Consider the following 111,940-nt stretch of genomic DNA (forward strand, 5'->3'; position numbering starts at 1 on the left):
CGGCCAGGCCGACCGCCCCCCGCGCGGCGATTACAGCCGCGCCAGCGACGACTACACCTGCGCGCAGGACTACGACGCCTACACCGAGGCCGACCACGACACCTACCGGCGCCTGTACGAGCGCCAGTCCGCCCTGCTGCCGGGCCTGGCAAGCCAGCACTTCATCGACGCCCTGCCCTCGCTGGGCGCCAAGGACCGCATTCCGCGCTTCGAGGAAGTCAACGAGCGCCTGCGCCGCGCCACGGGCTGGGAGATCGTCGGCGTGCCCGGGCTGATTCCCGAGGTGCCCTTCTTCTCGCTGCTGGCCAACCGCAAATTCCCGGTCACGGACTGGATACGCAAGCCCGAGGAGTTCGAGTACATCGTCGAGCCCGATGTCTTCCACGACCTCTTCGGCCATGTGCCGCTGCTGTTCAACCCCGTCATCGCCGACTACATCCAGGCCTATGGCCAGGGCGGGCTCAAGGCGGCCGAGCTGGGCGCCTGCGAGATGCTGTCGCGCCTGTACTGGTACACCATCGAATTCGGCCTGATCCGCGAACAGGGCGGCCTGCGCGCCTATGGCGCGGGCATTCTCAGTTCATCGGGCGAACTCAACTACTCGGTGCGCAGCCCCGAGCCGCAGCGCCTGCCGCTGTCGCTGGAGCGCGCCATGCGCACGCTCTACAAGATCGACAGCTACCAGCACACCTACTTCGTGATCGACGACCTGCAGCAGCTGTTCGACCTCACGGCCGCCGATTTCGAGCCGCTGTACCGCCAGCTGCGCGATCAGCCCACCGTCGCGGCAGATGCGCTGCTGCCGGGCGAGGTCGCTCTGTAGGAAGCGGCGCTGCAGGAATCTGCAGCCTGAAGCCGCTCGCGCAGCGCCAGGCAAAAGCGCCAGACGCGCTCGTCGAACACCAGCTGCACGTGGGCCACATCGTCCAGGCGGTGCGCATCCTGCCCTGGCAGCGTGGCCACGGGCGATGGAAAGACGATGTTGTCGCAGCAGCTCCACCAGCAGCTGAAGGGCACGTCCGAGGGCGGCGGCCCCAGGCGCTGCAACCAGGCGCTGTCCGTGCGCATCTGCAGCGCCGGCAGGCCATGGGCGAAGCGCGCCATCCAGGTGCCACGGTGCGGGGTGGCCAGCGTCACCACATGGGCCGCCAGTTGCGGGCGCTCCTGCGCCGACAGTTGCCCCAGCCAGGCCCGCACCACCAGGCCGCCCATGCTGTGCGCCACGATCAGCGGAGCGCGCCCCGTGGCCTGGGCCATGCGGTGCGCGCAGGCATCAAGGTCGGCCACCATGGCGTCGATGGATGCGCCATGCGCCGGCTCCAGCGTCATGGCAGCGCAGGCAATGCCGCCTTTCTTGAGCCGCCGCAGCCAGGGCGCCCAGACCGCGCGGTTGCAGAAGAACCCGTGGACCAGCACCACGCCCACCTGGCCCATCGCACCCACTTGGCCGGTGGTGCCGCCGTCAGGCCAGCCATCGGCCTGGGCACGGGCGCGAAACGGCAGCCGCCAGCCAAACACCTGCACGGCCAACCGCCACTCGGCCAACCAGGCCGCCGCCACCGTGCGCCACGACGGCACAGGTGCCCCCGCCTTGCGCACCACGCGGCGCATCAGCAGCATCTGCAGGCCCAGGTGCAGGCCCGGCCAGCACAGGCCCAGCAGCGCCCCCGCCAGCGCCAGCCCGGGTGAACGCGGCCACCACCATGCCAGCCAGGCCGCGGCGCCCGCCAGCGTGCCCAGCGCCACCATTTGCAGAATGCGTGCGTTCACGGCAGCCCGTCCCCAATGAAAAAAGAAGCCAACGTAGCACAGGCCCTAGGACAACCCCGTGTAGACCGCAAAGCACCCGCCTGACCAGAATCGGCCGCAGCGGTGGCCGGCCGACCGGCGCCTGCAACTTCGCTGTCCCCCTGTCTTCCCAGCAACCCAAGGTACCCTGCATGGACGCTGCGCCCTGGCTCAAGAACTATCCCGCCGATGTGCCTCACGAGGTGCATCCCGAGCAATACCGCTCGCTCACACACCTGCTGGAGGAGGCCTTCACCCAGCATGCGGACCTGCCCTTTTCGGTCTGCATGGACCGCTGGATGAGCTACCGCGAGCTGGACCAGCTGTCCACCCGCCTGGGCGCCTGGCTGCAGGGGCTGGGCCTGGAGCCCGATGCGCGCGTGGCCATCATGCTGCCCAATGTGCCGCAGTTCGCCGTGAGCATGGCGGCCGTGCTGCGCGCCGGCTACACCTGCGTCAACGTCAATCCGCTGTACACCCCGCGCGAGCTGGAGCACCAGCTCAAGGACTCGGGCGCCACGGCCATCATCATCCTGGAGAACTTCGCCCACACCCTGGCCGACGTGATCGAGCGCAGCGCCATACGCCATGTCTGCGTCACGGCCATGGGCGATCTGCTGGGCGGCATGTACGGCAGCTGGATCACCTTCGCCGTGCGCCACCTGGCCAAGATGGTGCCGGCCTACAGCCTGCCGCTGGACGGCGCGGGCGGCACGGTGCGCGAGGTCACGACCTTTTCCCAGGCGCTGGCGCGCGGCGCCCAGAAAGAACTGCGGCCCAGCCAGGCGGGGCTGGATTCGGTGGCCTTTCTCCAGTACACGGGCGGCACCACGGGCCTGTCCAAGGGCGCCGTGCTCACCCACCGCTGCATCGTGGCCGCCACACTGCAGGCCCATGCCTGGTTCACGCCCGCGCTGCATGGCCGCGTGAAGGCCCAGGACACGCACATCATCGCGGCGCTGCCGCTGTACCACATCTTCGCGCTCACGGTGAGCCTGTTTGCCATGCGCATGGGCGCCAGCCTGAGCCTGATCCCCAATCCGCGCGACATCCCCAAGTTCGTCAAGGTGCTGCAGAAACGGCCCTTCCACATCCTGCCGGCCGTCAACACCCTGTTCAACGCCCTGCTCAACAACGCCCAGTTCCGCGAGCTGGACTTCTCGCAGCTGCGCGTGTCGCAGGCCGGGGGCATGGCCGCCAGCGAGGGCACGGCGCGCCAGTGGCAGCAGGTCACGGGCAGCGTGATGATCGAAGGCTGGGGCATGAGCGAGACCTGCGCCATCGGCACCAACAACCCCGTCATCACCACCTCCTTCAGCGGCACCATCGGCCTGCCGCTGCCGGGCATCTCCATCGCCATCAAGGACGACGAAGGCCGCGACCTGCCCATGGGAGAGGCCGGCGAGCTGTGCATCAAGGGCCCCAACGTCATGCGCGGCTACTACAACCAGCCCGACGAAACCGCCAAGGCCTTCACGGCCGACGGCTACATGCGCACCGGCGACATCGGCGTGATGGACCAGGAGGGCTTCACCCGCATCATCGACCGCAAGAAGGACATGATGGTGGTCAGCGGCTTCAACGTCTATCCGAACGAGCTGGAGAACGTGATCTCCATGTGCCCCGGCGTGCTCGAATGCGCAGCCGTGGGCGTGGCCGACGAGCGCCAGGGCGAGGCCATCAAGGTCTACGTGGTGCGCAGCGACCCGGCACTGACCGAGGACCAGGTGATGCGCTTTTGCCATGACCAGCTCACCGGCTACAAGCGCCCGCGCACGGTGGAGTTCCGCGACGAACTGCCCAAGACCAACGTAGGCAAGATCCTCAGGCGCGCCCTGCGCGATCCCGCCTGAAACCCGCACGGCCGCAGCTGTAGCCCACGCGTCAGCCGTGGCTGCCTGCGGCTGTTAGCCTTGGGCAAAAGCCGCCCACCTCCTCATGACAACCTCCGCCCCAACCAGCGACAGCGCCGCGCTGCCCCCCGGCATGACCGTGCTGGAGCGCGGCTGGCTGTCGGCCAACAACATCGTCTTCGCCGCCGATGCCGATTCCGATGTCCCTGTGGACGACCCGCAGGACGACGGCGCTGCCGTGGTCGATACCGGCTACGTCAGCCATGCCGGGCAGACCGTGCTGCTGGTCGAGCAGACGCTGGCCGGCCAACCGCTGGCACGCATCCTCAACACCCATCTGCACAGCGATCACTGCGGCGGCAATGCTGCCTTGCAGGCGCACTGGCCGCAGGCCAGAACCTACGCCGCACCGGGCCAGGCCGCCTTCGTGCGCGACTGGAACCCCGCTGCACTGAGCTACACGCCCACCGGCCAGGAATGCCCGCAATTTGCGCTGACCGGCGTGCTGCAGCCCGGCACCAGCGTGCGGCTGTCGGGGCGCGACTGGCAGATCCATGCCGCGCCCGGGCACGATCCGCACTCCATCATCCTGTTCGAGCCCGCCAGCCGCACCCTGATCTCGGCCGACGCGCTCTGGGAAAACGGCTTCGGCGTGGTCTTCCCCGAGATCGAGGGCCTGAGCGCCTTCGACGAGGTGGCCGCCACGCTCGACGTGATCGAAGGCCTGGCACCGCTCACCATCGTCCCCGGCCACGGCGGCGTTTTCACGGGCGTGGCCGCCGCGCTGGACACGGCGCGCCGCCGCCTGGACGGCTTTGTGCGCGCACCCGAGCGCCACGCGCTCTACGCGGCCAAGGTGCTGCTCAAGTACCGGCTGCTGGACTGGCAGCGCATACGCACCACCGATCTGCTGGCCTGGCTGGCCGCCACGCCCTACTTCGGCATGCTGCATGCAGGCTATTTCAGCCACGAAACCGCCGAGCACTGGAGCCGCACGCTGGTGGATGCGCTGGTGCAATCGGGCGCGGCGCAGCGCGAGGGCGAATGGGTTCACAACGCCTGAACGAAACAGATCTGCGATAGACGTAAAAGAAATTAAGAATGCTCTGATAGATTTCACAAATGGCAATGACTAGCATTCGCTGATCAGCAAAAAGGCGCTCCTGACGTCCACGGGAATCGCACTGCAGGCCAAGTGCCTGCGCTGATCAGAGCGAGCCTCAGGCCTGCCACATGACGCGCTCCGCGTCCAGCCGCCCCGCCAGCCAGCATCCAATCATGCACAGCGAGGGAGGCGGGCATGGCTCACCACACCAATCACATCACCGGCCGCAAGCACTGCGCGGCTGCGACACGGCCGCATGCCGTGGGCATCGCCGCCACGCTGATGGCACTGAGCCTGCCGATGCAGATCCAGGCGCAGCCCGCCGCGCCAGCTCCGCTGGACCAGACACTCGGTGAAGTCCAGGTCCGCGACCGCCATGACGGCGGCTACAAGGCGCAAAAGGCAGCATCCCCAAAGTTCACCCGCCCGCTGGTGGACACGCCCCAGACCCTGTCGGTGATACGCCGGGAAGTCATGGAGGAACAGGAAGCAACCACCTTGCAGGAAGCCTTGCGCAACACGCCCGGCGTGACCCTGTTGCTGGGAGAAGGCGGCAACTCCAACAGCAAGGACAACATCTTCATGCGCGGCTTCGACACCACAGGCAGCATCTTCATCGACGGCGTGCGCAACCTGGGCAGCTCGGTGCGCGACACCTTCAACATCGAGGACATCGAGATCGTCAAGGGCGCCTCGGGTTCCGAGTACGGGCGCGGCGCGCCTTCCGGCAGCATCAACATGCGCACCAAGCTGCCGATGCTGGGCGATCTGTCGCAGATACGCCTTGGCACCGGCACCGCCGACACCAACCGCGCCACTGCAGACCTGAACCGGCAGCTCGGCGCCACCGCCGCCCTGCGTCTGAACGCCATGGTCCAGAGCAGTGGTGTCGCAGGCCGCGACTTCGTGCGCGACCAGGGCATGGGCATGGCGCCATCGCTGGCCCTGGGGCTGGGCACGCCCACGCGCCTCATCGCCGACATGCAACTGCTGCAATACGACAACCGTCCCGATGGCGGCGTGCCCACCGTGGGACTTCCAGGCTTCTACAACGGCGCATTGTCCATACTGGGCATCAAAGACATACGGCCCGTGGACCCGTCCAACTTCTACGGCAGCCTGGACGACTTCAGCAAGACCGAGCTGAACCAGGCCACCGTGCGCTTCGAGCACGACCTGTCACCCGGCACCACGGTGCGCAACATCACGCGCGTGGGACGCAGCAAGATCGACCAGTTGCTCACGGGCACCTCGGGCATCGTCAGCGACGGAAGCGGCGCAAGCGCCGTGGGTCGCCCGGACCCCGCCACCTGGACTGCCTCGCGCTCGCGCCAGTTGCGCTGGCAATCCAACCAACTGCTCACCAACCAGAGCAATCTTTCATCGAGTTTCAAGACCGGCGGACTGCAGCACGCGCTGAGCGCGGGCCTGGAACTGATCTACGAGAAGCAGACCTCCAGGGGACGCACGGGCGCCGGCACTATGGCGCCCGCCAACCTCTATGCCCCCAACGTCAACGATCCAATCACGGGCCAGGACATCCGCTACACAGGCCAGATCAGCGAAGGCAACACCAGAACCGTCGCGCTGTATGCCTTCGACAGCATCGAGTTCAGTCCGCAGTGGCAGCTCAACGGCGGCCTGCGCTGGGACCGCTACCGCAGCGCCAACGACAACACCACCGCACCCAATGCCGCCACGGGTGCGCAGACCACCAGCCAACTAAGCAGCAGCGGCAGCCTGCTAAGCACAAAACTGGGGCTGGTCTTCAAGCCGGTGGACTACGGCAGCATCTACGCCGGCATCTCGACGTCGCAGCAGCCGCCGGGCGGCAGCAACTTCTCGCTCAGTGCTACGGAGGGCAACATCAACCACTCCAGCATGGACCCCTCCAAGGCCGCCAACCTGGAAATGGGGACCAAGTGGGACATCCTGGATCGCCGCCTGCTGCTGACGGCCGCCCTGTTCCAAACCACGGTGCGCAACGACCTGGGCACCATCGACAACGTCACGGGTGCCGTGACCCAGTATGGCAAGAAGCAGGTCAAGGGGATCGAGCTGGGCGCCGTCGGCCAGATTACGCCGGCCTGGAACGTCACGGCCGGCCTGGCACGCATGAACACCAAGATTGAGCAGGGCACGTCTTCACAGACCGGCGCACACCTGAACTGGTCACCCAAGCTCAGTTTCACCAGCTGGACCACGTACCGCTTCGGCAACGGACTGACGCTGGGTGGTGGCGCACGCTACATGGCCAGGATGGCGCGCCTGGTCAGCAATTCCGCCGTGCCGGACACCACCAACATGCCCAGCACACGCGACTACTGGGTCTACGACGCCTTCATGGCCTATGAGGTCAGCAAGCACCTGCGCCTTCAACTGAACGTCTACAACCTGGTCGACAAGAAATATGTGGCCAGCCTCAACAACAACGGCGCACGCTACATGCCGGGCCCAGCACGCTCGGCCCGGCTCGTGGCCACGCTGAAGTTCTGATGCCAGCGAGGTGTTGCCGAGCGGCAACGAACAGACAAGGCGATATCAGATAGTTCTTATATTTTTATTAAGAATCACTATCATTTTCACTACAGACATAGACCTCTGTTACAGCCAGCACCGGAGCCGTCCTGCACGCCATCCGACCAGCAAGCCAGCACATTCACCGCCCACGGCGCCCTCCCGTGCGCCGGGCATTGCGCCCTCCTCCAACATGGCGAACTCCAACACGTACATCAAAAGCCGCAAACACCATGGTGCCGGCCGCCCGTCGTCGGCCGGTCTCATCGCTGCTGCCGCAGCCCTGGCCACCCTGGGCCTGCCCGCAATGGCCCAGACTTCTTCCCCTGGCACCAATGCCGCGCCCAGCCTCAAGGAAGTGACGGTCGAAGGCGCACGCAGCACCGGCTACGAGCCCACGCAGGTCTCCTCTCCCAAGTTCACCCAGCCGCTGGTGGACACCACGCAGACCATCTCCGTCATCAAGGAGCAGGTGCTGCAGGAACAAGGCGCCACCACGCTGACCGAGGCGCTGCGCAACGTGCCCGGTGCAGGCACCTTCTACGCGGGCGAGAACGGCAACACCAGCACGGGTGATGCCATCTACATGCGCGGCTTCGACACCTCCAACAGCATCTATGTGGATGGCGTGCGCGACGTGGGTTCCATCTCGCGCGACGTGTTCAACACCGAGCAGGTGGAAGTCACCAAGGGCCCGGCCAGCACCGACTACGGCCGCAGTGCCCCCACCGGTGCCATCAACATGGTCACCAAGCAGCCCAGCCTGACCGACAGCTTCGGCGCCTCGCTGGGTGCGGGCTCGGGCAGCTACAAGCGCTCCACCGTGGACTGGAACAAGAGCCTGACCGGCATGGGCGGCGCGGCCTTCCGGCTCAACGCCATGGTGCAGGACGCCGGCGTCGCCGGCCGCGACCGCGTGGCCAACGACCGCTGGGGCATCGCACCGTCGTTCGCCTTCGGACTGAACACCGACACGCGTACCTACCTGAACGTGCTGCACGTCAAGCAAAGCAATGTGCCGGACGGCGGCGTGCCCACCATCGGCCTGCCCGGCTACAGCAACACCGACGCGCGCCTGAACGCGGGCCGCCCCGTGGACCCCAGCCGCTTCTACGGCACCAGCGCCGACCACGACGACGTGACGGCCGACATGGTCACGCTGCGCGTGGAGCACGACTTCACGCCCGACACCACGCTGCGCAACACCACGCGCTGGGGCCGCACCAAGCAGGACTACCTGCTCACGGCCTTCATGACGCTGTCTGCCAACAACAGCAGCAACCCCGCCAACTGGACCGTGGCGCGCAGCCTGCCGACCTTCAAGAACCAGGTCAACGACATCGTCACCAACCAGACCAACCTGACGACCAAGCTGGCGACAGGCAGCGTGCGGCACGAGCTGAGCACCGGGGTGGAGATCACGCGCGAGAAGCAGAGCAACTACGGCACGGGCACCACAGGCGCCTGGCCCGATGCCAATCTCTATGACCCGCAGGTGCCCAGCTCCGGCCTGAACTGGTCGCGCAACGGCGCCGACAGCAAGGGCTCGACCGACACCTTTGCGCTGTACGCCTTCGACACGCTCAAGTTCAACGAGCAATGGCAGGCCAACGCCGGCCTGCGCCTGGACCGCTACAAGACGCAGTACGACGCACGCGCCGTCTGCGGCGGCCGCAGCGGCCCGGCCTGCGGCAGCAATCCTGCAGGCACCGTGCTGCCCAGCGCCGTGGGCCTGGAGGCCTCCGACACCCTGCTGAGCTGGAAGATCGGCGGCCTCTACAAGCCCGCGCCCAATGGCAGCGTGTACGTGAACTACGCCCTGTCGCAGCAGCCACCGGGCGGTGCCAACTTCACGCTGTCCACGGCCGCCAACAACGCCAACAATCCCAACATGGACCCGCAAAAGGCCAAGACCGCCGAGCTGGGAACCAAGTGGGAGCTGATGGACAAGCGCCTGCTGCTGACAGGCGCGCTGTTCCGCACCGAGATCACCAACGAGATCGTCACCAACCCTGACGGCACCGTGGGACAGACCGGCAAGAAGATCGTGCAGGGTCTGGAGCTGGGCGCCACGGGCCAAATCAGCCCGGCCTGGGGCGTGACGGCGGGCTACACCATCCAGAACACCAAGGTGGACACGGGTGCCACCGTGGCGCAGGACGGCTCCAGCGGCCTGACCTACACGCCCAAGAACGCCTTCTCGCTGTGGACCAGCTACCAGTTCCCGTTCGGCCTGACGCTGGCTGGCGGGGCGCGCTACTCGGGCGGACTCAAGCGTGGCACCGACGGCGCCGTGGGCACGCCCAACTTCACCGATGCCTACTGGGTCTTCGATGCCATGGCCAGCTACCGCATCAACAAGAACGCCGACATCCAGCTGAACTTCTACAACCTGTTCGACAAGGAATACGTGGGCGCCATCAACAAGAGCGGCTACCGCTATTTCCCGGGCACGCCGCGCTCCGTGCGCGTGTCCGCGAACTTCCGCTTCTGAGTGGATGCAAGACGGGCCGCTGCGCCGGCCTTGCCGCGCGCAGAGCGCCGACAATCTCTGTACCGCCCCGGCCCCGCCGGGGCTTTTTCCATGCGAGGAGGACCCGCACCATGATGCTGCACATTCCCGACGTGCTCACGCGCCAGCAGGTCACTGCCATCCGCACAGCCATCGACGCCGCCGACTGGGTGGATGGCCGTGCCACGGCAGGCAGCCAGGGCGCCCGGGTCAAGCGCAACCGCCAGTTGCCCGAAGACTCGCCCGTGGCACTGGAGCAGGGCCGCATCATCGAGCAGGCGCTGGCGGCCAATGCGCTGTACTTCAGTGCCGCCCTGCCCGCACGCACCATGTTGCCGCTGTTCAACCGCTATGCGGACAGTGAAACCTATGGCCTGCACGTGGACGGTGCGGCGCGGCGCCTGTCAGGCACGCAGCAGTGGATGCGCACCGATGTGTCCTGCACCCTCTTCCTCTGCGATCCCGAGGACTACGACGGCGGCGAGCTGGTCGTGGTGGACACCTACGGCACGCACGAGGTCAAGCTGCCGGCCGGCGATCTCATCCTCTACCCCTCCACCAGCCTGCACCGCGTGGAACCGGTCACCCGGGGCGAGCGCGTGTGCTCCTTCTTCTGGGCACAGAGCATGGTGCGCGACGACACACGCCGGGCCATGCTGTTCGAGATGGACCAGACCATCCAGCGCCTGCGCGAAAAACTGGGCGAGACCGACGAAACCCTCAGCCTCGCGGGCCAATATCACAACCTGCTGCGCATGTGGGCGGAGACCTGAGGAATCGGATCGCTTCAGGGCTTGTGCTTTTCGGCACAGCCGATCAGGTGGTTGTAGCTGTTGGACATGCACTGGTACATGGCCTTGGAGCGGCCCGTGGCGGCCTGGCAGTCGGCCACGGTGGCGTGCGTGCGCGCCTCGCGGAACTTGCCGGCGGTTGCATCGAACTGCGCCTGCGTGATGTAGCCGCCCTTGACGTTCTTCTGCCCGTTCTCGACCATGGTGTCCACCTGGCTGCGGATGTTGTCCACGGCGGCGGCGCAGTTCAGCGGCACCTCCTTGGAATCGACCTTGCTCAGGCCCTTGGCCACGCCGTCCGCCATCTCGCGCACCTGCTTGGGCAGCTTCTTCGTGCCGTCGGGGTTGCGCTCCTCGCCAAACCGGCCCGAGCCTGCGCCCGAGCTGCCATTGGGCGATACCTTGATCTGGCCGGCATCGGCCTGGTCGGTGGGCAGCTGCGATCCGTAATGCGTGCGCCCTTCCGCGTCCACCCATTTGTAGACGGGCTGCGACGCCGCCGTGCACGCCCATGCAAGACCCAGCGCGGCCCAGGCCGCGCGGCTCCATGTTGTTGTCATTATTGAAACCCCTGCGGTATCCGGGGCCGCGGCATGCGGCCCGCCTGTCGGTAACCAAGTGTAGCAACGCCAGGCGACGCTGCACCCCGCAGGAATGTCAAGTGCGGCTCAGGGCAGGTCCTTGCTGGGGTCGGGCGTGGCTGCGTCGCGGGGGCCGATGGTGCCCAGACGGCTCTTGAGCGACTGGGGCTGGCCCGTGATGAGCGCCGCGTAGTTGGTGGTGTTGGACAGCACCTTCTTCACGTAGTCGCGCGTCTCGGTGAAGGGAACGTTCTCGGCCCAGATGGCGGCGTCGAGCACCGGGCCGTTGCGCCAGTTGCGCGGGCGGCCGGGACCGGCGTTGTAGCCGGCCGCAGCCAGTGCCATGGAACCGTCGAAATCGTCCAGCGCCAGCTTCAGATAGGCGGTGCCGATGGTGATGTTCACCTCGCGGTCATTGATCATGGACGGAGAAAAGTCCGTCATGCCGATCTTGCGCGCCGTCCAGCGGGCCGTGGCCGGCATGACCTGCATCAGGCCCGAGGCGCCCACGCCCGAGCGGGCATCCATGATGAAGCGGCTTTCCTGGCGGATCAGGCCATAGACGTAGGCCGGGTCCAGGCCGATGGAGCGCGAGCGCGCCAGCACCGTGTCGTGGAAGGGCATGGGAAAGCGCTGGCTCCAGTCGGCAAAGCTGCGGGTGCGCTCGCTGGTGTTGATGCAGCGGTCCCAGACCTGCTGCTGGCAGGCCAGGTCGGCGGCGGCCAGCAGTTCGCGGTCGCTCATGCCGCCGGCCTGGTGCAGGTTGGTGGCGTAGTTCCATTCGCGCACGCCTTCGCTGCGTAGGCCGTTCTGGATGGCGTAGAGGCCGCGCACCAGGCTGGGGTTGGCGCGGGCCGCGGCCTTTTCGGGCGCCGTGGGCGGCGCCGGCTGGGGGGGCGCCGTCACGCGCTGGCCGATATCCTCCAGCGCCAGCTGCTCGTAGAAACTGCCGGGGCCGGCCATGTCCTCCAGCAACTGGCGCGCCTCGGAGCGTTCCTGCTCGCTCGGTCGGCCGGACAGCAGGGCGCGCGCCTTCCAGTAGGTCCATGTGTGTTCGGTGCGCTCGGGACCCATGGCGTCGATGGCGCGGCGCACCGTGCGCCAGTCGCCGGCGCGCAGCGCGGCGCGCACCTTCCAGCCCAGCAGTTCATCGCTGAGGTCGCCGTCCTTGCGCACCTTGCCGAAATAGGTCGCCGCTTCGGGCTGCAGCTTGAGCGCGGCCTGCTTGCCGATCACGCCCCAGGCCCAGTTGTTCTCCTCGGCCGTCAGCCGGGCACCCCAGCCGCCTTCCAGCTGGGTGGCCGCCGCCGCCGGGTCGCTGGAGGCCATGCGGACCAACGCCAGCAGCGCCAGCTCCTTGGGCACGGCACCGCGCACGCGCGTCTGCCCGGCCAGGTACTTGGCGGGCGAGGCAAAGACCTGCGCCACCTGGGGCAGGGCCTCGGGAGCGACGATGGCCACCGCATCGCGCGTGGCCTTCTGGCGATTGGCCTCGGCCGCCTGGCGCGCCTTGCGCCAGACTTCGGGTTCGCTGATCTGCTTGGCCGCGTACAGCTCGCCGGCGGCGTAGGTGCAGCCGTCGTCGGCGTCGCGCTGGGCCCACCACAGGTCGCGCACCTGCTGGCCCAGGTTGGCAGCAGGCTGGCCCTTGATGCTGTCGATCAGCAGGGCGTAGCAGCTGACGGAGCGGTCATCGCGCATGCGAAACGCACCATGCACCTGGTCGAACATGCCCCAGTCGCGGCGCTGCCCCAGCAGCAGCAGCCAGTCATTGCGCAGCCGGTCTTCCTGGTAGGTGCCGGGCCAGCGCTTGAAAAACCCCAGAATCTCATCGGCACTGGCTTCATCCAGCCGGGCCTTGAGTTCCCAGTACGCGGCCCAAGGTTCGAGCACATGGCCACGCGCAGAAGGCAGCAGCTGCGTGAGCTTGGCCTTGTCGCCTTTGCGGAAGGCCTGCTGCATTTCCAGCAAGACATCGTCGCCACGGTTTTGCGCCAGCGCAGGCGTGGCTGCGGTGGTCCAGAGGGAAGCCGCCAAAAGCGGTGTCAAAATCTTCAGCCAGTGCATGGAGGAAATTATCTGATGGACAAAGCAGCCCTGCGCCGCAGCTTGATAGACCAGCGCCTCAATCTTCCCGACCGACTGCAGCGCGCCGACGCGCTGCAACAGGTCATGCGCTTTTGGCTGATCCAACGGCCCGACACCGTGATCGGCGCCTATTGGCCGATCAAGGGAGAGTTCGATCCGCTGCCCGCGCTTCACCGCTGGAAGGAAGATGGCGAGCTACAGGGTACCCCACAAAGGCGCCGAATCGGACTGCCGGTGATTGACAAGCAGCGTAAGACACTCAGCTTTCACGCCTGGTACCCGGGCTGCCCCATGGAAGAGGATGCCTACGGCATTCCCAAGCCCAAGGACACCGAAACCCTGACCCCCACCCTGCTGTTCGTGCCCTGCGTGGGCTACGCGGCCGGCGGCTACCGCCTGGGCTATGGCGGGGGTTTCTACGACCGCACCCTGGCTGAACTGCAGCCCAAGCCCTTCACCGTGGGCCTGGGCTACGGCTGCGGCTATGTGGACGAGTTCGAGCCCGAGCCGCATGACCTGCCCCTGGACGCCATCTTGAACGACCACGGAGTCGTCTGGCCGGTGTAGAACAAGCACCCCCTGAGGCGCTGCGCGCCTTCCCCCTCTCTGCCCGCTTCGCGGGGGAGGGGGACGACACCCTCACTGCGGGGCGGCCCTTGCTCGGTGTCCCTCGCTTTTGGCCGCGCCGGTTTTTAGCGCTGTGCTTCTTTAGTTTGCTGTCTCGCGCTGCGCCTGCCATTGATGCCAGCCGCGGGCTCGCAGGTCGCAGGCGGGGCAGGTTCCGCAGCCGTAGCCCCAGTCGTGCAGCGTCTCGCGCGTGCCCTGGTAGCAGGTGTGGGTGTCGCGCTGGATGAGGTCCACCAGGGTGTCGCCGCCCAGGTCGTGGGCCATTTGCCAGGTTTGGGCCTTGTCTATCCACATCAGGGGCGTTTCGATGCGCAGGCGCCGCTCCAGGCCCAGGTTCAGGGCGAGCTGCATGGCCTTCATGGTGTCGTCTCGGCAGTCGGGGTAGCCGGAGTAGTCGGTCTCGCAGACGCCGGTGACGATCACCGACAGGCCGCGCCGGTAGGCCAGCGCGCCGGCCAGGGTCAGGAACAGCAGGTTGCGGCCGGGCACGAAGGTGTTGGGCAGGCCGTCGGCCTGCATGGCGAAGGCCACGTCCTCGGTCAGGGAGGAGCCGCCGATCTGTTGCAGCACGTCCAGCGAGAGGACATGGTCATCGCCCAGGCGCGGTGCCCATTGGGGAAAGTCCCTGGCCAGCCGCTCGCGCACCTGCTGGCGCACCTGCATTTCCACACTGTGGCGCTGGCCGTAGTCAAAACCCAGGGTCTCGACGCGCTCGTACAGCGACAGTGCCTGCGCCAGGCAGGTGGTCGAATCCTGGCCGCCGGAAAACAGAACCAGCGCAGCCGTGTGGCGCGCCGCTGGCGCCTGGGGAGAAGAGCTATCGTTTTGCATGGCACGCATTAGAGCGCGCCCAGGCAGCGCCCGGCTCCTACATGGGTTTTCCTGCCATGCTTGCTAAGCTATAGGGCCTATCGCGGAGGTTGCGGCCATGCTCACGCTCTATATCGGCAACAAGAATTATTCGTCCTGGTCCATGCGCCCCTGGGTGCTGATGCGCCAGGCCGGCATTGCTTTCGAAGAGGTCATGCTGCGCTTTGACAGCTTCGACGAGCAGTCCGCCTTCAAGCAGCGCGCCCGCGCGCTCTCGCCCTCGGGCCGCGTGCCCGTGCTCATGGATGAAGGCATGGCCATCTGGGACAGCCTGGCCATCTGCGAGTACCTGGCCGAGAAATTCCCTGAAAAGCACCTGTGGCCCACGCTGGCGCTGAACCGCGCCCGCGCGCGCAGCCTCTGCGCCGAGATGCACAGCGGCTTCGGCGCCCTGCGCTCGCTGTGCCCGATGAACATCGAGGCCCAGCTGCCCGAGGTCGGCGCGCGGCTATGGGCAGAGAACACCGCCCTGCGCGACGATGTGCAGCACCTGTCCGAGCTGTGGCAACCGCTGCTGTCCACGGCCAGCGGCCCCATGCTGTACGACCAGTTCAGCATCGTCGATGCCTTCTTCGCCCCCGTGTGCATGCGCCTGGCGACCTACGAGCTGCCCGTGGCACCGGCCATCGACGCCTATGTGCGCCGCGTGCGCGCCCTGCCCGGCGTGCAGGACTGGGTGCAGGGCGCACTGGCCGAGCATGATTTCCGGCCGTTCGAGGAACCGTACCGCACGGCTGCGGCGGGCTGAGTGCGTCCTGTCTGCTGCCAGTCTGCCGCCTGTCAGAACGGCTCGGCCAGCAGATGCACCAGGCTGTGCACGCCGTCGAAGTAGTTGCCCAGGCGCATGTTCTCGTCAAAGCTGTGCTGGTTGTTGTCGGCATTGACCAGGGGCACGATGACGAAGGGAATCTTCAGCGCCTGCACGGCCGCGCCCGTGGGCACGGTACCGCCCATCATGCGGATCTGCACCGGGTCGCTGTCCCAGGCCTTGTTCATGCCCTTGCGCAGCCACTGACCGACAGAGGCGTCCAGCGGTGTGCGAACGGCAGAGCCGGAGGCTGATACACCGCCCAGCTTGAGGGTGGCCAGCTTGGGGTGGCTGGCACGCTGCTCGGCCGTGGGCGGGCCTTCGACCAGATGGAAGCCCTGGGCCTCGATATGGGTGCGCAACAGCTTCTCCAGCCGCTCGGGAGGCGTCTCGGGTACGGTGCGCATGTCGATCTCGGCCACGGCCACGGAGGGCACGACGGTACGCGCCTTGCTGCCCACCTCGGCGCTTTGCAGGCCGCGCACGTTCAGCGAGGGGTATTGCATGGACTCCTGGTAGTTGCGTCCCACGGTCTCGGCCTTCGCAATCCCCAGGCGCTTGCGCAGGGCGGCCTCGTCGTCGGGCACAGCCTGCATCACCTCGCGTGCCTGCGCATCGAACTCGATGCCGTCGTAGTAGCCCTGGATCAGGACCTTGCCGTCATCGCCCTTCATGCTGGCCAGCAGGCGCGCCAGGGTCTGGGCCGGATTGGCCGCGTAGTTGCCGTAGTGGCCGCTGTGCAGTTCCTGGCTGGCTCCATAGACAGTGAGCGTGGCCTGGGCAATGCCCCGGTTGCCGAACACCAGGGTGGGCCGGTTGCTGGCGTGCATGGGACCGTCGAGCACCACCATGGCATCGGACTTCAGCGCGCCCAGGTTCTCGCCGATCACGCGGCCGAGCGTGGGAGAGCCCTTTTCCTCTTCGGAATCCAGCAGCACCTTGATGTCCACGCCCGGCTGCTTGCCCTGGGCCTTGAGCGCATCCAGCGCCGCCAGCAGCATGACGATGGGCGCCTTGTCGTCCGAGGACGAGCGCGCAAACACGCGCCACTGCGGATCGGGCTGCTCGCCGTACAGCTGTTCCAGCGGCAGCGCGGCCCAGCGGCCGTCCGGCTGGCGCTGCTTGAGCGTAGCCTGCCAGGGGCTGGCCTGCTGCCACTCCTCGGGCTTGACGGCCTGCCCGTCAAGGTGGGCGTAGAACAGCACGGTCTTGCGCCCGGGCCCAGCCGACGGCAGCGTGGCCATGAGCATGGGCTTGTCGCCATTGGCCAGTTGCCTTACCTCGAAGCCCCGCCGCTCGAAGGCCTTGGCAAACCAGGTCACGTTCTTCTGGATGTCAACGGGCACATTGGCGTCGTTGGGCAGGGCCAGCACCTCGACCCATTCATGCAGGCTGGCACGGGCCGCCTGCCGGGTGGTGTCGGCCAGCGGTGCGGCGCTGGCTGCGGACAGCAGGCCGGCAGCCGCCAGGCCCAGGATCAGGGCGGGAACACGCGGTCGAAAGAACCAAGCCATGGTTTTGTCTCCAAATGGAAAATGGGCATGCGGCGCCCCTCGGCGCCCGGTGCAGCCCGCCATCATGTCACCGCCCAGGCCGTACCATTGCGGGATGAGCGAATTTCAGGTGTACATGGTGGGCGGCGCGGTGCGCGACCGCCTTCTGGGGCGGGCCGTGCATGACCGCGACTGGGTCGTGGTCGGCGCCACGCCCGAGCAGATGGCCGAGCGCGGCTTCATGCCCGTGGGACGGGACTTCCCCGTCTTCCTGCACCCCGAAACCCACGAGGAGTACGCCCTGGCGCGCACCGAGCGCAAGAGCGGGCCGGGCTACCGCGGCTTCGTCGTGCAGGCGGCGCCCGACGTCACGCTGGAGCAGGACCTGGCCCGGCGCGACCTGACCATCAACGCCATGGCTGCCCCCCCGGACTGGGATGGCAAAGGCGCCATCGACGATCCCTACGGCGGCCAGGCCGATCTGCAGGCACGGGTACTGCGCCATGTGACCGATGCCTTTCGCGAAGACCCGGTGCGCATCCTGCGCGTGGCGCGCTTTGCGGCTCGGTTCCACGAATTCACGGTGGCACCGGAAACCATGGCCCTGATGCAAGAGATGGTGGCCGCCGGCGAGGTGGATGCCCTGGTGCCCGAACGCGTCTGGCAGGAGATCAGCCGGGGCCTGATGGAGCGCCAGCCCTCGCGCATGTTCGAGCTGCTGCGCGAATGCGGTGCGCTGGCCGTGCTGCTGCCCGAGCTGGAGCGCCTGTGGGGCGTGCCCCAGCGTGCCGAATACCACCCCGAGGTCGATACCGGCGTGCACGCCATGATGGTGCTGGACATGGCCGCGCAGCTGGACACCCCGCTGCCCGTGCGCTATGCCTGCCTGGTGCACGACCTGGGCAAGGGCACGACACCGGCCGATGTGCTGCCGCGCCACATAGGACACGAGCACCGCAGCGCCCGCCTGGCCGAAAAGGTGGGCGAGCGGCTGCGCGTGCCCACCGACTGCCGCGAACTGGGCGACGTGGTGGCGCGCGAGCACGGCAACATCCACCGCAGCGGCGAGCTCAACGGCGCCGCCATCGTGCGCCTGCTGGAGCGCTGCGACGCCATCCGCAAGCCCGCGCGCTTCGAACAGGCCCTTGCGGCCTGTGAATGCGACGCGCGGGGGCGCCTGGGTTTCGAGGACCGGCCCTACCCCCAGCGCGCCCGCCTGCGCGATGCGCTGGCTGCCGCGCTGTCCATCTCCACCTCGGACATCGCGGCCCAGGCCGCCGCGCGCGGCAAACAGGGCAAGGCCATAGGCGAAGCCGTGCAGGCAGCCCGCGCACAGGCCGTGGCCGATTGGCTGGCCAGGGCTTGAAGAGCCGGCATCAGGCGCGGCGACGCAGCTTGCGCACACCAGCCATGGCCAGCAGCGAGGCCATCAACATCATGGCCCACTCGGAAAGCGTGGGCACCGGCTGGGGCACGGGCACAGGTGCAGCCGTGACCGTCAGCAAGGCCGTTTGTGTGCCTGCGTCAAAGCCGGCCTGGGCAGCCTGCGACGCTGTGATGGTCGTGGTTCCGGCGGAAAGCAGCGTCAAAGCGCCCGTGGCAGGATCTATGGTCGCCACGGCCGGATTGCTGCTGGCATAGCTGATGGGGGCGGGGCTGTCACTGGTTGCCACCATGGTCTTGCCGGTCGCGCCCACCGCGGCGCTTGCCGGGGCCAGGGTGATGTTGGCTGGCAGGCGCGTCACCGTCAGCAAGGCAGTTTTCGTCGCTGCGGCAAAGCCGGCCTGTGCGGCCTGCGAGGCCGTGATGGTCGTGGTGCCGGCGGAAAGCAGCGTCAAAGCGCCCGTGGCAGGATCAATGGTCGCCACGGCAGGATTGCTGCTGGCATAGCTGATGGGCGCGGGACTGTCGCTGGTCGCCACCATGGACTTGCCGGTCGCGCCCACGGGGGCGCTCTGCGGGGCCAGGGCCATGTTGTTCGGCAGCAGTGTCACCGTCAGCATGGCCGTTTTCTTCCCTGCGGCAAAGGGCAGTGGGTCGGCCTGGGCGGACTGCGATGCCGTAATCAGCGTGGACCCTCCGGCAAGCAAGGTCACGGCACCCGTGGCGGGATCAATGGTGGCCACGGACGGGTTGCTGCTGACATAGCTGATGGGCATGGGGCTGTCGCTGGTCGCCACCATGGACTGGCCTGTTGCAACGATGGACACGCTCAACGGTGCCAGGGTGATATTGGGCACCACGCCTGCGGAGAAAGTCACGCTGCCAGTAAAGGCTTGCGCAGGGAACGTGGTCGCGACCATGACATAGGTGGTCGTTGCATCCAGATTGGCAACAAATTGAGGCAGCCTTCCACCAGCGCTGTCGTCATCGCAGCCCACCAAGTTCGCTGTGGGGTTGGCAGGATTGAAGCTGTTTTTGTACAAGGCCAGAAACGAGTCGCTGGTTCCCACCTGAGCCGTGCCCGTGAAGGAATAGGTTGCAGCATTTCCGGTGGTAAAACTTGCCGTCCCATAGTTGTGCGAGCCGACAATAATGTTGCAGTTGGCCAGCCCGCCCAATGGGTTGGACGCCACGTTGAAGCTCAATGCTCCGTTGACGTTCGCGGTGGTGGTCGTGGCAGCAATCGCCGAGGCGGGCAAGCAATGCGCTGCGGCAAGCGCTAGCAGTGCCGCCAGATTCCGTGGGGTATTTTTCATGCCTGATTCAATTGGAAACTATTGGAAACAATTGCCATTGAATTTAGCAAGCATCGCCCAGACGAATCTGAGCGAATCTGAGCATCGATCCTTACTCGCCGAATGCCTGCGCAGGCAATGCCATCCGCAGGCACACGGGCACCTCCCCGCCGCAGGACACCAGCGTCACGCTGCCTCCCAGCCGTTCGGCGATGCGCCGTACCAGATACAGACCGAGGCCTGCGCCCGGCCGCTGCCTGGCGTTTTTCCCCCGGTAGTAGCGTTCGAACAGTTGGCCCTGGTCCTCTTGCGCGATCCGCTCTGCGGGATTCGAGACCTGGATCTCCAGACCCTCACCCTGCTTGGTCACGTCCAGGCGGACCGATTCGCCCTCGGGCGTGTGGCGGTCTGCATTGGCCAGCAGATTGCGCAGCGCGATGCGCAGCAGGCCGGCATCTGTGATCAATTGCTGCGTGCCCCCGCCCAGGTGGCAGACGATGCGGCCGGGCGCAAAGTCCAGGCACAAGCCATCCACCAGCGCATGCAGGTCGCAGGGCTGCAGGCGTGGCTCGGCATGGGGCTGGGGGTCGGCCATGCGGTCGTCGGCCAGGCAGTCGTCCACCAGCGCCAGCAGGCGCTGGGCGGCTTCGCGGATGTTGCGGCTGCGTGCCAGCGTCTTGTCGGGCGGTGCCGCCAGATTGCGCGCCAGTTGCTGCGCACTGGTCAGGATGATGGCCAGCGGTGTGCGCAGTTCGTGCGAGACCATGGCGACAAAGTCGCGCTGCTCCTGGCGGACCCTGCGCTCCAGCACCAGCGCCTCGCTGAGTTCACTTTCGCGCAACTGGCGCTGCACAAGCTCGGCCTCCAGCAGCACCTGCTCCCGCTCTCGAACGCGGCGCCTGTGCTCGTATCCGCCGATGATCCAGCCGCTGAGCAGCAGCATGTGCGCCATGGTGCCCAGCGCGGACGCATGCGTGGACACCAGCGCGGTCAGCGCGTTCATGGGCAGCCAGCCCAGGTTGCGCAGAAAAGAGATCAGCACGCCGGCATAGAAGATGCCGAACGCCAGCATGAAGAACCGTGCCGGGGCATGGCCGCGCCGCCACAGCCAAAGGGCGAACGCGAGAAAGCCCAGGGCCAGCGGCAGGGTCATGGCCTGCACCGGGATCATGCCCGCCGAGTAGTGCCCCGACACCACCAGCAGCATGCAGCACAGGCTGAACAGCCACAGCAGCGGCACGATCTGGCGCACCAGCCGCGGATACAGCGACGCCAGGTCCAGCTGCCTGCAGGCCAGTTGCATGGAGATCGCCAGGGCGGCGGCAATGCCGCATCCCAGCAGGCGGTCGCTCCAGAACCCGGGCAGGCCCGTCAGCTGCTGCACCAGCCCCAGCGATACCACCTCATTGAGCACGCAGACGCTGAGATAGGCCAGGAACAGGCCGCTCAAGGGGGCCCGCGTGCCCAGCCAGAACACCAGTTGCACGCCGATCAACAGCAGGTACAACCCGAAATACAGGCCGAATGACAGGGCCTCACGCCGCGTGTGGTTGTCGAACGCCAGTCGCTGCCACAGATCGATGCGGGTGACGAGCGCGTTGCGCGCGCGCAGGCGCACCAGCAACTCGTAAGACCCGGCAGCAGGGGGCTCGAACTGGAATGCCGGACTGCGGTAGTCCACCGGCCAGGCGTGGCGCGGCACTTCTTCGCCGCTGCGCCCCAGCAGCTGCCAGGGGCCACCGGATCTGCGCACGTGAACCTCCACCTCGTCCAGCAGGGCATTGCCCAGCAGCAGCATCCAGCTGCCGGGCTGCTCCACCTGCAGCGGCATGCGCAGCCAGACCGCCACCTGCGTGAAACTGGCGTTCAGGTGACCGGGCAGCGGCTGCCATCCAGGGGCGGCGTCGGCTTGCCCGGCGTCGAGCAGGCCAGCAGCGTCATCGAGCCGCTGCCACTGACCGGCAGTCTCCAGCATCGGCAAATCGGGGTTCAGCAGGAGCGCCTGGGCCTGGGTCAGCAGCGGACACAGCAGCCAGGCCAGCAGCAGGAGGGTTGCACGGTAATATCGCATCGGAGGTCCACCACAGGGCCGCCAGCGTACACCAGCCTCCCGGCCTCGCCGCTCAGCCCCCTTCCCCCATGCTTGATGTGATCCTGCTCGAAGACGAGCCCGTGCTGCGCCATGAACTGGGTGAATTCCTGGAGGGCCTGGGCTACGCGCCGCAATGCGTTGCCAGCCTGCAGGAGTTCGACCGCCACTTCGACGCCCGGCGCCACCGCCTGGCCATCATCGACATCGGCCTGCCCGATGGCAGCGGCCTGGCCCTGATCCAGCGCCTGCGCCAGCAGGGCCAGCAACTGGGCATCATCGTGTTCAGCGCGCACAACACCAGCGCCAACCGCATCGACGGCCTGGAAAACGGAGCCGACCACTATCTGGGCAAAGGCTGTGATCTGGACGAGCTGGAGGCCACGCTGGCCGCGCTGGTGCGCCGCCTGGGCCTGCAGCAGCGCCAGGCGCGCTGGCTGTTGCAGCTGGGTCCGAGCCGCCTGCTGCCCCCATCGGCCCCGCCGGTCGCGCTCTCCCAGCAGGACCTGCTGGTGCTGCAGTGCCTCATGGGCCAGGCAGGCACCGAGGTGAGCCGCCGAAAGATCGTGCAGGCCCTGGGCGGCGACTATCTGGTCTACGACCAGCGCCGCCTGGACACCCAGATGCGCCGGCTGCGCCGCAAGGTGGAGGAGGCCAGCGGCCAGCAACTACCCGTCAAGACGCTGCGCAACAGCGGCTATTGCTTCTACCAGCCGGGCGAAGTGCAGGCCTGAAGGCGGGCCTGAAAGCCCCCGGCCTTGGGCCCGCAGAGAAATCAGACGACCGAACGCACCCAGCGCACGATCTCGCCGGCTGGCAGGGCGCCGGAGACACGGGCGATCTCGCGCCCTTCCTTGAACACCACCATGGTCGGGATGCTGCGGATGTTCCAGGGCGCGGCAGCCTGGGGATGGGCTTCGGTATCGAGCTTGGCCAGCTGCACGCCGGGCGCCAGCGCCTGCGCCGCCTGCTCGAAGGCCGGCGCCATCATGCGGCAGGGGCCGCACCAGGGCGCCCAGAAATCGACCACCACCGGCGCCTGGCTGCGCCCCACATGCTTGGCAAAGCTTTGCGCATCCAGCGCCACGGGCTGGCCGGTGACCAGCGGCTGGTGGCAGCTGCCGCAGTCAGGCGCGCTGCCGAGCTGGTCGGCCGCAATGCGGTTGGTGGTGTGGCAATGGGGGCAGACGAAATGCAGCTTGTCGGACATGGGCGGCCTCTTGTTCGGAAGTCATGGGGCAATGCCTGCATATACGGGCGGCGCGCCCATGCTTCAAGCCATGCTCAGACCAGCTTGGCGATCAGGGCGGCAATCACGCTGAGCAACACGGTGCTGGCAATGGGCAGAAAAATCACGCGGCCGAACAGGCGAAAGCGGAAGTCGCCCGGCAGGCGGCCCAGGCCTATGCGCTCCAGCCAGGCGTGCAGGCCATTGAACAGCAGCAGGGCCAGGAAGATGACGAGGAGCCAGCGAATCATGGCGCCGAGTGTACGGCGGCGGCGCGTCATGGGCAGGACACATGGGCGTCCTACATTGGAAAAGTCCCGTGGCGGGAGGCTTCGGGACCATTCGCGACACGCCCCCTTCTTCCATGGCTCCATGCCGCAACAAGACAACCCCACCATGCAACACACATCCAGGCGCCTTCTTCTCGCCATCCTGCCTGCCGCTCTGCTGGCGGCCTGCGCCAGCGCTCCGGCCCCCACCACGGCAGCCGCAGCGTCGGGCGCCATCGACAACAGCGCCCTGCAGCGCAGTGATTTCCGCGCCCACCAGGCCACCTATGGCCTGGTCTACCGCCTGCCGGCCGATGCCACGGCCATCATGGACAGCCAGGTCACGCCCGTGGTGCACGAGCAGTTGCTGCGCCTGAAGCTGGTGGCCGAAGCCAACACCTTCAACCTGCCCCATGTCACCGTGGTGCATATCCACAGCGCCGACCCGTCCACGCCGCGCAAGATGCTGGCCGCCCTGCCGGCATTGCCGCCCGTGCTGCAGGACGTGCACCTGAAGAATTTCTACACCACCGAGGCCGCCAAGGGCGCCGGCAAGCCGTGGTGGCTGGACCTGGGCATCGTCAAGTCCGGCCCGGCCTACGAGGCCATGATGGACTTCAACACCCGCGCCACCGCCGCCATGGCACCGCTGCGCGACGGCCCGCTGCCGCGCGTGACGGGGCCCGTCTATGCCCGCATGAACGATTCGGCCAAGGCCATGGTGCAAAGCGTGGGTGTCAGCGGCATCAACCAGGTGCAGGCCGGCAAGGAGGTGCGCAGCCACAACCCGCACAACACCCTGGTCTACAGCGAAGCCACCTTCACGCCCGAGATCGAGCGCGCCATGGGCGAGACCGCCGCGCGCCTGAACCGCATCCTGCCCGGCGGCTTCACGACCACGTTCGAGAACATGTCCATCGTGGAGCTGGGTTTTTCCGGCAACGTCACGCGCGAGATCTACCGCATCAACCTCAAGGACCAGACGGCCTACGAGGTGAGCAACGGCCGCCGCGTCCAGCGCTGAGGCCCGGGGCGGAGCTCTGGCCGGCGGCTACAGGCGGTGCGTGCGGTCGCCGCGCACAAAGCCCATGGCGTCCCAGGGCTCCACGCCCTTGGCCAGGCCGATGACCTTGAACAGCTCGCCCATCTCGTGCTCCATCATCAGCTTGGTGGCCATGGCGCGCGGCCCCTGGGCCAGGGCGTCGAGCTTGGGCCCCAGGCCGCAGTTGATGAGGAAGTGGGCCTGCGAGGTATAGCCCAGCACCTCGAAGCCCGCCTCCTGTGCGGCCACGGCCGTGCCCGTGAAGTTCACGTGGGCGGTGATGTCCTTCAGGCCGACCTCGGCCAGCGGGTCGTCGTCCACCTTGTGCAGGCGGTGGCAGACCAGGGTGCCCATGTGGCGCTGCGGATGGAAGTACTCGGACTCGCCGAAGCCGTAGTCGATGAAGAAGGCAGCGCCCCGCGCCATGCGCTCGCCCAGCGTGCGGATGAAGGCCTCGCCCTGCGGGTGGATCTCGGTCAGGTAGTCGTGCTCGCCCTCGATCTCCATGGGCGGGCGCAGCTGCGTGGGCCGGTCTTCCCAGCCCAGGCTGCCGTCCGGCTGCAGCACCACGCCGCGCTCGTGCCAGACACCTGCCTTGCGCACCAGCAGTTGCACGGGCATGGCATCCAGCACCTCGTTGCCGATGACCACGCCTTCGAGCCTATCGGGCAGGGCATCGGCCCAGTGCACCAGGCCTTCGTACTTCACCAGCCTGAGCTGCTGGCGCGCACGCAGCGTACCCGACAGATCGACGATGGTGTAGCGGTCCGGCCGCACACCCAGGGCGGCCAGCTCGTCCAGCACCTGCAGCGCCAGCGCGCCCGTGCCGGCACCAAACTCCCAGACTTCGCGGGTGTGCGTGCGCTGCAGCGCCTCGGCCACCTGGGCGGCCAGCAGCTGGCCGAAGACCGGGGACATCTCGGGCGCGGTCACGAAATCGCTGCCCGACGATGGCATCAGCCCGAACTTGGCGGTGTCATTGGCGTAGTAGCCCAGGCCCGGCTCGTACAGCGCCAGGGCCATGAAACGGTCGAAAGCCAGCCAGCCTCCAGAGGACGCAATCTCTTGCGCAACACGGGATTGCAGGGCGGCCGTTAAAATTGAGGGTTCTGTCGTCACGATCCGCACATTGTCCTCGAATGTCCACACCTGCCCGAACACGCACCGTTTTGGTGACCGGCGCGGCCCGCCGCCTGGGGCGCGACATCGCGCTCGCGCTTGCCAGCGCCGGCTGGCAAGTGGCCGTGCACTACCGCGACTCGCACGACGAGGCGCTGGAGACGGCCGCCGCCTGCGCTGAACTGGCCGGCGACAGCGCCGCCCTGGATGCCGATTTCTTCAACGAGGATTCGGTGCGCTCCCTGGTGCCGCGCGCCGTGGCGCACTTCGGCCACCTGGATGCCGTGGTCAACAACGCCTCGCTGTTCGAGCATGACGATGCAGGCAGCTTCAGCTACGTGGCCCTGGAAGCCCACCTGCGCAGCAACACCGGCGCGCCCATCCTGCTGGCCCAGGCGCTGCATGCCCATATCGAGGACCGCGTGGCGGCTGGCGAGGAGCATGCCAGCGGCGCCGTGATCAACATGCTGGACCAGAAGCTCTGGAACCAGAACCCCGATTTCCTCAGCTACACGCTGTCCAAGGCGGCTCTCGAGGCCGCCGGCACCATGCTGGCGCTGGCGCTGGCACCGCGCGTGCGCGTCGTCGGCGTGGCCCCGGGCCTGACGCTGACCAGCCACATGCTGAGCCAGGAGCGCTTCGAGTCGCTGCACCGCCTCAGCCCGCTGGGCCGCTCGTCCAGCGCGGCCGACGTGGCCGCCACCGTGTGCTTTGCGCTGGACAACCAGTCCATCACCGGCACCACCTTGCTGGTCGATGGCGGACAGCACCTGCAGCGCTTCGAGCGCGACTTTTCCATGATGTAGGCGCCTGCGCGCGCCACCCCAAACACTCCACGGCTTTTCCCCATGCACTCCGCCACCGGACAACAGATCCTGACGCTCACGGGTTTGCGCTTCGACGCCAACCTGGGCATCCTCGCCCACGAAAAACAGATGCCCCAGCCCATCCAGGTCGATGCCGAGCTGAGCCTGGGCACCCAACCGCTGGCGCCGCGCGACGACGACATCCTGCATGTGCTGGACTACCGCAAGGTGCGCCAGATCATCATCGATGAATGTACGGCCGAGCACGTCAACCTGCTGGAGAGCCTGATCGGCAAGCTGGCCCAGCGCCTGATGCAGCTGCCCGGCGTGCTGGGCGTGCGCGTGAAAATCGCCAAGCTGGAAATCTTTGAAGACTGCGAAGTGGCCATTCGCATAGAAACCGGACAATGGTGAACCCCATGAATGCAGTGACCGACAACCCCTGGCTGGCCGAAGAAGCCGCCCCCGAAACCGCCGCCGCCGATGCGGATGCCCAAGCCAATACCGCGAACGGCAACCGCATCAAGATCGAGCGCGAGCAGGTCAAGCTGGAAAAGCGCCTGTGCCGCGAGGTGGGCCGCGCCATCACCGACTTCAACATGATCGAGGAAGGCGACAAGATCATGGTCTGCATGTCGGGCGGCAAGGACAGCTACACGATGCTGGACGTGCTGCGCAAGCTGCAAAAGCGCGCGCCCGTGAAGTTCGAGCTGGTGGCTGTGAACCTCGACCAGAAGCAGCCCGGTTTTCCCGACCATGTGCTGCCCGAGTACTTCAAGAGCATCGGCGTGGACTACCACATCGAAACGCAGGACACCTACAGCGTGGTCAAGCGCGTCGTGCCCGAGGGCAAGACCACCTGCGGCCTGTGCTCGCGCCTGCGCCGCGCCATCCTGTACAAGGTGGCCGACGAGCTGGGCTGCACCAAGGTGGCCCTGGGCCACCACCGCGACGACATCGTGCAGACGCTGATGCTCAACATGTTCTACGGCGGCCGCATGAAGGGCATGCCCCCGAAGCTGGTCTCGGACGACGGCAAGCATGTGGTGATCCGCCCGCTGTGCTACGTGCCCGAGAAGGACACCGTCCGCTGGGCCCAGTACCAGAACTTCCCCATCATCCCCTGCAACCTCTGCGGCAGCCAGGACGGCCTGCAGCGCGTGGCCGTGGGCGAGCTGCTGCGCGAATGGGACAAGAAATTCCCGGGCCGCGTGGAAAGCATGTTCCGCGCCATGGGCCACATCGTGACCACGCACATGATGGACCCCGAGCTGCACGACTTCAAGAACGCCAAGGCCACCGGCATTGCCGACCCCAACGGCGACATGGCCTTCGACCATGAAGAGATGCCCGTCTCCGCCTCACTGCCCGGCCTGCAGGTGGTACAACTGTCGTCCTGACGGCTGAACCTATAACAATCGCCCCACTCCAACCAAGGCCCGTGCAAACGGGCCTTTTTTCGACCAAGGAGTACACCATGAAGCTGCGCTGCATCCATGTCCTGGCCATCGTGGCCACGGCCTTGCTCACGGGCTGCGCCAGCGTGCGCGAAGTCCAGAGCACCGTCCAGAGCTATTCCACGCTGGGCGCCCTGCCCGCGCCGCCCACCTACCGCCTGGAAGTGCTGCCCTCGCAACGCGAGGCGCAGACGCATTTCGCGGCCATCGAATCCCAGGCCCAGCAGGCCCTGGGCCGCGTGGGCCTGCAGCGCGACGACTCCCGGGCCAGCCTGATCGTGCAGATCGGTGCCGACGCACGCTATGCGCGCGACTACGCCGCCTGGCCCTACTACGACCGCTGGGGCGGCCCGCGCTGGGGTTGGGGCGTGGGCTACGGGCGCGGCTGGGGCATGGGCTTTGGCGGCAGCTTCATGTTCGACGGCCCGCCGCTGGAGTACTACCGCGCCGTCAGCATCGTGATGCGCAACGCCACCACGCAGCAGATCGTCTACGAGACCTCGGCCCAGCGCCAGGATGTGTGGACCGACGATCCGGCCATCTTCGGCATCCTGTTCGACGCTGCGCTCACCGGCTTCCCCAACCCGCCCAAGGGCTCGCGCGTGGTGCGCACCACCATCGGTCCGGTGCAGCAGGGTGGCCCGCCGGCGCAGCCGCCGGCCCAGGGGGCGCCTGCAGCGCAGACCGTGCCGGCCACGCCAGCACCCGCCCGGTAAGCCGTCGCGCCCCCAAAGCAAAGGCCTGCATACGCAGGCCTTTTTTTGGTTCATCGCTGTCATTCGCTCCTGGGAACATGAGAACGCTGTAGGTCATGTGGACAGCGCCTTGCAGAGTTGGTAACTCATAAGTTACCATCCAATCCATGCGAATCCAGCTCCAGGAGTACATCCGCGAAGACGGCAGCAGCGCGTACCAGACATGGTTCAACGGGCTGGATGGCCAGGCGGCCGCCAAGGTGGCCGTCGCCATGGCCCGCATGGAGTTGGGCAACACCTCCAATATCGAATGGTTCCGGGGTATTGGCGAATACAAGATCGACTGGGGCCCGGGCTACCGCATCTATCTCGCCAAGGACGGGGAAAGATTGATCATCCTGTTCGGGGGCAGCACGAAAAAGGGCCAGCAGAAGGCCATCGACGAAGCCGTGGCCCTGCACAGCGAATACAAGGCTCGCAAGAGGCAGCGCCCCCCGGACAATGCCAAAAAAGGAACGAAGGCATGACGCTCACCCGCGATTTCAAACAAACGGTCATTCAGCGCATTGAGCGCGACCCTGCTTTCGCACAGGCGCTGCTTGATGAGGCGGCCACTCTTTTTCTGAGTGGTGAGCCAGAAACGGCACGCCTCGTCCTGCGCGATCTCGTCAACGCAACGGTGGGATTCGAGACGCTGGCCGACCTCACGCACAAGCCGAGCAAGAGCCTGCACCGCATGCTTTCGCCGAAAGGCAACCCCAGCATGGACAATCTTGCCGCCATCTTTGCCGCCATCAAGAACTGGCTTCAGGTCCGGTTCGACGTGCGGGTCGTTGCCGCGACCTGAACGCCAAGCCATGGCAGTGCACTTGCCTCAGTGCACATGCTCCATATCCGGCACGGCAGCCATCAGCGCACGCGTGTACGCATGCTGCGGCGCATCGAGCACGGCGCCGGCCTCGCCGGTCTCGACCAGGCGGCCGCGCTGCATGACGCCGATGTCGTCGCACATGTGGCGGATCACGGCCAGGTTGTGGCTTATCAGCAGATAGGTCAGGCCGAACTCCTCCTGCAGGTCGCGCATGAGGTTGAGCACCTGGGCCTGGACCGAGACGTCCAGGGCCGAGGTGGGCTCGTCGCAGATGATGAACTCGGGCCGGCTGGCCAGGGCGCGCGCGATGGCGATGCGCTGGCGCTGCCCGCCCGAGAACTGGTGCGGGTACTTGCGCGCATCGTCGGGCTTCATGCGCACGCGGCGCAGCGCCTCCTGCACGCGCTCGGCCGTCTCGTCCTTGCCGGCCGTGAGGGCCAGCACCTGCAGGGGCTCGGCAATCAGTTCCTGCACGGTCCAGCGCGGGTTCAGGCTGGCATACGGGTCCTGGAAAATCATCTGGAAGCGCCGGCGCATGGCCACGGTCTGGGCGGCCGGGCTCCACTTGTCCACGCCGTCGAACAGCACGGTGCCGCTGGTGGGCGGCGTCAGCCCCGCCACCATGCGCGCCACCGTGGATTTGCCCGAACCGGACTCACCGACCAGGCCGAAGGTGGAGCCCCTGCGGATGGAGAAGCCGACGCCGTCCACGGCCTTGAGGATCTTTTTGTCCTCGCGCGCCAGCAGCCGGGCCAGCCAGCCGCTGGACAGGTCGAACTCCTTGCACAGATCCCTGACCTCCAGCAGGGCTGCCGCGGGCTCCTGCGCTCCGGCCCTGGGCTGCCAGGGCACGGCGGGCGCGGCCGGGCCGCCGCCCACCTCGGGCACGGGCAGGCGCTGCACGCGGTGGTGCACGCTGGGAATGGCGCCCATCAGCACCTGGGTGTAGGGCTGCTGCGGCGCGTCCAGCACCTGGCGCACGGGGCCGGTTTCCAGCACGCGGCCCTGGTACATGACCATGACGCGGTCGGCCGTCTCGGCGATGACGCCCATGTCGTGGGTGATCAGCATGGCGGCCGCGCCGCGCTCCTTGCACACACGGCGCAGCAGGGCAATGATCTGCGCCTGCACGGATACGTCCAGCGCCGTGGTGGGCTCGTCGGCAATGATGAGTTCGGGCTCGGCGCACAGCGCCAGGGCGATGGCCACGCGCTGGCGCATGCCGCCCGAGAACTGGTGCGGATACTGGGCCATGCGCTCGCGCGCCTGCGGGATCTCCACCTCTTCGAGCAGGGCCAGCGCGCGGGCCTCGGCCTCCTTCTCGGAGACGGGCAGGTGCGTACGGATGGTCTCCACCAGGTGCCGGCCCACGGTATAGACCGGGTTCAGGCTGGTCAGCGGGTCCTGGAAGATGGAGCCTATGCGCCGGCCGCGTATGCGCCGCAGGCCCTCGCCGCGCAGCGTGTCGATGCGCTCGCCGCGCAGCTGCACCGTGCCGGCCGAGATGCGGCCCGGCGGCTCGATCAGGCCGATCACGGCGGCGCCCGTCATGGACTTGCCCGCGCCCGACTCGCCGACCACGCCCAGGATCTCGCCGGGCGCGATGTCGAAGGACACATCGTCCAGCACCTGCACGGGGCCCTTGTAGGTGTCGAAGGTGACGGACAGGCCGCGAACGCTCAGCACCGCAGGCTGTGCAGGGGGCTGCCCGGATTCTTGTGTCGTGCTCATTGCAGCTTGGGGTTCAGTGCGTCGCGCAGCCAGTCGCCGACGAGGTTGACGGACAGCGCCAGCGCAAGCAGCACCAGCGAGGGGAACAGCAATATCCACCACTCGCCCGAGAACAGGAAGCCCTGGCCGATGCGGATCAGCGTGCCCAGCGAAGGCTGGGTGGGCGGCAGGCCCACGCCCAGGTAGGACAGCGTGGACTCGGCCACGATGGCATGCGCGAAGCTGATGGTGGCGATGACCAGGATGGGCGCCAGCAGGTTGGGCAGGATGTGGCGCACCAGAATGGCCACGCGGCTGCGGCCAATGAGCTGGGCGGCCAGCACGTAGTCCTTGTGCTTTTCCACCATCACCGCGCCGCGAACGGTGCGTGCGTACTGCACCCAGTCGGACAGGCCGATGGCCACGATGATCACGAAGACCGCCATGTCGTCGCGGTAGCCCTCGGGCAGCAGGCCGCGTGCGATGCCGAAGACCAGCAGCGCCACCAGGATCACGGGAAAGGTCAGCTGCACATCGGCGATGCGCATCATCAGCGTGTCGAACCAGCCGCCCGCATAGCCGCAGACCAGGCCCAGCGGCACACCGATCAGCAGGGACAGCCCCACGGCCGACACGCCCACCAGCACCGACATGCGCAGCCCGTAGAGGATGGCGCTCCACACATCGCGGCCCTGGTCGTCCGATCCCAGCGCGTACAGCGTGCCGCTGGTGCCCGCCTGGCCCGGCGGCGTGAAGGCATCCATCAGGTCCAGATTGGCCGGATCGAAGGGGTTCTGCCAGGCCAGCCAGGGCGACAGCAGCGTGGCCGCCACGATCAGCGCCAGCACCAGCGCCGCCGCCTGCACCAGGCGCGAGCGTGCAAAGGCGCGCTTGACCGGCGAGTCGCTGGCGCGCCAGCCCGTGGGAGGGATTGCTTGTTTGGCGGAATCGGTCATCGGTTTCTCAAGCGGGGGTCCACGATCACGTACAGGAAATCGACGAGCAGGTTGATGCCCACGTACAGCAGCGCGATGAACATCAGGTAGGCGGCGATCAGCGGCACGTCCACGCCCTGGATGGAGGAGATGAACAGCAGGCCCACGCCAGGCCACTGGAACACGGTCTCGGTGACGATGGCAAAGGCGATCAGCGAGCCGATCTGCAGGCCCGCGATGGTGATCACGGGAATCAGGGTGTTGCGCAGCGCATGGCCGAAGTACAGGTCGCGCTCGCGCAGCCCGCGCGCGCGGCCGAAGCGCATGTAGTCGGCGCGCAGCACCTCCAGCATCTCGGCGCGCACCAGGCGCATGATCAGCGTCATGTTGTAGAAGCCCAGCGTGATGGCCGGCAGGATCAGCGCCGACCAGCCCGAAGCCGTCAGCAGCCCGGTCTCCCAGCCGCCCAGCTTCACCGTCTCGCCGCGCCCGAAGGACGGCAGCCAGCGCAGCTCCACGGCAAACAGGTAGATCAGGGCGATGCCGATCAGGAAGGTGGGCAGGGACACGCCCACCAGCGACACCGTCATGATCGAGCGGCTCAGCCAGCCCTCGCGCCGTATGGCCGTATACACGCCCAGCGCCACGCCGATGACCAGGGCGAACAGCGCCGCCGTCATCGCCAGCTCCAGCGTGGCGGGCAGGCGCTCGGCAATGATCTCGGTCACGGGGCGCTTGAGCCGGTAGGAGATGCCCAGGTCGCCCTGCAGCACCTTGCCCACGTAGCCCAGGTACTGCAGGGGCACGGGCTTGTTGAAGCCCAGGCTTTCCGTCAGAGCCTCGCGCTCGGCAACCGTCGCGTCCTCGCCCAGCAGGCTGATCGTGGGATCGCCGATATGGCGGAACACCATGAACGAGACAAAGGAAACGGCCAGCAGGACCAGGGCGGACTGGCCCAGCCGGCGCAGCAGATGGACCAGCATCGGTGCTTACTTCTTCTCGAACTTGACGAACTTGAAGTGCAGCGCGTTGTCCGGGTGCACGGGCACATTGATCCGGGGCACGGACGCGAAGTGGATCACCTGGTCATGCAGCGCAATGTAGAAGCGCTCCTTTTGCACGGTCTCCCAGATGCTCTTGATGGTGGCATCGCGCTTTGCCTTGTCGCTCTCCGAGGACAGGGACAGGATCTTGGCATCCACATCGGCATTGCTGTAGTGCGTCGCGTTCTGCGCGCCACGGCTGTCCTTGCCGCGCGTGTGCACCAGGAAGTCGAAGATGTAGGCCGAGTCATAGGTGGGCACGCCCCAGCCGTACAGGTAGAAGTCGCTGTCCGCCTTGGTCAGCGACACGCTGTGCATGGCAATCGGCCGGGCCGAGACTTCGGTCTTGATGCCGATGCGGCCCAGGAAGCCCGCCACCGCCGTGGCAATGGCCTCGTCGTTCACATAGCGGTCATTGGGCGTGTTCAGCGTGATGGTGAAGCCGTTGGGGTAGCCCGCCTCGGCCAGCAGCTGCTTGGCCTTGGTGGCATCCGCCTTGGGATAGGCCGCGAAGGCCTTGTCGTAGCCGTTGACGAACGACGGCGCGATCACGCCGGTGGGAATCGACAGGCCGCGCATCACCGAGCGCTTGATCGCATCGCGGTCGATGGCCAGCTCGATGGCCTGGCGCACCTTGGGATCGGCCAGCGGATTCTTGCCCTTGACGTTGCTGCTCTTGAGCTCTGCCGCACCCACGTTCAGGCCCAGGAAGATGGAGCGGTTCTCGGGGCCTTCATTGATGCGCAGGCGCTTGTCCTGCTTCAGGCGCGCCACGTCCTGCGCGGGAATGTCCTGGGCGAAGTCCACCTCGCCCGACAGCAGGGCCGCCACGCGCGTGGCCGGGGACTTGATGGGCAGGTAGACCAGCTCGGTCACCTGCAGCGGGAACTGGCCCTTGCCCCAGTAATCGGGGTTGAGCTTCATCACCGTCTTCGAATCGACCTCGCGGCTGGCCAGCACATAGGCGCCCGTGCCGTTGGCTGCACGCGTGGCGCCGTTCTCGGTCTTGCTGGCCGTGTCCTGCGTGGTCTCGGCGCCGTTGGCCTTGGACCACTTCTCGCTCATGATGAAGAGGTTGGTCAGGTTGTCGGGGAAGATCAGGTTCGGGCCCTTGGTCTTCACCTGCACCGTGAGATCGTCCACGGCCTTGGCCTCCTCCATCGAGGACAGCAGGGACTTGACCTGGGCGTTCTCGCCCTTGGCGCGGTTCAGCGAGAAGACCACGTCGCGCGCCGTGAACGGCGTGCCGTCATGGAACTTGACGTTGGGACGCAGCTTGAACTCCCAGACCGACGGGTCGGAGGTCATCTTCCACGAGGTGGCCAGCGTGGGCACCAGCTTGCCGTCGGCCGAGCGGATGACCAGGGTTTCGTAGATCTGGTGCAGCAGCACGAAATTGGTGCCCACGTTGAAGGCATGCGGGTCCAGCGAAGTCGGATCGGAGCCGCGCGCCCAGCGCACGGTCTCGGCCTGGGCCAGCGCGGCCGAGGTCAACAGGCCTGCGGCCAGCAAAGAACTGCCCAGAATCTTCATGATCATTTGTCTGCTCCCCTGTGGATTGATTGGAAGGGCGGCGGTCATGCGACGCAGCAGCCCGGACGCCGCAAGAAGCGGGCCATATAGGTGCGCCCCACTGTAAATAACTTTTACAGCTTGTTGAATTGATTTTTATACTTAAAAGCCATTTCCAAATAACAAGACCGCCGCCTGCGGCCCGCCATTGGCGTGCGGCCATCATGGACAGGCCAACGGCTTTGACAGCTAGTGAAAACGCGAAAGACCGCCACGGCCCACTCTGGCAAAGGTTTGCAATCGGGCACAGGTCTGCGCCGCACGGCGTGCTAATTTCAGGCCCTGTATCGAGCCTGCGGGTTGCCGCGGAAAGGAAGCATCCATGAAGACATCCATTGCCAGCGCACTGCTGTGCGCCATGCTGGGCCTGGGCGCCCTGCCTGCCCAGGCGTCGGGCCTGGGCGACTCGCTGCGCCAGGCCTCGGGCCTTGGCGGTGACAAGGCCGCCGCCAGCAGCGAAGGCGCCGGCTCCGGCCTCGGCGGCATGCTGGGTGCGGGGGCGGGCGGTGCGGGTGCGCTGTCCGCCCTGGGCCTGAGCCCCTCGGCCACGGCCGGCAATGCGGCAGGCGTCATCTCCTATTGCATGAAGAACAACTACCTCAATGCCGACAAGGCGGCCCAGGTCAAGGACCAGTTGCTGGGCAAGCTGGGCATGCAAAAGCAGGAAGAGCCCAAGGACACGGGATTCCAGAACGGCCTGGGCGGCCTGGTCACCGGCTCCAACGGCAAGAGCTTCAGCATCGACAAGCTCAAGGGCGACCTCAAGGAAAAGGCCTGCGACTTCGTGCTGAACAACGCTAAATCGCTGATCTGACCCCCTGAGCGGCTGCGCCGCTTCCCCCTTCTCGCTTCGCGGAGGGGGACGACGCCTTCGGCTGGGCGCCCCCGCCGCGAGGCGGCTCTTGCTCGGCGTCCCTGAGTTGGGCCGCGCCAGTTTCAACGGTGGCGCGCGATGCAGGCTTGCCTGGCTTGCGGGACAATGCCTGCTCTTTTTGCAGCACCCCACGCCAGCCCCTCATGCAAGCCACGCGCATCATTGCCATCCGCCACGGAGAAACCGCCTGGAATGTGGACGCCCGCATCCAGGGCCATCTGGACATTCCTCTGAACGACATGGGACTTTGGCAGGCCGCCCAGGCCGGCAAGGCCCTGGCGGGTGAGCCGATAGCCGCCATCTACAGCAGCGACCTTCTGCGTGCCTATGTCACGGCCGAGGCCGTGGCCGCGACCACGGGCGCATCGCTGACGGCCGACAAGGGCCTGCGCGAGCGCTGCTTCGGCAGCTTCGAGGGCCAGACCTTCAACGATATCGAGGCGTCCCACCCGGAGGATGCGCTGCGCTGGCGCAAGCGCGATCCCGAGTTCGTGCCCGCAGGCGGCGGCGAGTCGCTGCTGATGCTGCGCGACCGCATCTCGGCCACGGTGAACCGGCTGGCCAGTGGCCATCCCGGCGAGCAGATCGTGATCGTGGCGCATGGCGGCGTGATGGATGTGCTCTACCGCCTGGCCACGCACCAGGAAGTGCAGGCACCACGCACCTGGGCGCTGGGCAACGCGGCCATCAACCGCCTGCTGTGGACGCCCCAGGGCCTGGGCCTGGTCGGCTGGGGCGATGTGCAGCACCTGGAAGGCGGTGCGCGCGACGAGGTTTTCAGCTAAGCACCCGCACGGGGAAGGGCGCCGCAGCGCACCTCCCCGCCGCTTGTCGCTTACCAGCTGTCGTCGTCCTTCTTGCCGACCGGGGCATCGGCCTCCTTGGCGGGCGATGCCGCGCGGCGTGCTGCGGACGGTTGTGCAGCACGTGCCGGTGCGGCCTGGGGCTCAGCGGCCGCGGCCGCATCACCTGCTGCAGCCTGTGCGGCCAGAACCGGTGCAGCGGATGCCTTCAGTACTTCACGCACCTGCAGCCCGCCCGGTGGCAGGTCTTCCATGCCGCCGCGCATGTTCTCCAGGTGGCCGTAGGAGAGGTTGAGGGTCACGCGATCGACCACCAGTTCGCAGCACGGTGACTCCAGGCGCCCCAGGCTTTGCCCGGTCTGCGGGTCCTTCATCTCCTTGCCCATGGCCACCACCTGGTAGCGCGCGCCCTCCTTCACGGCCTGGCCGCCCTGGCTCAGCACCACGCTTTCGCCATCACGGGCGACCACGGTCAGCGGAAAGGTGCGCTGCAGGATGGAGCTGACCACGCCGGCGACGAGCGCATCGCTCATGTCGGTCATGACCTTGTTGCCATCCACGCCCGCGCCCAGCGTGGTCGGTGCCGTGGAAGGGACGGAGCCGCGCAGCGACTCCGAGGCCGTGACCTGGCGCGTGGCCACGTTCACCAGCTTCTGCGACAGGGCCCAGCCGCCCGAGTAGCTCACCAGCTGGCGGTCGCTGGTCTTGAGCTGGCGGGCATGGCGGTTGTAGGCAAAGCTGCTGACGCGGGCGCTCCACACCAGATCGGCGCTGGCAGCCTGGGACAGCTTGGCCAGCTCGGCGCTGGGCGCCTGGCCCGTGGCGATGATGGCCAGTTCCTGCTCGATCTCGGGGCTGAATTCGCGGTCCAGCACGGCAAAGCGGCCCGTCTGCACCAGGGCGTCGCTGATGCGTTGCCTCAGCGTTGCACCCACCTCGGCGGCGGAAACGCTGCGGTCGCCCATGGGCAGCGAGGCCTGCTCGAAGCGCACCGGCCCCACAACGACCTTGATCTTCTGCATCTCGGCCGAAGGCTTGAACTTGGAAATGTTGGCCTTGATGGTGTACTTGTAGCGCTTGGCCCAGGGCTTGGGCTCTTCCAGATCCACCACCTGGACCGACTGGATGACGCCACCGGACTTTTGCTTGACCACCTCGGCGAAGGCGCTGGCGCGCAGCGAGGCGGCGTCCTGCCCCAGCGCCACGTCGAGGCCGTACTTGGCCGTGACGGAGGCAGACTGGATCACCGCGCCATTGACCTGCAGCAGCGCCATCTGCAGCGCCTGCGCCATGGCTTCGCCAGGGGACTGGCCCAGGCCGATGACCTGGACCTCGACGGTCTCCAGCCTGCCCACGTCGGGCACGGGCGGGGCGACGCTTTGGGGTTGTTCAGGCGCGTCGGTCCTGGGCTGCTCGGATGGCTTGTCGCCACAGCCGGACATGGCGGCGCAGGCAGCCACGACGGCCGCAATGATGCGGGTACGCATAGAAAGTGCTCCTTGCCTGTACCGGATCACAGCTTGAGCGTGCCCAGCGCGGCCGTGGCGTCAGCCGCATTGGCCGGCACCTCGATGTCGTTGGCCCGCGCGAAGGCAATGGCCGTCTGCACGGTGCTGAACAGGTCGGAGGCCGAGCCGGGGAACTTGGAAACCACCCAGGCCGCGGAGGTGAGCTTGGTCAGCTGCATGGGGTTGGCGCTTTGCAGGCTCTTGCCCATGACCGACACATCCTTGCCCATGCCGGCGTACTTCACGCTGCCGTTGACCAGGTGCACCAGCCCCTCGGCGAAGGTGGCCTTGGAGGCGGCATCGAGCACGGGCTTCTTCGCCATGGACTCGGCAATCGCGCCGCTGGTGTCCGAGACCACCTTGTTGCCATCGCCCAGCGCGCCGATGGTCGCGCCATCACCCAGGCTGTCCGCCGTGCTGGCGGCGCTGGCAGCCTGCTCCTTCAGGCCCAGGGCCGTGGCCATCTTGGCATTGGCGCTGAGCACCTCCTTGCTGGCGCCCACATAGCTGCGCACCAGGGCGTCGCCCTGGCCGGCCACGTCGGCAGAGCCGCTGCCGCCCATGAGCTTGCCGACACCCGGGATGGAGGGCATGGAGAACTGGGCCTGTGTCAGGGCGGGGCTGGCCATGGCGGCGGCAACGGCGACGGTGGTGAAGAGCTTTTTCATGGAGATGGACTCGGGTTGCAGCAGTCCGTGAACGCGGACGGCGAAGATAAAAACGAGGTAGGCGTGGAAAGCGTGGAAAGCCAAAGAACGGAAAAAAGGTCCGGCTGCATGGCAGCCGGACCTTGGAAGCCGCAGCGCTCAGCGCAGGCCCAGATTGGTGACCTGGCTGGTGAGATCGCGGGCCGCGTTGTTGGCGGCCAGCTTCAGCGCGTTGTTGCGCGCCTCATCCTCGGACGGGCCCATGCCCGCGTACAGCACCGGGCCGACGGCGGCAATCGTGTCGGGAATGGTCTGGGCGATGTCCAGGATCTTGGCGTTGACCGTCACGCTCACGCGCATCAGGCCGGTCTGGGGATCGGGCTCGCCCATGCCCACATCCAGCGTGCCCAGGGCGATGTAGGGAATCTGCGCCGTGCGCATGCCGGCCACCATGGCCGCCAGGGTCGAGGGCTGCAGGTCCATGCCGCTCTTGTAGTCGTTCTCCACGGCCGCGACCTTGAAGTGGCCGCCGGTGTAGGGCTCCACCATGGCAGCCTCTGACACCTTGAAGCCGGCCTTGGCGAAGTTGGAGGAAAAGACCTGGGACAGGTTGGCGCTGGGGATCACGCGCCAGGTGGACTCGGCCGAGCGTCGCGTCGTGCTGCCGCCGGTCTCGGAAGTGCGGCTGCTCTTGACCGAGGCGGTGCCCGAGGTCGCCGTGGAGGCATTCGTGCTGATACGTCCGCCACGGATGGATTCACCCTCGCTGCCCTTTTCGGAAGCGCTGACCTGGGCCTTGACGTCCTCGGTCTCGTCCACGCGCTTGTAGACGCGGTCCTCGAAGGACTTGGTCGTGGCCACCTGGCGCGAGACGAACATGAAGGCCAGCGGCGACCGGCCTGCGGGACCGGCCTTGACCACGGCCGAGTTGGCCTTGACGGCATTGCGCAGATTGGCCACGTTCAGCGCCACGCGCACGGAGACCGTGTACTGCTTTCTGTCGGCGTTGTCCTCTTCGCTGAGCACGGTGTGCTCAAGGATGTAGCGATCGGGGTTGGCCAGGATCTTGTCGCGCACGGCGTCGAAATTCTCGGCCTCCGACTGGCCGGCTTCGGCGTAGTAGAACTCCACGGCCTTGAGCTGGGCCGCCATCAGCGCACGCTCCTTGTCCTGCGGGCTGACCTTTGAATCCTGGTAGCTGACCGAGGCCTTGCCGCGTGCCTGCTGCACCTGCGCGCCCGCACCGGCCGCGAACAGCGCCATGGAAAGGCACAGGAGGATTTTCTGGATTACTTGCATAGATTCATCAGGTCTTTTGTTTTGACAATTTGCGCTTCGATGTCGCTCTCGGCAGCAGCCGACTTGAGCCAGTCATTGCCCCGTCCAGCCGCCACCGTCTCGGCCAGCTTCACGAAAAGGCCGTTGAGCGAGTCATAGAACGCCGGAAAATCATCGACATGGGTTTGCGTGGAAGGCACCACCTTCACTTCCGCGTTCTTCAGCGAGGCGCCGAGAAACACCGGCCCATTGGGTTCCTGGATGCGCATATCGGCAAAGGTGCCGTAGACATAGCTGGTGCCGGCGCTGGACTCCTTGAACTTGAGCTTCTTGAATCCCTTGAAATCGACGCTGATGGCGTAGTCGGCACTGGGCAGCTGCAGCGTGTAGACCTCTCCGTCAAGCACCTGCATGCGCATCACATTGCCCACGGCATAGCCCATGGCAAAAGGAATGATGGGCACACCAATGCGGCTGGAAATGGCCTCGCCCACGATATCGGCGGCCCAGATCTTGTGCACCTGCGGGTCCTGCAGATAGCCGGGCAGCATCTCAGCCATGGCGGCGGGAATCTGGATATCGGTGACCTGCAGGAAACGCGGCGTCTGCGAGGGCACGGTGGCCGTGGCCAGCACCTGGGCAAAACGGCCGAAGATGCCGGGCTTGCCTGCCGCGCCTTCGTATACCTTGGTCACGCGCTCCATGATTTCCTCTTGCGACGGCTCGTGGCGCAGGTTGTCGATGAAGGCAAAGCTGAGCGGATACGAACGCACCGCCGTCATGGACTTGAAGTCAAAAAACAGGGCCTGTCCACGAATCAGGATGAACAGCTTGCGCACGCCGCCAAAGCTTTCCACGGAGACCGTCTCGGAATTGAGCACCAGAGAAACCACCAGGGCCTGGTCGCGCCCCTTGAGCTCATCGATGGGATTGGTGGATATCTGCAGGTGCTGTGCAGGCGCCTGCTGCACGAATGCCAGTGCCCGCGCATAGGCACTGTGCCCGGCGGCCTTCAGGCGGCTCTCATACTGCTTTGAATAAGGGAATCGCTGCTGCTGAGAACTGGCGTCGCCCGAATAGGCGACTCCCGCAAAAGTGACAGTGGGCCGGTCCTCGGCCATTGCAGCACCCGACGCTGCAAGCGCAAAAAGCCAGAGCCATGCCATGGCCCGGCGCATGATTTTCTCCACCCCCACACCGCCCCCTTAAAAATGTAAGCGGAGGGTAACAGATTTCACACACCAATACGTAGCACTCGGCGCACAAAGGCGACTTCAGACAATTCCGCCGATTTCGCCGACCCAGTCTTCATTCAATGGAAAAAAGCGGTCACCCGCTGACCGCCAGCGCGGCCTATTCCACCTGAATATTGGCGGACTTGACGATCTGCGTGTAGCTCGCCTTTTCCTTTTTCAGGAATTGGGCGAACGTGGCCGGCGTGCCCGAGCCGGGCGTGGCACCACTGTCCTGCAGGCGCTTGCGGACCTCGGGCAGCTTCAGCACCTCGGCCAGTTCGGCGGCCAGGCGGCTGACCACGGGTTCGGGTGTGCGGGCGGGTGCGAACAGGCCGGTCCAGGCCTCCAGCTCGAAGCCCTTGAGATCGGGCGCCTCGGCAAAGCTCATCACCTCGGGAATCACGTCGATGCGCTGTGCCGAGGTCACGCCCACGCCTTCCAGCTTTTTCTGCTGCACCAGCGGCGTGGCGCCGGTGGTCATCAGAATGCCCAGATCGACCTGGCCGCCCATGACCTCGCTGGTCACCTGGGCCACGCCGCGATAGGGCACATGGACCAGGCGGATGCGGGCGCGCTCCTGCAATCGCTCCATGGCCAGGTGCAGCACCGTGCCCACGCCCGGCGTGGCATAGGTCAGCGCGCCGGGCCGGGCGCGGGCCATGCTGATCAGCTCGTTGAGGTTGTGCACCGGCAGGCCCGGGCGGGCCACGATCACCATGGGCGCCGCGGTGACCAAGCCCACGGGCGCCAGATCGCGCTCGGCGTCATAGCGCACCGAAGAGTTCACCAGTTGCGCAATGCTCACCGGCCCGTCAAAGCCCAGCAGCAGCGTGTAGCCATCGGCGTGCGAGCGCGCCACCTTGCTCACGCCCAGCACGCCGCCCGAGGCCGGCACGTTGTCCACCACCACCGACTGGTGCAGCCGCGCACCCAGCTTTTCGGCGATCAGCCGTGCCGTGGCGTCCACATCGCTGCCCGCGCCAAAGGGCACGATCAGGGTGATGGGCCCGGCTGCCGGCCAGGGCTTGCCCGCGCCCGGCGCGGCATGGGCGGCGGGTGCAGCGGCAAGGGCTGCAGCCAGTGAGGCGGCAGCCGATAGCAGGGAGCGGCGGGACAGGGGCATGGGGCTTGGGCATGCAAGGCGCATGCCGGCAAAGGCGGTACGGGCTGGCGATCGCCTGCAGGGCAAGCACGTCCAGCGCGTGGAAAGCGGGCGATTCTGCCATAGGGCGCAATTTTCCTGCCATGCGCTTGCCATGAAGCCCCATTTATTGCAATCCGTTTCAACCCTTGTGATTCCGTGTCCTAGGGTTCACGCCTAAGGCGCCGCACAACGGCCCTGTCCAGAATTGACGGGCCATGATGCCTTCACCCAGCCAAATCATCGTCTTCGCCACGCCGGCCTTTTTGCTGCTGATCGCGCTGGAATGGGGGGTGAGCCTGTGGCGCGGGCGCAATGCCTACCGGCTGGCCGATGCCGTCAGCTCCATCAGCCTGGGCATGCTCAGCCAGACCAGCGCCGTCTTCACCCAGCTGCTGCGCATAGGTCTGTACACACTGGCCTTCGATCATGTGGCGCTGTGGCGCAACGATGCCTTCTGGACCAGCATTCCCGGCTGGCTGCTGGCCCTGCTGCTCTACGACTTCTGCTACTACTGGCTGCACCGCATGGGCCATGAGGTGGCCGTGCTGTGGGCAGCCCACGCCGTGCACCACCAGAGCCAGGACTACAACCTGTCGACGGCGCTGCGCCAGACCAGCTCGGGCGCGCTGCTGGGCTGGCTGTTCTACCTGCCCATGGCGCTGGCCGGCGTGCCGCCGCTGGTGTTTGCCATCGTGGGCCTGATCGATCTGCTCTACCAGTTCTGGGTCCATACCGAGCAGGTGCGGCGCCTGGGCTGGTTCGACCGCTGGTTCTGCGCGCCCAGCAACCACCGCGTGCACCACGCCGTCAACGACTGCTACCTGGACAGGAACTACGGCGGCATCCTCATCGTCTGGGACCGCATGTTCGGCACCTTCAAGCCCGAGGACGACAGCGAGCCCTGTGTCTACGGCACGCGCGGCCTGCTGCAAAGCTGGGATCCGCTGTGGGCCAACGCCGTGGTGTACCGGCAACTCGTCCATGACAGCTGGCATGCGCGGCGCTGGGGCGACAAGCTGCGCGTCTGGCTCAAGCCGCCCGGATGGCGCCCCGCCGATGTGGCGCAGCGCTTTCCCAGGCCGGCCTTCGACCTGGACGCGCATCGCGTGCTCTACGCACCGGGGATGGAGCGCGGCCTGCGCTGGTTTGCGGGACTGCAGTTCGTGGCGCTGATCGCCGGGGTGTCGCTGTTTCTCTGGCATGCCGACCAGTCCTCGACGGCCCGCAATGCACTGTGGTTTGCCGTGCTGCTGGCCTGCCAATGGGCGCTGGGCGCAGCCATGCAGGGGCGTATCAGCCTGTGGCTGGCACTGGCCATTGAGGCCGGCGCACTGGCCACCGCCACCGCCGCGCTGGACATGCTGCACTGGCACTGGCTGTTCAAGCCGCTGACCATGGTCTTTGCGCTGATCGCCGTCATGCAGCTGTGGCGCGGCAGCACGGCCTTCTCGGCACTGGCGAAACCCGCGCGCGGCGCCTGCTGGCTGGCCGCGGCACTGGCGGCATCCCTGGCGGGCGACGTGTTCCTGATGCTGCCCGATCTGTTCATCCCGGGCCTTGCCAGCTTTCTGCTGGCCCACCTGGCCTATATCGTGCTGCTGCGCCAGGACGCACCCTGGTTTGCACACCGGCCCTCGCTGGCCGCCACGCTGGCCCTGGGCGCGGGTATGTATGCCGTGCTCTGGCAGGGCGGCCTGCCCGCCGCGCTGCGCCTGCCCGTGGCCGCCTATGTGCTGGTCATTGCGCTGATGGCGGCGCAGGCCCTGGGCCGCGCGCGGCATCTGGGCAGCAAGGCGGCCTGGCAGGTGGCCATGGGTGCCTGCTTCTTCATGGCCAGCGACTCGCTGCTGGCCATCAACCGATTTGTGCAGCCCTTCGACGGCGCGCAAGCCGGCGTGCTGTCCACCTACTACGCGGCGCAACTGCTGATCGTGCAGGGCTGGCTGGCCCGTGGCGCATCGACATCAGGGTTGACCCGAAGCAGCTCGCAAGGCACAATCGAGGGATCGCATTTTCAGGAGTCCTCCGTGGACAGTGCCAGTTCAACCAGTGACAAACAGCGCGCCGCAATGGCTTCGCTGCTGGCTGACTGACCGACTCCTGTGATGGGAGCGGCCATGTCGGTCGGCTTCCATCCATTGCTGCGTTTCCCCTTGGATCTTCGCGCCGCCCGGCGCTGCAGTGGTGCTTGGCCTGCATCAGGCACGCCGCTCCTGCACCGAAGATTCCAATGGCTGTTGATCACTGACCGCGTGCCCGTGTGGCTGCCATCGAGCAGCGCCCGGCCCACGCTGCTTGACGGCCCTGCCTACGGCGGTCTTCCTGGTTCGCCAAGGAGAAAGCCATGTCCACACCGTTCGTCCGCCCCGCAATGCAACGCCTGCAGCCTGCCACTGCCGCGCCCTGCCCCGGCGCCACCGGCACGCGCGTGGCTGCTTCCCAGGCAGCAATGCAGGCCAAGGCACAGGCACAGATGCAAGCCCAGGCCCCTTCGGCCATGGAGCACGCCATGCACCTGGACCTGCAGACCCACTGGCCCACGCACCGCATCCGCAGCTTTCTGAGCCTGCAGCCGCGCTGAACGCGCCGCCCGCCTTGTCCGTCCCCTCGTCAGAAAGGAGCTCCCCCATGGACCCCGATCCGAGTCGATCTTGCCCTGACCCCTCCGATACGGTCCGGCCGCGCATGCCTGCGGCCCTTCCGCCTCATCCCAAGGCCCCGGCCGGGAGACCCGCGCACGTCCATTGACGGATAGGTGCCGGGCTTCTTTCGGCCGCAACGAAAGAAGCCCGACATGCAACACGCCATCACCGCGCTGCGCACCACGCCGGCAACCACGCCCGCCACAGCACCCGTCTCCACACGCGCCAGCCACACCTCCCGCGCCAGCACCCTGCAGCTGGCCCTGCAAGCCGCCATTGCGGCGCGCCACACCGGACAACTGCACGCCCTGCTGCAGCAACACGGCCCCGATCTCTTCGCCCACGCACTCGTGGCGCTCACGCAGCGCCAGCAGGCCGACGTCCTGTCCCTGCTGGCGGCGCAGGAGCGCGCCGAGGTCTACCGCCACCTGCCTGCCCATGCGCGGCGCCAATGGCTGCAGTCGGCCACCGTGACCCGCCCGCCGCTGCGCCGCCGCCTGCTGTGCGCCTGCCAGCGCAACTGGCACTGGCTGCGCGCCACCCTTCGTTCGAGCCAGGCCTGAGCCGCCAGGGAGGTCACCATGAAAAGCCTCAAGCACCTGTTCCAGGCGTTTCTGCGCAGCCGCCACGCCCTGGGGCTGTTCCGGCGCAATGCCCTGCCCTCGGGCACGGCCGTGCACCACTCGCGCTCGGTATCGCCGACCCTCACGCGCGAACTGCTGCGCGCCTCGCGCGATGACATTGCCGCCGTGCTGGCGCGCACGGGCTCCAGCGAGGACGGCCTGACCCGCGAGCAGGCCCGCGCCGCGCTCGCGCGTCTGGGCCCCAACGAGGTCGAGCACGAAAAGCCGCTGCCCGGCTGGCTGCACCTGTGGTACTGCTACCGCAATCCCTTCAACCTGCTGCTGACGCTGCTGGCCGTGGTCTCCTACGCCACGGAGGACATGAAGGCCACGGTCGTCATCGCCTCCATGGTGCTGCTGTCCACGCTGCTGCGCTTTGTGCAGGAAGGCCGCTCCAACCGCGCCGCCGCACGACTCAAGGCCATGGTCAGCAGCACGGCCACGGTGCTGCGCCGCAATGGCGGCCCCACGGCGCCGGCAGATGCCGACTCCGCAGACGCCCCGCACAGCGGCTTCGGCCAGCAGGCGCGCCGCTACGAGGTGCCGCTGCGCGAGGTCGTGCCCGGCGATTTCGTGGTGCTGTCGGCCGGGGACATGATTCCTGCCGACTGCCGCGTGCTCAGCGCCAAGGACCTGTTCGTGAGCCAGTCCGCCATGACCGGCGAATCCCTGCCCGTGGAAAAGCGCGCCGACGCCAGTGGATCGAATGGCACCGGCGTGCTGGATGCCAGCAACCTGCTGTTCATGGGCACCAACGTGGTCTCGGGCACCGCGCTGGCCGTGGTGCTGGCCACGGGCAACCGCAGCTATTTCGGCACCATTGCCACGCGGGTGACCTCCAACGACCGCGCGCCCACGGCCTTCGAGACCGGGGTCAACAGCGTCAGCTGGCTGCTGATCCGCTTTGCGGCCGTGATGGTGCCCGTGGTGCTGTTCATCAACGGCTACACCAAGGGCGACTGGGCCGAGGCCTTCCTGTTCGCGCTGTCCGTGGCCGTGGGCCTGACGCCCGAGATGCTGCCCATGATCGTGACCTCGACCCTGGCCAAGGGCGCCGTGGTGCTGTCGCGCCGCAAGGTCGTGGTCAAGCGGCTGGACGCCATCCAGAACTTCGGCGCCATGGACGTGCTGTGCACCGACAAGACCGGCACGCTGACCCAGGACCGCATCGTGCTGGAGCGCCACACCGACGCCTTCGGCCAGCCCTGCGACGAGACGCTGCGCTTCGCCTACCTCAACAGCCACTACCAGACGGGCCTGAAGAACCTGCTCGACCATGCCGTGCTCGAGCATGTGGAGCTGCACACCCAGATGCGCGTGGCCGAGGACTACCGCAAGGTCGATGAGATCCCCTTCGACTTCGAGCGCCGCCGCATGTCCGTGGTGGTGGCCGAGCGCAACCACCACCACGAGCTGATCTGCAAGGGCGCGGTTGAGGAGATCCTGGGCACCTGCACCCGGCTGCGCGAAGGCGACGGCACGCGCCCGCTGGACGAGGAGCAACTGGCCCGCGTGCGCCGCGTGACGCGCGAGCTCAACCGCGAGGGCCTGCGCGTGGTCGCCGTGGCCATGAAGGAAGTGCCGCCGCACAAGAGCGACTACGGCGTGGCCGACGAGTCGGAGCTGACCCTGATCGGCTACATCGCCTTCCTGGACCCACCAAAGGAAACCACGGCCGAGGCGCTGGCCGCCCTGGCCGCGCACGGCGTGGCCGTCAAGCTGCTGACCGGCGACAACGAACTGGTGGCCGCCAAGGTCTGCCGCGATGTGGGGCTGCCCGCAGACCACATCATCCTGGGCACGCAGATCGAGCACATGAACGACGAGATGCTGCGCCAGACGGTGGAACGGCACCAGCTGTTCGCCCGGCTCACGCCGCTGCACAAGGAGCGCATCGTGCATGCGCTGCGCGCCAACGGCCACATCACCGGCTTCATGGGCGACGGCATCAACGACGCCCCGGCCCTGCGCGCGGCCGACATCGGCATCAGCGTGGACAGCGCCGTGGACATCGCCAAGGAAGCGGCCGACATCATCCTGCTGGAAAAAAGCCTGATGGTGCTGGAGCAGGGCGTGATCGAGGGCCGGCGCACCTTCAGCAACATGCTGAAGTACATCCGCATGACGGCCAGCTCCAACTTCGGCAACGTGTTCTCGGTAATGGTGGCCTCGGCCTTCATCCCCTTCCTGCCCATGCTGCCGCTGCACCTGCTGGTGCAGAACCTGCTGTACGACCTCTCGCAGATCGCCATCCCCTTCGACAACGTGGACGACGAACTGGTGCGCCAGCCGCTGCGCTGGAACCCGGCCGACCTGGGCCGCTTCATGGTGTTCTTCGGGCCCATCAGCTCGCTGTTCGACATCCTGACCTTCGCGCTGATGTGGTTCGTCTTCGCCGCCAACACGCCCGAGCAGCAGACGCTGTTCCAGTCGGGCTGGTTCGTCATCGGGCTGCTCACGCAGACGCTGATCGTGCACATGATCCGCACGCCCAGGATCCCCTTCCTGCAAAGCCGCCCTTCCTGGCCGCTGCTGCTGGCCACGGCGGCCGTGATGGCGGCCGGCATCTTCCTGCCGATGGGGCCGCTGGCCGGCTACTTCAAGCTGCAGGCGCTGCCGGCGGCCTACTTCCCGTGGATGATTGCCATATTGCTGGGCTACGCTTGCCTGGCCACGCTGCTCAAGCGCGTCTACATCCGCCGCTACGGCTGGCAGTGACGCACCCTTCAACCCATTCACCAGGAAAGCCCGGAACCCCATGCAGGCCCTGCAGAACCTCAACCCCGGCGCCATGCTGGACACCTTCGTCAGCCTGACCACGGCCTTCGTGTTCGGCGCCCTCATCGGCCTGGAGCGCCAGGTGCGCCAGCGCACGGCAGGGCTGCGCACCAACACCCTGGTCGCCGTGGGCGCGGCCGTCTTCGTGGACCTGGCCGTGCGCCTGGGCGGGGCCGAGGGCGCCACGCGCGTGGTGGCCTACGTGGTCTCGGGCGTGGGCTTCCTGGGCGCGGGCGCCATCATGAAGGAAGGGGCCAACATCACCGGGCTGAACACGGCGGCCACGCTGTGGGGCTCGGCCGCCGTGGGCGCCTGCGCGGGCGCCAGCCTGGTGGCCGAGGCGGGCCTGGCCACGCTGTTCGTGCTGGCCAGCAATACCTTGCTGCGCCCCGTGGTCAACCGCATCAACCGCCGCCCGGTGGATGACGAATCCACGGAATCGACCTACTACGTCTACGCCATCTGCCACCGAGGCGCCCAGGGCGATGTGCGCGAGCAGATGCTGGAGCTGCTGGAGAACGCCAGCTACCCCGTGCGCGGCGTGGAAACCCATGCCTTCGGCCCGCAGGACACGGAGATCGAGGCCATGCTCTACGCCACCTCGGTGGACTCCGACGAGCTGGACCGCGTGATCGCCGCCATCGAGGCCCTGCCCGGCGTTCTGCAGGCCTTCTGGAACGCCGGCACGGAGGAATGAGCCGGCAGGCCAGCTACGCTCAGGAAGCGTCGTCGCCCGGCACCGGCAACCCGAGATGGCGGTACGCCGCCTGGGTCGCCATGCGCCCGCGCGGCGTGCGCTGCAAAAAGCCCTGCTGGATCAGGTAGGGCTCGATCACGTCCTCGATGGTGCCCGCCTCCTCGCCGATGCTGGCCGCGATGTTGTCCAGGCCCACGGGGCCGCCGTCGAAGCGGTGCACCACGGCCTCCAGCAGCTTGCGGTCCATGATGTCGAAACCCTGGGGATCGACATCGAGCATGGCCAGCGCACGGTCGGCCAGCTCGCGCGTGATGCTGCCGTCGCCGCGCACATCGGCATAGTCGCGCACGCGGCGCAGCAGGCGGTTGGCAATGCGTGGCGTGCCGCGCGAGCGGCGCGCGATCTCGAAGGCGCCCTCGTCATCGATGGGCGCGTTCAACAGGCCTGCACTGCGCCGCACGATGCGCGCCAGCTCCTCGGCCGTATAGAACTCCAGCCGCGCCACGATGCCGAAGCGGTCGCGCAGCGGATTGGTCAGCATGCCCGCGCGCGTGGTCGCGCCCACCAGCGTGAACGGCTGCAGGTCCAGCTTGATGGAGCGCGCCGCCGGCCCCTCGCCGATCATGATGTCGATCTGGTAGTCCTCCAGAGCCGGATAGAGGATTTCCTCGACCACGGGCGACAGGCGGTGGATCTCGTCGATGAACAGCACATCGTTGGCTTCGAGGTTGGTCAGCAGCGCCGCCAGGTCCTTGGGCTTTTCCAGCACGGGGCCGCTGGTCTGGCGCAGGTTCACGCCCAGCTCGGCCGCGATGATGTGCGACAGCGTGGTCTTGCCCAGGCCCGGCGGGCCGAACAGCAGCACATGGTCCAGAGCCTCATTGCGCTTTCGGGCCGCGCCGATGAAGATCTCCAGCTGCTCGCGCGCCTTGGCCTGGCCCACGTACTCCTGCAGCAGCTTGGGGCGCAGGGCGCGCTCCATGGCCTCTTCCCCGCGCGAGACCGGCGCTGCCGAAATCATGCGCGGCTTGTCCGGTGCCTTGTCTGGCGGGAAGCCGCCCTGCCCGAAATCGTCGGTATGGATGCTCATGCGCCGCTCACTTGGCCAGCGCCTTCAGCGCCAGCTTGATGCCTTCGGTCACGCCCACGTCGGGCGGCAGCTTCTTGAGCGCGGCGGCCGCATCCTTGTCGGAATAGCCCAGCGCCATCAGCGCCTGCACGATGTCGTTCTGGTCGTTGTTCACGAACAGCGACTGCGCGCCCGTATCGGCGCCGATCTTGCCCTTGAGCTCCAGCAGCAGGCGCTCGGCCGTCTTCTTGCCGATGCCCGGCACCTTGACCAGGCGGCCCACCTCCTGCAGCGTCACGGCCTGCGCCAGGTCCTCCACGCTCATGCCGCTGAGCACCGACAGCGCCATGCGCGGGCCGATGCCAGTGATCTTGATCAGCTCGCGGAACGCCTGGCGCTCGCTGTGCGTGCCAAAGCCGTACAGAAGCTGCGCATCCTCGCGCACCACGAAGTGCGTCAGCAGGCTGACCTTGGCCCCACTGGCGGGCAGGTTGTAGAAGGTGCTCATGGGCACCTGCACCTCGTAGCCCACGCCGCCGCAGTCCACCAGCACCTCGGGCGGGTTTTTTTCCAGCAGCGTTCCTGTCAATTTGCCTATCATTGGTGTCCTTTGCCGCCCTGGGGGCGGCTTTTCATGCCCGTCCGCAACCGAACGCCGGCCCATTCACAGGGTATGGCACCACGCCCTCGCGCTGGCCGCCGCCCGGAATCTCTGGAATTATCCGCGTGATCCTGCGCCACACCTTCACACCCCACGACAACAACCGGTTGAGCCACGTCTGCGGCCCGGCCGACGCGCACCTGCGCACCATCGAGATCGCAATGGGCGTCAAGATCGCCCACCGCCACGAGCAATTCAAGATCGACGGCCCCAAGGCCAAGGCCAACGACGCCCTGGAGCTGCTGCAGGCCCTCTACGAGATGGCCGACGACCCCATCCTGGACGACTCCCTGCAACTGATGCTGGCCGGTGATACCGAACTCATCGAGCAGCCCCAGGACGCCATCCAGCTGTCCACGCGCCGCCCCGACCTGCGCGCGCGCACGGCCAACCAGTCGGCCTACCTGGAGAACATCGCCCGCCACGACATCACCTTCGGCATCGGCCCAGCCGGCACCGGCAAGACCTACCTGGCCGTGGCCTGCGCCGTGGACGCGCTGGAGCGCAGCGCCGTGCAGCGCATCGTGCTCACGCGCCCCGCAGTGGAGGCAGGCGAGCGCCTGGGCTTCCTGCCCGGCGACCTTACGCAGAAGGTCGACCCCTACCTGCGCCCGCTGTACGACGCGCTCTACGACCTCATGGGCTACGAGAAGGTGCAAAAGGCCTTCGAGCGCAATGTGCTGGAGATCGCGCCGCTGGCCTTCATGCGCGGGCGCACGCTGAACAACGCCTTCGTCATCCTGGACGAGGCGCAGAACACCACGCCCGAGCAGATGAAGATGTTCCTCACGCGCATAGGCTTCGGCGCCCGCGCCGTGGTCACGGGCGACGTCAGCCAGATCGACCTGCCCAAGGGCGCCCTGAGCGGCCTGATCGATGCCGAGCGCGTCTTGAAGCGCGTCAAGGGCATCGCCATCAACCACTTCACCAGCGCCGACGTGGTGCGCCACCCGCTGGTGGCCCGCATCGTGGACGCCTACGACGCACGCGGCCAGGCCCCGGCACGCCGTGCCGCACCGCGCCTTGCAGCGCATTGATCCCGACAGCCACAGCAGACGCCCGCCCACGGGCGCTCCAAAGCACACGCCCAAGCTCACGCCCACGCCTCCTCCCATGTCCCTGAACCAACTGCAACTGTCCCTGCAATTCGCGCGCTTTGCCGAGGCGCCCGTCCACCGCGCCGTGCTGTCCCGCAGCAAGGTCACGCGCTGGATACGCCATGCCCTGGCCGTCGATGCCGAAATCACCGTGCGCATCGTCGACGCCGAGGAAGGCCAGCAGCTCAACCGCGAATACCGCCAGAAGGACTACGCCACCAACGTCCTGACCTTCGACTACCAGCAGGAGCCCACGGCCATGGCCGACCTGGTGCTGTGCGCCCCCGTGGTCGAGCGCGAGGCGCGCGAGCAGAACAAGACGCTGGAGGAGCACTACGCCCACCTGCTGGTGCATGGCACGCTGCATGCCCAGGGCTGGGACCATGAAACCAGCGAGCAGGACGCCGAGGAAATGGAAGCCTACGAGACCGAGATCATGGTCGAGCTGGGCTTTGCCGACCCCTACGCCAAGTAGGCGGCACCAGGGCCCGCGCGGGCCTCAGCGCGCCGTATCGATGACGATCCGGCCGCGCACCTGGCCGGCAAGCAGCCTGGGCGCCAGCGCAACCGCATCGGCCAGGCCCGCCTCTTCGGTATTGCGCTCCAGCACCTCGCGCGGCAGTTCGGCAGCCAGCCGCGCCCAGGCCTGCTCGCGCCGCGCCTGCGGCGCATAGACGCTGTCGATGCCCAGCAGCGACACGCCGCGCAGGATGAACGGTGCCACGGAAGCCGGCAGGTCCAGCCCCTGGGCCAGTCCGCAGGCCGCCACGCAGCCGCCGTAGCGCAGGCTGGCGCACACATTGGCCAGCGTATGGCTGCCCACGCTGTCCACGGCCGCCGCCCAGACCTCCTTTTGCAGCGGCTTGCCGGGCGCATCCAGGCTGCTGCGCTCCACGATCCGCGACGCGCCCAGCGCCTTCAGGTGCTCGGCCTGTTCGGGCCGCCCGGTGCCGGCGTGCACCTCGAAACCCAGGCGCGACAGCAGGGCCACGGCAATGCTGCCCACGCCGCCATTGGCCCCCGTCACCAGCACCGGGCCGCTGGAGGGCGTGATGCCATGCGCCTGCAGCGCCATCACGCACAGCATGGCCGTATAGCCGGCCGTGCCTATGGCCATGGCATCCCGTGCGCTGAAGGCCTCGGGCCGGCGGATCAGCCAGTCGCCGTTCACGCGCGCCTGCTGGGCGAGCCCGCCCCAGTGGGTCTCGCCCACGCCCCAGCCGTTGAGCAGCACGGCATCGCCGGGCTGGAAACGCGCGTCCTCGCTGTCCAGCACCGTGCCGGCCAGGTCGATGCCCGGCACCATGGGGAACTGGCGCACCACGGGAGAGCGCCCCGTGATGGCCAGTGCATCCTTGTAGTTGAGCGTGGAATGCGAGACGGCCACGCGCACCGCGCCGGCGGGCAGGCTGGCTTCGTCCAGCTCCACACACTCGGCACGGGTTTCACGCGGTACGGGTTGGGTCAGCAGCAAGGCTTTGAACATGGGGTCTCCAGCAAGGCAGTGGCAAAGGAATCCAAAGGCAATCAGGACTGCGGCGCGCCCAGCACGCCGCTGCGGCACAGGCGGGCGATGGCCTCGTCCGCCATCCCCAGCTCACGCAGCAGCGCGAGATTGCCATCGCCCAGGACGGGGGCCGGCGCACCCGGCAGGGGCTCGGCATCCATCCACCGGAACCCCAGCCCCGGAGTGTCCACCGCAGCGCCGCCGGCGCCATAGCTCACAGGTGACACGGTGCCGGCAGCGCGGGCCTCGCCCAGGAATTCACCCAGGCGCCGCACCCTTGCCGCAGGCACGCCCACGGCGTTGAGCCGGGCTTCCATGTCCCGAGCACTGCGTGCGGCAAAGGCCTCGGCCAGACATGCCTGCAGCCGCTGCAGCGCGGACACATCGCGCGCGGCAACAAAGCCGCCCTCGGGCGCATTGAAAGCATCGAGGTCCAGCAGCGTGGCGTCCTCGCACAGCGCATCGAGCCCCAGCACGCTGGCGAGCCTGCGAAACTGCTGCGGCGTGTTGGCGGCCGTGGACAGCCAGCCGTCGGCGCACCGGTAGGTGTCGGCCGCCGGGCTGCCCGTATAGCCCCGGTTGCCCACGCGCCGCGGCTCCACGCCATGGGTGAGATAGGTACAGGCATGCGGGTACATCAGCATCAGCGAGGCCTGCAGCATGGAGGCATCGATGTGCTGGCTGCGCCGCTCGCCAGGCGCCCAGGCGTTGCGCTGGTGCAGGGCCGCCGTGACCGACAGCGCCCCCAGCATGCCCACCGCCACGTCGATCACGGGAAAGCCCACCTTCACGGGCGGCGCTTCCTCGTCGCCCCCCGCCATCATCATCATGCCCGTGAGCGCCTGCACCACATGGTCATAGGCGCCCCGCCCGGCCCACTCGCCCTGCTGGCCAAAGCCCGAGATGGAGCAATACACCACGTCGGGACGCGCCGCCCGGATGTCCTCGTAGCCCAGCCCGTGGCGCGCCACCACGCCGGGGCGGAAGTTCTCGATGAACACATCTGCCGTGCGCGCCAGGGCACGCACGATGTCCGCACCCTCGGGCTGGCGGATGTCCACCGCCAGCGAACGCTTTCCCGCATTGAGCGCCACGAAGCCCGAAGGCATGCCGCCCCCGGGCTCGCCGGGCGCCCGGCTGTTGCGCATGACCTCGCCACGCGTGGGCTCGACCTTGATGACCTCGGCCCCGAGCTGGGCCAGGTAGTGCGAGGCCAGCGGCCCCGCGATCACATGCGACATGTCGATGACGCGCACTCCTTGCAGCGGCTTGTCCATACCCGTCTTGCCTTTCCCTGGTTCAACTGTTGGCGGTTATGCCGGCCAGCTCGATGATGGCGGCCCACTTGCGGTTCTCGCTGCGCACGAAATCGGCGAAGGCCTGCGGCGAAGCGCTGGCCGTGGCCTCGTTGCCGACAGCCTCGAACGAGGCGCGCAGCGCTGGCTGGGCGGCGGCCTGGCGCACGGCGGCGTGCAGGCGCTCGACCACGGCAGGAGGCGTCCTGGCCGGAGCCCACAGCCCGAACCAGGACTCCTGCACTGCCAGCTCGCTGCCCAGCACCTCCTGCAGCGTGGGCACCTCGGGCAGCTGCGCCAAGCGCTTGCGGCTGGTCACCGCCAGGGCCCGCAGCTTGCCGCCCTGCACCTGGGGGATGCCGGTGCCCGCCACCGGAAACGCATACTGCGTATCCCCGCGGATCAGCGATGCCGCAATCTCCACCGATCCCTTGAGCGGTATGTGCGTGACCTGCAGGCCCGCCAGCGAGGCCAGCGTGGCGCCCGCCAGATGGGCCGAAGTGCCTATGCCGCCCGAGCCGTAGTTGGCCTGCGCCGGCTGGGCCTTCAGCCCCGCGATCAGCTCCCGGGCCGTGCGCCAGGGCGCATCGGCACGCACCACCAGCACCGTGGGCGACGAGGCCAGGTTGCTGACGGGCGTGAAGTCGCCGATGGGGTCGAAGCGCAGGCCCGGTTGCAGCAGCTTCTGGATCAGGTGGGTGTTGGAGCCCATGAGGCAGGTGTAGCCATCGGCGGGCTGCTGCGCCACATACTGCGCGGCCAGCACGCCGGCCGCACCCACCTTGTTCTCGATCACGATGGACTGCCCCAGGATCTCCCCCAGCACCGGGCCGGCCTGGCGCAACTGCACATCAGGCCCCCCGCCCGCCGCATACGGGGAAATCACCCGCACCGGCCGGCTCGGAAAATCGCTGGCCCGCACCAGCGGAAGCGCGGCAGCCGCCAGGCTGCCTGCCAGAAAGACGCGTCTGTCCATGGTCCTGTCTCCTTGTCGCTTGTCGTCGTGGGGTCACGATAGAACGGCAGGCCCATTTCCAATAGTGATATGTTTGGATAGATGGCAAACCTCCGGTAATCACTCCACCCCCGGGAACATGCACGACTTCGACCCGCAACGCCTGCTGTCGCGGCTGCGCTTCAAGCACCTGCAGCTCCTGCTGGCCCTGCACCAGGGAGGCAGCCTGCGCGCCGCCGCCGGCCTCATGCATTTGACCCAGCCCGCGCTGAGCAAGGCCCTGGGCGAAATCGAGGCGGCCTTCGGCGTGGCGCTGTTCCTGCGCAATGCGCGCGGGCTCGAACCCACGGCCCAGGGCGAGATCGCCATCCGCGGCGCGGCCATGCTGCTGGCCGAGCTGCGCCATCTGGGCAGCGAGACCGCCCAGCAACCCGCCATCACCTTGCTGCGCATAGGCACCCCGCCCTTCGTGGCACAGGGCTACCTGCCCGGCGTACTGGCGGACCTGGCCGCACAGCAGCCCCATGTGCGTGTACAGCTCAAGGAAGAACGCGTGCCTTTGCTTGTGCAATGCCTGCTGGACGGCGAGCTCGACGCCCTCATCACCAGCTACCCCACCGAACTGCCTGAGGCTGCAGGCCAGCCGCTGCGCTACGAAAAACTGTTCGACACCGGCTTCACCGTCATCGCCCCGCCGGACCACCCTGCAGGCCACGCGCGCAGCAACCGCTGGGAGGAACTGGCGCGCCAGCGATGGATCCTGCCCACGCGCAGCTCCATGCTGCGCCGCATGATGGAAGAGGTGTTCCGCCGCGAAGGCGTGATCGCGCCCACGCCCGTCATCGAATCCACCAGCCCCTTCACCAACCTGCAACTGGTCCGGGCCGGCCTGGGGCTCAGCGCCGTGCCCGACTCCACGCTGCAGGCCTCGCCCCGGTCGCTGGGGGTGCGCAGGGTGCATGTCACACCCGCCATCTCCATGGGCCCCGTGGCGCTGATCTACCGCAGCGCCGTCGCCAACCCACGCGTCGCCCTGCTGCGCGCCACGCTGGGCCTGCCCGGCCCGGTGGTGGAGCCGCCCTAGTCGCCAGGCGGCCACCACGCCGGCGCGATCCTGTCCTTTTGCGCAAAGCAGCCCTGACCCGGTCGGCATGCCGGTGCGACAGCCCGCCCGATGGTCCGGCACTAAGATCGGCCTCGACCTATAACACCGGCCTGGCCGCGCAAGGCCACGGCGGCCTGCCGATGCCCGGCCCCAGGAGGAGACAACACCCATGTGGGACATCGCACTGCTCATGAGCGCCGCCTTCGTGGCCGGCGCGCTCAATGCCGTTGCCGGAGGCGGCAGCTTCCTCACCCTGCCCGCCCTGGTCTTCACCGGCGTGCCGCCCGTGGCCGCCAACGCCACCGGCACCGTCGCCCTGCTGCCCGGCTACATGGCCGGTGCCTGGGGCTTTCGCCAGGACATGGAGCCGCCGCCCGGCCTGGGCATGCGCGGCGTCATCGTGCTGTCGCTCATCGGCGGCTCGCTGGGCGCGGCCCTGCTGCTGGTCACGCCCGACCACCTGTTCCGCAAGGTCGTCCCCTGGCTGCTGCTGGCCGCCACCGCCATGTTCGCCTTCGCGCCCCAGCTCAGGCGCATGGCATCACGCGGCAGCGCCGAGCATGCCGCCCATGCATCGCCCCTGAAGGCCGGCGCCGGCATGCTGGCCGTGGCCATCTACGGCGGCTACTTCAACGGCGGCCTGGGCATCCTGCTGCTGGCCCTGTTCGGCCTGCTGGGCCAGACCAGGCTGCATGCCATGAACGGCATGAAGAACCTGGTCTCCGCCCTGCTCACGGCCATTGCCGTCGCCATCTATGCGGCCGGCGGCGTCGTGCAGTGGGAGCAGGCCCTGGTCATGATGATTGCCGCCACCGCAGGCGGCTACGGCGGCGCCCGCCTGGCGCGCCGCATCCCGCCCGAATGGCTGCGCGCGGGCATCGTGCTGACGGGGCTGGTGATGGCGGGGGTGTTTTTCTGGAGGCAGTGAGGCGGGGCTTTTGAAGAAGGGCCGCTGCTCAGGCCTTCCTTGGCCGCTGCCTATTCTTTGGCGGCTGTGCATCCACCGGTGCTGTCTCAGCAGACACCAAAGGCACTGCACGCAGGCTTTCAGCAACCCTGCGTGCAACGTCCTCTTTCCATGACTCGTCCTGGGTCAGCGTCAAAACGGCCACATCCGCAAGCGACGCCGCCATCGCGGACCGAACGGCCACATCATGTCCAAAGTCTGCTTTGGCGCCGGTTGCGTCAAGGCTGCTCTCCAGCCTCGCAATGATTTCTGCGTTCACGCTGCGATTGTTGTTCTTGGCAACGAGGGTGAGCTTTTCACGCAGCTCCACAGGCATACGCAACGGGTAGGACGGCACTTGCTTGTCAGTCATCCGCCAGATTCTGGACATCAGAAAGATTCATGACAAAGAATCTATTTGACATCAAACAATCACAGATATCTAATAGATTCAGAGTGGCTCGCCACGCACCAATACCGAATCGCGAGGAGTTAACGACATGGATGCCGCGTCCAAGCAGTCGCACCCAGTAGACACCGCTGCCTGGCCCACCATGCAGCAAATGATCGCCCTGTCCATTGCCCGCGCAGAGATGGGGCTGGTTGCCCTGATCGAAACACGCTGTGCCGACATGGACTGGCATGACGCGGATGTCGAGGTGGACCTGGCTGCAGACCTGGCGCTGAATCACATCCGGCAAATTCGGCACAAGGTATTCGAGGACGCCAGCGAATTCGACAACGAGTGGTACCTCGCCCGCGCAGTCATCGCCCTGGCCGCCCAGGCCTTCAATCGTCCACATAGTCTCTACGCCCGGCGCCTGAAACTGCTCTTGCAACTGTTTGATGAAGCACCGTCCTTTGTGGAATACGCGGAGCATGGTCCGGAAGGTTGAGGGCAGGCAGGCCTGTGCCGCATCCAGGGCAGTCGGCTTTCATGTGTCGAATGACTGGGCGGAAGTGGACGAAAAAAAGCGCCTTGCTTTCACAAGGCGCTTTCGCATTTCAATAGCCGGAGAGTGTCACTGCATCTGCTTCAGATTCCCGATGCGCACCAGCATTTCCGTGAACATCTGCATGTCGGCGCGCAGGTCCGGCAGTTCCTTGTATTCGAGCGCGTTGTGCGCCGTGTACTTCTTGCCGGGCATGGCGGGGCCGAAGTTGATGGCGTTGGGCATGAGCTTGGCCGTGGTGCTGCCGGCCGTGGGCACGGGTTTGGCGTCCAGGCCCGTGGTGTCGCCGAAGATGTTGAGCAGGGTGGACAGCCAGGCGCCCTTGGGGTCGCGCGCCATCCAGTTGCCCTGGGTGTATTGCAGGGTCAGGGGGACCTTGGCGGCCGCGCTCCAGCGGGTGATGCGTTGCTCGACTTCGGTGCGCAGTTGCTCGGGCGTCTTGCCGCGCGGCATGCGCACGTTGGTGGTGACTTCCAGCTTGCCGTCTGCCGCCTTGATGAGGTTGGGCGACAGGGTCAGCGGGCCCATGAAGTCGTCGGCATAGGCAACGCCCAGCTGCTTGCCGAAGTAGTCGAGGCCGAAGGCGCCGTTGATGTAGCGCAGGGCGTTGCTGTAGGCATTGGGCTGGACCAGGGCCACGCCATCGGTGGGCATGAGCACCTGTTGCAGGAACAGCGTCAAGCGCGGCACGGGGTTGACGCCTTCCTCAGGGCGCGAGCCGTGGGCCGAGGTGCCCGTGACCTTGACGGTGGCTGCGGTGCCGCTGCGCTGGATGTCGATGGTGAACGGCCCACCCTGCCCTGCATAGCTGGTGGTGAAGTCACCCTTGGCCGCCTGCAGGCGCGCGGCGATGGCTTCGATGGCGGCTTCGTCGCCGGCCGTGATGGTGGCGGTGGCAGTCTGCGCAATGGCGTTGGCCGAGGCGGCGCCGGCCATGGCGGTGATGGCGGGCTGGGCGGGGTCGGCCTTCACTTCGTCGAATACGGCCTTGAGCGCGCCCGAGCCCTTTTCCGCGACGACGGCCGGGTACTTGCTGTCCAGCACGATGTTGTAGGCAGGCAGCGTGGTCTTGCCCTGGTAGTACTTCATGGCGTCGCCGCCGGTTTCCTCGGTGGTCTCGATCATGAGGCGTATGCCGCGCGACAGGGGCAGGCCGCTGTCCTTGACGGCCTTCATGGCGAACAGCACGGTGGCGATGGAGCCCTTGTCGTCGATGGTGCCGCGCCCGTAGAGCTTGTCGCCCACGCGCGTGACCTTGAAGGGGTCGATGGCCTGGCCATCCAGCACCCATTCGGCAGGGACGACGGGCACGACGTCTGCATGGGTGAGGATGCCGAATTCATCGGCACCCGCGTTCGAGGCGCTCGCGGTGTTCGCAGGCAGGGTGACCTCGAAGATGCGGTTGTCCACGTTGCGGTACTGCAGGCCGAAGTCCCTGGCCATCTGCTGTACCAGTTCGCCGAAAGCCAGGATGGCCGGGCTTTCATGGGGCGGCACCTTGGCATCGCGCACGGTGGGCAGGGCGACCATGCGCTCGATGCTGGCCAGCACAGCCTGCTCCTGCGTGAGACGTGTGTACAGGCCCAGCAGGCGGGCGATGTGGTTGAGGTCATCCCCCGCAAGCGCGGCGCCTGCGGCATGGTGCTGCACGGCCTGGGCGATGGCAGGCTGCGCGGCTGCGACCTGCTTCAGGAAGCTGGCGAAGTCGGTGGGTGCCGGCTGGGCCTGGGCCAGCGCGTCCAGCGCGGGCTTCCTGAGGGTGTCGGCGCCGGCCGCGCCGCTCCACGCCAGGGCCATGCTCATGGCAAGGGCCAGGGTGGAGGCTTTGAACGGATGGTTCTTCATGGTCGTCGGTCTGTCGATGAATGCTGAGGCCGCAAGAATACGGGCTTTGCAGCCCTTTTCCGGCCAGGACGTGCTCGCAGATCGCGCCAGAATCCGCCCCAGAACAGCAGGTCTGCAGCAGGTCTGCGGCAGCTAAGCGGCTGCGGCTGGGGGGATCGACAGCGGAATGGTCACGGGCCCGTCGTTGAGCAGGTGCACCTGCATGTCGGCGCCGAAGCGGCCCGTGGCCACGTCGGGATGCAGGGCGCGCGCCCGCTGGACGATGTAGTCGTACAGGCGCTCGCCCTCGGCCGGTGGCGCCGCGCGCGTGAAGCTGGGGCGGTTGCCGCCGCCGGTGTCGGCCGCCAGCGTGAACTGGCTGACGATGAGCAGGCCCCCGCAGGCGCCCTGCCCGTCCAGGTCCTGCACGCTGCGATTCATCTTGCCCGCGTCGTCGGCAAAGATGCGCAGCTTGAGCATCTTGGCCAGCAGCTTGTCGGCCTCGGCCTCGGTGTCGCCGCGCTCTGCGCAGACCAGGGCCAGCAGGCCGGGGCCTATGCTGCCGGCGACCTGGCCGTCGATTTCCACGCGCGCCTGTTTCACGCGCTGCAGGATGCTGATCATTGTTCGGGGTTCGGGTTCTTGTCGGTGGATGGGGAAGGAGTGTCCGCCTGGCCTGCCGCCTCGATAGCGGCTTCCATGGCGGTCTGCATGCCCAGGGGCAGCAGCTCGATGCGCGCATACAGGCCGGGCACGGCCTGCAGCAGTTCGGCCTCGATCTCGGTGCGCAGCCGCGCGGCGCGGGCCACGCTCCAGTCACCGGGCACATGCATGTGCAGATCGGCAAAGCTGCGCTCGCCAGCGCGCCGGCTGGAGATGTTGTCGAAGACCACGCCATGCTCGCGGTGCGCATGGCGGTCCAGCACGGTGTCGATGCGCAGGCGCTCGGGCGCGTCCAGCGCCTGGTCCATCAGGCCCTGGGACGACTGCCAGACCAGTTGCGCGCCCTGCACGCAGATGTTGATCGCAACCCCTATGGCCACGGCCGCGTCCAGCCACAGCCAGCCTGTGAGCGCTGCGCCCATCAGGCCGATGACGACGCCGGCCGAGGTCCAGACATCGGTGAGCAGGTGGCGGGCATCCCCCTCCAGCGCCATGGAGCGGTGCTGGCGCGCCGAGCGCAGCATGGCCACGGCCAGCAGCCCATTGAGGGCGGAGCTGACCACGGACAGCGCCAGGCCCCAGCCCAATTGCTCCAGCGGCTGCGGGTTCCACAGCCGCGCCAGCGCCGCCCAGGCGATGGCCAGGCTGGCGCCGATGACCAGGATGCCCTCGAAGCCCGCAGAGAAGTACTCGGCCTTGTGGTGCCCATAGGGATGGTCGGTGTCCGCCGGCCGCTTGGCGATGGTGACCATGGTCAGCGCGAACACGGCACCGGCCAGGTTGACGAAGGATTCGAGCGCGTCCGACAGCAGGCCCACCGAACCCGTGAGCCACCAGGCCAGGGTCTTGAGCACGATGGTCAGCAGCGCCACGACCACCGAGATGCGCAGCAGGCTGTGCGGCGCCATCCAGTCGGGTGCGTTGGCGGTAGGTGGAGTGGACTCGGCCATGCTGCGCTGCGATAGGTGGGGGTGCTGCGGATTAGACCACTGCCTGCGCGGGCCGCATGCCAGAATCCGCGCCATGAATGGATGGCAGCGATCAGCGGGGTGGGTGCTGGCCTGGGCCGTGGCCGCAGGCTGCGGCGCGGCCTGGCTGGCGCACGCTCGCCTGCAGTCGCTGCGCGAGGTCTTCGATACCGATGCCCGCATTGCCCACCGGCTGCTGAGCCAGCGCATGGTGCAGCACGATGCCATCCTGGGCACGCTGGCGCTGCTGCAGCCGCGCCAGCCCGCGCCCGACCAGGCCTCGTGGAAGCAGTTGCCGCGCCTGTATCCGCAGGTGCTGGATGTGGCGCGCCGCTCGGCCGCCGCAGGCGAGTCCTGGCCCGCGCCCTGGCCGCACGGCATGGCCGAGGCCGAGCGCCGCTCCCAGGCCAGCGGCCATGCCGAACTGGCCCTGGCCGATCTGGCCCGGGGCCGCCTGTACCTGGTGCAGGCCGGGCTGCCGGCCAGCTATGCATTGCTGCTGGACCTGCGCGCCACCATCCCCGCCGACGAATGGCCCATGCCACCGGCCACCAGCCCGGTGCGCGCCTGGCTGGCCCTGGGCGGGCAGGAATTCCTGATCCAGCCCGGCAGCAGCAGCTCGCCAGGCTGGAACACATGGTCCTGGGAGGTGAGCAAGACCCTGGCCTCACCCAGCCAGCCGCTGGTGCTGTACCTGCGCCAGCCGCTGGACGCCTCGGTGCTGCCCTGGACGGCCATGCTGGGCTGGGCCCTGGGCTGTGCGCTGGCCGTGGCCGCGCTGCGCACCCTGCTGCGCCAGCGCGTGGCCCGCCGCCGCGCCGAGCAATTGCTGCAGCTGGGCCAGGTGGCGCGGCTCAATACGCTGGGCGAACTGGCCGCAGGCATGGCGCATGAGCTGAACCAGCCGCTGACGGCCGTGCTGTCCAACAGCCAGGCCGCGCGCCGCCTGCTGGCCGAGGACCCGCCCGAGATGGACGCCGCCCGCCAGGCCATGACGCAGGCGGCCGAGCAGGCCAAGCGTGCGTCCGCCGTGGTAGGCCGGCTGCGCCGCCTGGTGGAGCAACCGGGGCTTGCGCCCCAGGCCGAGCCGCTGGATCTGAACCAGGCCGTTGCCGAAGCGCTTTATCTGCTGGAGCCCGAGCTGCGGCGCCGCCAGGTCCAGGTCAAGGTGCAGATGAAAGTGCAGGCCGCCGATCTGCCCGCCGCCCAGGCCGACCCCGTGGCCGTGCAGCAGATACTGCACAACCTGCTGGTCAATGCGCTGCAGGCCATGCACGAGCAGCCGCCCGCAACACGCCATCTGCGGGTGGAACTGGAACGACGCGACACCCGCCTGCTGGTGGCGGTGCAGGACAGCGGACCCGGCGTGGCGCCCGAGATGCGCCAGCGCCTGTTCACCCCGTTTGCCACGGGCCGCGCCCAGGGGCTGGGCCTGGGCCTGACGTTGAGCCAGAGCCTGGCCGAATCCATGGGCGGCAGCCTGGAGCTGGCCGCCTCGGGACCGGGCAGCGGAGCCCGCTTCGAGCTGCTGCTGCCTGCGGCGTGCGCCAGTGCATGCGCCAATGCATCCACGGCACGCGCCGCCCCCACCGCATCCACACCACCACCACCACCACCACCGAACCCATGACCGCCGCGCCTGCCCAAGACCTGTCCCCGCTGATCCATCTGGTCGATGACGACGAGGCCGTGCGCGACAGCCTGGCCCTGCTGATCGGCACCGTGGGCCTGCGTGTGCAGTGCTGGGCCGATCCGCTGGCCTTTCTCGAAGGGCTGGACCGCCAGGGCATAGGCGCCATCGTGATGGACGTGCGCATGCCCGGCATCGGCGGACTGGCCCTGCTGGGCCGGCTGGTGGAGCAGGGCGTGGACCAGCCCGTGATCATGCTCACCGGCCATGGCACGGTGGACATGTGCCGGCGCGCCTTCAAGGCCGGCGCGGCCGAGTTCCTGGAAAAGCCCGTGGACGACGAAGTGCTGATCGATGCGCTGCAAGGCGCCGTGCGCCAGCATGTGCAGTCGCGCGAACGCCAGCAGGCCGACCGCGATGCGCAGCAGCGCTTCGCCCAGCTCTCGGCACGCGAGCGCGAGGTGCTGGCGCTGATCGTGCAGGGCCTGACCAACAAGGAGATAGGCCGCAGCCTGGAGCTGTCGCCGCGCACGGTGGAAACGCACCGGGCCAACCTCTTCGCCAAGCTGGAGGCGCCCAGCCTGGCCCAGCTCATACGCCGCTACGCCAGCCTGGCGGACACGGCGGCAGGCGCCTGAGGCGCCACCTCCTCGCCCAGCAGCGCGCCTGGCTTCTCCGTATTTCTACGCAGCGCCGCGCGTAACCGTCCGAATGGTGCGCGGCGGCGGCATTTTCTACAGTGCATGCATGCCGTCCGGGCGTGTGGCCCGGGCCGTACTGACCCCCAAGGAGAAGACCATGCAACGCCACGCCAACAAGCTTGCCACCCTCGCTGCCCTGACGCTGGGCCTGATCACCACCGCCGCCCAGGCCGAGGCCGTGCGCACGGAAAAGAACATGTCGCTGGAGCTGGCCAACCAGATCGCCGCACGCAGCGTGGCCGCCTGCGCCGCCGACGGCTATGCCGTCACCGCCACCGTGGTGGACCGTGCCGGCACCGTGCGCGCCGTGCAGCGCGCCGACAATGCCGGCCCCCACACGCTGGAGGCCAGCCGCCTGAAGGCCTACACGGCCGCATCAGCCAAGAACAGCACGCTGGCCATCATGGAAGGCGCGCAGAAGAACCCCGGCGCCGCCAACCTGGTGAACATTCCCGGCTACCTGCTGCTGGGCGGCGGCCTGCCGGTGAAGGTGGGCAACGAGGTGATCGGCGCCGTGGGCATCGGCGGCGCGCCCGGCGGCCACCTGGACGACAAGTGCGCCCAGGCTGCACTGGGCCAGGTGCAGGACCTGCTCAAGTAAAGAAGCCGCGCCGCACGTGATGCGGCGCTGCAAAAAAAAGACAGGCCGCCATGGCGGCCCCCGATGCCCGACAGCCGCACGCGCTCCCACGCGTCAGCGGCCGCTCACCCTCGCACAAGAGCGCTATCAAAATCTCGGCGATTCCGCTATAAATCCCCAGCGAGGGGGACGCATGCCAGAGAACATCGATGCGCAAGACACGGGGCCCGACGATGCGCTGTTGCGGCTGATAGCAGATACGGCTCCGGCCATGCTGGCCTACTTCGATGCGCGCACGCTGCGCTGCCGCTTCGCCAACATCAACTACGCACGCAATTTCGGATTGACGCCCGCCGAGGCGGTGGGCAAGACCGTGCGCGAGATCGTGGGCGAAGCCGTGTGGCAGCTCATCGCCGAGCATGTGGAGCGCGGCCTGCGCGGCGAACATGTGCGCTACGAGCGCGAGGTGCCCCAGCCGGATGGACCGCCTCGCCATATCGAATCGCTGCTGATGCCGCACTTCGAGCACGGGCAGCTGCAGGGCGCCGTGGTGCAGATCACCGACGTGAGCCACCACCACCATGTGGCGCAGAAGGTGCGCGACAGCGAAGAGCGCATGCGCAAGTTCACCGAGGTCACGACCGAGGCCATCGTCATGCACCGCGACGGCCTGATCATCGACGGCAACGAGGCCCTGTCCCGCCTGGCCGGCTACACGCTGGACGAGCTGACCGGCCGCCCCATCCTCGACTACATCTGCCCCGAATTCCGCCTCTACGCACTGCAGTACATGCGCAGCGGCCGCGAGGACCGCTTCGACGGCGCCATCCAGCACAAGGACGGCCACCGCATCCCCGTGGAGATCGAGGCCAAGACCATGCCGGCCGAGGGCGGGCCCTACCGCATCGTGCTGGTGCGCGACATCACGCTGCGCCAGCTGGCGCAGGAGCGCATGGACTTCCTGGCCCAGCACGACCAGCTCACCCAGCTGCCCAACCGCGTGCGCCTGATCCAGATGCTGCGCCAGGCGCTGTCGCTGGCTTCGGTCAAGCAGCGCACGCTGGCCGTGCTCCTCATCGACCTGGACCATTTCAAGACCATCAACGACTCGCTGGGCCACCAGGCCGGCGACCTGCTGCTGTGCGAGGTCGCCCAGCGCCTGCGCGGCAGCGTGCGCGCCCATGATCTGGTGGCGCGCGTGGGCGGCGACGAATTCGTGGTCGTGCTCACCGATGATCCCGATCCGCAGGAAACCGAGACACAGGCCAGCCACCTGCAGCGCATCATCGAGGCGCCCTGCGCCATCGATGGCACGCCGCTGGTGATCTCGCCGTGCATGGGCATCGCCATGTACCCCGGCGACGGGAAAAACGCCGAAGAGCTGCTCAACCGCGCCGAAAGCGCCATGCACATGGCCAAGGACAGCGGCCGCCGCAACCTGCAGTTCTATGCACCCGCCCAGGACGGCCAGGCCACCCAGGCCCAGATGCTGATGCAGGAGCAGCAGCTGCGCGGCGCGCTGGAGCGCGGCGAGTTCGAGCTGTACTACCAGCCCCAGACCTTCACGGCCGATGGCCGGCTGGCGGGCTTCGAGGCCCTGGTGCGCTGGCGCCACCCGCAGCGCGGCCTGGTGCTGCCCGGCGAGTTCATCGGCTTTGCCGAGGCGCGCGGCCTGATCTCGGCCATAGACCACTGGGTGCTGCGCGAGGCCTGCCGCCAGGCGCGCCAGTGGCAGGACGAGGGCCTGGCGCCGGTGCCGCTGTCCGTGAACCTCTCGGCGTTGGAATTCCGCCAGCGCGACATGGCGCGCGAGGTGGCACAGGTGCTGGAGGAAACGGGGCTGGAGGCGCGCTGGCTGCACATCGAGCTGACCGAGTCCACGCTGATGCACACCAGCGGGCAGGTGCAGGACACCTTGCAGGCGCTGCAGGCCCTGGGCGTGGGCCTGGCCATCGACGACTTCGGCACCGGCTACTCCTCCCTGGCCTACCTGCGCCGCCACCCGATCAACCAGCTCAAGATAGACCGCTCCTTCATCGCCGACGTCCCCGATAGCGAGGACGACACGGCCATCGTCACCGCCATCGTGCAGATGGGCCACAGCCTGCACCTGGACATCGTGGCGGAAGGCGTGGAAACACCTGCCCAATTGGCGCTTTTGCGCGAGCTGGGCTGCGGCATGATGCAGGGATACCTTGTGGCGCCGCCCCTGCCGGCCGAGAGGGCGCGCGCCTGGCAATTGCACAACAGTCATCCAGTCCAACGACAATAGCCCATGGTTTTGCTTCACAACCCCTCGCAGGCCTCCAGGGCCGCAGCCACCTTGCACACCGACCCCCAGCGGGCCCTGGAGCACGTACAGCAGATCTACCGGGAGCAGATAGAGCACCTTCGCTCGAACATGCAGCGCTTCGTCTCCGGCGAAACCCCGGCCGCTCCCGTCCACGCCTACTACCCCTTCGTTCGCATGCACACGAGCACCGTGGCGCGCGCCGACACGCAGCTGGCCTACGGCTTCGTCGAGGGCCCGGGCACGCACGAGGCCACGCTCACGCGGCCCGACCTGTTCTCGCGCTACTACGCCGAGCAGTTCCGCCTGCTGATAAAGAGCCACGGCGTGCCGCTGGAGGTGGGGCTGAGCGACAAGCCCATTCCCATCCACTTCTCGTTCGCCGAGAACGACCACATCGAGGGAACGCTCACGCGCGAGCGGCGCCAGCTGATGCGCGACGTGTTCGACCTGCCCGACCTCGAAGCCATGGACGACGGCATTGCCAACGGCACCTGGCGCCCGCATCCCGGCGAGGCCCTGCCGCTGTCCCTGTTCACCGCCCCGCGCGTGGACTACTCGCTGCACCGCCTGCGCCACTACACGGGCACCCAGCCCGAGTGGTTCCAGAACTTCGTGCTGTTCACCAACTACCAGTTCTACATCGACGAATTCATCCGCCTGGGCCACGCCGAGATGGCCCGGGAGGACAGCGAGTACGTGGCCTTCATCGAGCCCGGCAACGTGGTCACGCGCCGCACCGGCCTGCCGGCCCAGCCCAATGACGAGCTGGGCACGCCGCCGCCGCGCCTGCCGCAGATGCCGGCCTACCACCTGGTGCGCGCCGACCACAGCGGCATCACCATGGTCAACATCGGCGTGGGCCCGGCCAATGCCAAGACCATCACCGACCACATTGCCGTGCTGCGCCCGCACGCCTGGATGATGCTGGGCCACTGCGCGGGCCTGCGCAACAGCCAGCAGCTGGGCGACTACGTGCTGGCCCACGCCTATGTGCGCGAGGACCATGTGCTGGACGAAGAGCTGCCGCTGTGGGTGCCCATTCCCGCGCTGGCCGAAATCCAGCTGGCACTGCAGCAGGCCGTGGCCGACGTCACGCAGATGGACGGGCCCGACCTCAAGCGCATCATGCGCACCGGCACCGTGGCCAGCACCGACAACCGCAACTGGGAGCTGCTGCCCAACAACCTGCCCCAGCTGCGCTTCAGCCAGAGCCGCGCCGTGGCGCTGGACATGGAAAGCGCCACCATCGCGGCCAACGGATTCCGCTTCCGCGTGCCCTACGGCACGCTGCTGTGCGTCTCCGACAAGCCGCTGCACGGCGAGATCAAGCTGCCCGGCATGGCCAACCACTTCTACCGCGAGCGCGTGGACCAGCATCTGCGCATCGGCATGCGCGCCATCGACATCCTGCGCGAAGGCGGCACCCAGCGCCTGCACAGCCGCAAGCTGCGCAGCTTCGCGGAGGTGGCGTTCCAGTAGCGCCCCGCCGCCGGCCACCGCTTCTCACGGGCCACGCTTCGCACCGCCATCCAGGGACGCACATGCCATCCACGCTGCCTACCCTGGACTTTTTCTCCATGACCGCCGTCGTGGCCATCAACATGATGGCCATGTCGGCCGCCCTGCCGCTGGCCATGGGGCGGCGCGTCAGCGGTGCGGCGCGCCATGCGCAGCACTTCTTCCTGATGCAGGCCGTGGCCTGGACCCTCATCCTGATCGCCAGCCGCCTGCCCCACGGCCTGATGGGACGTGACCTGCTGTCGCTGGGCGCGGCGGCGTTGGCCGCCACCGCCCAGTGGCAGATGGCGCGCGCCCTGCGTGAATGGCTGGGGCCGCGCCCGATGCTGCTGGAACGCGGCCTGATCGCGCTGTGCGTGCTGGGGCCGCTGGGCTTTGCGCTGCTGCTGCCCCAGGCGGCCCTGCGCACCGGCTGGTTCAGCGCCGTCCATGGCCTGTGCCTGATGGCGCTGGCCGGCCTGTGCCTGGACCCACAGCGGCCCGTGGCGCGCAGCTGGCGCTACCTGATGTGCGGCGTGGCCGCCTTCATGGGGCTGATGCTGTTCGTGCGCAGCTACCTGGCCCTGGCCACGCCCTTCCTGCCCAGCTTCACCGCAGACAGCGGCGCCAACCAGATCTTCGCCCTGCTGACCACGCTGAGCAGCACGCTGCTCATGGTGGCCGTGCTCGTGGCCTGGCGCGACGAGACCAGCCAGCAACTGCGCGACCTGGCCTTGCAGGACATGCTCACCGGGCTGCCCAACCGCCGCGCCCTGCTGGAGCGCGCACCCGCCATGCTGGCCCATGCCCAGCGCCACCGCCAGGCCCTGGCCCTGGTGATGCTGGACCTGGACCACTTCAAGCATGTCAACGACGAGCACGGCCACGCCGTGGGCGACCAGACGCTGTGCCTGTTCGCCCGCCTGCTGCAGCAGCAGCTGCGCAGCGACGAAATCGCTGCGCGCTGGGGCGGCGAAGAGTTCTGCCTGCTGCTCTACACCACGGACGACGGCGTGGACACCCTGTGCACCCGCCTGCAGTCCGCGCTGCTGCAGGCCTCGCGCAAGGTGCTGGGCTTCGAAGTGCGCTTCAGCGCCGGCTGCGCCCACGCACCCCAGGCCTGGAACGGCCTGTGCCTGGAGCTGATGCTGGCCCCCGCAGACGCCGCCCTCTACGCCGCCAAGCGCCGCGGGCGCGACTGCTGGACGCAGGTGCGGCTGAGTCCGGTGACCGCGTCCGAGGAGCAGGGGCCGCAGCCGTCGGCCTCCATCCCGGAGCAGGCCATGGCGCACGGGCGCACGCCAGGCACCTAGAGGGATCCCCCGCGGATCATGTCCACCGCCTTCTCCGCGATCATCACCGTGGGCGCATTGGTGTTGCCGCTGACGATGCGCGGCATGACCGAGGCATCGACCACGCGCAGGCCCTTGATGCCGTAGACACGCAGCTGCGCATCGACCACATCCATGGGCCCCGGCCCCATGCGGCAGCTGCCCACGGGGTGGTAGATGGTGTCGGCATGGCTGCGAATGAAGGCCTCGATGCCTGCATCGTCCTGCGCGCCGGCCGAGGCCGGCATCTCGCGCCCGCCCAGGGCCGCCAGCGCCGGCTGGGCCAGGATCTCGTGGGCGCGGCGCACGCCGTTCACCATGCGCCGCAGGTCCTGCGCGTCGGAGAAAAAGGCCGGGTCCACCAGCGGCAGGGCCAGCGGGTCGGCACTGGCCAGGTGCAGGCTGCCCCGGCTGGCCGGCTGCAGCACGCAGACATGCAGCGAATAGCCATGGCCCCAGACCGTCTTGCGACCGTGGTCCACCAGCTTGGCGACGACGAAGTGCAGTTGCAGATCGGGCGCAGGCTCGCCAGGGCTGCTGCGGATGAAGCCGCCCGCCTCGGCAAAGTTGGTGGTCAGCATGCCGCGCCGCTGGCTGCGCCATTGGCCCACGGCGGCCAGCAATCTGCGCGCACCGCCCAGTGACAGGCCGAAGCTGTCGGTCAGCTGCGCGCCATCGACCACCAGCACCACATCCGGGTGGTCATGCAGATGGGCGCCCACGCCGGGCAGATGGTGGACCACATCGATTCCCAGCGAACGCAGGTGATCGCCCGGCCCCACGCCAGACAGCATCAGCAGCTGCGGCGACAGCAGTGCGCCGCCGCAAAGCAGCACCTCGCGCCGGCAGTGCAGTTGCTGCACCGTACCGCCCTGCAGGTACTCCACGCCCACGGCGCGCCGGCCCTCGAACAGAATGCGCAGCACCTGGGCACCCGTTTCCACGCGCAGATTGGGCCTGGCACGGTGCGGCGCCAGATAGGCCTTGGCGACGTGGTGGCGCTCGCCGTTGCGCTGGGTGACCTGGTACAGGCCCACACCCTCCTGCGCCTGGCCGTTGAAATCCGCGTTGTGCGCATGGCCGGCCTGCACGCCCGCCTGCACGAAGGCCCGCGACAGCGGGTTGGGATCGCGCAGGTCGGCCACGTTCAGCGGACCGCCCGCGCCATGCCAGGCATCGGCGCCACGTTCGTTGTGTTCGGCGCGCAGGAAATAGGGCAGCACCTCGCTCCAGCTCCAGCCCGGGTTGCCCTGGGCCGCCCAGTGGTCGTAGTCGGCCGGCTGGCCGCGCACATAGACCATGGCGTTGACCGCGCTGGAGCCGCCCAGCACCTTGCCGCGCGGCTGGTGGCCACGCCGCCCGCCCAGGCCCGGCTGCGGCACGGTGGACAGTCCCCAGCTGTGGCGCCCGCCCTTGGCCATGGCGGCCATGCCCGCCGGACAGTGGATGAGCACGCTGGAGTCGGCCGGCCCGGCCTCCAGCAGCGCCACCTGCGTCTCGGCATCCTCGCTGAGCCGCCCGGCCAGCACCGAGCCCGCCGATCCCCCTCCGATCACGATGAAATCCAGCATGTCTCCCCTCCCCTGCGGTGTAGCCATCCACTGTTGCAGTCGCCTGCGCGGCGCCGCAAGCCGGGGCAAACCCGGTGGATGCTCCGAATCCCGCTACGATCGCCGGATCGCATTCACGTTCGCATTCACTTTGTTCGTTTCAGGAGACTGACAGTCATGGCAATTCAAACCGTAGGCATCATCGGCGCAGGCACCATGGGCAACGGCATCGCGCAGGCCTGCGCGGTATCGGGCATCGACGTGGTCATGGTGGACATCTCGGAGGCCGCCGTCCAAAAGGGCGTGGCCACCGTCTCGGGCAGCCTGGACCGCCTGATCAAGAAGGAAAAGCTGACCGAGGCAGAGAAGACCGCCGCCCTGGCCCGCATCAAGACATCGACCGACTACGCGGCCCTGAAGGGCGCGCAACTGGTCATCGAGGCCGCCACCGAGAACTACGAGCTCAAGGTCAAGATCCTCAAGCAGCTGGACGCGCTGCTGGATGCCGACGTCATCGTCGCCACCAACACCTCGTCCATCTCCATCACCCAGCTGGCCGCCGTGACGGGCCGTGCCGACAAGTTCATCGGCATGCACTTCTTCAACCCCGTGCCCATGATGGCGCTGGTGGAGATCATCGTCGGCCTGCAGACCAGCGACGAGACGCACGCCACGGTCAAGGAACTGTCCGAGCGCCTGGGCAAGAGCCCTATCACCGTGAAGAACGCGCCCGGCTTCGTGGTCAACCGCATCCTGGTGCCCATGATCAACGAGGCCTTCTTCGTGCTGGCCGAAGGCCTGGCATCGGCCGAGGACATCGACGCCGGCATGAAGCTGGGCTGCAACCAGCCCATCGGCCCGCTGGCCCTGGCCGACATGATCGGCCTGGACGTGTGCCTGGCCGTGATGGACGTCTACCTCAAGGAATTCGGCGACAGCAAGTACCGCGCCTGCCCCCTGCTCAAGGAAATGGTGGCCGCCGGCCGCCTGGGCCGCAAGACGGGCCGCGGCGTGTACAGCTACTAATACACCGCCCCCAAGGCCAAGCGAAGGCGAAGGCAGCTCAGGCTGGCCTTCGCCTTTTGTTTTGGTGGCCGCGCGCTATTTGGTTTTGCGCACCAGCGCCAACATGTCCTCGATGACGATGTGACGTATCGACCTGAGCATTCTCAGGTGGGCACTTCTTGTGGAATGGTCCATTGCAGAGTCGGCAGGCTGGTGGAGCTGGCCAGCCTCGAATTCTGCGATCAACGTATCGGCCTGCGGAGCCAGCATGCCAAGCATCCTGTCGAGCACACGTCCGCTTGTGCTCTGGGTCAGGCCCAAGGCCGTACCTGCGGCCAGCAGCTTTCCGTAGGTCACGTCGGCAAAGAAGGCCGCACCCGCAAGCGGAACCGTCAGCCGCTCCTGTGGCCATACCGCATGTTCATCGGCGTAAGCCCGCGTGTGATAGACGGCGGTGCTCAGGAGATCGTAGAACGGCGCCAGCCTGACGCCGCCCCGGTCCACCAGGAACGACAGATTCTTCAGATGACTGTCGCTGTTGCCCACCAGGGTGTTGAACAGCAGCCACTGATAGATGCCCATCCGGGCTTGCGCCTTTTCGCGGCAGCGGTCCATCAACGACGCCAGTGTCTGGATGCTGGCTCCTTGATATTTGAAAGTCCGGGCCAGGTCGAGCAGTTGGCAGGCATCCACCACATGCAGTCGCAGCCACTCTTGGGACGCTTCATCAAACACGCGGTCAAAGCGGTTGATGACATAGGCCGGCTCGGGCGTGTACAGCAGGTGTACCGGCGGCACATCAAGCCCCAGGCGCCCGGCAAGCTTCATGGTGAAGGCCTCGTTGACGGTCGAGTGCGGATAGCCTTCGGCCGTGGAGTCCGGCTTGAGGATATGGCTGGAAGCCGTCCCTTGGTTCCTGCAGGCGAGCGGTTTTCTCGTCGTACAGCACCACCATTTTGTGCTGCGCTCCAGCCAGGGACATGCGCTTGGGTGATCCGGCATGCAAGGATGTGCGCGGCAAGTTCCTGAGTCTCAGTGACAGTTCGCCGAACTCCAGCCTCCTTGCGCCGCGCTCGGCTGCGCCCGCCCCAGGCGGCAGCAGGACCAGGGATCCGGCCGATTCCGCGCCAAGGGCCTGCAAAAGGCCGAAGGCATCGTGCTCATTCACCTCCAGCTCTTTGCTGATCGCACTGCGCAGTGCTTCCTCGGGCAGCAGGTTGTCGAAGAACCATTGGACGCTACGGTGCGTAGATCCGTCGATGTGCCTGCGCTTTGCCAAGGAAATGCCGGGCGCCAATGGGAAGGCGCGAGGGTCGCCCATCCACTCCTCCTCATAGGCAAAGCCCCAGACATCCCTGTTTTCGACCAGCTTTCCGGCAGGCCGGCCGTTGATGAATACGTCCAGGATGCGTGCGGTCACGGCCTGTTCTTTTCGAAGGCAGTGCGGAAGAACGCATCGTCCGAGTCACGGGCACCGGGCTCCTCCCTGACTTCAGCGGCTGGCCCTCCGTCCGGTGCGCCCTGGCGCGTTCGGTACTCGTGGGAACCATGGGGCTCAGGTGGCAGCCTGGCCTGGCGGCGCTGCAGATAGGCCTGCTCGGTTCCCTCGGGAAGGTCGATGAGCACCTCGATTCCCAGTTCGGACAGCAGTTGCAGCACGCGCCCAAACTGGACCGTGGGCTTGCCGCGCTCCACGTCCCGCACAAAGACATGGCTCACGCCTGCGGCGCCTGCTGCATCGTCCTGGCGCAAGCGTCGCGCCTTGCGAACGGCCCATACCGCGTCACCGAGTGCATCCACAGAGTCGATGGAGATCTTCATGGCTTCAATGAAATCGAAATCATGGTTTCGATCTTATCGAGCCGCAACGGCGCTGGCAATGAATCGAAACGACCTTATCGATTTTCATCGAGCAGCTTCCCAAACCCCAGAAAAACGAAAGCATTGCTTAGATATTCACCCCCTTTTCAACCGTCCTCTGCGCGACTGCACCTATCCCTGGCCTGCACTAAGGTCCATGCGCAGGAGACAACCATGGACATCAACACCCCCACCCCGCCGCCCGAAGGCTGCATCAGCTGCGAAGTGCGCGGCCATGTGCTGCTGATCGGGATCAACCGCCCCGCCAAGCGCAACGGCTGGACGCCGCCCATGTTCCAGCAGCTGGCCGAGGCCTATACGCGCCTGGACGACGATCCCGAGTTGCGCGTGGGCGTGCTGCATGCGTTTGGCAGCCATTTCACGGCAGGGCTGGACCTGCCGGTGATGGCGGAGTACCTGCGCTCGGGCAGGAAGGCCATCCCGCAAGGCCTGGTGGAGCCGCACGACTACGGCCTGGTCGGTTACCGGCGCCGCGCCAAGCCCATGGTGGTGGCGGTCAAGGGCATTTGCTTCACGGTGGGCATCGAGCTGATGCTGGGCGCCGACATCGTGGTCGCGGCCGATGACTGCCGCTTTTCCCAGCTGGAGGTGCAGCGCTGCATCATGCCCACGGGCGGCGCTACGCTGCGCATGGCCGAGCGTGCGGGCGTGGGCAATGCCATGCTGCACCTGCTCACGGCCGATGAGTTCGACAGCGCCGAGGCCTATCGCCTGAACTTCGTGCAGAAGGTGGTGCCAGCGGGCCAGGAACTGGCCGAGGCCCTGCGCATTGCCGAGCGCATTGCCGCCCAGGCCCCGCAGGCCGTGGTGGCCACGCGGCTCAATGTGCTCAAGGCCATCGAGCTGGGCCAGGCCGCCGCCGTGGCCGACTTCATTCCCGTGCAGCAGCGCCTGGCCAGCAGCGAGGATGCCGCCGAAGGCGTGCGCTCCTTCATCGAGAAACGCCCCGCGCGCTTCACGGGCCGATAGGCCTTTCTCGCCCTCCCGATCTTCCCCCTCCGATCTGGAGGGATTTCCTCAATTAAGTTGTGCACAATTTAATTGACAGCAATAATTTAGCCCATGCCACGCAACGCCCTGCCCACCGACACCCCCGAGCTTCTGCGCCTGGACAACCAGGTCTGCTTTGCGCTGTACTCGGCGTCGCTGGCCATGACCAAGCTCTACAAGCCCCTGCTCGACGGCATCGGCCTGACCTATCCGCAGTACCTGGTGATGCTGGTGCTTTGGGAGCGCGACGGCCTGACCGTGTCGGAGATCGGCGAGCAGCTGACCCTGGATTCGGGCACGCTGACGCCGCTGCTCAAGCGGCTCGAAGGCGCGAACCTGCTGGAGCGGGTGCGCGATGCGCAGGACGAGCGCCGCGTGCGCATCACGCTCACCCCGCAAGGCCGGGCACTGCGCGATGCGGCTGAAAAGATTCCCGCCTGCGTGCTGCAAAGCACGCAGTGCACGCTGCCCGAGTTGCAGGCGCTGACGCAGCAACTCGGCGCACTGCGCGAGCGGCTGGCGCCGCGCCGCAGCGACTGACAACGGATTGCCGATTTCCTCCACCCGTCCGCACAGCCGGACAACTTTGCAAAAGGAAGACACCATGGCCCAGCTCGAAAAAGTCCTGTATACCGCACGTGCCCACACCACCGGCGGCCGCGACGGCGCCTCGCGCACCGATGACGGACGCCTGGACGTGACCCTTTCCTCGCCAGGCACCAGCGGCACGGGCACCAATCCCGAGCAACTGTTCGCCGCAGGCTACTCGGCCTGCTTCATCGGCGCCATCAAGGCCGTGGCCGGCAAGCAGAAGATCAGCCTGCCGCAGGACCTGTCCATCGACGCCGAAGTGGACCTGGGCACCATCCCCAACGCCTACGGCATCGCTGCCCGCCTGAAGGTCAGCCTGCCCGGCATGGACAAGGCCGCCGCCCAGGCCCTGGTGGACGCAGCCCACCAGGTCTGCCCCTACTCCAACGCCACGCGCGGCAACATCGACGTGCAGATCACCCTGGTCTGATCAGGCCCAGCCCGGCCGCTCCCGCCATTGCAGCCTGCGACCCCGGAGGTCGTAGCGTGCATGGCAGGTCAACGGGCCGTGCAAGGCGTCGGCCGCACAGCTGACCAGCGCGATCTCGCCCACGGCGGCCTGCCAGTGCTCCAGCACCGGCAGGCCGCTTATCCATTGCAGCACCTGGGCGCGTGGCCAGGCGGCGTTCCAGGCGCCCAGCGTCACATGGGGCACGTAGGGGCGCAGTGCCTCGGTCAGCGCCAGTTCGGGTCTTGCCGGCCTGAGTGCGCCATGCAGCATGCCCAGCGTGGGCCCGCCCTGGCTGCGGTCGCGCACCTGCAGATACGGCGCCATCTCGAAACTGCCCCAGCCGCCGAATTCAAGTTGCAGCGGTGCGGCCGGCAGGTCCTGCAGCGCGCGCAAGTCGCGCGATAGTTCCGCCGCGCCGTAGGCGTCCGGCAGGGCCGCATCGCCATCCAGAAAGCCGGCCGTGGCCAGGGTCACATGCAGCTGCCGCTCGTACCGAGGAACCAGCGCAGCGGCCAGGGCCTGGCACGCCTGCGCACAGGCGCGGCGCACGGCTTCGCCCTCGCCAGGGCCCAGCGCATGGAGCTCCAGCACCCAGACCGCATAGCGGCGCCGGCCCAGATGCCAGCCGCTCCAGTCGTCGGATGCGCCTGCCGCGCTGGAGCTGGCGCTGGCGCTCGCTATGGCATGGGATTGCAGGAAATGGGGCAGCAGCGGCACGGCGGGCGAATCGGTGAAGGCTAGGCAGCCGCACAGCTTAAGCCAGCCCGGCGACAATCGCCCCATGTCCGCCACACCGCACGATCCTGATCTGAATGTCGTCCCCGACGACGAATCGCACGCCTATGCCCGCCTCACGCCCGACGTGGTGCTCGACGCCCTGGCCTCGGTCGGCCTGTGGGGCGACGGCCGGCTCACGGCCCTGGCCTCCTACGAAAACCGCGTCTACCAGGCCGTATTGGAAGACGGCGATCGCGTCGTGCTCAAGTTCTACCGCCCGGGCCGCTGGAGCCGCGATCAGATCCTGGAGGAGCACGCCTTCAGCGCCGAGCTGACGGCCGCCGAAGTGCCCGCCGTGCCCCCGCTGGTGCTGGAAGGCGCCACGCTGCACAGCCACGCGGGCTTTGATTTCTCGGTCAGCCCCTGGCGCGGAGGCCGTCCGCCCGAGCTGGACGACTTCGAGGTGCTGGAGTGGACCGGGCGCTTCCTGGCCCGCATCCATACCGTGGGCGCGGCCCGGCCCTTTGCGCACCGGCCGGCGCTGGACCTGGCCAGCTTCGGCCACGACTCCATGCAGTGGCTGCTGGCCCGGCAAATGATTCCGCTGGAAGTGGAGTCCACCTGGAAGGCCGCCTGCCAGCGCGCGCTGGACCTGATGGCACCCGCCGCCGACGGCATGAGCGCAGCCGGCCACTTCGGCCTGCACAGCGCGCGCACGCTGCGCCTGCATGGCGACTGCCATCCCGGCAACGTGCTGTGGACGCCGCTGGACGACGAAGGCCGCGGCGGCCCGCATTTCGTGGACCTGGACGATGCGCGCACCGGCCCGGCCGCGCAGGACCTGTGGATGCTGCTGTCGGGCGACCGGGGCCAGCGCACGCGCCAGCTGGGCGCCCTGCTGGATGGGTACGAACAGTTCCGCCCCTTCGACCGCCGCGAGCTGGCCCTGATCGAGCCGCTGCGCACGCTGCGCCTCATCCACTACAGCGCCTGGCTGGCGCGGCGCCAGGACGACCCGATCTTTGCCATCAACTTCCCCTGGTTCGGCACGCCCGACTACTGGCGAGGGCAGGTGGACATGCTCAACGAGCAGATCGAGGCCATGCAGGAAGAGCCTCTATACGCCTGAGGCCACCGGGCTGCCTGCCTCCCGAAGACAGATATCTTTACAAATTGTCCAGGCCCGCGGCGCCCTATCCAGGGCTGCGGGTTCCGGGGTATTCTCGGCCCGAAATCCCATCGGCCATGCCCTACTCCGCCTTCCCACCATCGCTGCCCAACCCGCTACAGCCCTTGCCTGCCGCGCAAAAGGTGCTGGTGGTGGACGACGTTCCGGACAACGCCACCATCATCTGCCAGGTGATCAAGGATCTGTGCGGCCCGCTTGTGGCCTACACCGGCGAGGAGGCGCTGACCCTGGCCCGCCAGTACCTGCCCGACCTCATCCTGCTGGACATCCGCATGCCGGAGATGGACGGCTTCGAGGTCTGCCGCCGCCTCAAGGCCGACCTGCAGACCGCGCATATCCCCATCATCTTCCTCACCGCGCTGACCGAGCCCCATTGCGAGGAACTGGGCCTGAACCTGGGCGCCGTGGATTTCGTGACCAAACCCTTTCGCCCGGCCGTGCTCAAGGCACGCGTGCGCACGCATCTGGAGATTGCGCAGCAGCGCCAGATGCTGCAACTGCTGTCGCACAGCGACGGGCTGACGGGCGTGGCCAACCGGCGTTTCTTCAGTGCCCAGCTGGAGCGCGAGTTCATGCGCCTGCAGCGCCTGGGCGAGCCGCTGTCGCTGGTGATGATGGACGTGGACCACTTCAAGGCCTACAACGACCACTACGGCCATCTGGTCGGCGATGAATGCCTGAGCCAGATCTCCCAGGCCATTCAGGGCGCACTGCACCGGCCGGGCGACCTGCTGGCGCGCTATGGGGGCGAGGAATTCGTCTGCCTGCTGCCCCATACGGCGCTGGATGGCGCGGTGCTGGTGGCGCAGGGCATCGTCGATGCGCTCAGGCTGCTGGACCTGCCCCATGCCGCATCGCCCCTGGGCCAGGCACTGACCGTGAGCCTGGGCGTGGCCTGCATTGCGCCTTCGCCCACCAACAGTGCCCAGCAACTGCTGGCCGATGCCGATCGGCGCCTTTATCTCGCAAAAAACGCTGGTCGCGACCGCATCGTCTGGGCGGGGTGATCAGAAGCCCCCCATGAGGCGCTACGCGCCTTTCCCCTCTCTCGCACCGGCTCAGCAACGGCCATCGACGCGGCAGGTCGGCACGACCTGACCGCTGGCATCACGCCATTGCACCTGGCCGGCCGGGGTCTGAGGCGGGGCGGCAGGCGCTGGCTCCTGGGCCGGTTGAACGTTGGAGCGCTGCGGATCGTGCAGCACGGTGGATGAACCCACGCCCACGCCGACCCGCGCGCCACCCACACCTGTGGAGGCGCCCACGCCTGCGCTGCCCAGCACCTGGCCGCTCTGGTTGACGCCGACGCCAACGCCGACCGGGCCCACGCCCGTGCCGACTCCGGCACTCAGCCCGCCGCTGCCCAGCCCCACGCCCACCGACACGGGGCCGACCGGAATTCCGATGCCCACGCCGCCGCCCACCGAGCCGCAGCCGGCCAGCAGCAGCGCGCAGGCGCCAAGCGCGGGCCACGCTGCCCTGCGGGATGGCTGGGAGGTCATGAAAGCGGAGGATGGAACTGGCATGCCGGACTCTCTGGACAAGGGAAAACACAGGGACGGCCACAGGGTACACCCGCCCGCCCGGCGCACGATGCCAGCGGTATGCCCGGGTCCATGCCAGGGGCTCGGGGGCGGCAAAACACTCAGGACACGCGGGTTTCTTAGAATTCACCCATTGACCTGCGGGTCATTCCAGATTCCATGCGCTCCCGGACAGTGCCGTGGCGCCCCGGTGGCGCCAGGCCTGCGCGGCGCAGCTTTGCCCTTCGCTTTCTTCGCGCTCCCTTTTCGCTCCCTTTTCTATGCAAACCCGTTGGCCACCCTATGCGTGGGTGTGTTTCTCCATGTGCGTGGGTGTCATGGGCACCGCCCTGGCCAGCCCGCTGTACCCGCTGTACCAGCAGGCCTGGGGGCTGCAGCCCAGCCACATCACGCAGATCTTCGTGGCCTATATGTTCGGCGCGCTGGCCAGCCTGCTGTTCCTGGGCCGGCTGACCGACCGATTCGGCTTTGTCACCGTGCTGCGCGCCGGGCTGATCCTGATGACGCTGGGCGTGCTGGCCTCCGCCGTGGCCTGGAACGTGCCCAGCTTTGCGCTGGGGCGCGTGGTGATCGGCGTGGCTTCGGGGCTGATCACCACCTCGGCCTCGGTGGGCATGACCCGGCTCAACAACCGTGGCGACCTGCAGCGCGCCGCGGCCACGACCAGCCTGACCATTGCCTTCGGCTTCGGGCTGGGCCCCGTGGTGGGCGGGCTGATCGCGCAGTGGCTGCCCTGGCCGCTGGTCACAGCCTACATCCCCTCGCTGGGGCTGGGGCTGCTGGCCGTCTATGCGCTGTACCAGGTGCGCATCGCCGAGCCGGCCGAGCTGGCCTCCACCCAGGCACGCGCGCTGCACTGGCGCGATTTCATGCCCACCATCACGCTGCCGGAGCGCCGCTTTGCGCGCCACTACGCACTGGGCGGCATGTGCGCGTTCTGCGCCTTCGGCATGTTCAGCCTGTTCGCATCGCTGGCGCCCAGCTTCATGCAGCGCATGGTGCCCTGGCACGGGCCGGCTGTCTCGGGCCTGTCCATCGGCGTGATCCTGTTCCTCTCGGCGGGCTTCCAGTACCTGGCGCGCCCGCGCCCGACCAAGGGCTCGGCCATTGTGGGTTTTGCCTGCCTGGTGGCCTGCAACCTCCTGCTGCTGGTCAACAGCTTCGCGGGCTCGGCCCTGCTGTTCGCGCTCAGCGTGATCACCACGGCGGCGGGCCACGGCCTGTGCAACCTGGCGGGCATGTCCATCGTCAACAAGGTCTCGACACCGGCCACACGCACGGGCCTGCTGTCCACGTACCTGGTGGTCGGCTACCTGGGCACCATCGTGCCCATCCTGGGCCTGGGCTGGCTATCGGACCATATCGGCATCACCGAGGCCCTGGTCGCCTACTGCATCGTCATGGGCGCGCTGGCTGGCTGGCTGTGCTGGATGTGCACGCGCACGCCCACGCTGCCCATGCCCAAGCACTAGTTCCGCCAAGGGCGCATGCCTGTTCAGCGAAAGTGCGGTCCCGGCCCGTCTTCGGCCAGGCAGTCGCCGTCATTGCGCAGCGGGCAGACCTTGAGGGACAGGCAGCCGCAGCCAATGCAGCCGTCGATCTGGTCGCGCAGCTGGGTCAGGCCCTGGATGCGCGCATCCAGCGCATGGCGCCAGCGCGCGGACAGCGCGGCCCAGTCGGCCTGCGTGGGCGTGCGGCCGCTGGGCAGGTCCTGCAGCGCCTCGGCAATCTCGGCCAGCGGCACGCCCATGCGCTGGGCCACCCTGATGACCGCCACGCGCCGCAGCACGGCACGCGCATAGCGGCGCTGGTTGCCAGGCGTGCGCAGGCTCTCGATCAGTCCCTGGCGCTCGTAGAAATGCAGGGCCGAGACGGTGATGCCGCTGCGCCGGGCGACTTCGCCCACGGAGAGGATGGCCGGCCCGTCATGGTCGGACGCGGTGACACCGGCAGAAGACAGATTCATGGCAGCAGGAAAATAGGCGCAGGAAAAATAGGTCCAAGCAGGCCTGCATTTGACCTCAACTTTGGTTGAGGTTTCACACTGGCAAGCCTCGCCGCCCGGTCCGGCCCACTCTCAGACTCCAAGCCATACATGCCACACGACGCACTTGCCACCTCCTCGGCACAGCCCGCAGCTTCCACGGCCCCGCAACTGCAGCATCTGCAGCCCGCCGGCCTCTACGACGCCACGCCCAACGGCTACACCCATGTGGTCACCGTGCACGGGCCGGCGCAATGGGCCTTCGTCTCGGGCCAGGGGGGCGAGAACCAGGCGGGCGACCTGCCCGACAGCTTCGCGGTCCAGGCGCAACAGGCCCTGTCCAACCTCAAGCTGGCGCTGCAGGCGGCGGGCGCGGACATGGGCCAGGTGGTCAAGCTGACCCTGCTCATCGTCGACCACTCGGAGGCCCGCTTCAACGACTGGCAGGCCGCCGTGCGCCTGCATTGGAGCGACGGTGCCCCCGGCGATGGCGCCCCCGGCAATACCCTGCCGCGCTTTCCGGCCTGCACCCTGATCCCCGTCCCCCGGCTGGCCCTGCCCGGCATGCTGATCGAGGTCGATGCCGTGGCCGCACTGCCCGCCCACGCCCAGCCCGCACGGCCGCCGCTGTGGGTCTGAGCCATCCGTTTGCCACCCATAAGCAGATAACACAGGCATTCGTCAGATGAACAGATCCTCCCCGGCCCCCGCCCTGCCCTCGCCGCCCATGCAGGCCACCGCCACGCCCGTGCTGCCCCAGAGCACCCTGCTGCTCATGGCCACGGCCTGCGGCCTGTGCGCGGGCGCCAATTACTTCAACCAGCCGCTGCTGCACTCCATCGCCATCGACCTGGGCATCAGCGAGGCGCGTGCCTCGCTGACGGTGACCATGGCCCAGGTCTCCTATGCGCTGGGACTGCTGCTGCTCGTGCCGCTGGGCGACATGCTGGAACGCCGCCGCCTGGTGCTGGGCCTGATGCTGCTGGCCGCGCTGGGCATGCTGGCCAGCGGCATGGCGCACAGCTTTGCGCTGCTGGCGGCGGGCACGCTGATGACCGGGCTGTTCTCGGTCGCGGCCCAGGTGCTGGTGCCCATGGCGGCCAGCTTTGCGGCGCCCGGCGCCAGCGGGCGCGCCGTGGGCCTGGTCATGAGCGGGCTGCTGATCGGCATCCTGGCGGCGCGCAGCGTGGCGGGCCTGTTGTCGGAGCTGGGCGGTTGGAATTCCGTCTACTGGGTGGGCGCCCTGGTCACGGCCGGCGTGGCCCTGCTGCTGCGGCGCGCGTTGCCCCTGGCGCAGCCGGCCCAGCCCATAGGCTATGGCGCGGTGATGCGCTCCCTGCTCACGCTGGCGCGCGAGCAGCCGCGCCTGCGCAGCCGGGCGCTGATCGGCGGCATGGGCTTTGCCACGGTGAGCGTGCTGTTCTCGACCATGGCACTGCTGCTGGCCGGGCCGGGCTACGGTTTTGGCGACGCGCAGATCGGCCTCATCGGCCTGGTCGGCGTGGCCGGCGCCCTCATGGCCAACATGGCCGGCCGGCTGGCCGACCGGGGGCTGGAGCAGTGCACCACGCTGGCCGGCGGCCTGCTGATGCTGGCGGGCTGGGGGGCGCTGTGGCTGGGCGGCACCAGCCTGTGGTGGTTTCTGTCGGGGCTGCTCATCGTCGATGCCGCGCTGCAGGCCCTGCACATCAGCAACCAGAACGTGATCTATGCGCTGGCACCCTTGGCGCGCTCGCGCATCAATGCGGTCTATATGACGGGCTATTTCATCGGCGCCTCGGCAGGCTCGGCCGTGGGCTCGGCGGTCTGGCTGCACTGGGGATGGACAGGTGCCAGCGTGGCGGGCCTGATTCTGAGCCTGGCCACGCTGGCCGTCGTGGCCTGGGACAGGTCCCTCGCGCGCCAGGCACACCAGACGGGCCAGGCAGATCAGGCAGATCGACAACAGGGCCGCGCATAAGAAAGAGCACCAGCCTGCGGCACGCTGCGCAAGAATGCACTGCGAACGTGCCGTCTTGCGCGCCTTGCCATGCAGGAAACGCACCAATCCGATGCGCCAGCGCACCAGCATGGCGCAACCGCCACTGCACCGGATTGGCACGCTAAATGCATGACAAAGGCCGTTACAACCACCACGCCCTGTACCGCCCCTCACGCCCATGTCCGCAGCGCTACCGATCACCGCCGTGCCCGCTTGCGCCTTGGGCTGGCAGGCCATGCTGGACCTGCGCTTCGGGCACCGCGCCGGCCAGGGCAGCGTGCTTTCCCACGCACGCCACAGCGGCCCGCTGCGCGTGCAAAAACCGCTGCACCCCGAAGGCCCCGGCATCTGCCATGCCGTGCTGCTGCACCCGCCCGGCGGCGTGGCCGGCGGCGACCAGTTGCAGATCGATGTGACCGTGGAGCCCGGCGCCCATGCCCTGCTGACCACGCCGGGTGCCACGCGCTGGTACAAGTCCCAGGGCCGCCCGGCCGCGCAGCGCGTGCGGCTGCGCGTGGAAGAAGGCGCCATCCTGGAATGGCTGCCACAGGAAAACATGCTGTTCGCCGGTGCCGACGCCACCATGGCGCTGGACCTGGATCTGGCGCCGGGCGCGCGCGCCATCGGCTGGGACGCCGTGGTGCTGGGCCGCTATGGCGCGGGCGAGCACTGGAACGACACCGGCGCCGCCCACTGCGCTGCCGCGCGCCTGCAGCTTCACAACCGGCTCGCATGCGGCGGACGGCCGCTGTGGCTGGAGCAAGGTGAACTGCACGCCGGCCATGCCCTGCTGTCCAGCCCCGTTGCCTGGGCCGGCTTGCCCATACAGGCCAGCCTCTGGGCCGTGGCCCCGGAACCCCTGGCGGCCATGGAGCCATTGAGCGAGCAACTGGCCGCCAGCCTGCCCTGGAGCGATGAAGTGCGCGCCGGCGCCAGCCTGCTGGCCGGCCAGGGTGGCGCGCCCTCGGTGCTGCTGCTGCGCGTGCTGGCCCGGCGCATGGAGGCGGCACGGGCCGTGCTGCATGAAGGCTGGCGCCTGCTGCGCCCGGCCCTGCTCAATCAACAAGCCCGCCCCCCGCGCCTGTGGGCCACCTGATCAACGGAGACTCATCGATGGAACTCACGCCCCGTGAAAAAGACAAGCTGCTGCTGTTCACCGCAGCCCTGGTGGCCGAGCGGCGCAAGGCGCGCGGCCTGAAGCTCAACTACCCCGAGGCCGTGGCGCTGATCAGCGCCGCCGTGTTGGAGTGGGCGCGCGACGGCAGGACCGTGGCCGAGCTCATGCACCTGGGCACCACGGTGCTGACGCGCGCCGATGTGATGGAGGGCATTCCAGAAATGATCCCGGACATCCAGGTCGAAGCCACTTTCCCGGACGGCACCAAGCTGGTCACCGTTCACCATCCAATAGTTTGACCCCCTGAGCGGCTACGCCGCTTCCCCCAAGGGGGACGGCGCCATCGCTGCGGGGCGGCGCGGCCAGCTTAGGCCCTTGCTGGGCACCCCCAACCAGCCCGCTGCATCCGCTTGTGCCGTGGGCAGATCCAGTCTCGATAGCGATCAAGGAGATCTCCATGTTCAGATTCCGCAACACTTTCAACTACCTGCTCGCCCCGGCCCTGCTGGCCGCCGCCACGGCCGCCAGCGCCCATACGGGGGCCGGCGCCCACCTGCACGCCGGCGACGGCGCCATGCAGGCCCTGATGGCCGGGCTGTCCCACCCCATCGCGGGCCTGGACCATCTGCTGGCCATGCTGGCGCTGGGCCTGTGGTGCGGGCTGATGCTGCAGCGCCAGTGGCTGCCGCCCGTGGCCTTTGCCGCCTGCATGGCGCTGGGCCTGGCGCTGACGCAGACCCCGCTGGAGCTGCCGGCCGTGGAGCCCATGGTGGCTGCATCGCTGCTGGCCTTCGGCCTGCTGCTGGTGGCCCAGCGCCGCCTGCCCGTGGCCCTGGCCATGGTGCTGGCCGGCGCCTTCGCGCTGTTCCACGGATACGCGCATGGCGAGGTCTTCCCCCACGCGCTGCCCGCAGCCGTGTTCTGGGCCTACATGGCGGGCATGGTCGCCACCACGCTGGTGCTGCATGCCCTGGGCGTGGCCTTTGGCCGGGCCATGCGCGGCGGCACGGCATCGGCTTGGGCCGCACGCCTGGCCGGAGTGGCCGCCATGGGCTACGGTGCCGTGGCGCTGGCAGGCTGAGCGCGGGAGCCGCACATGACCGAGCGCATCATCCCCGGCGAGCTGCTCGCCGAGCCCGGCGAGATCCTGCTGAACGCGGGCCGGCCCGTGCAGACCCTCATGGTCACCAACACCGGCGACCGGCCCGTACAGGTGGGCTCGCACTTTCATTTCTTCGAGGTCAACGAGGCCCTGCACTTCGACCGCGCCGCCGCACGCGGCTGGCGGCTGAACATCGCGGCCGGCACGGCCGTGCGCTTCGAGCCGGGCCAGGAGCGCACGGTGGAACTGGTGGAAATCTCCGGCGACCGCATCATCTATGGCTTCAACGCCAAGGTGATGGGACCTCTCTGAAAGGGAACATTCATGGCAAGCATCACGCGCCAGGCCTATGCCGAGATGTTCGGCCCCACCGTGGGCGACCGCCTGCGGCTGGCCGACACGGCCCTGGTCATCGAGATCGAGAAGGACCACACGATCTACGGCGAAGAGGTCAAGTTCGGCGGCGGCAAGGTCATCCGCGACGGCATGGGCCAGAGCCAGCGCATGGCCGCCGACTGCGCCGACACCGTCATCACCAATGCCGTGATCATCGACCACTGGGGCATCGTCAAGGCCGACATCGCCATCAAGAACGGGCTGATCGCAGGCATAGGCAAGGCCGGCAATCCGGACATGCAGCCGGGCGTGACCATCGTCATCGGCCCCGGCACCGAGATCATTGCCGGCGAGGGCATGATCGTCACGGCCGGCGGCATCGACACGCACATCCACTTCATCTGCCCGCAGCAGATCGACGAGGCGCTGACCAGCGGCGTGACCACCATGATCGGCGGCGGCACGGGCCCGGCCACGGGCACCTTCGCCACCACGGTCACGCCCGGCCCCTGGCACATGGAGCGCATGCTGCAGGCCGTGGACGGCTACCCCATGAACATCGGCCTGCTGGGCAAAGGCAACGCCAGCCAGGCCGCGCCGCTGCGCGAGCAGATCGCGGCGGGCGCCATCGGCCTGAAGCTGCACGAGGACTGGGGATCGACGCCCGCCGCCATCGACTGCTGCCTGGGCGTGGCCGACGAGACCGACACCCAGGTCGCCATCCACACCGACACGCTCAACGAGGGCGGCTTCGTCGAGGCCACGGTGGCCGCCTTCAAGGGCCGCACCATCCACACCTACCACACCGAAGGCGCGGGCGGCGGCCACGCGCCCGACATCATCAAGGTCTGCGGCGAGGCCAACGTGCTGCCCTCGTCCACCAACCCCACGCGGCCCTACACGGTGAACACGCTGGACGAGCACCTGGACATGCTCATGGTCTGCCACCACCTGGATGCCTCGATTGCCGAGGACATCGCCTTCGCCGAAAGCCGCATCCGCCGCGAGACCATCGCCGCCGAGGACGTGCTGCACGACCTGGGCGCCTTCTCCATGATCTCCAGCGACAGCCAGGCCATGGGCCGCGTGGGCGAGGTCGTGCTGCGCACCTGGCAGACCGCGCACAAGATGAAGGTCCAGCGCGGCAGCCTGCCGGGCGACAACGCGCGCCACGACAACTTCCGCGTCAAGCGCTACGTTGCCAAGTACACCATCAACCCCGCACGCACGCATGGCATCGCCCATGTCGTGGGCTCGGTCGAGGTCGGCAAGCTGGCCGACCTGGTGCTGTGGCGGCCGGCGTTCTTCGGCGTCAAGCCCAGTCTCATCCTCAAGGGCGGCAGCATCGCCAGCGCCGCCATGGGCGACCCCAACGCCAGCATCCCCACGCCCCAGCCCGTGCACTACCGGCCCATGTTCGCGGGCCAGGGTAGCGGTGTGGCGGCGGCCAGCCTCACCTTCGTCTCGCAGGCCGCCCAGCAGGCCGGCGTGGCCGACCGCTACGGCCTGCGCAAGCGCACCGTGGCCGTGGAAAACTGCCGCAGCGTCAGCAAGCGCGACATGGTGCACAACGACTGGCAGCCCGACATCAGCGTCGATCCCGAGACCTACCAGGTCGTGGCCGACGGCCAGCTGCTGACCTGCGAGCCCGCGACCGAGCTGCCGATGGCGCAGCGGTATTTTCTTTTTTAAGGGGGAGCAATGGGGTCAGCGGGGCAAGGGCGCACCGTGCTCACGTATCCAGAGGGCGAACCCGGCCTCGTCCAGTTCGCCTGCGGCCAAGGCCACCATGGTCAGCACACAGGACTCGTCACCCGCCGTCAATTCCCAGCCATTGAGATGGAGAAACAGCTCGGTCGCCACAAAGGCTGTGCGTTTGTTGCCATCCACAAAGGGATGGTTGCGCGCTATGCCAAAGCCATAGCTGGCTGCCAGCTCGGCCGCATCAGGCGCCCCATAAGCGGCCAGATGGCGTGGCCTGGCCAGGGCAGATGCCAGCAACCCGGCATCACGCACGCCCGCCGGGCCACCATGCTCGGTCAGTTGCTCTTCGTGAACAGCCAGCATGACGGCCTCGCTGAGCCAGACCCAAACCTGCATGTTCCCGGTCATTTCGCCAGCTCACGCAAAACACCACGCCGCTTTTTCATGATCAGGCGCGCTGCATCCATCTGCTGCCCGAAGTCCTCGTCATACGGAGAAAGCTTGATGCCGCCGTCGGCAACCTCGGTCAGATACACCGTGTCGCCTTTGCCCAGGTTCAGCTTCGCCAGAATCTCCTTGGGCAGGATCAAGCCCACGGAATTGCCGACCTGGGTGAGTTTGAGAGTGGTCATGGTGGAATCTCCAGGGAAGTCATTGACCTCGCAATGTTATAACGACCGTTAATACGAAACAATCCATGCTCACCGTCAACAAACACATGCCGCAGGGCGGAGGCCTTGCCGCCGTGCTGGTCAGGCGCGCCGCCACGCTGGAACTGGACTGGGACATGCGCCAGAAGAGCCGCTTTGCGGCCATCGACTCCACGGGGCGCGAGCTGGCCGTGGTGCTGGCGCGCGGCAGCGTGCTGCGCGGCGGCGATGTGCTGGTGGCCGAGGATGGCAGCCTGGTCGCCGTGCGCGCGGCGCCCCAGGCGGTGTTGCGCGTGACGGCGGCCACGCCGCTGGGCCTGCTGCGTGCGGCCTACCATCTGGGCAACCGGCATATCCCGGTGGAGGTCACCCCCACGCACCTGCACCTGGAAAACGACCCCGTGCTGCACGACATGCTGCTGCGCCTGGGCGCGCAGGTGGCCCTGGTGGATGCGCCCTTCGAGCCCGAGGCCGGTGCCTATGGCGGCGGCCACCGCCACGGCCATGACGCCAGCTTTGCCGAGGACCAGGCGCTGGCGCAGAGCGTGTATGCGCTGCATGACCATGGGCACGTACACGATCATTCCCACGATCATTCCCACGGGCATGAACATGGCCACGACCACAGCCATGACCATGACCACAAAGGCTGCTGCGGACACGGGCACGGCCACGACCATCCGCATGGCTGACCTGTCGATACAGGGGCTGTGCGCCCTGCTGCACCTGGCATCGCCCCAGCTGCCCGTGGGCGGCTTCAGCTATTCGCAGGGGCTGGAGGCCGCCATCGAGCACGGCCTGGTCACGGACGCCGGCACGGCGCGCACCTGGATTGCCGATGCGCTGGTCCACGGCTTTGCACGCTGCGAGGCGCCGCTGTGGCTGCTGCTGCGCCGGGCCTGGAGCGCAGGCGACGAGGGGGCGGTGCGCGAATGGAACCAGTGGTTCATTGCCAGCCGCGACAGCCGCGAGGCGCGTGCCGAGACGCTGCAGATGGGCTGGTCGCTGCACAGCCTGCTGCGCTCCGTGCCCTGGGGCGGCGAGGCCTTTGCGCCCCGCATCGCACAACTGGGCGCCATTGTGGAGGGGCCGGGCCTGGCCTATCCCACGGCCTTTGCCTGCGCCTGCGCCGCCGTGGATGCAGACGAGGACCATGCCCTGCTGGCCTATGGCTTTGCCTGGCTGGAGAACCAGGTGGCCGCCGCCATCAAGGCCGTGCCGCTGGGCCAGGTGGCGGGCCAGAGCCTGCTGCTGGCCCTGCATCCGCTGCTGGAGCAGGCCGTGGGCGAGGCACGCCGCCGCGCCAGCGATACGCCGCCCCGGCTGGACACCATGCTGCCCCAATGGAGCGTGCTGCAGGCGCGGCACGAACACCAGTACTCCCGGCTCTTCCGGTCCTGATCATTCACTCCAAGTCCACCATGAACACCCGCACCAAGAAACTCCCCCCGCTGCGCGTCGGCATCGGCGGCCCTGTCGGCTCCGGCAAGACCACGCTGCTGGAGATGCTGTGCAAGGCCATGCGCGCCCACTACGACCTGGTGGTCATCACCAACGACATCTACACCAAGGAGGACCAGCGCCTGCTGACAGTGGCCGAGGCCCTGCCGCCCGAGCGCATCATGGGCGTGGAGACCGGCGGCTGCCCGCACACGGCCATCCGCGAGGACGCCTCCATCAACCTTGAAGCCGTGGACCGCATGCTGCGCCAGTTCCCCGAGGCGGACATCGTCTTCATCGAAAGCGGCGGCGACAACCTGGCCGCCACCTTCAGCCCCGAGCTGTCGGACCTGACCATCTACGTGATCGACGTGGCCGGCGGCGAGAAGATTCCGCGCAAGGGCGGCCCCGGCATCACCAAGAGCGATCTGCTCGTGGTCAACAAGACCGACCTGGCGCCCTACGTGGGCGCCAACCTGTCCATCATGGAAGCCGACACGCAGCGCATGCGCGCCCACAAGCCCTATGTGATGGGCAGCGTGAAAAGCGGCAAGGGCCTGCGCGAGGTGATCGACTTCATCACCGAGCGCGGCCTGCTGCCGCCCATGCCCGCGCAGGCCTGAAGACGGCCGCGCACGGCCTTCAGCGCTGCGGCGTGCCGCTGGTGGCCTTGGCCTTGGGCAGGGTGGCCGCGCTGCTGGAAGACACCAGCGGATGGCCGGTGGAGGTGGCCGCACCATCGGTCTGGCGCCAGGCCGAGGGCTTGGGTGCCACCATGGGCTGCGGTGCAGCAGCGGGCGCGCGGCTGCGGTTCCAGGCCGGCAGCAGCACGCGGCGCACAAAGCCCATGTCCAGCGCCAGCCACAGCAGCACCGGGCACAGCGTGGGCACCATCAGCCCGCCCATCTGGTAGGCGTAGACGATGGCCTCCAGCTGCCATGTCTGTATGCCCAGCACGTTGAGGTCGAGCCGCGCCGCAAGGCACAGCTGCATCAGCACCTGCGAGACCACGCTGAAGGTCTGCAAGGGCAGCAGCGCCACATACCCCACCAGGATGCGCCACCACCGGCCCGGGCCCCAGGCCGCCAGCAGCATGGCCACCAGCACCGGCAGGCCGTAGCCGTAGCGGGCGGGATCGACCTCGACGATGGCCTCGGCGCGGCGCCAGCCGGTCTGCTCGTTGGAGACCTGGACCGAGGAATTGACGACCAGGTTGCGGGGCGTCTCCAGGTCCACGCGCTGCACCCAGCCGTTGGCGGCGTTCTCCAGCACCCACTTGCTCATGCCGGACACCGGCACGGCCAGCCAGCCGGCCGCCAGCGTCCAGGCCAGGGTCAGCACCACGATGCCGCCCATGGCCAGGGCCGCGAAGCGCGAGATGGGATTGCGTCCGATCATGGCCTGCTCCTCAGGCGGCCACGGCGGCGGAAGCAGCAGCGGCGGGCGGCAGCGGCGGCTGGCCGCCATCATCCTGCGACGGCGCCTTGCGGCCGCTCCAGCGCACCCACAGCAGCCAGAACACCAGCACGTCCAGCATGATCAGCGCCTGCCAGAGGTATTCATGCGCGAAGTTGAAGGCCGTGGTGCTCCACTGGCCCAGGTAGAACAGGCTGATGACGCGCAGCACGTTGATGGCCTGCACGGCCACGAAGCCGGCCAGCAGGCCCACCAGCTTCTGGCGCCATGAGGAGGGGAAGGCCATCACGGCGGCAAACAGCACGATGTAGGCCTCCAGGCCGTTGCAGCCGGCCTCGATGGAGACGCCGAAGCCCGTGGCCGTGTTCCACAGCACCTTGCCCGTGGCCGAGGCCGTGCTGTCGAACCAGGTCACCAGCGAGGCGCAGATGTGCGCCAGGAAGGCCGTCCAGGGCAGCACGATGTGCTGCTGCACCCAACTGAGCAGGTTCAGCCCGAACATCGTCAGCTGGATGGCCAGAAAGATCAGAAAGAAGCGCAGCATGGCAGGTCTTGGAGTGTTGGTTGCCGGGCTTGCGACCTGGCAGTTGCGAAACAGTGTCCCTCTATAGGCTCGCATTATCTTCGGACCGCTCAAAGACGACAAAGGCCGGTGCGTGAATCACGCCACCGGCCCTTGCCATCACGGGCGCATCACCGACGCTCGCGCCTGCGCATGGTCCCCAGCGCCATCAGCGCCAGCAGGGACGACATCAGCATCAGGCCCCACTGCGACAGCGTGGGAATGCTGGCCGTGCCGCCCGGCCCCGGCTTGAGCGGCGTGGTGGTCGTGCTCTTGTCGTTGTCGGGATTGCCGTCGCCGGGCACCGAGACCGTGGCCGAGTTGACCAGCGGGCGGGCACCCTTGTAGGGCTTGTCCAGCTTGGTCTCCAGCGTGAAGACCGCCGTGCCGCCCTGGGCCAGTTGCGGCACGCTGCAGGTCACGGTGCGCGTGCCGCTGGCGTAGCTGCAGCCTGCCGAGGCCGAGACGAACTCCAGCCCGGCGGGCAACACGTCGGTCACCGAGCCGCCCGCGGGCGACTGCGGATCGCGGCCGTAGTTGGTGACGGTCAGCGTGTAGCTGGCCGTGTCGCCATCGTCCAGCGGGCCGGCGGGGCCCTGCTTGCCGATCCCCAGGTCCACGGCATTGCCCTGGCGGCTGGTGGAGGTCCGGTCGGTGGTGGTGTTGTTGACGATCACATCGCCGCCATTGCTCAGCCATTCCGTCTCGAAGGGCTTGACCGAGGCCTCGTGGTAGATGGTGCCGCCCGATGCCTTGTCGGGCAGGGTCTGTGCGCGCATCTTGAACTTGATGGTCATGCTCTGGCCCGGAGCCAGCGCCGGGATGGTGCACTGCAGCGGCCCGCTGGTCGCGTTCAGCGCCGGCTGCACGCCGCACCAGGATGCGGAGGCGCCGGGAATGCCGGCCAGCGCCAGGCCGTTCTGGTAGCTGAAGGTGGCCGTGGAGCCCGATGCGGGGAACTTGTCGGTCACGACCACCTGGGTGGCGTAGGAGGGGCCGGAGTTGGTCACCGTGATGGTGTATTCGGTGTCCTCACCCAGCACCAGGCCGTCTGCAGTGTGGCGCATGCTGATGTTCACATCCAGCTCGGCGCGCTTGAGCCGGGCCTTGGCCTCGGCCTGGTTGTTGGCCTTGGTTAGTTCCTCTGTGGTGGTGTCCACGGCGACCGTGTTGAGGATCTCCGTATCGGCCGCCAGATCGCCGCGCGAGCGCATCTTGTAGCTCACGGTGTACTGCTCGCCTGCAGCCAGCGGATCGGTCCAGGCGCATTCCAACGTGCCGCCCTGCACGCCATCGGTGGCAGCCGGAGTGCAGGTACCGCCGCCGGTGACCGTGGGCGTGCCGATGAAGATGGCGTCTGCAGGCAGCACGTCCTTGAGCGTGACATTGGCGGCCGACGAGGGGCCGTAGTTGGGCACCGTGACCGTATAGGTCAGGGGCTCGCCCGCAGCCGCCACCTTGGGCGAGACCTGCTTTTGCGCGGCGATTTCCGCGATGGCCTGCACGGTGATGCTGGCCGTAGAGGAATCGTTGCCGGGATCGGCATCATGGATGTCCAGGGACTGGGCCGAGGCCGCGTTGGCATAGTTGCCGGTGGTGGCGCGCTTGGGGCGGATCTTGACCTCGATCACCACCTCGGCCTCCGGGGCCATGGAGGAGATGTCGCAGGTCAGATCGCGCGTCTCGCTGTTGACGCCGCCCGAAGGAGTGCCGCAGCTGGCGTTGGCCCCGGAGACGATGCGGCTGGAGACAAAACCGCCGCCCGGGTAGGTGTACGGCACGGGGTTGCCGGCCTCGTCCACCGGGTTGCCGCCCACGATACGCACGCCGTCAATTTGCTTGACCAGGGACTGCAGCGCGTCGCGCACGCGGACATTCGTCACCGTGGTGCTGGCCGAATGGTTCTTCACCACCAGCTGGTAGGTGACCTCTTCACCGCTCTTGATGGAGGCCGGCGGCACGGGGCTGACCACGCTCTTGACGATGCCCACATCCACCTTGTCGGCGGACACGGTGACAGTCGCGGAGGTGGTGGCCGATGCATTGTCCCGGCCGATCACGCCAGCGGAGGCGTTGTTGGTGAAGTCCAGATGGCCCGAGGCCAGCGTGACCTTGGCCCTGACCGTGACCTGGCGGCTGGCGCCCACGGCCAGGCCCGCGGTCGAGGTGCAGCTCTGGGCGGCGCAGGTCCAGTCACCCGCGCCGGTGCCCGCACCGGACATGCCTATGACGGTCATTCGGTTGTCCGCAGGGGTGTCGGATACGGTGATCAGCTGATTCGGCAGCACAGGCATGGGACCGTTGTTGGTCACCGTGATCGTGTACTGGAACTCCTCACCCGCCAGCACCGGGCGGCTGGGGCCGGCCTTGACGAGGCGCAGCCGTGCATCATTGCTGAAGCTCACCGCCGCGCTATCGGTGTTGTTGGTCTTGTTGGGCTCGTTGAGTTCGGGTGGAACCCCGATCACGCCCTGGTTGACCAGTTGCGCACCCGGCGTTCCACCCGCAGCCACGCTGGCCTTGAAGCGGATGGCCTGCATGTTGGCGTAGCCAGCCACCGGGTACTCGCCCGCATGGGTGCAGGTGATGGTGCCGCTGTTGTGGCCGCAGTTCCAGGGCGCCGTGCTGCCGTCGAAGCCCGTGAAGGTCACGCCGGCCGGCAGGGTGTCGGTGATGGTGAGATCGCGCGGCACGAGGGAGCCGCCTTCGCGGCGCGGCTGCAGCGTGTAGGTGACCTCGGTCGCCTGCAGCGCATCCAGCACCGTGGGCGCCACCTGCTTGCGCAGCGAGACATCCACGAACTCGCTGCCGCTGGAGACCACGGCGGCGCTGGCGGTGTTGTTGCCGGACTGGCCGTCAGGCATCTCGGTGCTGGCGTCCTTGTAGCCCTTGACGCTGGCAGCGCCGGCAATGGTGCCGCTCATGTTGGCGATGGCCGGCACGGAGATGGAAGGCAGCACAGCGCCCGGCAGCACGGGGCCGCTGCGCGTGCAGCTGAGCTCGCCCGAGATCAGCGGATAGCCCGAGGCGGGCGTGCAGCTCCAGCCGCTGCCTGAGGGCACGCCCGTGACCACGGCGCCGTTGGGCACGGGGAAACGCACCACGGTACGGCCACCGGCGGGCACCTCGGACGGGCCCTTGTTCTGCACGTCGATGGTGTACTGGAAGGCGCCGCCGTTGGCGACGCTGGCGGGAGCCGCCATCGCGATGGCCAGATCGGCGGCCTCGGTGGTGGTGAAGTTGCGATCGAGCTGCGTGTTGTTCTGGTCGTTGTCGTAGTCGGGCGATGCCATGCGCGCGCTGGCCACGGCGCGCCAGTTGGTGCTGACGGTCGGCAGGATGACCTCGAAGCCCACGGACTTGAAGCCGTCGGCGGGCGCCAGGTTGCCGATGTTGCAGACCAGCGTGTTGTTGCTTGCGGTGAGCACCGTGCCGGCAGCCGGTGCCGTGCAGGTGATGCCGCCCGGGCTGCTGCTGTAGCCCTGGAACACGGCTCCCACGGGCAGCACCTCGGTCAGGGTGACGCCTACGGCGTCGGGACCGATGTTGTTGTGCCTGACCTTGGCCACATAGGTGAAGGTGCCGCCGGCAGGGCCTGCCGATGCGTCCTGTCCGTCATAGAGACCGTCCTGGTTGACCAGGATGTCGGTGTCGGCCGGCGCCGCCACGGCAGCCGCTGTTGCCAGCAAGCCGCCGGACAGCAGCGCACGCGCCAGCCAGCCCTTTCTCGTGAAAGCCATACAAACCTCTCTTTTGCTTCGTTGACAGCGCCGAATGCCGCAGGCACGGACGCACGAGGTGCCCGGCTGGAACAGCTCTGTCAGAAAGCCGACTACCGGACGCACCAAAAGGAGGCATGATGGTTCTTTATTACCAAAAGTAAATATGATCTGGAATTTTTAACAAAAGTGAGTATTTAGAGGTATTTGTGAGTTTTTCGTGAGTCGACCTTTTCCGGTCGGTTTTCCTCACGGAACGCAGACGTGAAAAAGCCGGTGGCAGCTTGGCTGGCACCGGCTTGCAATGCTGATCTGCCGCGCGCTGGCGCGGCAGTGAGCAGGCACTAATGCCTAGGGAATGCGTCGGGGCAATCCTTGTGAGGAACTCACGCCAGCAGCGTGTTCACGCGCCTGACGTAGGCAGCCGGGTCTTCGGGCATGCCGCCTTCGGCCAACACGGCCTGGTCGAACAGGATGTTGGCCAGGTCATGGAAATGCACCGATCCGTCCAGCTTCTTGACCAGCGGATGCTCGGGGTTGACCTCCAGCACGGGGCGGGCGTCCGGCGCCTGCTGGCCGGCCTGCTTGAGCAGGCGCGCCAGCTGCAGGCTCATGCCGCCGTCCTGCACCACCAGGCAGGCGGGCGAGTCCACCAGGCGCGTGGTCACGCGCACGTCCTCGGCCTTGTCCTTGAGCGCTTCCTTGAGCTTGGCCAGCAGGGGCTTGAAGGTCTCGGCTGCTTCCTCGGCGGCCTTCTTTTCCTCTTCGTCCTGCAGCTTGCCCAGGTCCACGGCGCCCTTGGCCACGGACTGCAGCGGCGTGCCGTCGAATTCGGTCAGGTAGCCCATGGCCCATTCGTCCACGCGGTCGGCCATCAGCAGCACTTCGATGCCCTTCTTGCGGAAGACTTCGAGCTGCGGGCTGTTGCGTGCGGCGGTCAGGGAGTCGGCCGTGATGTAGTAGATCGCGTCCTGGCCTTCCTTCATGCGGGCCTTGTAGTCGGCCAGCGAGACGATGGCCTCGTCCTGGCTGGTGGAGGAAAAGCGCAGCAGCTTGGCGATGCGTTCCTTGTTGGCAAAGTCCTCGCCCAGGCCTTCCTTGAGCACGGGGCCGAACTCGGCGTAGAACTGGCTGTACTTGCCTTCCTTGGCCTTGTCCTCTTCGCTGACCACGTCGGTGACGCCGTCGGCCGCCGCGTCAGCGGCAGCGTCGTGGCGATCGTGCTTGGCCAGGTCTTCCAGCATGGACAGCACGCGCTTGGTCGAGCCGTCGCGGATCAGGCGCACGTCGCGGCTTTCCTGCAGCAGCTCGCGGCTGACGTTCAGCGGCAGGTCGGCCGAGTCGATCACGCCCTTGACGAAGCGCAGGTAGCCGGGCATCAGCGCCTCGGCGTCATCCATGATGAAGACGCGCTTGACGTAGAGCTTGACGCCGGCCTTCTTGTCGCGGTTGTAGAGGTCGAACGGCGCCTTGGCCGGGATGAACAGCAGCTGCGTGTACTCGGTGTTGCCCTCGACGCGGTTGTGGCTCCAGGTCAGCGGGTTCTCGAAGTCGTGGCTGATGGCCTTGTAGAAGTCCTGGTACTGCTCGGCCGTGATGTCCTTCTTGGGACGCGTCCACAGCGCGCTGGCCTTGTTGATGGTCTCCCACTCGCCCGTCTTCTCCATGGTGCCGGGCTGGTCGTTCTCGCCGTCCTTCCACTCCTCTTTTTCCATGAGGATGGGCAGGCTGATGTGGTCGGAGTACTTGCCGATGACCTGCTTGATCTTCCAGGCGTTGAGGAACTCCTCGGCCTCGGGGCGCAGGTGCAGCGTGATGCTGGTGCCGCGCTGGGGGCGCTCGATCTGCTCGACCTCGAACTCGCCCGTGCCGCCGCTGGTCCAGCGCACGCCTTCGGAGGCCGGCAGGCCCGCGCGGCGTGTTTCCACGGTGATCTTGTCGGCCACGATGTAGCCCGAGTAAAAGCCCACGCCGAACTGGCCGATCAGCTGCGAGTCCGACTTCTGGTCGCCCGACAGCTTGTCCATGAAGGCCTTGGTGCCGCTCTTGGCGATGGTGCCCAGGTTGTCGATGGCTTCCTGCTCGCTCATGCCGATGCCGGTGTCGGCAATGGTCAGCGTCTTGGCAGCGGCGTCGAAGGACACGCGCACTTCCAGGTTGGGCTGGTCTTCATACAGCGCGGCATTGTTCAGCGCCTCGAAGCGCAGCTTGTCGCAGGCGTCCGATGCGTTGGAGACCAGCTCGCGCAGGAAGATCTCGGGGTTGGAGTACAGCGAATGCGTGACCAGGTGCAGCAGTTGTGCAACTTCGGCCTGAAAAGAATGGGTTTGCTTGCTCATGCAGACAGTGTCCTATGTCCTATGGGTTCACAACAGGGAAAAAATCAGCCCTCATCTCGGGCCGGCGAGCGCATTATCAAGACCCCGCCGCCCCTGTGGCGGCGCAGGCTCTGGACGATTGTTCACTTTTTCGCCCTCACGGCGGGGCTGGCGCAGGGCTATAACTGCGCCACTTTCCGCTGTGCGGCGGACGGTGCGCGCAGGGCCCGGGCGCAATGGCGGGCCTGCTTCAGGAGATTTTCCATGCACAGCTCTGTTCAAAAATGGTCCGCAGAATTCCTCGGAACCCTGTGGCTGACCCTGGGCGGCTGCGGTGCGGCCGTGCTGGCCGCCGCCTTCCCGCAGGTGGGCATCGGCCTGGTCGGCGTCTCGCTGGCCTTCGGCCTGACGGTGCTCACGGGCGCCTATGCCTTCGGGCCCATCTCGGGCGGGCACTTCAACCCGGCCGTCTCCGTGGGTCTGGCCATGGGCGGGCGCTTTGCCTGGAGCGAACTGCCGGGCTACATCGTCTCTCAGGTGCTGGGCGCCATCACGGGCGCGGCCATCCTCTATGTGATCGCCACGGGCAAGGCCGGTGCCGACATCGGCGGCTTTGCCACCAACGGCTACGGCGCGCATTCGCCGGGCGGCTACGGCATGACGGCAGCCCTGGTCACCGAGGTGGTGATGACGGCCTTCTTCATCCTGGTCATCCTGGGCGCCACGGCCAAGCGCGCGGCAGCCGGCTTTGGCGGGCTGGCCATCGGCCTGTGCCTGACGCTGATCCACCTGATCTCGATTCCCGTGACCAATACCTCGGTCAATCCCGCGCGCAGCACGGGCCCGGCCCTGTTCGGTCCCGAGATCGCGATCTCGCAACTGTGGCTGTTCTGGGTGGCCCCCATCGTGGGTGCGCTGATCGGCGCCGTGATCTACAAGGCCCTGCTGGCCAACCCGGCCAACGAATAAGGCCAGGGACGGGCGCGGCAGGCGCCCCGCAGCAGACTCAAGCGGCTGGCGACAGCCGCTTTTTTCATTGAATCTTTGGTGAAACACGGTTTTCGTTTGTTGCATGGCGGCAACGCGAATGACTTTCACCCGGCACAAACCGGCCAACTTTACGAAGCAGAAACCGAACACTAGTGATTCGCAATAACAATCCGCGGGCTTTCATCGGAGTGAACATGAGCAAAATCCAACAAATCCTCCCCCCCGCGAACCTCACCCAGCTGGCCCTTGCCGCAGCCCTGTGCCTTGCTGGCACCCCGGCCTTTGCGCAGGCCAGCACCACGCTGGGCACCGTGAACGTGACGTCTTCGACCGAAGCGCCCGTCAAGACCGACAACGCCTCCTCGGCCAAGTTCACGGCCCCGCTGGTGGACACGCCCAAGACGGTGCAGGTCATCAACGAGGAAATCATCAAGCAGACCGGCGCGACCAGCCTGCAGGAAGCCCTGCGGTCCACGCCCGGCATCACCTTCGGCAACGGCGAAGGCGGCAACCCCTCGGGTGACCAGCCCTTCATCCGCGGCATGGATGCCCAGGCCAGCACCTTCGTGGACGGCATGCGCGACATTGCGGCCGGCACGCGCGAGGTGTTCAACCTGGAAGCGGTGGAAGTCATCAAGGGCGCCGATTCGGCCTATGCAGGCCGTGGCGGCGCGGGCGGCTCCATCAACCTGGTGACCAAGAAGGCCAGGAACGAGAACTTCATCAGCGGCGACGTGGGCCTGGGCACGGACAGCTACCGGCGCGCCACCATCGACGCCAACCGCGTGCTGGGCGAAGGCGTGGGCCTGCGCCTGAACGCCATGGTGCACGACGCCGACGTTCCCGGCCGCAGCGGCCCCGAGAACAAGCGCTGGGGCATTGCACCCACGGTGACCTTCGGCATGGGCACGCCCACGGAGGTCTCGCTGTCCTGGCAGCACCTGCAGACCGACAACATTCCCGATGGCGGCGTGCCCTACCTGTACAGCAGCACGGCTGCGGCCGGCCTGCGCGGCGGCAGCGTGGTGCGTCCCACCTACGGCAACAACCGCGACAACTGGTACGGCCTGACCAGCCGCGACTACGAAAAGGAAAAGAGCGACCTGTTCACGGCCACCGTGGAGCACAAGTTCACCGACACCCAGAAGTTCCGCAACAGTCTGCGCTACAGCAAGACCGAACAGGACTACCTGTGGACCCAGCCCGACGACAGCAAGGGCAATGTCGTCAATGGCTACGTGTTCCGCCGTGGCAATGCACGCGTGGCCGACATCAAGACGCTGCAGAACCTCTCGGAATTCACGGGCAAGGCCCAGACCGGCAGCGTGGGCCACAGCTACTCGTTCGGCCTGGAACTGTCCAAGGAAAAGGCAGAGTCCCGCATCGCCGCGCTGCAGACCACCAACACCACCTGCACGGCCGCCAGCCTGTGGTGCGCCTCGCTGAACAACCCCGACAGCAGCCCGCTGTGGAACCTGCCCGTGACGCTGGGCGATCCCAGCCACAACCAGATCGACACCGTGGCGCTGTACGGCTTCGACACGCTGAAGTTCAACGACCAGTGGTTGCTCAATGCCGGCCTGCGCATGGACCACTACAAGATCAGCTCCTCCGGCCCCGCCGGCCGCAACACGCCCGCCTATGACCTGAGCCGTTCGGACACATTGTTCAACTACCAGCTGGGCCTGGTCTACAAGCCGGCCACCAACGGCAGCATCTACGCCAGCATCGGCACCTCCTCGCGCCCCGGCGGCTCCATGCTGGGCAACGGCAACGAGGACCTGGGCATCTCCACCGACCAGCTGGCCAACCTCGCTCCCGAGAAGACCCGCTCGCTCGAACTTGGCACCAAGTGGGACCTGATGGAAAAGCGCCTGGCGCTGACCGCCGCGCTGTTCCGCAACGACGTGACCAATGCGCGCATCACCGAAAACGGCGTCACCTACATGGGCGGCAACAAGGTGGTCAACGGCGTGGAACTGGGCTTCACGGGCAGCGTGCTGCCGGGCCTGAGCGTCTTCGGCGGCTACACCTACATGGACAGCGAGCAGAAGAACGCCGGCGCGGGCAGCGTGGCCAATGGCCAGCCCTTCCCCAACACGCCCAAGCACAGCTTCAGCCTGTGGACCAGCTACAAGCCCATGGCAAAGCTGACCGTGGGCCTGGGCATCTACGCCCAGAGCAGCGTGAACCAGAGCTACATCCTGTCCACGGTGGATGGCGGCATCGTCACCAAGGGTGCCAGCGGCTATGCGCGCTACGACGCCATGGTGGCCTACCAGATCGACCGCAACCTGACCGTGCAGCTGAACCTCTACAACCTGGGCGACAAGGTCTACTACAGCGGCATCCGCTCGCCCCACTACGCGACCATGGCCGCAGGCCGCTCGGCCGTGGCCTCGCTCAAGTGGACGTACTGATCTGCTGATCGCCCCGCGCGAACGCGCAGCGGCTTGACGCTGCGCAGATCACCGCAAAGCCCCGCAGGCCATCGCCGCCTGCGGGGCTTTTTTGCGGGACACTCGCTGATTCCCCCTGAGGACCGCCTGCCATGATGCTCCGCATACCCGCCCTGCTCAGCCCCGACGAAGTGCGCCAGTGCCGCCAGGCGCTGGAGCAGGCCCCTTGGCAGGACGGCCGCGCCACGGCCGGCCCTCTGGCGGCCCAGGTCAAGGCCAACCTGCAGCTGCCGCTGGACAGCCAGGCAGGCCAGGCGATAGGCAACCTCATCCTCGACAAGCTGGGGGCCAGCGCGCTGTTCATGTCGGCCACCCTGCCGCTGAAGGTGCTGCCGCCGCGCTTCAACCGCTACGAGGGCGGCGGCACCTACGGCAACCATATAGACAACGCCATCTTCACCATCCCCGGCACGGCCATCAAGGTGCGCAGCGATGTCTCCACCACCGTGTTCTTCAGCGAGCCCGACGAGTACGAAGGCGGCGAGCTGATCGTGGAGGACACCTTCGGCCACCAGAGCGTGAAGCTGGCCGCAGGCGACGCCATCGTCTACCCCGGCACCAGCCTGCACCGCGTCAACCCCGTCACGCGCGGCACGCGCTACGCCAGCTTCTTCTGGACGCACAGCCTCGTGGCCTCGGACGAGAAGCGCCGCATCCTGTTCGACCTGGACCAGCAGATCCAGCAACTGACGGTGCGCCACCCGGGCGACCCCGCGCTTTCCGCGCTGTCCGGCACGTACCACAACCTGTTGCGGATGTGGTCGCAGGCCTAGTGGCACAGCCGCCAGGCAGCCGCATCAGAACCTGTAGCGGGCCGTGACCAGCACATTGCGCGGATCGCCATACACGCCCGTGCCATAGGAGCCCAGGCCCGGCATATAGGTCTTGTCGAACAGGTTGTTGACGTTCAGCGTCACCGACCACTGGCGGTCCACGTCGTAGCGCGCCATCAGGCCCACCAGCGCATAGGCGCGCTGGTCGGCGCGTGCATAGGGGGCGGAGGACTGCTGGTAGTAGGTCAGGCTCTGCCAGGCCAGCGAGCCGCCCACGGTCCACTGCGGGTTGAGACGGTAGCTGGTGCTGAGCTTGAACAGGTGGCGCGGCTGGTTGGTGTTGACGGCGCTGAGGATCACATCGGGCTGGGCCGGCGCGCGCGAAGTACGGTAGGTGTAGCCGCCGTAGATGTTCCAGGCCTGCGTGATGCTGCCCGACACCTCCATCTCCACGCCCTTGCTGGTCACGCCGTCGATGGCCGCATAGACCTCTTCCCCGGTTTCCGGATTGGCGCTGACGTACTGCGCGGCATTGCGCTGCTGGATGTGGAACAGCGCCAGCGAGGCGTTGAGCCGGCCGTCCAGGAACTCGCCCTTCACGCCCACTTCGCGGCTGCGGCCGGTGAGCGGCGGCAGCGGGCTGCCGGCTGCGTCCTTGTAGTAGGTCTGCGGATTGAAGATGTCGGTCTGGCTGGCGTACAGCGACAGCTGGCGGCTCAGGTCATAGACCACGCCTGCATAGGGCACGGTCTTGTGCGCCACGCGCAGCGCGTTGTTCACGCCGTAGCTGCCGTCCAGGCCCGTGGTGTCGTCCAGCATGTCGTACCAGCTCACGCGCGCGCCCAGGATCACCGACAGATCGTCCGTGGGCCGCAGGCGCGCGGCGCCGAAGACGCCCTTTTCCACGATGCGCGTCATGCGGTGGTCGCGCAGCTGGAAATCGGGCCGGGGCACCTGGCCGTCCCACTCGAAGTAGTTGCCCACGGGGCCGTAGGCGTTGGTGTAGCCGGGCGCATGGCGGCGCTGGCGCGACCAGCTGGCGCCGAACGACAGCTCATGCTCGCGCCCGAACAGCTGCAACGGCCCGGACAGCGCCGCATTCACGGCCTGCGTGGTGGCATCGGTGGGAATCTTGTTGGACAGCATGTTGATGCCCAGGCCGCTGACCGGGTCCACCATGCCGTGGGCGGCCACGCCGACCTCCACGTCGCGCGACTGGCGCAGCCGGCTGGCCGACAGGTCCGCCTTCCAGCCATTGCCGAAGCTGTGCTTGAGTTCGGCAAACAGGTTGGTGCTGTCGTTGTCCCAGTACGACCAGCGCGCCGCAGGGTTCAGCGAGGTCGGGAAATGCGTGCGGCTGCCATCCTTGAAGAACAGCGGGATGTGGCCGAAGCTGGCCCCGTTGGCGCGCGTCTGCATGTGGTCAATGCCCAGGCTGGCCACCGTGCCCGGACCCAGGTCGGCCTCGATGATGCCGTACAGGCTGCGCACGTTGCGGCTGTAGTCGTCCACATGGGACCTGGCGTTCTGCGCCACGGCCACCACGCGGGCGCGCACGCGGCCGTCTTCGGTCAGCGGCGCGGAGATGTCGCCCACGCCGCGCAACCGGTCATGGCTGCCGATGGCCGCCTCGGCCGAGGCCTGGAAGGTCTTGGTGGGCCGCTTGCGCACCAGGTTGACCACGGCCGACGGATAGCCCGCGCCCGTGAGCAGGCCGGTCGCTCCCTTGACCACTTCCACGCGGTCATAGATGGCGCTGTCGGCCAGCGAGGTCGTGTACTGGTTGGCCGAGTCCATGGTGTTGGGCACGCCGTCGAACTGGAAATTCTCGATGGCATAGCCGCGCGAGTAGAAGGTGGTGCGCTCGCTGTCGTTGCGGCCCACGGTAATGCCGGGTGTCTTCTCCAGCACCTCCGGCAGGCTGGTCAGGCCCTGGTCGTCCATGAGCTGGCGCGTGACCACGCTGACGGACTGCGGCGTCTCGCGCTGCGACAGGCCCAGCCGTGTGGCCGTGCTGGACTGGCGCGTGGCGTAGGAGCCCGTGCCTTCGGAGACCGCGCTGCGCTCGGCAGCGGCCGTCACGTTGACCGTGGCCAGCGTGGCGCCTGCAGCGGCAGCGGGCACCACCTGCTCCACCCGCCGCAGCGCATAGGCGCCGCTGGCCTGGCGCACGGCCTGCCAGGCGGTGCCGGCCAGCAGGGCCTCGAAGGCAGCCTCCACCGTGTAGCTGCCGCGCAGTCCCGCGCTGCGCTGCCCGGCCGTCTGATCGGCCGTGAAGATCAGGGCCACGCCGGCCTGGGCGGCCGTGCTGCGCAAGGCGGCATCCAGCGGGCCGGCAGCGACGTCATAGCTGCGCTGGGCCTGGGCCAGCACGGCGGCGGGCATGAGCGCGATGGCCAGCGCCAGCGCGGGGCGGGGCATGAAAAGGGGTTGCATGGTCCTGGGTTCTCCCTGTGTTCCGATGTCGAAAATCAAAGCTCTCGGAAGCAAGGAAGCACGGCGCGGGAAATCGGGTCACCCCCGGCGCAAAAAAATGCGAAAAAGAAGAAAGAGCCTCAGCCGCGCACCTGCGCAGGCTCCACCACCACCCACCAGCGCGTGCGCCAGCGCAGCTGCACGGGCAGCGCACCGGGCAGCATGGCCAGCACGGCGTCCGTGCCATCGATGCCGCCTTCGTCCAGCGGGAACACGCCCGAGAACCGCAGCCCGGCCACGGCCGGATCGGCGTGCAGCCAGCCAGGGCGGTAGCGGTTGAGCTCGGCCAGGAAGTCGTCCAGGCGCTGGTTGTCCACCCACAATTGGCCCCGGCTCCAGGCGTCGTCCGCAGGGCCGGCCGGCTGCACCGTGCTCCAGCCCGTGCGCGTGAAGTCCATGGCCTCGCCCGCCTGCAGACGCCGTGCGGATGCGCCTGTGCCGGCCGTGCGCAGCTCCACGGCGCGCTCGAACACCGCCACGCGCGCACCTGCATGGCTGCTGCGCACCATGAAGCGCGTGCCCAGGGCGCGCACGCGGCCGTGGACGGTCTCCACCACAAAGGGCAGATCGCCCAGCGCACCTGCGGGATGGCCGGTGGTGAACAGCGCCTCGCCGGCCAGCAGGCGCAGCCGGCGTTCGCTGCCGTCGAACTGCAAGGCCACGGCGCTGCCGGGGCCCAGCAGCATGTCCGTGCCGTCGGGCAGGGTCCAGCGGCGGCGCTGCGTGCCCGAGGCGTAGTCGGCCGCCATCTGCTGCCACTGCGGCGTGCGGCTGGCCAGCCAGCCCGCGCCCGCCGCCGTGCCCAGGCCCGCAAACAGGCCCAGCAGGCGCCGCCGCGCAGCCCGGGGAGCGGCGGACAGGCTGCGATAGCCCGCGCCACCGGCGTTGAGCCCCGTCAGCGCGCCCGTGACGGCCTGCAGATGGGCCCAGGCGCGGCCATGGTCGGCGTCTTCATCGAGCCAGCGCTGCCAGCGCGCCCTGTCGGCGGCCGAGGCCTGGCCCGATTGCAGCAGCGCAAACCAGCCGGCAGCCGCCCGCGCCACGCCGGCCGGCAAGGGCCGGCCCAGCGCCTGGGGCGCCTGGATACTGCTGCCGGGTAGCGGCGCGGCGCTGGACAGGCGCCGAGGATCGGAAGGAGGCACCGGCGCCATCAGGACAGCGCCAGCACGAAGCAGCGCTCATAGCCCTGGGCCAGATAGCGCTTGACGCTGGTCATGGACACGCCCAGGCGCGTGGCGATGTCCGCATAGCTCAGGCCTTCGAGGTGGGCCAGCAGGAAGGCCTCGCGCACCTTGGGCGCCAGCGCGTCCAGCGCCTGGTCCACGGCCTGCAGCGATTCGAGGGCGATCAGCCGCTCTTCGGGCGAAGGGGCAAGTTCAGCGGGCAACAGGGCCAGGGTGTCGAGATAGGCGCGCTCCAGCAGCCGGCGCCGGTGCTGGCGGATCACAAGATGGCGGGCCACGGTGGCCAGAAAGGGGCGCGGCTGCTCGATGCGGCCGGCCATGCCCGAGGTGATCACGTTGACGAAAGTGTCGTGAGCGATATCGGAAGCCTCGAACACATTGCCCAGCTTGCGGCGCAGCCAGCCTTGCAGCCAGCCGTGGTGTTCGACATAGAGGGTGTGTACGGGATCGGCCGGTGCGCGCATGAAAAGACGGACGCGCCCCGGACTGGCGTGCCGCAGCGCTGAAGCTCGTTTGAGAATGGTTCGCATTCTAAACACGAGCTCAAAACCGTCGCTGCCCAAATCAGGGGCACCGAGGAAGGGCCGTCCCGCACCGAGGGTGCCGTCCCCCTCCCGCGAAGCGAGAGAGGGGGAAGCGGCGCAGCCGCTCAGGGGGTGCTAAAAATTCTCGTGTGCACCCAGGTAGCGCCACTGGCCCACAGGCAGATTGCCCAGCGTCACGCGGCCGATGCGGATGCGCTTGAGGCCCACCACGCGCAGGCCCACCAGTTCGCACATGCGGCGGATCTGGCGCTTCTTGCCTTCGGTCAGCACAAAGCGCAGCTGCTCGGGGTTCTGCCAGTCCACCTTGGCGGGCTTGAGTGCCTCGCCGTCCAGCGACAGGCCATGGCACAGGCGTGCCAGCTGTTCGGCCGGGAACACGGATTGCACGTCGATGTCGCGGTCACCGTAGGTCACGCGCACCAGGTACTCCTTGTCCATCTCCGAGTCTTCGCCAATGATCTGGCGCGCCACACGGCCGTCCTGGGTCATGACCAGCAGGCCTACGGAATCGATGTCCAACCGGCCGCAGGGCGCCAGGCCCTTGAGCTGCGCGAAGTTGAAGCGCGTGCGGCTGGTGTCCTGGTTCCAGTGGTTCTGGGGCGTGACCAGAACCACGGCGGGCTCGTGCCCGTCCTCGGCTTGGCCGCTGACATAGCCCATGGGCTTGTGGATCAGGATGGTGACCTGCTGGTCCTGGCGCTCGCGCGCTTCGCGCTCGACGGTGATGCGGTCGGCCGCCACCACGTTCTGGCCCATCACGGCGAGTTCGCCATTGACGCGGACCCAACCCTTGTCCACCCACTCGTCGGCCTCGCGGCGCGAGCACAGGCCCATGTCGGCCAGGCGCTTGTTGATGCGCACGCCACCGGGAACCTGCTCCTGCAACGGCTCGGGAGCACGCTTGACGGGGATTTCGCGGCTGGCGCCACCGTCGGCGGGACGGTAGGTGCGGATGCCGCTGAGCGGACGGTAGGCGGGCTCGGCCTGGGGCGCCTCGTCGCGGCGCGGGCCACGGGCGTCATCACGGCGGGGACCACGGGCGTCGTCGCGGCGCGGTCCGCGCGCATCGTCACGGCGGGGGCCGCGGGCGTCGTCACGGGGACGGTCGCGGAAACCACCTTCACGCGGGCCGTCACGGGGACCGTCGCGCTGGGCGTCACGTTGACCATCACGCGGACGCTCATCGCGCTGGCCATAGGGCCGGTCGCGGCGATCGTCCGGGCGGGGCGCGCGCGGGGGGCGGGCATCGCGCGTATCACGGGCATCGCGCATGTCGCGCTGCTCGCGCGGGGCACGGTTCTCGCCGCCGCCCTGTTCGCGCCAGTCGCCACGCGGCTGGGAACGGTCCAGGTCCTCGGCACGGCCGAAACCGCTGCTGCGCGGGCGCTGGTCACGGGCGTCGTCGCGGGGTGCTGCACCGCGGGGGGCATCGCCTCGGGGTGCCGCACCGCGGGCATCGCCGCGAGGGGGGGCATCACGGCGGTCGGAGCGCTCGTAACGATCATTGCGGCCGCCACGGTCGCCGCCACGTTCATTGCGGTCGTTGCGGTCACTGCGCGGGCCGCCGCGTGCGCCCGCAGATTTGCCCGCGCCACCCGAAGGGCGGCGGGCATCGCCAGCCGGCTCGGCCTGTGGCTTTTCGGGGCGGCGCAGCACAGGGCGCGCGGAGGGCGCTGCCGCCTCGTCGGCGCCGGGCCGGGACGGTTTGGAAGAAGTAGGGGATGACATTAGACCGCCATTGTCGCGCGGCAAGGCCCGCAGCGGCTGCGCCCTGCGGCCAATACGGGCATTGCGCTCGGCTATCGGGCGACTATCGGGCGGCCTGCGGGCAGGCCGCCAGGGCCCCCTTGCCAGCCCCGCCGCCCGGCCCTGCGCCCCGGCGGGCTCGCCATGTTCCGCACCACTCATTCATGCCCATGCAATGCGCCCGGCGGCCGGCCCATCCCAATCGCTGTATCCGGCGCGATATGCACAGCCGGATGAATCCCCAATGAAAAATCGACAAGAAGCGAATCACACCGGCAAAACATCTTCAATCCGGCCGATTGGGATCTTCCAATGCACGGCATGCGACATGTAAAAAACTGTATTTTATTTGGGCGATTTCATTCATTGGCGATTGCAAATCAACCCATTGGGCTTGCCATTGCCCATACATCTCCCCATAGAATGGCGCCCGTCCAGAAACGGGGGGCTCTTTCGAGACAACAGCCCTTCGCGCAGCGCCTGCTGCGGTATCCAGACCATCCCGCCCGGACTCCCGCCTCATTCAACAAGGAAAACCATGAGCGATACACCCAACCTATCGAATTCCACTCCATTGAAAGAACAATTCAAGGCGCTGCTTATCACCAAGCCGGACTTGACTGGAATCGAGTGGTCCGATATGGAGACCGCCATCGGCCCGAATGCTGAGAAATACCGGCCACTGTGGGAGCGCATGGTCAGCGGGAAAAAGGGCTTTTTCGCATCCATGAGTCCCTGCTGGACCGCCATTCCCTTCATGGGCGTTTCCTGGGCCATTGCGCGCCGCGTCTACGCCTATGCCGTGGTGGCCTTCATCACCCTGTTGATCATCAATCTGCTGATGCCCGGCACGGGCGGCGCCGGGCGCGTGCTCGGCATCGCGGTGGCCATCTCGTTCACGGTCAAGCGCACCTACCTGCAATGGCTGATCACGCGCATACAGCAGATCAACCAGAGGGGCCTGGTGGGCGCTGCGCGCGAAGAGGCGCTGCGCCAGATCGGCGGCCTGGACCAGAAGAACGGCTGGATCTCCTTCGGCGTGCTGCTGGCCATCGGCATCGTGCTGGCCGCCTTCTGAAGCGCCAGGCCCGCAGATCAGCGGTCCACGGGCAGCCGGTCGCACAGGGCCACCAACTGCGCCAACTGGGGGCCCACATCCCGGATCAGCGTGCGGGCCGGCATGCGCAGGCCCGGCACGGCGCAGTTGAACAGCAGCCGGCGCGACCCGTAGCGGATGCGCGAGGCCGCACCCACGGCGCACACGCCCAGGCCGGAGTCGCCCATGTTGACCGCGAAGCCCCGGGCGGCATAGTGCGCCAGGCTTTCGCTGGCGTTGTCCATGCAGCGCGCATATTCCTCGGGCCGCTGGCTGCGCACGCGGTCCAGGAAGCGCTGCAGTTCCCCGGCATCGAGCTGGGCCAGCCCTGCCCGGCCCATGGCCGTTTCCAGTACGCCGCGCACGGCGCCCACGCCGGGTCGCTTGAGCGTGCCGCCCTCCCAGGCGCAGGTATCCAGATAGACCACATCCAGGTCCATGACCACGCCCACCGACACCGCCCCCTTCACACGGTCGGCCAGCGCCTGCATGGGCAGGCGCAGCGGGCCGAGCAAGGGCGTATTGATCACATAGGGGTAGCCCAGGGCGACGGCGGCCGGGCCGACGAAGTAGCGGTCCAGCCGCTCGTCATGGTCCAGGTAGCCCATGGTCTGCAGGCTGCGGCACAGCCTGGACACGGTGGGGCGCGGCAGGCCCAGGCGGCGGGCCAGTTCGCTGTTGGCATGCGGGCGCGGGTCGCTGACGAAGCACTGGAGAATCATCAGCCCCTTGGCCAGCGTGCCTGCGAAATACGGGTCCTGCTCGCGGATGCGGCAGACATCCTGCGAGTCCCTGGGTTGGTGGGCAATGGGGGTGTGGGGCACGTGGCGATTGTGCGGACCACGGCCGCAAAGCCGCAACTGCATTTCAATATTTGAAACTGCATTGCAGCCCTGGTGCCCGCGCTTCCTACAGTGCGGCCCATGAGCCAAGCCCCCACCCCCCACCCCGCCGACGCCCGCCTGCAGGCGTTGATTGCAGACATCCGCCATTTCGTGCGCCACCGCTGGCATCCGCTCGAAGAGCAGATCGAGCGCGACGACAGCATTCCGCCCGCCGTGGTCCAGGAGCTGCGCGACAAGGGCTATTTCGGCTGGAGCATTCCCCAGGCCTACGGCGGCCTGGGCCTGAGCACCGAGGAGCTGGTGCGCTGCGCCTTCGAGCTGTCCCAGGCCTCGGTGGCGCTGCGGGCCCGCGTGGGCACCAACACCGGCATTGGCTCGGAAGCCCTGGTGGCCGACGGCACCGAGGCGCAAAAGCAGCGCTGGCTGCCGCGCATGGCGCGCGGCGAGCTCACGGGTTGCCTGGCGCTGACCGAGCCGGACGCGGGCTCGGAGGCAAGCAACATCCAGACCACGGCACGCCGCGAGGGCGACCACTATGTGCTCAACGGCAGCAAGCGCTTCATCACCAATGCGCCGCTGGCCGATGTCTTTACCGTCATCGCCCGCACCGGCGAAGGCAGCACGGGCAGCGAGGGGCTGACGGCCTTCTTCGTGGAGCGCTCGCCGGGCCTGGTGACAGGCCAGCCCTATCGCAAGATGGGCCAGGCGGGCTCGCCCGTGTCCGACGTGCATTTGCAGGACTGCCGCGTGCCGGCCGACCAGATCATCGGCGGGCGCGAGGGCCAGGGCTTCAAGACCGTGATGAAGGTGCTCAACAAGCAGCGCCTGCACCTGGCAGCGCTGTGCACGGGGCCGGCGATCCGCATGCTGGACCTGGCGCTGGCCCATGTGCGCCAGCGCGAGCAGTTCGGCCAGCCGGTGGCGAACTTCCAGCTGGTGCAGGCCATGCTGGCCGACAGCCGCACCGAGATCTTCGCGGCGCAATCCATGATCCTGGAGGCCGCCCGCGCCCGCGACCGGGGCGAGGACGTGGCGCTGTCCGCCTCCATGTGCAAGTACTTCGCCTCCGAGATGTGCGGCCGCGTGGCCGACCGCGCCGTGCAGATGTTCGGCGGCGCAGGCTATGTGGCCGACTTCAGCCCCATCGAGCGCTACTTCCGCGACGTGCGCCTGTTCCGCCTCTACGAAGGCACCAGCCAGATCCACCAGCTCAACATCGCCAAGCTCATGCTGCGCGAGAGCGCCTGACACCGGAGGCCCCCATGACACACCCCCTCACCTCGAAGCACCTGGCCACCCTGGGCCTGCTGGCTGCGCTGTGTGCCTGCGCGCAGGCTGCCCAAGCGGCACAGACGGCCCAGGCGGCACAGGCGGCACAGGCGACTTTTCCCGATCGGCCCGTGCGCGTGATCGTTCCCTTTCCCGCAGGCGGCAGCACCGACCTCGTGGCCCGCGCGCTGTCGGTGGAACTGGGCCAGGCCCTTGGCCAGCCGGTGGTGGTGGAGAACAAGCCGGGCGCGGGCAGCCTGGTCGGCTCGGAACTCGTGGCCCGCGCCGCGCCCGATGGCTACACCCTGCTCATGGCAGGCCTGAGCAATGTCTTCCTGCCCCATGTGCACGCCAACCTCAAGTGGAATCCGCTGACCGACTACGAGTACATCGGCCTGGTAGCCGACCTGCCCAACGTCATTGCCGTCAACGCCAAGACCCCCTACCGCACGCTGGCCGA

Annotated in this window: 104 protein-coding genes (1 of these 104 cut by a window edge); 58 read left to right on the forward strand and 46 right to left on the reverse strand. The window is 67.7% G+C overall.

Going from position 1 to position 111,940, the window contains the following annotated elements; genetic code table 11:
• Window positions 1-823 (forward strand): phenylalanine 4-monooxygenase (gene phhA / locus BW39_RS28620; RefSeq protein ID WP_043825670.1); only part of this gene is annotated, 823 nt, incomplete at its 5' end.
• Here the strand turns inward: phhA and BW39_RS28625 are convergent.
• The gene (locus BW39_RS28625; protein WP_043825672.1) at window positions 772-1,770 is read right to left on the reverse strand and encodes an esterase/lipase family protein; all 999 of its coding nucleotides are present in this window, start codon (window positions 1,768-1,770) and stop codon (window positions 772-774) included. The genes phhA and BW39_RS28625 overlap by 52 nt on opposite strands.
• Before the next feature lie 170 nt (window positions 1,771-1,940).
• On the opposite strand from BW39_RS28625, the gene BW39_RS28630 reads away from it, so the two are divergent.
• From BW39_RS28630 to BW39_RS28650, 5 genes are all read left to right on the forward strand, one after another.
• Entirely contained in the window at window positions 1,941-3,641 is a 1,701-nt protein-coding gene (locus BW39_RS28630; RefSeq protein ID WP_034390222.1) for an AMP-binding protein, read from the forward strand.
• Between the two features lie 85 nt (window positions 3,642-3,726).
• A complete protein-coding gene (locus tag BW39_RS28635; protein ID WP_043825675.1) occupies window positions 3,727-4,704 on the forward strand; it encodes an MBL fold metallo-hydrolase in 978 nt (325 codons plus the stop codon).
• Window positions 4,705-4,941: 237 nt separating this feature from the next.
• Window positions 4,942-7,242, forward strand: a complete 2,301-nt coding sequence (locus BW39_RS28640) for a catecholate siderophore receptor Fiu (protein WP_043825678.1) — start codon at window positions 4,942-4,944, stop codon at window positions 7,240-7,242.
• Window positions 7,243-7,456: 214 nt separating this feature from the next.
• Window positions 7,457-9,757, forward strand: coding sequence for a catecholate siderophore receptor Fiu (locus BW39_RS28645; RefSeq protein WP_043825680.1), 2,301 nt, complete (start codon window positions 7,457-7,459; stop codon window positions 9,755-9,757).
• 110 nt (window positions 9,758-9,867) lie between these two features.
• Window positions 9,868-10,548 carry a Fe2+-dependent dioxygenase gene (locus BW39_RS28650; protein WP_043825683.1) on the forward strand — a complete coding sequence of 227 codons (681 nt, stop codon included), beginning with the start codon at window positions 9,868-9,870 and terminating at the stop codon, window positions 10,546-10,548.
• A 14-nt stretch (window positions 10,549-10,562) separates the two neighbouring features.
• Here BW39_RS28650 and BW39_RS28655 read toward each other — a convergent pair whose 3' ends face one another.
• A complete protein-coding gene (locus BW39_RS28655; protein ID WP_043825686.1) occupies window positions 10,563-11,126 on the reverse strand; it encodes a DUF4124 domain-containing protein in 564 nt (187 codons plus the stop codon).
• A gap of 108 nt (window positions 11,127-11,234) precedes the next feature.
• Window positions 11,235-13,214: a lytic transglycosylase domain-containing protein gene (locus tag BW39_RS28660; RefSeq protein ID WP_043825689.1), complete on the reverse strand. Its 1,980-nt coding sequence runs from the start codon at window positions 13,212-13,214 to the stop codon at window positions 11,235-11,237.
• Between the two features lie 15 nt (window positions 13,215-13,229).
• Between BW39_RS28660 and BW39_RS28665 the strand changes: the two genes are divergently transcribed.
• Window positions 13,230-13,802 carry a 5-formyltetrahydrofolate cyclo-ligase gene (locus BW39_RS28665; protein WP_012203191.1) on the forward strand — a complete coding sequence of 191 codons (573 nt, stop codon included), beginning with the start codon at window positions 13,230-13,232 and terminating at the stop codon, window positions 13,800-13,802.
• A gap of 141 nt (window positions 13,803-13,943) precedes the next feature.
• On the opposite strand, the gene queC is transcribed toward BW39_RS28665, so the two are convergent.
• Window positions 13,944-14,693 (reverse strand): 7-cyano-7-deazaguanine synthase QueC, encoded by a 750-nt coding sequence (gene queC, locus BW39_RS28670; protein WP_170962089.1) that lies wholly within the window; start codon window positions 14,691-14,693, stop codon window positions 13,944-13,946.
• A gap of 97 nt (window positions 14,694-14,790) precedes the next feature.
• Here queC and BW39_RS28675 point away from each other — a divergent pair, with 97 nt between their 5' ends.
• The gene (locus BW39_RS28675; protein WP_043825691.1) at window positions 14,791-15,480 is read left to right on the forward strand and encodes a glutathione S-transferase family protein; all 690 of its coding nucleotides are present in this window, start codon (window positions 14,791-14,793) and stop codon (window positions 15,478-15,480) included.
• A gap of 32 nt (window positions 15,481-15,512) precedes the next feature.
• On the opposite strand, the gene BW39_RS28680 is transcribed toward BW39_RS28675, so the two are convergent.
• A complete protein-coding gene (locus BW39_RS28680) occupies window positions 15,513-17,054 on the reverse strand; it encodes a M20/M25/M40 family metallo-hydrolase (RefSeq protein WP_043825694.1) in 1,542 nt (513 codons plus the stop codon).
• Window positions 17,055-17,148: 94 nt separating this feature from the next.
• Between BW39_RS28680 and BW39_RS28685 the strand changes: the two genes are divergently transcribed.
• Window positions 17,149-18,399 (forward strand): multifunctional CCA addition/repair protein, encoded by a 1,251-nt coding sequence (locus BW39_RS28685; protein ID WP_043825696.1) that lies wholly within the window; start codon window positions 17,149-17,151, stop codon window positions 18,397-18,399.
• 10 nt (window positions 18,400-18,409) lie between these two features.
• On the opposite strand, the gene BW39_RS28690 is transcribed toward BW39_RS28685, so the two are convergent.
• Window positions 18,410-19,294 carry an IPTL-CTERM sorting domain-containing protein gene (locus tag BW39_RS28690; RefSeq protein WP_161787014.1) on the reverse strand — a complete coding sequence of 295 codons (885 nt, stop codon included), beginning with the start codon at window positions 19,292-19,294 and terminating at the stop codon, window positions 18,410-18,412.
• Window positions 19,295-19,823: 529 nt separating this feature from the next.
• The gene (locus BW39_RS28695; protein WP_034390200.1) at window positions 19,824-21,782 is read right to left on the reverse strand and encodes a sensor histidine kinase; all 1,959 of its coding nucleotides are present in this window, start codon (window positions 21,780-21,782) and stop codon (window positions 19,824-19,826) included.
• Window positions 21,783-21,850: 68 nt separating this feature from the next.
• On the opposite strand from BW39_RS28695, the gene BW39_RS28700 reads away from it, so the two are divergent.
• On the forward strand, window positions 21,851-22,534 hold the full coding sequence (locus BW39_RS28700) for a response regulator transcription factor (protein WP_012203185.1): 684 nt from the start codon (window positions 21,851-21,853) through the stop codon (window positions 22,532-22,534).
• A 41-nt stretch (window positions 22,535-22,575) separates the two neighbouring features.
• On the opposite strand, the gene trxC is transcribed toward BW39_RS28700, so the two are convergent.
• Window positions 22,576-23,010: a thioredoxin TrxC gene (gene trxC, locus BW39_RS28705; protein ID WP_043825701.1), complete on the reverse strand. Its 435-nt coding sequence runs from the start codon at window positions 23,008-23,010 to the stop codon at window positions 22,576-22,578.
• Window positions 23,011-23,084: 74 nt separating this feature from the next.
• Window positions 23,085-23,279 (reverse strand): DUF2905 domain-containing protein, encoded by a 195-nt coding sequence (locus tag BW39_RS28710; protein WP_012203183.1) that lies wholly within the window; start codon window positions 23,277-23,279, stop codon window positions 23,085-23,087.
• 145 nt (window positions 23,280-23,424) lie between these two features.
• Between BW39_RS28710 and BW39_RS28715 the strand changes: the two genes are divergently transcribed.
• A complete protein-coding gene (locus BW39_RS28715) occupies window positions 23,425-24,321 on the forward strand; it encodes a hypothetical protein (RefSeq protein WP_043825820.1) in 897 nt (298 codons plus the stop codon).
• Window positions 24,322-24,348: 27 nt separating this feature from the next.
• Here the strand turns inward: BW39_RS28715 and BW39_RS28720 are convergent, their stop codons facing one another.
• Complete coding sequence (locus BW39_RS28720) at window positions 24,349-25,362, reverse strand: class I SAM-dependent methyltransferase (protein WP_043796457.1); 1,014 nt, start codon at window positions 25,360-25,362, stop codon at window positions 24,349-24,351.
• Window positions 25,363-25,478: 116 nt separating this feature from the next.
• Between BW39_RS28720 and BW39_RS28725 the strand changes: the two genes are divergently transcribed.
• The 6 genes from BW39_RS28725 (at window position 25,479) to BW39_RS28750 (ending at window position 29,263) form a co-directional block, all read left to right on the forward strand.
• On the forward strand, window positions 25,479-26,264 hold the full coding sequence (locus BW39_RS28725) for an SDR family oxidoreductase (protein WP_012203180.1): 786 nt from the start codon (window positions 25,479-25,481) through the stop codon (window positions 26,262-26,264).
• Window positions 26,265-26,306: 42 nt separating this feature from the next.
• A complete protein-coding gene (locus BW39_RS28730; RefSeq protein WP_013804281.1) occupies window positions 26,307-26,678 on the forward strand; it encodes a dihydroneopterin aldolase in 372 nt (123 codons plus the stop codon).
• Window positions 26,672-27,664 (forward strand): tRNA 2-thiocytidine(32) synthetase TtcA, encoded by a 993-nt coding sequence (ttcA, locus tag BW39_RS28735; RefSeq protein WP_043825704.1) that lies wholly within the window; start codon window positions 26,672-26,674, stop codon window positions 27,662-27,664. Before BW39_RS28730 ends, ttcA begins: the two co-directional genes overlap by 7 nt.
• A 77-nt stretch (window positions 27,665-27,741) precedes the next feature.
• On the forward strand, window positions 27,742-28,437 hold the full coding sequence (locus tag BW39_RS28740; RefSeq protein WP_043825706.1) for a DUF4136 domain-containing protein: 696 nt from the start codon (window positions 27,742-27,744) through the stop codon (window positions 28,435-28,437).
• A 146-nt stretch (window positions 28,438-28,583) separates the two neighbouring features.
• Window positions 28,584-28,943, forward strand: a complete 360-nt coding sequence (locus tag BW39_RS28745) for a type II toxin-antitoxin system RelE/ParE family toxin (protein ID WP_043825709.1) — start codon at window positions 28,584-28,586, stop codon at window positions 28,941-28,943.
• Window positions 28,940-29,263 carry a helix-turn-helix domain-containing transcriptional regulator gene (locus BW39_RS28750; RefSeq protein ID WP_012203174.1) on the forward strand — a complete coding sequence of 108 codons (324 nt, stop codon included), beginning with the start codon at window positions 28,940-28,942 and terminating at the stop codon, window positions 29,261-29,263. The genes BW39_RS28745 and BW39_RS28750 overlap by 4 nt, the downstream gene beginning before the upstream one ends.
• Window positions 29,264-29,290: 27 nt before the next feature.
• Here the strand turns inward: BW39_RS28750 and BW39_RS28755 are convergent, their stop codons facing one another.
• Genes BW39_RS28755 through BW39_RS28770 form a run of 4 tightly spaced genes read right to left on the reverse strand, consistent with a single transcriptional unit; the run spans window position 29,291 to window position 34,514 of the window.
• Window positions 29,291-31,018 carry a dipeptide ABC transporter ATP-binding protein gene (locus BW39_RS28755; RefSeq protein ID WP_043825710.1) on the reverse strand — a complete coding sequence of 576 codons (1,728 nt, stop codon included), beginning with the start codon at window positions 31,016-31,018 and terminating at the stop codon, window positions 29,291-29,293.
• On the reverse strand, window positions 31,015-31,953 hold the full coding sequence (locus BW39_RS28760) for an ABC transporter permease (protein WP_012203172.1): 939 nt from the start codon (window positions 31,951-31,953) through the stop codon (window positions 31,015-31,017). The genes BW39_RS28755 and BW39_RS28760 overlap by 4 nt, the downstream gene beginning before the upstream one ends.
• Window positions 31,950-32,915, reverse strand: a complete 966-nt coding sequence (locus BW39_RS28765; RefSeq protein ID WP_012203171.1) for an ABC transporter permease — start codon at window positions 32,913-32,915, stop codon at window positions 31,950-31,952. Before BW39_RS28765 ends, BW39_RS28760 begins: the two co-directional genes overlap by 4 nt.
• A 6-nt stretch (window positions 32,916-32,921) precedes the next feature.
• A complete protein-coding gene (locus tag BW39_RS28770) occupies window positions 32,922-34,514 on the reverse strand; it encodes an ABC transporter substrate-binding protein (RefSeq protein WP_043825712.1) in 1,593 nt (530 codons plus the stop codon).
• 355 nt (window positions 34,515-34,869) lie between these two features.
• On the opposite strand from BW39_RS28770, the gene BW39_RS28775 reads away from it, so the two are divergent.
• Complete coding sequence (locus BW39_RS28775; RefSeq protein ID WP_013804286.1) at window positions 34,870-35,361, forward strand: DUF2501 domain-containing protein; 492 nt, start codon at window positions 34,870-34,872, stop codon at window positions 35,359-35,361.
• 203 nt (window positions 35,362-35,564) lie between these two features.
• Window positions 35,565-36,206, forward strand: coding sequence for a histidine phosphatase family protein (locus BW39_RS28780; RefSeq protein ID WP_043825715.1), 642 nt, complete (start codon window positions 35,565-35,567; stop codon window positions 36,204-36,206).
• A gap of 50 nt (window positions 36,207-36,256) precedes the next feature.
• On the opposite strand, the gene BW39_RS28785 is transcribed toward BW39_RS28780, so the two are convergent.
• The 5 genes from BW39_RS28785 to BW39_RS28805 all read right to left on the reverse strand — a co-directional run bounded on the left by BW39_RS28785 (window position 36,257) and on the right by BW39_RS28805 (window position 42,015).
• Window positions 36,257-37,711 (reverse strand): CsgG/HfaB family protein, encoded by a 1,455-nt coding sequence (locus BW39_RS28785; RefSeq protein WP_043825717.1) that lies wholly within the window; start codon window positions 37,709-37,711, stop codon window positions 36,257-36,259.
• Between the two features lie 26 nt (window positions 37,712-37,737).
• Entirely contained in the window at window positions 37,738-38,400 is a 663-nt protein-coding gene (locus BW39_RS28790) for a hypothetical protein (protein WP_012203166.1), read from the reverse strand.
• A gap of 138 nt (window positions 38,401-38,538) precedes the next feature.
• Window positions 38,539-39,642, reverse strand: coding sequence for a hypothetical protein (locus tag BW39_RS28795; protein ID WP_235264306.1), 1,104 nt, complete (start codon window positions 39,640-39,642; stop codon window positions 38,539-38,541).
• Window positions 39,643-39,668: 26 nt separating this feature from the next.
• Window positions 39,669-40,628: a hypothetical protein gene (locus BW39_RS28800; RefSeq protein ID WP_235264307.1), complete on the reverse strand. Its 960-nt coding sequence runs from the start codon at window positions 40,626-40,628 to the stop codon at window positions 39,669-39,671.
• Window positions 40,629-41,010: 382 nt separating this feature from the next.
• A complete protein-coding gene (locus tag BW39_RS28805) occupies window positions 41,011-42,015 on the reverse strand; it encodes a Bug family tripartite tricarboxylate transporter substrate binding protein (RefSeq protein WP_043825721.1) in 1,005 nt (334 codons plus the stop codon).
• Between the two features lie 239 nt (window positions 42,016-42,254).
• On the opposite strand from BW39_RS28805, the gene BW39_RS28810 reads away from it, so the two are divergent.
• The 5 genes from BW39_RS28810 (at window position 42,255) to BW39_RS28830 (ending at window position 48,776) form a co-directional block, all read left to right on the forward strand.
• A complete protein-coding gene (locus BW39_RS28810) occupies window positions 42,255-44,129 on the forward strand; it encodes a lysoplasmalogenase family protein (RefSeq protein ID WP_043825823.1) in 1,875 nt (624 codons plus the stop codon).
• Window positions 44,130-44,380: 251 nt separating this feature from the next.
• Complete coding sequence (locus BW39_RS28815; RefSeq protein WP_012203161.1) at window positions 44,381-44,617, forward strand: hypothetical protein; 237 nt, start codon at window positions 44,381-44,383, stop codon at window positions 44,615-44,617.
• Between the two features lie 213 nt (window positions 44,618-44,830).
• Entirely contained in the window at window positions 44,831-45,241 is a 411-nt protein-coding gene (locus tag BW39_RS28820) for a hypothetical protein (RefSeq protein WP_043825724.1), read from the forward strand.
• Between the two features lie 18 nt (window positions 45,242-45,259).
• On the forward strand, window positions 45,260-48,019 hold the full coding sequence (gene mgtA / locus BW39_RS28825) for a magnesium-translocating P-type ATPase (RefSeq protein ID WP_043825726.1): 2,760 nt from the start codon (window positions 45,260-45,262) through the stop codon (window positions 48,017-48,019).
• Window positions 48,020-48,059: 40 nt separating this feature from the next.
• A complete protein-coding gene (locus tag BW39_RS28830; protein ID WP_012203158.1) occupies window positions 48,060-48,776 on the forward strand; it encodes an MgtC/SapB family protein in 717 nt (238 codons plus the stop codon).
• 19 nt (window positions 48,777-48,795) lie between these two features.
• Here the strand turns inward: BW39_RS28830 and ruvB are convergent, their stop codons facing one another.
• Both ruvB and ruvA read right to left on the reverse strand, forming a co-directional pair.
• A complete protein-coding gene (ruvB, locus tag BW39_RS28835) occupies window positions 48,796-49,866 on the reverse strand; it encodes a Holliday junction branch migration DNA helicase RuvB (protein ID WP_043825727.1) in 1,071 nt (356 codons plus the stop codon).
• 7 nt (window positions 49,867-49,873) lie between these two features.
• Entirely contained in the window at window positions 49,874-50,446 is a 573-nt protein-coding gene (gene ruvA, locus BW39_RS28840; protein WP_012203156.1) for a Holliday junction branch migration protein RuvA, read from the reverse strand.
• Window positions 50,447-50,571: 125 nt separating this feature from the next.
• On the opposite strand from ruvA, the gene BW39_RS28845 reads away from it, so the two are divergent.
• A complete protein-coding gene (locus BW39_RS28845) occupies window positions 50,572-51,543 on the forward strand; it encodes a PhoH family protein (protein WP_012203155.1) in 972 nt (323 codons plus the stop codon).
• A gap of 76 nt (window positions 51,544-51,619) precedes the next feature.
• Window positions 51,620-52,078, forward strand: coding sequence for an rRNA maturation RNase YbeY (gene ybeY / locus BW39_RS28850; protein WP_012203154.1), 459 nt, complete (start codon window positions 51,620-51,622; stop codon window positions 52,076-52,078).
• A gap of 24 nt (window positions 52,079-52,102) precedes the next feature.
• Here the strand turns inward: ybeY and acuI are convergent, their stop codons facing one another.
• The 3 genes from acuI to BW39_RS28865 are packed head-to-tail and all read right to left on the reverse strand — an operon-like array spanning window position 52,103 to window position 55,381.
• Window positions 52,103-53,089: an acrylyl-CoA reductase (NADPH) gene (acuI, locus tag BW39_RS28855; RefSeq protein WP_043825730.1), complete on the reverse strand. Its 987-nt coding sequence runs from the start codon at window positions 53,087-53,089 to the stop codon at window positions 52,103-52,105.
• A gap of 41 nt (window positions 53,090-53,130) precedes the next feature.
• Window positions 53,131-54,387: a CaiB/BaiF CoA transferase family protein gene (locus BW39_RS28860; protein WP_043825732.1), complete on the reverse strand. Its 1,257-nt coding sequence runs from the start codon at window positions 54,385-54,387 to the stop codon at window positions 53,131-53,133.
• A 22-nt stretch (window positions 54,388-54,409) separates the two neighbouring features.
• Window positions 54,410-55,381 carry a tripartite tricarboxylate transporter substrate binding protein gene (locus tag BW39_RS28865; protein ID WP_013804299.1) on the reverse strand — a complete coding sequence of 324 codons (972 nt, stop codon included), beginning with the start codon at window positions 55,379-55,381 and terminating at the stop codon, window positions 54,410-54,412.
• Between the two features lie 118 nt (window positions 55,382-55,499).
• Between BW39_RS28865 and BW39_RS28870 the strand changes: the two genes are divergently transcribed.
• Together BW39_RS28870 and BW39_RS28875 are read left to right on the forward strand one after the other, a co-directional pair.
• Entirely contained in the window at window positions 55,500-56,444 is a 945-nt protein-coding gene (locus BW39_RS28870) for a LysR family transcriptional regulator (protein WP_043825735.1), read from the forward strand.
• A gap of 190 nt (window positions 56,445-56,634) precedes the next feature.
• On the forward strand, window positions 56,635-57,393 hold the full coding sequence (locus BW39_RS28875; protein WP_012203149.1) for a sulfite exporter TauE/SafE family protein: 759 nt from the start codon (window positions 56,635-56,637) through the stop codon (window positions 57,391-57,393).
• 28 nt (window positions 57,394-57,421) lie between these two features.
• On the opposite strand, the gene BW39_RS28880 is transcribed toward BW39_RS28875, so the two are convergent.
• Window positions 57,422-57,784, reverse strand: coding sequence for an Arc family DNA-binding protein (locus tag BW39_RS28880; protein WP_081816313.1), 363 nt, complete (start codon window positions 57,782-57,784; stop codon window positions 57,422-57,424).
• Between the two features lie 127 nt (window positions 57,785-57,911).
• On the opposite strand from BW39_RS28880, the gene BW39_RS28885 reads away from it, so the two are divergent.
• The gene (locus BW39_RS28885) at window positions 57,912-58,307 is read left to right on the forward strand and encodes a hypothetical protein (RefSeq protein WP_043825738.1); all 396 of its coding nucleotides are present in this window, start codon (window positions 57,912-57,914) and stop codon (window positions 58,305-58,307) included.
• Window positions 58,308-58,433: 126 nt separating this feature from the next.
• Here the strand turns inward: BW39_RS28885 and BW39_RS28890 are convergent, their stop codons facing one another.
• The 3 genes from BW39_RS28890 to BW39_RS28900 all read right to left on the reverse strand — a co-directional run bounded on the left by BW39_RS28890 (window position 58,434) and on the right by BW39_RS28900 (window position 61,801).
• Window positions 58,434-60,209, reverse strand: a complete 1,776-nt coding sequence (locus BW39_RS28890; RefSeq protein WP_043825740.1) for a dipeptidase — start codon at window positions 60,207-60,209, stop codon at window positions 58,434-58,436.
• 132 nt (window positions 60,210-60,341) lie between these two features.
• Window positions 60,342-60,812: a D-aminoacyl-tRNA deacylase gene (dtd, locus tag BW39_RS28895; protein WP_034390145.1), complete on the reverse strand. Its 471-nt coding sequence runs from the start codon at window positions 60,810-60,812 to the stop codon at window positions 60,342-60,344.
• Window positions 60,809-61,801 (reverse strand): cation diffusion facilitator family transporter, encoded by a 993-nt coding sequence (locus BW39_RS28900; protein ID WP_043825742.1) that lies wholly within the window; start codon window positions 61,799-61,801, stop codon window positions 60,809-60,811. Before BW39_RS28900 ends, dtd begins: the two co-directional genes overlap by 4 nt.
• A 73-nt stretch (window positions 61,802-61,874) precedes the next feature.
• Between BW39_RS28900 and BW39_RS28905 the strand changes: the two genes are divergently transcribed.
• From BW39_RS28905 to BW39_RS28930, 6 genes are all read left to right on the forward strand, one after another.
• Entirely contained in the window at window positions 61,875-63,449 is a 1,575-nt protein-coding gene (locus tag BW39_RS28905; RefSeq protein WP_043825744.1) for a sensor histidine kinase, read from the forward strand.
• Entirely contained in the window at window positions 63,446-64,087 is a 642-nt protein-coding gene (locus BW39_RS28910) for a response regulator transcription factor (protein WP_013804314.1), read from the forward strand. Before BW39_RS28905 ends, BW39_RS28910 begins: the two co-directional genes overlap by 4 nt.
• 160 nt (window positions 64,088-64,247) lie before the next feature.
• A complete protein-coding gene (locus BW39_RS28915) occupies window positions 64,248-64,751 on the forward strand; it encodes a GlcG/HbpS family heme-binding protein (protein ID WP_200871556.1) in 504 nt (167 codons plus the stop codon).
• Between the two features lie 172 nt (window positions 64,752-64,923).
• Window positions 64,924-67,002 carry a putative bifunctional diguanylate cyclase/phosphodiesterase gene (locus BW39_RS28920; protein ID WP_034390137.1) on the forward strand — a complete coding sequence of 693 codons (2,079 nt, stop codon included), beginning with the start codon at window positions 64,924-64,926 and terminating at the stop codon, window positions 67,000-67,002.
• Between the two features lie 3 nt (window positions 67,003-67,005).
• Window positions 67,006-68,502 carry an AMP nucleosidase gene (locus tag BW39_RS28925; protein WP_012203132.1) on the forward strand — a complete coding sequence of 499 codons (1,497 nt, stop codon included), beginning with the start codon at window positions 67,006-67,008 and terminating at the stop codon, window positions 68,500-68,502.
• A 98-nt stretch (window positions 68,503-68,600) separates the two neighbouring features.
• Window positions 68,601-69,833: a GGDEF domain-containing protein gene (locus tag BW39_RS28930; protein WP_235264308.1), complete on the forward strand. Its 1,233-nt coding sequence runs from the start codon at window positions 68,601-68,603 to the stop codon at window positions 69,831-69,833.
• On the opposite strand, the gene BW39_RS28935 is transcribed toward BW39_RS28930, so the two are convergent.
• Window positions 69,830-71,422 (reverse strand): GMC family oxidoreductase, encoded by a 1,593-nt coding sequence (locus tag BW39_RS28935; protein ID WP_043825752.1) that lies wholly within the window; start codon window positions 71,420-71,422, stop codon window positions 69,830-69,832. The two genes, BW39_RS28930 and BW39_RS28935, sit on opposite strands and share 4 nt — an antisense overlap.
• Window positions 71,423-71,578: 156 nt before the next feature.
• Here BW39_RS28935 and BW39_RS28940 point away from each other — a divergent pair, with 156 nt between their 5' ends.
• Window positions 71,579-72,427, forward strand: a complete 849-nt coding sequence (locus tag BW39_RS28940) for a 3-hydroxybutyryl-CoA dehydrogenase (RefSeq protein WP_043825754.1) — start codon at window positions 71,579-71,581, stop codon at window positions 72,425-72,427.
• 75 nt (window positions 72,428-72,502) lie between these two features.
• Here BW39_RS28940 and BW39_RS32125 read toward each other — a convergent pair whose 3' ends face one another.
• Genes BW39_RS32125 through BW39_RS28950 form a run of 3 tightly spaced genes read right to left on the reverse strand, consistent with a single transcriptional unit; the run spans window position 72,503 to window position 74,227 of the window.
• Window positions 72,503-73,297, reverse strand: coding sequence for a HipA domain-containing protein (locus BW39_RS32125; protein ID WP_227741048.1), 795 nt, complete (start codon window positions 73,295-73,297; stop codon window positions 72,503-72,505).
• Window positions 73,206-73,826: a HipA N-terminal domain-containing protein gene (locus BW39_RS32130; RefSeq protein ID WP_235264309.1), complete on the reverse strand. Its 621-nt coding sequence runs from the start codon at window positions 73,824-73,826 to the stop codon at window positions 73,206-73,208. Before BW39_RS32130 ends, BW39_RS32125 begins: the two co-directional genes overlap by 92 nt.
• The gene (locus tag BW39_RS28950; RefSeq protein WP_043825756.1) at window positions 73,823-74,227 is read right to left on the reverse strand and encodes a helix-turn-helix domain-containing protein; all 405 of its coding nucleotides are present in this window, start codon (window positions 74,225-74,227) and stop codon (window positions 73,823-73,825) included. The genes BW39_RS32130 and BW39_RS28950 overlap by 4 nt, the downstream gene beginning before the upstream one ends.
• A 213-nt stretch (window positions 74,228-74,440) precedes the next feature.
• Between BW39_RS28950 and BW39_RS28955 the strand changes: the two genes are divergently transcribed.
• The 3 genes from BW39_RS28955 to BW39_RS28965 all read left to right on the forward strand — a co-directional run bounded on the left by BW39_RS28955 (window position 74,441) and on the right by BW39_RS28965 (window position 76,298).
• Window positions 74,441-75,256: a crotonase/enoyl-CoA hydratase family protein gene (locus BW39_RS28955; protein WP_012203128.1), complete on the forward strand. Its 816-nt coding sequence runs from the start codon at window positions 74,441-74,443 to the stop codon at window positions 75,254-75,256.
• Between the two features lie 93 nt (window positions 75,257-75,349).
• Window positions 75,350-75,817, forward strand: a complete 468-nt coding sequence (locus tag BW39_RS28960) for a MarR family winged helix-turn-helix transcriptional regulator (protein ID WP_012203127.1) — start codon at window positions 75,350-75,352, stop codon at window positions 75,815-75,817.
• 64 nt (window positions 75,818-75,881) lie between these two features.
• On the forward strand, window positions 75,882-76,298 hold the full coding sequence (locus tag BW39_RS28965) for an organic hydroperoxide resistance protein (RefSeq protein WP_012203126.1): 417 nt from the start codon (window positions 75,882-75,884) through the stop codon (window positions 76,296-76,298).
• Here the strand turns inward: BW39_RS28965 and BW39_RS28970 are convergent, their stop codons facing one another.
• On the reverse strand, window positions 76,299-77,102 hold the full coding sequence (locus tag BW39_RS28970; protein WP_052155452.1) for a 2'-5' RNA ligase family protein: 804 nt from the start codon (window positions 77,100-77,102) through the stop codon (window positions 76,299-76,301).
• Between BW39_RS28970 and BW39_RS28975 the strand changes: the two genes are divergently transcribed.
• Together BW39_RS28975 and BW39_RS28980 are read left to right on the forward strand one after the other, a co-directional pair.
• The gene (locus tag BW39_RS28975; RefSeq protein WP_043825758.1) at window positions 77,101-78,165 is read left to right on the forward strand and encodes a serine/threonine protein kinase; all 1,065 of its coding nucleotides are present in this window, start codon (window positions 77,101-77,103) and stop codon (window positions 78,163-78,165) included. The two genes, BW39_RS28970 and BW39_RS28975, sit on opposite strands and share 2 nt — an antisense overlap.
• A gap of 116 nt (window positions 78,166-78,281) precedes the next feature.
• A complete protein-coding gene (locus BW39_RS28980; RefSeq protein WP_043825760.1) occupies window positions 78,282-79,232 on the forward strand; it encodes a diguanylate cyclase in 951 nt (316 codons plus the stop codon).
• 51 nt (window positions 79,233-79,283) lie between these two features.
• On the opposite strand, the gene BW39_RS28985 is transcribed toward BW39_RS28980, so the two are convergent.
• On the reverse strand, window positions 79,284-79,751 hold the full coding sequence (locus BW39_RS28985) for a hypothetical protein (protein WP_043825762.1): 468 nt from the start codon (window positions 79,749-79,751) through the stop codon (window positions 79,284-79,286).
• Between the two features lie 320 nt (window positions 79,752-80,071).
• Between BW39_RS28985 and BW39_RS28990 the strand changes: the two genes are divergently transcribed.
• Window positions 80,072-81,241 carry an MFS transporter gene (locus BW39_RS28990; protein ID WP_034390128.1) on the forward strand — a complete coding sequence of 390 codons (1,170 nt, stop codon included), beginning with the start codon at window positions 80,072-80,074 and terminating at the stop codon, window positions 81,239-81,241.
• 23 nt (window positions 81,242-81,264) lie between these two features.
• Here the strand turns inward: BW39_RS28990 and soxR are convergent, their stop codons facing one another.
• The gene (soxR, locus tag BW39_RS28995; protein ID WP_013804325.1) at window positions 81,265-81,735 is read right to left on the reverse strand and encodes a redox-sensitive transcriptional activator SoxR; all 471 of its coding nucleotides are present in this window, start codon (window positions 81,733-81,735) and stop codon (window positions 81,265-81,267) included.
• A 129-nt stretch (window positions 81,736-81,864) separates the two neighbouring features.
• Here soxR and BW39_RS29000 point away from each other — a divergent pair, with 129 nt between their 5' ends.
• The 7 genes from BW39_RS29000 to ureC all read left to right on the forward strand — a co-directional run bounded on the left by BW39_RS29000 (window position 81,865) and on the right by ureC (window position 87,981).
• The gene (locus tag BW39_RS29000) at window positions 81,865-82,392 is read left to right on the forward strand and encodes a RidA family protein (protein ID WP_043825763.1); all 528 of its coding nucleotides are present in this window, start codon (window positions 81,865-81,867) and stop codon (window positions 82,390-82,392) included.
• 46 nt (window positions 82,393-82,438) lie between these two features.
• Complete coding sequence (locus tag BW39_RS29005) at window positions 82,439-83,713, forward strand: MFS transporter (RefSeq protein WP_043825765.1); 1,275 nt, start codon at window positions 82,439-82,441, stop codon at window positions 83,711-83,713.
• Window positions 83,714-83,912: 199 nt separating this feature from the next.
• A complete protein-coding gene (locus BW39_RS29010; protein WP_043825766.1) occupies window positions 83,913-84,830 on the forward strand; it encodes an urease accessory protein UreD in 918 nt (305 codons plus the stop codon).
• Window positions 84,831-84,847: 17 nt separating this feature from the next.
• Window positions 84,848-85,150 carry an urease subunit gamma gene (locus BW39_RS29015; RefSeq protein WP_012203116.1) on the forward strand — a complete coding sequence of 101 codons (303 nt, stop codon included), beginning with the start codon at window positions 84,848-84,850 and terminating at the stop codon, window positions 85,148-85,150.
• Between the two features lie 158 nt (window positions 85,151-85,308).
• On the forward strand, window positions 85,309-85,932 hold the full coding sequence (locus BW39_RS29020) for a HupE/UreJ family protein (RefSeq protein ID WP_013804329.1): 624 nt from the start codon (window positions 85,309-85,311) through the stop codon (window positions 85,930-85,932).
• 27 nt (window positions 85,933-85,959) lie between these two features.
• Window positions 85,960-86,265, forward strand: a complete 306-nt coding sequence (locus tag BW39_RS29025; protein ID WP_200871559.1) for an urease subunit beta — start codon at window positions 85,960-85,962, stop codon at window positions 86,263-86,265.
• A 12-nt stretch (window positions 86,266-86,277) separates the two neighbouring features.
• On the forward strand, window positions 86,278-87,981 hold the full coding sequence (ureC, locus tag BW39_RS29030; protein WP_012203113.1) for an urease subunit alpha: 1,704 nt from the start codon (window positions 86,278-86,280) through the stop codon (window positions 87,979-87,981).
• A 15-nt stretch (window positions 87,982-87,996) separates the two neighbouring features.
• Here ureC and BW39_RS29035 read toward each other — a convergent pair whose 3' ends face one another.
• A complete protein-coding gene (locus tag BW39_RS29035) occupies window positions 87,997-88,401 on the reverse strand; it encodes a type II toxin-antitoxin system death-on-curing family toxin (RefSeq protein ID WP_043789307.1) in 405 nt (134 codons plus the stop codon).
• Window positions 88,398-88,625, reverse strand: coding sequence for an AbrB/MazE/SpoVT family DNA-binding domain-containing protein (locus BW39_RS29040; RefSeq protein WP_016446570.1), 228 nt, complete (start codon window positions 88,623-88,625; stop codon window positions 88,398-88,400). The genes BW39_RS29035 and BW39_RS29040 overlap by 4 nt, the downstream gene beginning before the upstream one ends.
• A 65-nt stretch (window positions 88,626-88,690) precedes the next feature.
• Here BW39_RS29040 and ureE point away from each other — a divergent pair, with 65 nt between their 5' ends.
• Genes ureE through ureG form a run of 3 tightly spaced genes read left to right on the forward strand, consistent with a single transcriptional unit; the run spans window position 88,691 to window position 90,706 of the window.
• On the forward strand, window positions 88,691-89,335 hold the full coding sequence (gene ureE / locus BW39_RS29045; protein ID WP_043825769.1) for an urease accessory protein UreE: 645 nt from the start codon (window positions 88,691-88,693) through the stop codon (window positions 89,333-89,335).
• On the forward strand, window positions 89,328-90,044 hold the full coding sequence (locus BW39_RS29050) for an urease accessory protein UreF (RefSeq protein ID WP_043825770.1): 717 nt from the start codon (window positions 89,328-89,330) through the stop codon (window positions 90,042-90,044). The genes ureE and BW39_RS29050 overlap by 8 nt, the downstream gene beginning before the upstream one ends.
• 20 nt (window positions 90,045-90,064) lie before the next feature.
• On the forward strand, window positions 90,065-90,706 hold the full coding sequence (ureG, locus tag BW39_RS29055; protein ID WP_016446573.1) for an urease accessory protein UreG: 642 nt from the start codon (window positions 90,065-90,067) through the stop codon (window positions 90,704-90,706).
• A gap of 19 nt (window positions 90,707-90,725) precedes the next feature.
• On the opposite strand, the gene BW39_RS29060 is transcribed toward ureG, so the two are convergent.
• The 4 genes from BW39_RS29060 to htpG all read right to left on the reverse strand — a co-directional run bounded on the left by BW39_RS29060 (window position 90,726) and on the right by htpG (window position 98,119).
• Window positions 90,726-91,481 carry an exosortase H-associated membrane protein gene (locus BW39_RS29060; protein WP_012203109.1) on the reverse strand — a complete coding sequence of 252 codons (756 nt, stop codon included), beginning with the start codon at window positions 91,479-91,481 and terminating at the stop codon, window positions 90,726-90,728.
• Between the two features lie 10 nt (window positions 91,482-91,491).
• Window positions 91,492-92,043 (reverse strand): exosortase H, encoded by a 552-nt coding sequence (gene xrtH, locus BW39_RS29065; protein ID WP_034390117.1) that lies wholly within the window; start codon window positions 92,041-92,043, stop codon window positions 91,492-91,494.
• 149 nt (window positions 92,044-92,192) lie between these two features.
• Window positions 92,193-95,801, reverse strand: coding sequence for a DUF11 domain-containing protein (locus BW39_RS29070; protein ID WP_043825771.1), 3,609 nt, complete (start codon window positions 95,799-95,801; stop codon window positions 92,193-92,195).
• A gap of 365 nt (window positions 95,802-96,166) precedes the next feature.
• The gene (gene htpG / locus BW39_RS29075) at window positions 96,167-98,119 is read right to left on the reverse strand and encodes a molecular chaperone HtpG (RefSeq protein WP_043825776.1); all 1,953 of its coding nucleotides are present in this window, start codon (window positions 98,117-98,119) and stop codon (window positions 96,167-96,169) included.
• Between the two features lie 243 nt (window positions 98,120-98,362).
• Between htpG and aqpZ the strand changes: the two genes are divergently transcribed.
• The 3 genes from aqpZ (at window position 98,363) to BW39_RS29090 (ending at window position 102,320) form a co-directional block, all read left to right on the forward strand.
• Window positions 98,363-99,067, forward strand: a complete 705-nt coding sequence (gene aqpZ / locus BW39_RS29080; RefSeq protein WP_012203105.1) for an aquaporin Z — start codon at window positions 98,363-98,365, stop codon at window positions 99,065-99,067.
• A gap of 215 nt (window positions 99,068-99,282) precedes the next feature.
• Entirely contained in the window at window positions 99,283-101,508 is a 2,226-nt protein-coding gene (locus BW39_RS29085) for a TonB-dependent receptor (RefSeq protein WP_043825777.1), read from the forward strand.
• Window positions 101,509-101,639: 131 nt separating this feature from the next.
• Window positions 101,640-102,320, forward strand: a complete 681-nt coding sequence (locus BW39_RS29090; protein ID WP_012203103.1) for a Fe2+-dependent dioxygenase — start codon at window positions 101,640-101,642, stop codon at window positions 102,318-102,320.
• A gap of 24 nt (window positions 102,321-102,344) precedes the next feature.
• Here the strand turns inward: BW39_RS29090 and BW39_RS29095 are convergent, their stop codons facing one another.
• From BW39_RS29095 to BW39_RS31795, 4 genes are all read right to left on the reverse strand, one after another.
• On the reverse strand, window positions 102,345-104,756 hold the full coding sequence (locus BW39_RS29095; protein ID WP_043825779.1) for a TonB-dependent siderophore receptor: 2,412 nt from the start codon (window positions 104,754-104,756) through the stop codon (window positions 102,345-102,347).
• Between the two features lie 119 nt (window positions 104,757-104,875).
• Complete coding sequence (locus tag BW39_RS29100) at window positions 104,876-105,946, reverse strand: FecR domain-containing protein (RefSeq protein ID WP_043825780.1); 1,071 nt, start codon at window positions 105,944-105,946, stop codon at window positions 104,876-104,878.
• Window positions 105,946-106,443 carry a sigma-70 family RNA polymerase sigma factor gene (locus tag BW39_RS29105; protein WP_013804342.1) on the reverse strand — a complete coding sequence of 166 codons (498 nt, stop codon included), beginning with the start codon at window positions 106,441-106,443 and terminating at the stop codon, window positions 105,946-105,948. Before BW39_RS29105 ends, BW39_RS29100 begins: the two co-directional genes overlap by 1 nt.
• A gap of 195 nt (window positions 106,444-106,638) precedes the next feature.
• On the reverse strand, window positions 106,639-108,252 hold the full coding sequence (locus BW39_RS31795; protein ID WP_235264311.1) for a pseudouridine synthase: 1,614 nt from the start codon (window positions 108,250-108,252) through the stop codon (window positions 106,639-106,641).
• Window positions 108,253-108,808: 556 nt separating this feature from the next.
• On the opposite strand from BW39_RS31795, the gene BW39_RS29115 reads away from it, so the two are divergent.
• The gene (locus BW39_RS29115; RefSeq protein ID WP_043825781.1) at window positions 108,809-109,348 is read left to right on the forward strand and encodes a hypothetical protein; all 540 of its coding nucleotides are present in this window, start codon (window positions 108,809-108,811) and stop codon (window positions 109,346-109,348) included.
• Window positions 109,349-109,365: 17 nt separating this feature from the next.
• On the opposite strand, the gene BW39_RS29120 is transcribed toward BW39_RS29115, so the two are convergent.
• Window positions 109,366-110,232 (reverse strand): IclR family transcriptional regulator, encoded by an 867-nt coding sequence (locus tag BW39_RS29120; protein ID WP_013804345.1) that lies wholly within the window; start codon window positions 110,230-110,232, stop codon window positions 109,366-109,368.
• 57 nt (window positions 110,233-110,289) lie between these two features.
• Between BW39_RS29120 and BW39_RS29125 the strand changes: the two genes are divergently transcribed.
• Complete coding sequence (locus tag BW39_RS29125; protein ID WP_043825782.1) at window positions 110,290-111,459, forward strand: acyl-CoA dehydrogenase family protein; 1,170 nt, start codon at window positions 110,290-110,292, stop codon at window positions 111,457-111,459.
• A gap of 14 nt (window positions 111,460-111,473) precedes the next feature.
• Window positions 111,474-111,940, forward strand: the 5' portion of a protein-coding gene (locus tag BW39_RS29130) for a Bug family tripartite tricarboxylate transporter substrate binding protein (protein WP_043825783.1). It continues 550 nt past the right edge of the window; 467 of the gene's 1,017 nt are visible here — the first part of the coding sequence; its start codon is at window positions 111,474-111,476; its stop codon lies off the right edge, out of view.

This window comes from Delftia sp. RIT313 (assembly GCF_000632165.1).
Taxonomy (GTDB): domain Bacteria; phylum Pseudomonadota; class Gammaproteobacteria; order Burkholderiales; family Burkholderiaceae_C; genus Comamonas; species Comamonas acidovorans.

Excerpts from the sequence above, each read along its gene's own strand:
- BW39_RS28955 (WP_012203128.1), top strand. The coding sequence starts at position 74,441 with ATGGACATCAACACCCCCACCCCGCCGCCCGAAGGCTGCATCAGCTGC.
- mgtA (WP_043825726.1), top strand. The coding sequence starts at position 45,260 with ATGAAAAGCCTCAAGCACCTGTTCCAGGCGTTTCTGCGCAGCCGCCAC.
- BW39_RS28750 (WP_012203174.1), top strand. The coding sequence starts at position 28,940 with ATGACGCTCACCCGCGATTTCAAACAAACGGTCATTCAGCGCATTGAG.
- BW39_RS28785 (WP_043825717.1), bottom strand. The coding sequence starts at position 37,711 with ATGCGTACCCGCATCATTGCGGCCGTCGTGGCTGCCTGCGCCGCCATG.
- BW39_RS29060 (WP_012203109.1), bottom strand. The coding sequence starts at position 91,481 with ATGATCGGACGCAATCCCATCTCGCGCTTCGCGGCCCTGGCCATGGGC.
- BW39_RS28665 (WP_012203191.1), top strand. The coding sequence starts at position 13,230 with ATGGACAAAGCAGCCCTGCGCCGCAGCTTGATAGACCAGCGCCTCAAT.
- BW39_RS28795 (WP_235264306.1), bottom strand. The coding sequence starts at position 39,642 with ATGGCGCTGTTCGCGGCCGGTGCGGGCGCGCAGGTGCAGCAGGCACGC.
- BW39_RS29005 (WP_043825765.1), top strand. The coding sequence starts at position 82,439 with ATGAACAGATCCTCCCCGGCCCCCGCCCTGCCCTCGCCGCCCATGCAG.
- BW39_RS28960 (WP_012203127.1), top strand. The coding sequence starts at position 75,350 with ATGCCACGCAACGCCCTGCCCACCGACACCCCCGAGCTTCTGCGCCTG.
- BW39_RS28725 (WP_012203180.1), top strand. The coding sequence starts at position 25,479 with ATGTCCACACCTGCCCGAACACGCACCGTTTTGGTGACCGGCGCGGCC.
- BW39_RS28990 (WP_034390128.1), top strand. The coding sequence starts at position 80,072 with ATGTGCGTGGGTGTCATGGGCACCGCCCTGGCCAGCCCGCTGTACCCG.
- BW39_RS28920 (WP_034390137.1), top strand. The coding sequence starts at position 64,924 with ATGCCAGAGAACATCGATGCGCAAGACACGGGGCCCGACGATGCGCTG.
- BW39_RS29070 (WP_043825771.1), bottom strand. The coding sequence starts at position 95,801 with ATGGCTTTCACGAGAAAGGGCTGGCTGGCGCGTGCGCTGCTGTCCGGC.
- BW39_RS28980 (WP_043825760.1), top strand. The coding sequence starts at position 78,282 with ATGCCCTACTCCGCCTTCCCACCATCGCTGCCCAACCCGCTACAGCCC.
- BW39_RS28865 (WP_013804299.1), bottom strand. The coding sequence starts at position 55,381 with ATGGACAGACGCGTCTTTCTGGCAGGCAGCCTGGCGGCTGCCGCGCTT.
- BW39_RS28680 (WP_043825694.1), bottom strand. The coding sequence starts at position 17,054 with ATGGCTTGGTTCTTTCGACCGCGTGTTCCCGCCCTGATCCTGGGCCTG.
- BW39_RS28910 (WP_013804314.1), top strand. The coding sequence starts at position 63,446 with ATGACCGCCGCGCCTGCCCAAGACCTGTCCCCGCTGATCCATCTGGTC.
- BW39_RS31795 (WP_235264311.1), bottom strand. The coding sequence starts at position 108,252 with ATGTCATCCCCTACTTCTTCCAAACCGTCCCGGCCCGGCGCCGACGAG.
- dtd (WP_034390145.1), bottom strand. The coding sequence starts at position 60,812 with ATGATCAGCATCCTGCAGCGCGTGAAACAGGCGCGCGTGGAAATCGAC.
- BW39_RS28815 (WP_012203161.1), top strand. The coding sequence starts at position 44,381 with ATGTCCACACCGTTCGTCCGCCCCGCAATGCAACGCCTGCAGCCTGCC.
- BW39_RS28740 (WP_043825706.1), top strand. The coding sequence starts at position 27,742 with ATGAAGCTGCGCTGCATCCATGTCCTGGCCATCGTGGCCACGGCCTTG.
- BW39_RS28790 (WP_012203166.1), bottom strand. The coding sequence starts at position 38,400 with ATGAAAAAGCTCTTCACCACCGTCGCCGTTGCCGCCGCCATGGCCAGC.
- htpG (WP_043825776.1), bottom strand. The coding sequence starts at position 98,119 with ATGAGCAAGCAAACCCATTCTTTTCAGGCCGAAGTTGCACAACTGCTG.
- BW39_RS28630 (WP_034390222.1), top strand. The coding sequence starts at position 1,941 with ATGGACGCTGCGCCCTGGCTCAAGAACTATCCCGCCGATGTGCCTCAC.
- BW39_RS28710 (WP_012203183.1), bottom strand. The coding sequence starts at position 23,279 with ATGATTCGCTGGCTCCTCGTCATCTTCCTGGCCCTGCTGCTGTTCAAT.
- ruvB (WP_043825727.1), bottom strand. The coding sequence starts at position 49,866 with ATGAGCATCCATACCGACGATTTCGGGCAGGGCGGCTTCCCGCCAGAC.
- BW39_RS28930 (WP_235264308.1), top strand. The coding sequence starts at position 68,601 with ATGACCGCCGTCGTGGCCATCAACATGATGGCCATGTCGGCCGCCCTG.
- BW39_RS28965 (WP_012203126.1), top strand. The coding sequence starts at position 75,882 with ATGGCCCAGCTCGAAAAAGTCCTGTATACCGCACGTGCCCACACCACC.
- BW39_RS29105 (WP_013804342.1), bottom strand. The coding sequence starts at position 106,443 with ATGCGCGCACCGGCCGATCCCGTACACACCCTCTATGTCGAACACCAC.
- BW39_RS29035 (WP_043789307.1), bottom strand. The coding sequence starts at position 88,401 with ATGACCGGGAACATGCAGGTTTGGGTCTGGCTCAGCGAGGCCGTCATG.
- BW39_RS28720 (WP_043796457.1), bottom strand. The coding sequence starts at position 25,362 with ATGGCCCTGGCGCTGTACGAGCCGGGCCTGGGCTACTACGCCAATGAC.
- BW39_RS29015 (WP_012203116.1), top strand. The coding sequence starts at position 84,848 with ATGGAACTCACGCCCCGTGAAAAAGACAAGCTGCTGCTGTTCACCGCA.
- queC (WP_170962089.1), bottom strand. The coding sequence starts at position 14,693 with ATGCAAAACGATAGCTCTTCTCCCCAGGCGCCAGCGGCGCGCCACACG.
- BW39_RS29020 (WP_013804329.1), top strand. The coding sequence starts at position 85,309 with ATGTTCAGATTCCGCAACACTTTCAACTACCTGCTCGCCCCGGCCCTG.
- BW39_RS28820 (WP_043825724.1), top strand. The coding sequence starts at position 44,831 with ATGCAACACGCCATCACCGCGCTGCGCACCACGCCGGCAACCACGCCC.
- BW39_RS28755 (WP_043825710.1), bottom strand. The coding sequence starts at position 31,018 with ATGAGCACGACACAAGAATCCGGGCAGCCCCCTGCACAGCCTGCGGTG.
- soxR (WP_013804325.1), bottom strand. The coding sequence starts at position 81,735 with ATGAATCTGTCTTCTGCCGGTGTCACCGCGTCCGACCATGACGGGCCG.
- BW39_RS28950 (WP_043825756.1), bottom strand. The coding sequence starts at position 74,227 with ATGAAGATCTCCATCGACTCTGTGGATGCACTCGGTGACGCGGTATGG.
- BW39_RS28805 (WP_043825721.1), bottom strand. The coding sequence starts at position 42,015 with ATGCCCCTGTCCCGCCGCTCCCTGCTATCGGCTGCCGCCTCACTGGCT.
- BW39_RS29010 (WP_043825766.1), top strand. The coding sequence starts at position 83,913 with ATGTCCGCAGCGCTACCGATCACCGCCGTGCCCGCTTGCGCCTTGGGC.
- BW39_RS28775 (WP_013804286.1), top strand. The coding sequence starts at position 34,870 with ATGAAGACATCCATTGCCAGCGCACTGCTGTGCGCCATGCTGGGCCTG.
- xrtH (WP_034390117.1), bottom strand. The coding sequence starts at position 92,043 with ATGCTGCGCTTCTTTCTGATCTTTCTGGCCATCCAGCTGACGATGTTC.
- BW39_RS29085 (WP_043825777.1), top strand. The coding sequence starts at position 99,283 with ATGAGCAAAATCCAACAAATCCTCCCCCCCGCGAACCTCACCCAGCTG.
- ureG (WP_016446573.1), top strand. The coding sequence starts at position 90,065 with ATGAACACCCGCACCAAGAAACTCCCCCCGCTGCGCGTCGGCATCGGC.
- BW39_RS28830 (WP_012203158.1), top strand. The coding sequence starts at position 48,060 with ATGCAGGCCCTGCAGAACCTCAACCCCGGCGCCATGCTGGACACCTTC.
- BW39_RS28695 (WP_034390200.1), bottom strand. The coding sequence starts at position 21,782 with ATGCGATATTACCGTGCAACCCTCCTGCTGCTGGCCTGGCTGCTGTGT.
- BW39_RS28660 (WP_043825689.1), bottom strand. The coding sequence starts at position 13,214 with ATGCACTGGCTGAAGATTTTGACACCGCTTTTGGCGGCTTCCCTCTGG.
- trxC (WP_043825701.1), bottom strand. The coding sequence starts at position 23,010 with ATGTCCGACAAGCTGCATTTCGTCTGCCCCCATTGCCACACCACCAAC.
- BW39_RS28900 (WP_043825742.1), bottom strand. The coding sequence starts at position 61,801 with ATGGCCGAGTCCACTCCACCTACCGCCAACGCACCCGACTGGATGGCG.
- BW39_RS28875 (WP_012203149.1), top strand. The coding sequence starts at position 56,635 with ATGTGGGACATCGCACTGCTCATGAGCGCCGCCTTCGTGGCCGGCGCG.
- BW39_RS28760 (WP_012203172.1), bottom strand. The coding sequence starts at position 31,953 with ATGACCGATTCCGCCAAACAAGCAATCCCTCCCACGGGCTGGCGCGCC.
- BW39_RS28745 (WP_043825709.1), top strand. The coding sequence starts at position 28,584 with ATGCGAATCCAGCTCCAGGAGTACATCCGCGAAGACGGCAGCAGCGCG.
- BW39_RS28685 (WP_043825696.1), top strand. The coding sequence starts at position 17,149 with ATGAGCGAATTTCAGGTGTACATGGTGGGCGGCGCGGTGCGCGACCGC.
- BW39_RS28970 (WP_052155452.1), bottom strand. The coding sequence starts at position 77,102 with ATGGGGCGATTGTCGCCGGGCTGGCTTAAGCTGTGCGGCTGCCTAGCC.
- BW39_RS29115 (WP_043825781.1), top strand. The coding sequence starts at position 108,809 with ATGAGCGATACACCCAACCTATCGAATTCCACTCCATTGAAAGAACAA.
- BW39_RS28885 (WP_043825738.1), top strand. The coding sequence starts at position 57,912 with ATGGATGCCGCGTCCAAGCAGTCGCACCCAGTAGACACCGCTGCCTGG.
- ybeY (WP_012203154.1), top strand. The coding sequence starts at position 51,620 with ATGTCCCTGAACCAACTGCAACTGTCCCTGCAATTCGCGCGCTTTGCC.
- ruvA (WP_012203156.1), bottom strand. The coding sequence starts at position 50,446 with ATGATAGGCAAATTGACAGGAACGCTGCTGGAAAAAAACCCGCCCGAG.
- BW39_RS28650 (WP_043825683.1), top strand. The coding sequence starts at position 9,868 with ATGATGCTGCACATTCCCGACGTGCTCACGCGCCAGCAGGTCACTGCC.
- BW39_RS28860 (WP_043825732.1), bottom strand. The coding sequence starts at position 54,387 with ATGGACAAGCCGCTGCAAGGAGTGCGCGTCATCGACATGTCGCATGTG.
- BW39_RS28925 (WP_012203132.1), top strand. The coding sequence starts at position 67,006 with ATGGTTTTGCTTCACAACCCCTCGCAGGCCTCCAGGGCCGCAGCCACC.
- BW39_RS29125 (WP_043825782.1), top strand. The coding sequence starts at position 110,290 with ATGAGCCAAGCCCCCACCCCCCACCCCGCCGACGCCCGCCTGCAGGCG.
- BW39_RS29120 (WP_013804345.1), bottom strand. The coding sequence starts at position 110,232 with ATGCAGTTGCGGCTTTGCGGCCGTGGTCCGCACAATCGCCACGTGCCC.
- BW39_RS28715 (WP_043825820.1), top strand. The coding sequence starts at position 23,425 with ATGCAACACACATCCAGGCGCCTTCTTCTCGCCATCCTGCCTGCCGCT.
- BW39_RS28935 (WP_043825752.1), bottom strand. The coding sequence starts at position 71,422 with ATGCTGGATTTCATCGTGATCGGAGGGGGATCGGCGGGCTCGGTGCTG.
- BW39_RS28915 (WP_200871556.1), top strand. The coding sequence starts at position 64,248 with ATGCAACGCCACGCCAACAAGCTTGCCACCCTCGCTGCCCTGACGCTG.
- aqpZ (WP_012203105.1), top strand. The coding sequence starts at position 98,363 with ATGCACAGCTCTGTTCAAAAATGGTCCGCAGAATTCCTCGGAACCCTG.
- BW39_RS29000 (WP_043825763.1), top strand. The coding sequence starts at position 81,865 with ATGCCACACGACGCACTTGCCACCTCCTCGGCACAGCCCGCAGCTTCC.
- ttcA (WP_043825704.1), top strand. The coding sequence starts at position 26,672 with ATGGTGAACCCCATGAATGCAGTGACCGACAACCCCTGGCTGGCCGAA.
- BW39_RS28905 (WP_043825744.1), top strand. The coding sequence starts at position 61,875 with ATGAATGGATGGCAGCGATCAGCGGGGTGGGTGCTGGCCTGGGCCGTG.
- BW39_RS28975 (WP_043825758.1), top strand. The coding sequence starts at position 77,101 with ATGTCCGCCACACCGCACGATCCTGATCTGAATGTCGTCCCCGACGAC.
- BW39_RS28640 (WP_043825678.1), top strand. The coding sequence starts at position 4,942 with ATGGCTCACCACACCAATCACATCACCGGCCGCAAGCACTGCGCGGCT.
- ureE (WP_043825769.1), top strand. The coding sequence starts at position 88,691 with ATGCTCACCGTCAACAAACACATGCCGCAGGGCGGAGGCCTTGCCGCC.
- BW39_RS29100 (WP_043825780.1), bottom strand. The coding sequence starts at position 105,946 with ATGGCGCCGGTGCCTCCTTCCGATCCTCGGCGCCTGTCCAGCGCCGCG.
- BW39_RS28655 (WP_043825686.1), bottom strand. The coding sequence starts at position 11,126 with ATGACAACAACATGGAGCCGCGCGGCCTGGGCCGCGCTGGGTCTTGCA.
- ureC (WP_012203113.1), top strand. The coding sequence starts at position 86,278 with ATGGCAAGCATCACGCGCCAGGCCTATGCCGAGATGTTCGGCCCCACC.
- BW39_RS29040 (WP_016446570.1), bottom strand. The coding sequence starts at position 88,625 with ATGACCACTCTCAAACTCACCCAGGTCGGCAATTCCGTGGGCTTGATC.
- BW39_RS28700 (WP_012203185.1), top strand. The coding sequence starts at position 21,851 with ATGCTTGATGTGATCCTGCTCGAAGACGAGCCCGTGCTGCGCCATGAA.
- BW39_RS28985 (WP_043825762.1), bottom strand. The coding sequence starts at position 79,751 with ATGCCAGTTCCATCCTCCGCTTTCATGACCTCCCAGCCATCCCGCAGG.
- BW39_RS28635 (WP_043825675.1), top strand. The coding sequence starts at position 3,727 with ATGACAACCTCCGCCCCAACCAGCGACAGCGCCGCGCTGCCCCCCGGC.
- BW39_RS28940 (WP_043825754.1), top strand. The coding sequence starts at position 71,579 with ATGGCAATTCAAACCGTAGGCATCATCGGCGCAGGCACCATGGGCAAC.
- acuI (WP_043825730.1), bottom strand. The coding sequence starts at position 53,089 with ATGTTCAAAGCCTTGCTGCTGACCCAACCCGTACCGCGTGAAACCCGT.
- BW39_RS28730 (WP_013804281.1), top strand. The coding sequence starts at position 26,307 with ATGCACTCCGCCACCGGACAACAGATCCTGACGCTCACGGGTTTGCGC.
- BW39_RS28675 (WP_043825691.1), top strand. The coding sequence starts at position 14,791 with ATGCTCACGCTCTATATCGGCAACAAGAATTATTCGTCCTGGTCCATG.
- BW39_RS29050 (WP_043825770.1), top strand. The coding sequence starts at position 89,328 with ATGGCTGACCTGTCGATACAGGGGCTGTGCGCCCTGCTGCACCTGGCA.
- BW39_RS28870 (WP_043825735.1), top strand. The coding sequence starts at position 55,500 with ATGCACGACTTCGACCCGCAACGCCTGCTGTCGCGGCTGCGCTTCAAG.
- BW39_RS28890 (WP_043825740.1), bottom strand. The coding sequence starts at position 60,209 with ATGAAGAACCATCCGTTCAAAGCCTCCACCCTGGCCCTTGCCATGAGC.
- BW39_RS28645 (WP_043825680.1), top strand. The coding sequence starts at position 7,457 with ATGGCGAACTCCAACACGTACATCAAAAGCCGCAAACACCATGGTGCC.
- BW39_RS28770 (WP_043825712.1), bottom strand. The coding sequence starts at position 34,514 with ATGATCATGAAGATTCTGGGCAGTTCTTTGCTGGCCGCAGGCCTGTTG.
- BW39_RS28810 (WP_043825823.1), top strand. The coding sequence starts at position 42,255 with ATGCCTTCACCCAGCCAAATCATCGTCTTCGCCACGCCGGCCTTTTTG.
- BW39_RS28880 (WP_081816313.1), bottom strand. The coding sequence starts at position 57,784 with ATGACTGACAAGCAAGTGCCGTCCTACCCGTTGCGTATGCCTGTGGAG.
- BW39_RS29090 (WP_012203103.1), top strand. The coding sequence starts at position 101,640 with ATGATGCTCCGCATACCCGCCCTGCTCAGCCCCGACGAAGTGCGCCAG.
- BW39_RS28765 (WP_012203171.1), bottom strand. The coding sequence starts at position 32,915 with ATGCTGGTCCATCTGCTGCGCCGGCTGGGCCAGTCCGCCCTGGTCCTG.
- BW39_RS28780 (WP_043825715.1), top strand. The coding sequence starts at position 35,565 with ATGCAAGCCACGCGCATCATTGCCATCCGCCACGGAGAAACCGCCTGG.
- BW39_RS29095 (WP_043825779.1), bottom strand. The coding sequence starts at position 104,756 with ATGCAACCCCTTTTCATGCCCCGCCCCGCGCTGGCGCTGGCCATCGCG.